Source organism: Burkholderia sp. Bp9140 (assembly GCF_003853425.1).
Lineage (GTDB): Bacteria > Pseudomonadota > Gammaproteobacteria > Burkholderiales > Burkholderiaceae > Burkholderia.
The window spans coordinates 228732-343818 of the sequence record NZ_QTPQ01000002.1 but is presented as its reverse complement, the minus strand read 5'-3'; the positions used below and the strand labels follow the sequence as shown (position 1 = coordinate 343818).

Annotated in this window: 99 protein-coding genes and 1 pseudogene (2 of these 100 only partly in view); 63 read left to right on the top strand and 37 right to left on the bottom strand. The window is 66.2% G+C overall.

The genetic code is table 11. The features are described 5' to 3' along the window. From DIE21_RS03145 to DIE21_RS03125, 5 genes are all read left to right on the top strand, one after another. Positions 1-1683, top strand: the 3' portion of a protein-coding gene (locus tag DIE21_RS03145; protein ID WP_124495925.1) for a pyridoxamine 5'-phosphate oxidase family protein. The gene continues 396 nt to the left of window position 1, outside the view; 1683 of the gene's 2079 nt are visible here — the last part of the coding sequence; its start codon lies beyond the left edge, outside the window; the stop codon is at positions 1681-1683. Between the two features lie 132 nt (positions 1684-1815). After that, positions 1816-2019, top strand: a complete 204-nt coding sequence (locus DIE21_RS03140) for a DUF2970 domain-containing protein (protein ID WP_006750787.1) — start codon at positions 1816-1818, stop codon at positions 2017-2019. Positions 2020-2580: 561 nt separating this feature from the next. Beyond that, a complete protein-coding gene (locus DIE21_RS03135; RefSeq protein WP_124495923.1) occupies positions 2581-4815 on the top strand; it encodes a TonB-dependent siderophore receptor in 2235 nt (744 codons plus the stop codon). Between the two features lie 59 nt (positions 4816-4874). Beyond that, a complete protein-coding gene (gene pnuC / locus DIE21_RS03130; RefSeq protein WP_124495921.1) occupies positions 4875-5486 on the top strand; it encodes a nicotinamide riboside transporter PnuC in 612 nt (203 codons plus the stop codon). A 35-nt stretch (positions 5487-5521) separates the two neighbouring features. Further along, a complete protein-coding gene (locus DIE21_RS03125; RefSeq protein ID WP_124495919.1) occupies positions 5522-6712 on the top strand; it encodes a phosphotransferase enzyme family protein in 1191 nt (396 codons plus the stop codon). Between the two features lie 163 nt (positions 6713-6875). Here the strand turns inward: DIE21_RS03125 and DIE21_RS03120 are convergent, their stop codons facing one another. Then, the gene (locus tag DIE21_RS03120) at positions 6876-7325 is read right to left on the bottom strand and encodes an OmpA family protein (RefSeq protein ID WP_124495917.1); all 450 of its coding nucleotides are present in this window, start codon (positions 7323-7325) and stop codon (positions 6876-6878) included. A 15-nt stretch (positions 7326-7340) separates the two neighbouring features. Continuing rightward, entirely contained in the window at positions 7341-8057 is a 717-nt protein-coding gene (locus DIE21_RS03115) for a M35 family metallo-endopeptidase (protein ID WP_124495915.1), read from the bottom strand. A 404-nt stretch (positions 8058-8461) separates the two neighbouring features. On the opposite strand from DIE21_RS03115, the gene DIE21_RS03110 reads away from it, so the two are divergent. From DIE21_RS03110 to DIE21_RS03090, 5 genes are all read left to right on the top strand, one after another. Continuing rightward, positions 8462-9772, top strand: a complete 1311-nt coding sequence (locus DIE21_RS03110; RefSeq protein ID WP_124495913.1) for a TolC family protein — start codon at positions 8462-8464, stop codon at positions 9770-9772. A gap of 26 nt (positions 9773-9798) precedes the next feature. Beyond that, entirely contained in the window at positions 9799-11268 is a 1470-nt protein-coding gene (locus tag DIE21_RS03105) for an efflux RND transporter periplasmic adaptor subunit (protein ID WP_124495911.1), read from the top strand. A 161-nt stretch (positions 11269-11429) separates the two neighbouring features. Continuing rightward, positions 11430-14642, top strand: coding sequence for an efflux RND transporter permease subunit (locus DIE21_RS03100; RefSeq protein ID WP_124495909.1), 3213 nt, complete (start codon positions 11430-11432; stop codon positions 14640-14642). Beyond that, on the top strand, positions 14642-15325 hold the full coding sequence (irlR, locus tag DIE21_RS03095) for a heavy metal response regulator transcription factor IrlR (RefSeq protein ID WP_057925785.1): 684 nt from the start codon (positions 14642-14644) through the stop codon (positions 15323-15325). The genes DIE21_RS03100 and irlR overlap by 1 nt, the downstream gene beginning before the upstream one ends. Next, positions 15322-16749 carry a heavy metal sensor histidine kinase gene (locus DIE21_RS03090; RefSeq protein ID WP_124495907.1) on the top strand — a complete coding sequence of 476 codons (1428 nt, stop codon included), beginning with the start codon at positions 15322-15324 and terminating at the stop codon, positions 16747-16749. The genes irlR and DIE21_RS03090 overlap by 4 nt, the downstream gene beginning before the upstream one ends. A gap of 97 nt (positions 16750-16846) precedes the next feature. Here the strand turns inward: DIE21_RS03090 and DIE21_RS03085 are convergent, their stop codons facing one another. Next, the gene (locus tag DIE21_RS03085) at positions 16847-17131 is read right to left on the bottom strand and encodes a DUF4148 domain-containing protein (RefSeq protein ID WP_124495905.1); all 285 of its coding nucleotides are present in this window, start codon (positions 17129-17131) and stop codon (positions 16847-16849) included. A gap of 210 nt (positions 17132-17341) precedes the next feature. On the opposite strand from DIE21_RS03085, the gene DIE21_RS03080 reads away from it, so the two are divergent. Continuing rightward, positions 17342-17665, top strand: a complete 324-nt coding sequence (locus DIE21_RS03080) for a hypothetical protein (RefSeq protein WP_260426582.1) — start codon at positions 17342-17344, stop codon at positions 17663-17665. A 204-nt stretch (positions 17666-17869) separates the two neighbouring features. Here the strand turns inward: DIE21_RS03080 and DIE21_RS03075 are convergent, their stop codons facing one another. Both DIE21_RS03075 and DIE21_RS37065 read right to left on the bottom strand, forming a co-directional pair. Beyond that, positions 17870-19030 carry a porin gene (locus tag DIE21_RS03075; RefSeq protein WP_124495903.1) on the bottom strand — a complete coding sequence of 387 codons (1161 nt, stop codon included), beginning with the start codon at positions 19028-19030 and terminating at the stop codon, positions 17870-17872. A gap of 16 nt (positions 19031-19046) precedes the next feature. Continuing rightward, on the bottom strand, positions 19047-19334 hold the full coding sequence (locus tag DIE21_RS37065) for a hypothetical protein (RefSeq protein ID WP_185642722.1): 288 nt from the start codon (positions 19332-19334) through the stop codon (positions 19047-19049). 12 nt (positions 19335-19346) lie between these two features. On the opposite strand from DIE21_RS37065, the gene DIE21_RS03070 reads away from it, so the two are divergent. Together DIE21_RS03070 and DIE21_RS03065 are read left to right on the top strand one after the other, a co-directional pair. Then, positions 19347-19622 (top strand): DUF4148 domain-containing protein, encoded by a 276-nt coding sequence (locus tag DIE21_RS03070; protein WP_124495965.1) that lies wholly within the window; start codon positions 19347-19349, stop codon positions 19620-19622. Between the two features lie 34 nt (positions 19623-19656). Continuing rightward, positions 19657-20151 (top strand): hypothetical protein, encoded by a 495-nt coding sequence (locus DIE21_RS03065; protein WP_260426580.1) that lies wholly within the window; start codon positions 19657-19659, stop codon positions 20149-20151. A gap of 129 nt (positions 20152-20280) precedes the next feature. Here DIE21_RS03065 and DIE21_RS03060 read toward each other — a convergent pair whose 3' ends face one another. After that, positions 20281-21576: an O-acetylhomoserine aminocarboxypropyltransferase/cysteine synthase family protein gene (locus DIE21_RS03060; protein ID WP_124495900.1), complete on the bottom strand. Its 1296-nt coding sequence runs from the start codon at positions 21574-21576 to the stop codon at positions 20281-20283. Positions 21577-21709: 133 nt separating this feature from the next. Here DIE21_RS03060 and DIE21_RS38110 point away from each other — a divergent pair. Then, positions 21710-21811 (top strand): annotated as a pseudogene (locus DIE21_RS38110) (methyltransferase); the annotation flags it as partial. 90 nt (positions 21812-21901) lie between these two features. Here the strand turns inward: DIE21_RS38110 and DIE21_RS03050 are convergent. From DIE21_RS03050 to DIE21_RS03040, 3 genes are all read right to left on the bottom strand, one after another. Next, positions 21902-23125, bottom strand: a complete 1224-nt coding sequence (locus DIE21_RS03050; protein ID WP_124495898.1) for an RtcB family protein — start codon at positions 23123-23125, stop codon at positions 21902-21904. Between the two features lie 259 nt (positions 23126-23384). Further along, positions 23385-24086 carry a bifunctional 2-polyprenyl-6-hydroxyphenol methylase/3-demethylubiquinol 3-O-methyltransferase UbiG gene (locus DIE21_RS03045; RefSeq protein WP_124495896.1) on the bottom strand — a complete coding sequence of 234 codons (702 nt, stop codon included), beginning with the start codon at positions 24084-24086 and terminating at the stop codon, positions 23385-23387. A 14-nt stretch (positions 24087-24100) separates the two neighbouring features. Next, positions 24101-24727, bottom strand: coding sequence for a LysE family translocator (locus DIE21_RS03040; protein ID WP_124495894.1), 627 nt, complete (start codon positions 24725-24727; stop codon positions 24101-24103). 170 nt (positions 24728-24897) lie between these two features. Between DIE21_RS03040 and DIE21_RS03035 the strand changes: the two genes are divergently transcribed. From DIE21_RS03035 to DIE21_RS03025, 3 genes are all read left to right on the top strand, one after another. After that, entirely contained in the window at positions 24898-25698 is an 801-nt protein-coding gene (locus DIE21_RS03035) for a helix-turn-helix domain-containing protein (RefSeq protein ID WP_124495892.1), read from the top strand. A 126-nt stretch (positions 25699-25824) separates the two neighbouring features. Continuing rightward, positions 25825-26244 (top strand): ATP--cob(I)alamin adenosyltransferase, encoded by a 420-nt coding sequence (locus DIE21_RS03030; RefSeq protein ID WP_124495890.1) that lies wholly within the window; start codon positions 25825-25827, stop codon positions 26242-26244. 97 nt (positions 26245-26341) lie between these two features. Further along, on the top strand, positions 26342-27343 hold the full coding sequence (locus DIE21_RS03025) for a LysR family transcriptional regulator (RefSeq protein ID WP_124495888.1): 1002 nt from the start codon (positions 26342-26344) through the stop codon (positions 27341-27343). 204 nt (positions 27344-27547) lie between these two features. Here DIE21_RS03025 and DIE21_RS03020 read toward each other — a convergent pair whose 3' ends face one another. Further along, positions 27548-28456: a LysR substrate-binding domain-containing protein gene (locus DIE21_RS03020; protein ID WP_124495886.1), complete on the bottom strand. Its 909-nt coding sequence runs from the start codon at positions 28454-28456 to the stop codon at positions 27548-27550. A 108-nt stretch (positions 28457-28564) separates the two neighbouring features. Between DIE21_RS03020 and DIE21_RS03015 the strand changes: the two genes are divergently transcribed. Together DIE21_RS03015 and DIE21_RS03010 are read left to right on the top strand one after the other, a co-directional pair. Continuing rightward, positions 28565-29647, top strand: coding sequence for a tartrate dehydrogenase (locus tag DIE21_RS03015; RefSeq protein WP_124495884.1), 1083 nt, complete (start codon positions 28565-28567; stop codon positions 29645-29647). Between the two features lie 189 nt (positions 29648-29836). After that, positions 29837-31141 (top strand): MFS transporter, encoded by a 1305-nt coding sequence (locus DIE21_RS03010; RefSeq protein WP_124495882.1) that lies wholly within the window; start codon positions 29837-29839, stop codon positions 31139-31141. Between the two features lie 124 nt (positions 31142-31265). On the opposite strand, the gene argG is transcribed toward DIE21_RS03010, so the two are convergent. The 3 genes from argG to DIE21_RS02995 all read right to left on the bottom strand — a co-directional run bounded on the left by argG (position 31266) and on the right by DIE21_RS02995 (position 35668). Then, the gene (argG, locus tag DIE21_RS03005) at positions 31266-32603 is read right to left on the bottom strand and encodes an argininosuccinate synthase (RefSeq protein WP_124495880.1); all 1338 of its coding nucleotides are present in this window, start codon (positions 32601-32603) and stop codon (positions 31266-31268) included. Between the two features lie 329 nt (positions 32604-32932). Further along, the gene (locus tag DIE21_RS03000) at positions 32933-34000 is read right to left on the bottom strand and encodes an FUSC family protein (protein WP_124495878.1); all 1068 of its coding nucleotides are present in this window, start codon (positions 33998-34000) and stop codon (positions 32933-32935) included. 138 nt (positions 34001-34138) lie between these two features. Beyond that, complete coding sequence (locus DIE21_RS02995) at positions 34139-35668, bottom strand: sensor domain-containing diguanylate cyclase (protein WP_124495876.1); 1530 nt, start codon at positions 35666-35668, stop codon at positions 34139-34141. Positions 35669-36241: 573 nt separating this feature from the next. On the opposite strand from DIE21_RS02995, the gene DIE21_RS02990 reads away from it, so the two are divergent. From DIE21_RS02990 to DIE21_RS02975, 4 genes are all read left to right on the top strand, one after another. Continuing rightward, the gene (locus DIE21_RS02990; RefSeq protein ID WP_124495874.1) at positions 36242-37777 is read left to right on the top strand and encodes an amino acid permease; all 1536 of its coding nucleotides are present in this window, start codon (positions 36242-36244) and stop codon (positions 37775-37777) included. 269 nt (positions 37778-38046) lie between these two features. Further along, on the top strand, positions 38047-38292 hold the full coding sequence (locus DIE21_RS02985; protein WP_006761486.1) for a DUF3717 domain-containing protein: 246 nt from the start codon (positions 38047-38049) through the stop codon (positions 38290-38292). A gap of 236 nt (positions 38293-38528) precedes the next feature. Continuing rightward, positions 38529-39446 (top strand): LysR family transcriptional regulator, encoded by a 918-nt coding sequence (locus DIE21_RS02980; protein WP_012365478.1) that lies wholly within the window; start codon positions 38529-38531, stop codon positions 39444-39446. Positions 39447-39560: 114 nt separating this feature from the next. Next, the gene (locus tag DIE21_RS02975) at positions 39561-40385 is read left to right on the top strand and encodes an alpha/beta fold hydrolase (RefSeq protein WP_124495872.1); all 825 of its coding nucleotides are present in this window, start codon (positions 39561-39563) and stop codon (positions 40383-40385) included. A 43-nt stretch (positions 40386-40428) separates the two neighbouring features. On the opposite strand, the gene DIE21_RS02970 is transcribed toward DIE21_RS02975, so the two are convergent. From DIE21_RS02970 to DIE21_RS02960, 3 genes are all read right to left on the bottom strand, one after another. After that, the gene (locus DIE21_RS02970) at positions 40429-40782 is read right to left on the bottom strand and encodes a hypothetical protein (RefSeq protein WP_124495870.1); all 354 of its coding nucleotides are present in this window, start codon (positions 40780-40782) and stop codon (positions 40429-40431) included. 179 nt (positions 40783-40961) lie between these two features. Beyond that, positions 40962-42518 carry an intermembrane transport protein PqiB gene (locus tag DIE21_RS02965; RefSeq protein ID WP_260432262.1) on the bottom strand — a complete coding sequence of 519 codons (1557 nt, stop codon included), beginning with the start codon at positions 42516-42518 and terminating at the stop codon, positions 40962-40964. Positions 42519-42573: 55 nt separating this feature from the next. Then, positions 42574-43236: a DUF3313 domain-containing protein gene (locus DIE21_RS02960; protein ID WP_124495866.1), complete on the bottom strand. Its 663-nt coding sequence runs from the start codon at positions 43234-43236 to the stop codon at positions 42574-42576. A 360-nt stretch (positions 43237-43596) separates the two neighbouring features. On the opposite strand from DIE21_RS02960, the gene DIE21_RS02955 reads away from it, so the two are divergent. Continuing rightward, positions 43597-44211 (top strand): TetR family transcriptional regulator, encoded by a 615-nt coding sequence (locus DIE21_RS02955; protein ID WP_124495864.1) that lies wholly within the window; start codon positions 43597-43599, stop codon positions 44209-44211. Positions 44212-44316: 105 nt separating this feature from the next. On the opposite strand, the gene DIE21_RS02950 is transcribed toward DIE21_RS02955, so the two are convergent. After that, positions 44317-44937, bottom strand: coding sequence for a TetR/AcrR family transcriptional regulator (locus DIE21_RS02950; RefSeq protein WP_124495862.1), 621 nt, complete (start codon positions 44935-44937; stop codon positions 44317-44319). Positions 44938-45032: 95 nt separating this feature from the next. Here DIE21_RS02950 and DIE21_RS02945 point away from each other — a divergent pair, with 95 nt between their 5' ends. Next, a complete protein-coding gene (locus tag DIE21_RS02945) occupies positions 45033-46274 on the top strand; it encodes a glycosyltransferase (protein ID WP_124495860.1) in 1242 nt (413 codons plus the stop codon). A 14-nt stretch (positions 46275-46288) separates the two neighbouring features. On the opposite strand, the gene hutC is transcribed toward DIE21_RS02945, so the two are convergent. Continuing rightward, the gene (gene hutC, locus DIE21_RS02940) at positions 46289-46984 is read right to left on the bottom strand and encodes a histidine utilization repressor (RefSeq protein ID WP_124495858.1); all 696 of its coding nucleotides are present in this window, start codon (positions 46982-46984) and stop codon (positions 46289-46291) included. Positions 46985-47444: 460 nt separating this feature from the next. Here hutC and DIE21_RS02935 point away from each other — a divergent pair, with 460 nt between their 5' ends. The 7 genes from DIE21_RS02935 (at position 47445) to DIE21_RS02910 (ending at position 52053) form a co-directional block, all read left to right on the top strand. Then, complete coding sequence (locus DIE21_RS02935) at positions 47445-48218, top strand: ABC transporter substrate-binding protein (protein ID WP_124495856.1); 774 nt, start codon at positions 47445-47447, stop codon at positions 48216-48218. Between the two features lie 175 nt (positions 48219-48393). Beyond that, the gene (locus tag DIE21_RS02930) at positions 48394-49083 is read left to right on the top strand and encodes an ABC transporter permease (protein WP_124495854.1); all 690 of its coding nucleotides are present in this window, start codon (positions 48394-48396) and stop codon (positions 49081-49083) included. Continuing rightward, positions 49080-49793 carry an ABC transporter permease gene (locus DIE21_RS02925; protein WP_124495852.1) on the top strand — a complete coding sequence of 238 codons (714 nt, stop codon included), beginning with the start codon at positions 49080-49082 and terminating at the stop codon, positions 49791-49793. Before DIE21_RS02930 ends, DIE21_RS02925 begins: the two co-directional genes overlap by 4 nt. Before the next feature lie 20 nt (positions 49794-49813). Next, positions 49814-50581, top strand: a complete 768-nt coding sequence (locus tag DIE21_RS02920) for an ABC transporter ATP-binding protein (protein ID WP_124495850.1) — start codon at positions 49814-49816, stop codon at positions 50579-50581. 70 nt (positions 50582-50651) lie between these two features. Beyond that, a complete protein-coding gene (locus DIE21_RS02915; RefSeq protein WP_124495848.1) occupies positions 50652-51086 on the top strand; it encodes a cupin domain-containing protein in 435 nt (144 codons plus the stop codon). Between the two features lie 293 nt (positions 51087-51379). Further along, complete coding sequence (locus tag DIE21_RS37060; RefSeq protein WP_174908495.1) at positions 51380-51517, top strand: HHHH-motif protein; 138 nt, start codon at positions 51380-51382, stop codon at positions 51515-51517. Positions 51518-51585: 68 nt separating this feature from the next. Continuing rightward, positions 51586-52053, top strand: coding sequence for a DUF3761 domain-containing protein (locus tag DIE21_RS02910; protein ID WP_124495846.1), 468 nt, complete (start codon positions 51586-51588; stop codon positions 52051-52053). A gap of 140 nt (positions 52054-52193) precedes the next feature. Here DIE21_RS02910 and DIE21_RS02905 read toward each other — a convergent pair whose 3' ends face one another. Continuing rightward, the gene (locus DIE21_RS02905; protein ID WP_124495844.1) at positions 52194-53534 is read right to left on the bottom strand and encodes a polyhydroxyalkanoate depolymerase; all 1341 of its coding nucleotides are present in this window, start codon (positions 53532-53534) and stop codon (positions 52194-52196) included. Positions 53535-53835: 301 nt separating this feature from the next. On the opposite strand from DIE21_RS02905, the gene DIE21_RS02900 reads away from it, so the two are divergent. The 6 genes from DIE21_RS02900 (at position 53836) to DIE21_RS02875 (ending at position 60372) form a co-directional block, all read left to right on the top strand. After that, the gene (locus DIE21_RS02900; RefSeq protein WP_124495842.1) at positions 53836-54498 is read left to right on the top strand and encodes a glutathione S-transferase family protein; all 663 of its coding nucleotides are present in this window, start codon (positions 53836-53838) and stop codon (positions 54496-54498) included. Between the two features lie 234 nt (positions 54499-54732). Further along, complete coding sequence (locus tag DIE21_RS02895) at positions 54733-55971, top strand: Crp/Fnr family transcriptional regulator (RefSeq protein WP_124495840.1); 1239 nt, start codon at positions 54733-54735, stop codon at positions 55969-55971. Between the two features lie 23 nt (positions 55972-55994). Continuing rightward, positions 55995-56759: a flagellar motor protein gene (locus DIE21_RS02890; RefSeq protein ID WP_124495838.1), complete on the top strand. Its 765-nt coding sequence runs from the start codon at positions 55995-55997 to the stop codon at positions 56757-56759. An 18-nt stretch (positions 56760-56777) separates the two neighbouring features. Next, positions 56778-57470: an OmpA family protein gene (locus DIE21_RS02885; RefSeq protein ID WP_124495836.1), complete on the top strand. Its 693-nt coding sequence runs from the start codon at positions 56778-56780 to the stop codon at positions 57468-57470. Between the two features lie 149 nt (positions 57471-57619). Continuing rightward, on the top strand, positions 57620-59482 hold the full coding sequence (locus tag DIE21_RS02880) for a methyl-accepting chemotaxis protein (RefSeq protein WP_124495834.1): 1863 nt from the start codon (positions 57620-57622) through the stop codon (positions 59480-59482). A 101-nt stretch (positions 59483-59583) separates the two neighbouring features. Next, positions 59584-60372 carry a hypothetical protein gene (locus DIE21_RS02875; RefSeq protein WP_124495832.1) on the top strand — a complete coding sequence of 263 codons (789 nt, stop codon included), beginning with the start codon at positions 59584-59586 and terminating at the stop codon, positions 60370-60372. 72 nt (positions 60373-60444) lie between these two features. Here the strand turns inward: DIE21_RS02875 and wecB are convergent, their stop codons facing one another. Continuing rightward, on the bottom strand, positions 60445-61662 hold the full coding sequence (gene wecB / locus DIE21_RS02870) for a non-hydrolyzing UDP-N-acetylglucosamine 2-epimerase (protein ID WP_124495830.1): 1218 nt from the start codon (positions 61660-61662) through the stop codon (positions 60445-60447). A gap of 1242 nt (positions 61663-62904) precedes the next feature. On the opposite strand from wecB, the gene DIE21_RS02865 reads away from it, so the two are divergent. From DIE21_RS02865 to glmS, 7 genes are all read left to right on the top strand, one after another. Then, positions 62905-64440 carry a glycosyltransferase family 2 protein gene (locus tag DIE21_RS02865; protein WP_124495828.1) on the top strand — a complete coding sequence of 512 codons (1536 nt, stop codon included), beginning with the start codon at positions 62905-62907 and terminating at the stop codon, positions 64438-64440. 3 nt (positions 64441-64443) lie between these two features. Next, a complete protein-coding gene (locus DIE21_RS02860; protein ID WP_124495826.1) occupies positions 64444-65439 on the top strand; it encodes a polymer-forming cytoskeletal protein in 996 nt (331 codons plus the stop codon). Positions 65440-65450: 11 nt separating this feature from the next. Continuing rightward, the gene (locus DIE21_RS02855) at positions 65451-66467 is read left to right on the top strand and encodes a YaiO family outer membrane beta-barrel protein (RefSeq protein WP_124495824.1); all 1017 of its coding nucleotides are present in this window, start codon (positions 65451-65453) and stop codon (positions 66465-66467) included. A gap of 14 nt (positions 66468-66481) precedes the next feature. Then, positions 66482-67252, top strand: a complete 771-nt coding sequence (locus DIE21_RS02850) for a hypothetical protein (protein WP_124495822.1) — start codon at positions 66482-66484, stop codon at positions 67250-67252. Between the two features lie 323 nt (positions 67253-67575). Then, positions 67576-69726, top strand: a complete 2151-nt coding sequence (locus DIE21_RS02845; protein WP_124495820.1) for a hypothetical protein — start codon at positions 67576-67578, stop codon at positions 69724-69726. Positions 69727-69817: 91 nt separating this feature from the next. After that, on the top strand, positions 69818-70906 hold the full coding sequence (locus tag DIE21_RS02840; protein ID WP_124495818.1) for a hypothetical protein: 1089 nt from the start codon (positions 69818-69820) through the stop codon (positions 70904-70906). Positions 70907-70953: 47 nt separating this feature from the next. After that, positions 70954-72771, top strand: coding sequence for a glutamine--fructose-6-phosphate transaminase (isomerizing) (glmS, locus tag DIE21_RS02835; RefSeq protein WP_124495816.1), 1818 nt, complete (start codon positions 70954-70956; stop codon positions 72769-72771). 86 nt (positions 72772-72857) lie between these two features. Here glmS and DIE21_RS02830 read toward each other — a convergent pair whose 3' ends face one another. The 3 genes from DIE21_RS02830 to DIE21_RS02820 form a co-directional block, all read right to left on the bottom strand. Further along, a complete protein-coding gene (locus DIE21_RS02830) occupies positions 72858-74099 on the bottom strand; it encodes an amidohydrolase family protein (RefSeq protein WP_124495814.1) in 1242 nt (413 codons plus the stop codon). A 12-nt stretch (positions 74100-74111) separates the two neighbouring features. After that, positions 74112-75428: an MFS transporter gene (locus tag DIE21_RS02825; RefSeq protein ID WP_124495812.1), complete on the bottom strand. Its 1317-nt coding sequence runs from the start codon at positions 75426-75428 to the stop codon at positions 74112-74114. Positions 75429-75551: 123 nt separating this feature from the next. Then, positions 75552-76463, bottom strand: coding sequence for a LysR substrate-binding domain-containing protein (locus DIE21_RS02820; protein ID WP_124495961.1), 912 nt, complete (start codon positions 76461-76463; stop codon positions 75552-75554). A 191-nt stretch (positions 76464-76654) separates the two neighbouring features. On the opposite strand from DIE21_RS02820, the gene DIE21_RS02815 reads away from it, so the two are divergent. Beyond that, positions 76655-77065 (top strand): TIGR02594 family protein, encoded by a 411-nt coding sequence (locus DIE21_RS02815; RefSeq protein ID WP_124495963.1) that lies wholly within the window; start codon positions 76655-76657, stop codon positions 77063-77065. 103 nt (positions 77066-77168) lie between these two features. Here DIE21_RS02815 and DIE21_RS02810 read toward each other — a convergent pair whose 3' ends face one another. The 5 genes from DIE21_RS02810 to DIE21_RS02790 form a co-directional block, all read right to left on the bottom strand. After that, complete coding sequence (locus DIE21_RS02810) at positions 77169-78623, bottom strand: efflux transporter outer membrane subunit (protein ID WP_124495810.1); 1455 nt, start codon at positions 78621-78623, stop codon at positions 77169-77171. 16 nt (positions 78624-78639) lie between these two features. Further along, complete coding sequence (locus DIE21_RS02805) at positions 78640-80214, bottom strand: DHA2 family efflux MFS transporter permease subunit (protein WP_124495808.1); 1575 nt, start codon at positions 80212-80214, stop codon at positions 78640-78642. 13 nt (positions 80215-80227) lie between these two features. Further along, entirely contained in the window at positions 80228-81316 is a 1089-nt protein-coding gene (locus DIE21_RS02800; RefSeq protein ID WP_124495806.1) for an HlyD family secretion protein, read from the bottom strand. 64 nt (positions 81317-81380) lie between these two features. Further along, complete coding sequence (locus DIE21_RS02795; RefSeq protein ID WP_124495804.1) at positions 81381-81812, bottom strand: MarR family winged helix-turn-helix transcriptional regulator; 432 nt, start codon at positions 81810-81812, stop codon at positions 81381-81383. A gap of 107 nt (positions 81813-81919) precedes the next feature. Then, positions 81920-82840: a LysR family transcriptional regulator gene (locus DIE21_RS02790; protein WP_124495802.1), complete on the bottom strand. Its 921-nt coding sequence runs from the start codon at positions 82838-82840 to the stop codon at positions 81920-81922. 110 nt (positions 82841-82950) lie between these two features. On the opposite strand from DIE21_RS02790, the gene DIE21_RS02785 reads away from it, so the two are divergent. The 3 genes from DIE21_RS02785 (at position 82951) to DIE21_RS02775 (ending at position 85138) form a co-directional block, all read left to right on the top strand. After that, a complete protein-coding gene (locus tag DIE21_RS02785) occupies positions 82951-83379 on the top strand; it encodes a MarR family winged helix-turn-helix transcriptional regulator (RefSeq protein WP_124495800.1) in 429 nt (142 codons plus the stop codon). Positions 83380-83448: 69 nt separating this feature from the next. Next, positions 83449-84696: an aconitase X gene (locus DIE21_RS02780; RefSeq protein WP_124495798.1), complete on the top strand. Its 1248-nt coding sequence runs from the start codon at positions 83449-83451 to the stop codon at positions 84694-84696. Beyond that, on the top strand, positions 84689-85138 hold the full coding sequence (locus DIE21_RS02775; RefSeq protein WP_124495796.1) for an aconitase X swivel domain-containing protein: 450 nt from the start codon (positions 84689-84691) through the stop codon (positions 85136-85138). Before DIE21_RS02780 ends, DIE21_RS02775 begins: the two co-directional genes overlap by 8 nt. A gap of 215 nt (positions 85139-85353) precedes the next feature. On the opposite strand, the gene DIE21_RS02770 is transcribed toward DIE21_RS02775, so the two are convergent. Next, positions 85354-86436, bottom strand: coding sequence for an AraC family transcriptional regulator (locus tag DIE21_RS02770; RefSeq protein ID WP_124495794.1), 1083 nt, complete (start codon positions 86434-86436; stop codon positions 85354-85356). A gap of 76 nt (positions 86437-86512) precedes the next feature. On the opposite strand from DIE21_RS02770, the gene DIE21_RS02765 reads away from it, so the two are divergent. Further along, complete coding sequence (locus DIE21_RS02765; protein WP_124495792.1) at positions 86513-88546, top strand: NADPH-dependent 2,4-dienoyl-CoA reductase; 2034 nt, start codon at positions 86513-86515, stop codon at positions 88544-88546. 193 nt (positions 88547-88739) lie between these two features. Here the strand turns inward: DIE21_RS02765 and DIE21_RS02760 are convergent, their stop codons facing one another. Both DIE21_RS02760 and DIE21_RS02755 read right to left on the bottom strand, forming a co-directional pair. Further along, entirely contained in the window at positions 88740-89144 is a 405-nt protein-coding gene (locus DIE21_RS02760) for a DUF2471 family protein (protein WP_124495790.1), read from the bottom strand. A gap of 201 nt (positions 89145-89345) precedes the next feature. Beyond that, positions 89346-90239 (bottom strand): LysR family transcriptional regulator, encoded by an 894-nt coding sequence (locus DIE21_RS02755; RefSeq protein ID WP_124495788.1) that lies wholly within the window; start codon positions 90237-90239, stop codon positions 89346-89348. Between the two features lie 86 nt (positions 90240-90325). On the opposite strand from DIE21_RS02755, the gene DIE21_RS02750 reads away from it, so the two are divergent. Then, positions 90326-91111 carry an NAD(P)H-dependent oxidoreductase gene (locus DIE21_RS02750; RefSeq protein ID WP_124495786.1) on the top strand — a complete coding sequence of 262 codons (786 nt, stop codon included), beginning with the start codon at positions 90326-90328 and terminating at the stop codon, positions 91109-91111. A 10-nt stretch (positions 91112-91121) separates the two neighbouring features. On the opposite strand, the gene tssE is transcribed toward DIE21_RS02750, so the two are convergent. The 6 genes from tssE to tssK all read right to left on the bottom strand — a co-directional run bounded on the left by tssE (position 91122) and on the right by tssK (position 98816). Further along, the gene (gene tssE, locus DIE21_RS02745; protein ID WP_124495784.1) at positions 91122-91544 is read right to left on the bottom strand and encodes a type VI secretion system baseplate subunit TssE; all 423 of its coding nucleotides are present in this window, start codon (positions 91542-91544) and stop codon (positions 91122-91124) included. Next, on the bottom strand, positions 91541-94258 hold the full coding sequence (gene tssH / locus DIE21_RS02740) for a type VI secretion system ATPase TssH (protein WP_124495782.1): 2718 nt from the start codon (positions 94256-94258) through the stop codon (positions 91541-91543). The genes tssE and tssH overlap by 4 nt, the downstream gene beginning before the upstream one ends. A 107-nt stretch (positions 94259-94365) precedes the next feature. Next, positions 94366-94851, bottom strand: a complete 486-nt coding sequence (locus DIE21_RS02735) for an Hcp family type VI secretion system effector (protein ID WP_006479553.1) — start codon at positions 94849-94851, stop codon at positions 94366-94368. Between the two features lie 91 nt (positions 94852-94942). After that, positions 94943-96772, bottom strand: coding sequence for an OmpA family protein (locus tag DIE21_RS02730; RefSeq protein ID WP_124495780.1), 1830 nt, complete (start codon positions 96770-96772; stop codon positions 94943-94945). After that, the gene (locus DIE21_RS02725; RefSeq protein WP_185642721.1) at positions 96712-97467 is read right to left on the bottom strand and encodes a DotU family type IV/VI secretion system protein; all 756 of its coding nucleotides are present in this window, start codon (positions 97465-97467) and stop codon (positions 96712-96714) included. Before DIE21_RS02725 ends, DIE21_RS02730 begins: the two co-directional genes overlap by 61 nt. Next, positions 97467-98816 carry a type VI secretion system baseplate subunit TssK gene (gene tssK, locus DIE21_RS02720; protein WP_124495778.1) on the bottom strand — a complete coding sequence of 450 codons (1350 nt, stop codon included), beginning with the start codon at positions 98814-98816 and terminating at the stop codon, positions 97467-97469. Before tssK ends, DIE21_RS02725 begins: the two co-directional genes overlap by 1 nt. Positions 98817-99382: 566 nt before the next feature. On the opposite strand from tssK, the gene tssB reads away from it, so the two are divergent. From tssB to DIE21_RS02660, 12 genes are all read left to right on the top strand, one after another. Then, the gene (gene tssB / locus DIE21_RS02715; RefSeq protein WP_124495776.1) at positions 99383-99895 is read left to right on the top strand and encodes a type VI secretion system contractile sheath small subunit; all 513 of its coding nucleotides are present in this window, start codon (positions 99383-99385) and stop codon (positions 99893-99895) included. Between the two features lie 73 nt (positions 99896-99968). After that, positions 99969-101519, top strand: coding sequence for a type VI secretion system contractile sheath large subunit (gene tssC, locus DIE21_RS02710; protein ID WP_124495774.1), 1551 nt, complete (start codon positions 99969-99971; stop codon positions 101517-101519). Between the two features lie 79 nt (positions 101520-101598). After that, the gene (locus DIE21_RS02705) at positions 101599-103950 is read left to right on the top strand and encodes a type VI secretion system Vgr family protein (protein WP_124495772.1); all 2352 of its coding nucleotides are present in this window, start codon (positions 101599-101601) and stop codon (positions 103948-103950) included. After that, on the top strand, positions 103950-104942 hold the full coding sequence (locus DIE21_RS02700) for a DUF4123 domain-containing protein (protein ID WP_124495770.1): 993 nt from the start codon (positions 103950-103952) through the stop codon (positions 104940-104942). Before DIE21_RS02705 ends, DIE21_RS02700 begins: the two co-directional genes overlap by 1 nt. Before the next feature lie 16 nt (positions 104943-104958). Then, entirely contained in the window at positions 104959-105699 is a 741-nt protein-coding gene (locus DIE21_RS02695; RefSeq protein WP_124495957.1) for a DUF3304 domain-containing protein, read from the top strand. Positions 105700-105818: 119 nt separating this feature from the next. Beyond that, positions 105819-106583, top strand: a complete 765-nt coding sequence (locus DIE21_RS02690) for a DUF3304 domain-containing protein (protein ID WP_124495768.1) — start codon at positions 105819-105821, stop codon at positions 106581-106583. Positions 106584-106702: 119 nt separating this feature from the next. Continuing rightward, positions 106703-107467, top strand: a complete 765-nt coding sequence (locus DIE21_RS02685) for a DUF3304 domain-containing protein (protein ID WP_124495766.1) — start codon at positions 106703-106705, stop codon at positions 107465-107467. A 119-nt stretch (positions 107468-107586) separates the two neighbouring features. Next, positions 107587-108378, top strand: a complete 792-nt coding sequence (locus tag DIE21_RS02680; RefSeq protein ID WP_124495764.1) for a DUF3304 domain-containing protein — start codon at positions 107587-107589, stop codon at positions 108376-108378. Continuing rightward, entirely contained in the window at positions 108371-110659 is a 2289-nt protein-coding gene (locus DIE21_RS02675) for a DUF2235 domain-containing protein (protein WP_124495762.1), read from the top strand. Before DIE21_RS02680 ends, DIE21_RS02675 begins: the two co-directional genes overlap by 8 nt. A gap of 14 nt (positions 110660-110673) precedes the next feature. Next, the gene (locus tag DIE21_RS02670) at positions 110674-110931 is read left to right on the top strand and encodes a PAAR domain-containing protein (RefSeq protein ID WP_124495760.1); all 258 of its coding nucleotides are present in this window, start codon (positions 110674-110676) and stop codon (positions 110929-110931) included. A gap of 3 nt (positions 110932-110934) precedes the next feature. Next, positions 110935-112218 (top strand): hypothetical protein, encoded by a 1284-nt coding sequence (locus DIE21_RS02665; protein WP_124495758.1) that lies wholly within the window; start codon positions 110935-110937, stop codon positions 112216-112218. Beyond that, positions 112215-115087, top strand: the 5' portion of a protein-coding gene (locus tag DIE21_RS02660; RefSeq protein ID WP_124495756.1) for an ImcF-related family protein. 865 nt of this gene lie beyond the right edge of the window; 2873 of the gene's 3738 nt are visible here — the first part of the coding sequence; its start codon is at positions 112215-112217; its stop codon lies off the right edge, out of view. Before DIE21_RS02665 ends, DIE21_RS02660 begins: the two co-directional genes overlap by 4 nt.

Genomic DNA, 115087 nt, shown 5'->3' with positions numbered 1-115087 from the left:
GTGCGTGCGGTCGACGGCGGCGCGCTGACGATCGCGGTCGAGCAGAGCTTCGGCAACTGCGCGAAGTACATTCAGGGCCGCAAACCCGCGTGCGTGCCGCGTGAAGGCGATGCGTCCATCGAGGCCGACGTGTCGGACCGGTTGAGCGACGCGGATCGCGCGCTGCTGGCGCAGGCCGATACGTTCTTCGTCGCGAGCGCGAACACGTCGGCCGGCGCGGGTGCCGCGCGCGGTGCGGACGTGTCGCATCGCGGCGGCATGCCGGGCTTCGTGCGCGTCGACGACGCGCGCACGCTGACGACGCCGGATTTCAGCGGCAACCGCTTCTTCAACACGCTCGGCAACCTGCAGCACGATCCGCGCGCGGGGCTGCTGTTCGTCGATTTCGACAGCGGCGACCTGCTGTATGTCGCCGCGGAGGCGGAGATCGTGTGGGACGGGCCGCTCGTCGCGTCGTTCGACGGCGCGCAGCGGGTCGTGCGGTTTCATGTGCGTGAAGTGCGGCGCACCCGGGGCGTGCTGCCGTTCCGGTGGTCGACGGTCGAGCGGGCGCCGCAGTTTGCGGCGATGGCGGCGGGTTCGGCTTTCGCGGGTGCGCAGGCGGCGTCTGCGTCCGCGTCTGCATCCACATCGGCGTCGGCATCCGCATCGCCGTCGGGATGGCGCCCGCTGCGCATCGCGAAGGTTGTCGACGAAGCGCACGCGATCCGCTCGTTTCATTTCGAACCGGCGGACGGCGGCGCGTTGCCGGCCTACGAAGCCGGGCAGCATCTGACGCTGCGCGTCGCGCTGCCGGGCGGCGACGCCCCGGCGATCCGCAGCTACACGTTGTCCGATGCGCCCGGCGCGCCGCATTACCGGATCACCGTGAAGCGCGAAGGACGCGTGTCGGCCTGGCTGCACGACCATGCGCGTGCCGGGATGACGCTCGATGCGCAGATGCCGCGCGGCCGCTTCACGTTCGACGTCGCGAGCCCGCGTCCGGCCGTGCTGGTGTCGGCCGGCATCGGCATCACGCCGATGTTCGCGATGCTGCGCCGCGCGCTGGCCGATGGCACACCGTCGCGCCGCGTCGTGTTCGTGCACGGCGCGCGCGAAACGGCCGACCGGCCGTTCGCGGCGGAACTGACGCGCATCGCGGACGCCGACGCACGCGTATCGCTGCACTGGTTCGACAGCCGGCCGCGGCACGACGGCGCGGCGCGACCGGGCCGTATCGACGTCGCGCAACTGAAGCGCGTCCTGCCGTTCGACGACTACGATTTCTACCTGTGCGGGCCGTCCGTGTTCATGCGCGATTTGTACGACGGATTGCGCGCGTTGAACGTGCCGGACGAGCGTATCCGTTTCGAGGCGTTCGGATCGTCGAGTGTCGTGCGCAGTGCGACCCGCGCGACGGGCGCACCGTCGGTTGCAAGCGTGCCCGTCGTGTTCCGCCGCACGGGGCGCGACGTTGCATGGACGCCCGCCGACGGCACGCTGCTCGAATTCGCCGAAGGCCACGGCGTGGCGGTGCCGTCCGAATGCCGGTCCGGGTCGTGCGGCACGTGCGCGACGCGCGTGCTGTCTGGTGCGGTCGATTACGTGCAGGCGCACGATGCGGCGGTCGAGCCCGGCTGCGCGTTGCTGTGCGTCGCGCGGCCCGTCGAAGGGGCCGTGGCGCCGCTCGTGCTCGACCGCTGACGTGCAGGCGACGACCATGCGGCACGCGGTCGCACAACGCCTGCTGCGCAAAAAACGCGCGCAACTGCTTCTTTTTCCGGAGGCCTGTCGGATCGACGATAGCGTCAACCGATAGAGAAGAGGAGCAACACCATGAAACTGTTCAGCATGATCCGCCTGGTTCTGTGGAGTTTCTTCGGCGTACGCAACAGCAAGGCGCACGCGTCCGATCTCGCGAACGTCAACTTCACGCTGCTGCCGTTCGTCGCGATCGTGCTCGCGGTGCTGGTCGGCGCGGTGATCTACGGCGTCGTCCATCTGGTCGTCGATCCGACCGTGACGATGCAGGGGTTCTGATCGTCGCAGGTGCCGCGCGCGGGCAGTCTTCCGGATTGCCCGGCGCGACACGCGAGGCGGCAGCATTGCCGCGCAGGTCGTCCCGGCCGATCACGTTTCGCTATCCCCGTCTCCCGTTCCGCTCGATTCCACGGTCCCGACCCCCGCCCCGGGGTAAAATGCGCGCCACGCCGCGATGTCGCGCGCGACGGGCATTCCGCCGTTCAGAAGAACGGCGCACGCACATGCCCGGTCGCCCGCACCGGGGCGTTCGAAGCGTCCCCCGCACGACAAGACCGCGCGATGCAGCCGGCCGCCCGACCCGCACCCGATCCACGGATCGGCGGCCGCGTCGGCGCCCGTCGCGTCACCTGAATCAGACGTCCCATCCCGCGCATTCCCGATCGATCGGCCCGCATGCGGCCGGAACGTCCGGTTTGTCTGATGACTGTCGTGCCGACGTCCGTGCCCGGCGATCCGCCAGGACCGTCGCGGGTTCATGCGCGAGGGCGCGCTTCGCAGCGGCGTAACGTGTTTCGAGTGTTTCGACAGGGTCGAGTGGCGAGTTTTCCATCCAGAACAATGACGGTGAATAGAACAACAGGGGCGCCCGCACGGCGGCGGCGCGCGAAGGTCGGGCTTGGCGTCGGTCTCGGCATCACGCTTTTCGCGGCGCAGGCCGCCGCGGCACAGAACGACGCGCCGGCTGCTTCGGAGGTCGATGCGGCCGGCAGCGCGACGCTGCCGGCGATCGCGGTCAGCGGCGAGCGCGGCGGCGCGTTTCGCGCACGCGAAGCATCGGTCGCGGGGCTCGACGACGCGCCGCTGCGCGACACGCCGGCCTCCGTCAGCGTCGTCACGCGCGCGCAGATCGACGACCAGCAGGCGAAGCGCCTGAGCGACGTGCTGCGCAACGACGCGTCGGTCGTCAACGACTACGCGCCGGTCGGCTACTTCGAAGGCTTCGCGATCCGTGGCTTCCCGGTGGATCTTGCGAGCGCGATCCGGATCGACGGGCTGACGGTGTCCGGCGAGCAGAACGTGCCGCTCGAGAACAAGGCGCGTGTCGAGCTCCTGAAGGGTCTGGCCGGCATCGACAGCGGCGTGGTCGCGCCGGGCGGCGTGATCAACTTCGTGACGAAGCGTTCGGCGAACGTCGCGAGTGTGACGGGTGGCGTCGACAGCCGCGGCTCGACGTCGGCGGCCGTCGATCTCGGCCGCCGCTTCGGCCCCGGCAATCAGTTCGGCTTCCGGATCAATGCCGCGAAGGAGAACATGCACTCGTACATCGACGGCACGAACGGACGGCGCACGTTCGGCTCGATCGCCGCCGACTGGGACATCAGCCCGCGTGCGAGCCTGCAACTCAATGCCGAATTCCAGCAGTGGATCCAGCGTTCCGCCCCCGGCTACCAGTTGCTCGGCGGTACCGTCGTGCCGTCGGTCAAGACGACGTCGAAGGCGCTCGGCACGCAGCCGTGGGCGAAGCCGGTGACGACCGACGCGCTGAACCTGAACGCGCGCTTCGACTACCAGTTCAACGACGACTGGAAGGCGTATATCGCCGCGGGCCGCAGCCGCACGATGATCGACGACAACAGCGCGTTCGCGTACGGCTGCTATTACGCGGCGAGCTGCGCGGCCGGCACGACGTCGCCGTTCTTCTTCGGTGCGAACGGCGACTACGACGTGTACGACTTCCGCAGCCCCGGCGAATACCGCCGCAACGACGACCTGCGCGCGGTCACCACCGGCAAGTTTGCGACGGGCCCGCTGCGCCACGAGCTGACGCTCGGCGTGAGCGTGCAGCGCCGCGTCGTGCACATGGCCGATGCCGTATACGACTACGTGGGCAGCGAGAATATCGACGGGCCCGACGTCGCGTTTTCACCGTCACCGAATACGCCGGGGCCGTCGTATCCGCGGCTCGACGCGTGGCAGTACGGCGTGTTCGGGCTCGACCGCATCAGCATCGGCGAGCACTGGCAGGTGCTCGCGGGCGGCAAGGAAGTGCTGCTGCGCCAGCGCAGCTGGGACAGCGTCGATGGCGACGCGACGCACACCGACCGTTCCGTGTTCCTGCCGCAGGTCGCGCTCGTCTACAAGCCGGTGAACGTGCTGTCGCTGTACGCGTCGTACAGCAAGGCGCTGTCGCTCGGCGACCAGGCGCCGGTGCGCGCGACCAACGCGTATGCGTTCATGCCGCCGGTCGAATCGCACCAGTTCGAGCTCGGCGCAAAATACGACTGGCTTGACCGGCTGAGCCTCACGGCCGCCGTGTTCTCGATCAGCAAGCCGTTCCAGTTCGCCGACCCCGACGCGTCGGGCGCGAGCTACACGTTCGTGCAGCGCGGTACGCAGCGCCACCAGGGGATCGAGCTCGGCGCGGCCGGGCGGCTCACCGAGCGGCTGTCGCTGACGGCCAGCGTCGCGGCGATCCGTGCCCGCGCGTACGATTCCGGTTCGCCGGCCTACGAAGGGCACCAGATCATCAACGTGCCCGCGCTGCGTGCGTCGCTGTACGCGGACTATGCGGTGCCGCACGTCGCGGGCCTGAATCTGCTCGGCGGCGTCGAATACAGCGGCGCCCGCAACGCGAACGAAGAGGGCACCGCGCGCGTGCCGTCGTGGTTCGTGTTCAATTTCGGCGCACGCTATACGATGAAGATCGGCGGCCATCGCACGGTGCTGCGCGTGTCGGTGGACAACCTGTTCAACAAGTTCTACTGGCGCGACGCGGGCGAGCAGCAGGGCGACGCGTACCTGTTCCCGGGCGCGCCGCGCACCGCGCGCGTGTCGTTGACCTATGATTTCTGACCGGCCGGCACGGGCCGCCTGAACGGCGGCGCCGGCGGCACCACAGGAGAGCACGAACGATGTCCCCCCTCGAAATCGCCGGCGTGATCGTCAGTGCGCTCGCGATCTGGCTGACCGCGAAGCGGCGCATGCTGTGCTGGCCGGTCGGGCTCGCGTCGGTCGCGCTGTACGGCTGGATCTTCTTCGACGCGAAGCTGTATTCCGACATGCTGCTGCAGGGTGCGTTCGCGGTGCTGCAGGTGTACGGCTGGCGCCGCTGGATCGGGCAGCGTACGCTCGAGGCGAGCGGCGGCGCGGCGCCGGAAGGCGACGTCGCGCCCGTCACCGGCGTGCGGCCGAGCCAGATGCTGCCCGACCTGCTCGCGGCGGTCGTCGGCAGCGCGCTGCTCGGCGGGATGATGGCGCGCTGGACCGATGCGGCGTTGCCGTTCGTCGATGCGTCGCTGACCGCGTTCAGCCTCGTCGCGCAATACTGGACCGCGCGGCGCTACATCGCGTCGTGGGGGCTGTGGATCGTCGTGAACGTCGTCTACGTCGGGATGTTCGTGTTCAAGGAACTGTATCTGACGGCCGGACTCTATGCGCTGTTCATCGCGCTCGCCGTCATCGGCTGGCGCGACTGGAGCCGGACCGCCGATGCGCTGCGCGCGACGGCGCGCCCGGCGGGCTGATTCACGGCCGATTCAACTACGGAGCGACCTCGTTCATGTCATTTCCACTCGAGCCGGACGGGCCGGTATCGCGGGACGTTGCACCGCCGCAGTTCGGCGTCGACGGCGAGCAGGCCGAACGCGACTGGCCGCTGATGACGCACGACGAGGTCGCGGCGCTACTCGCGCGCATCGACGGCGCCGGCGAACCGGCGCGACTGACGTGGCACAGTCCGCGGCAGTTCGCGGCGGCCACGCTGGTGCGGATGACGGACGGGCGCGCGCTGTTCGTCAAGCGTCATCACGTGAGCCTGCGCGACGTCGCGGGGCTGGAGGAAGAGCATCGTTTCATCGCCCACCTGCGCGAGCGCGGGATGCCGGTGGTGGACGTGCTGGCCGATCGCAACGGTGCGACGGCCTTTGCGTCCGGCGACTGGACGTACGAGGTGCATGTCGTCGCGCCCGGTGTCGACTCGTATCGCGGCGTGATGTCGTGGCAGCCCTTCACGCATCCTTCGCATGCATACGCGGCCGGGCGCGCGCTGGCCGGGCTGCATCGCGCGTCGGCCGGTTACGATGCGCCGCCACGGCCCGTGCGCACGCTGCTGTCGAGTTTTCGCGTATTGTCGTCCGCCGATCTGGCGGGCGCGCTCGAACGCTGGGTCGACGCGCAGCCGCTGCTGGTGCGCGCGCTCGGCACGCGCGACTGGCGCGGCGATGTCGCGGAGGCGATCGGCCCGTATCACGCGCGCCTCGTGCCGCTGTTGCCCGCGCTGCCGCCGCTGTGGACGCATGGCGACTGGCATGCGTCGAACCTGCTGTGGAACGGTGCAGGCCCCGGCGCGCAGGTGCGCACCGTGCTCGACTTCGGCCTGTCCGATCGCACCTGCGCGGTGATGGACGTCGCGCTTGCGATCGAGCGCAATACGGTCGACTGGATGGCGCCGCCCGATGCGCGTCGCGTCGAGTACGAACAGATCGATGCGCTGCTCGACGGCTATGAATCGCTCGAACCGCTGAGCGACGACGCATATGCGGCACTGGTGGCGATGTTGCCGATCGTGCATACGGAGTTCGGGCTGTCGGAGGTCGCGTACTTCGGGTGCATCATCGACGCACCGGCGATCGTCGATATCGCGTACGACGGCTACCTGATCGGGCACGCGCGCTGGTTCGGCGAGCGCGACGGGCGGCAACTGCTCGACTGGCTGGTGCAACGCCGGCGCGCGAAGCAGGGCATCGCCTGATTCTTGAGAGCACCCTGATAGCTTCACCAGTTAGGCGATTGATATGTCGCTCGAATCGAACATCGAAATCTCGTCCGGATAGATTCGATGGACCGTCTCACGCGAGCGTTGGCGGTGCGCAGTTCAACGCAAGCGCGGCGGCGATAAATGAGCAACTTTCATGTCAATGGCCCGTACAGCAGTTGTTGAGGCAGCCGGGGCTCACTTGAACGGTGACTTCACGGGTTTCCGACGTTGATTCGGTTGCGCTATTGGTTGGATAAATTTGCGTTTTTATCTGAAATGGTGCGTTTATCAGGCCATCGTCTATGATGACTTTCGCTACCGCGGAAGCGCGTTTCGTTGCAAGTTGATCGGGGGTGGTTTCATTTTTTGACGCACTTCCAATAATATCGATCCAGTTTTGAATCGGGTGCTTGGAGTTGATTTTCGAAACCCATTGTCCGATTCGTATTTTCTCGGATGCGGCGATTTCGTGACTGTTGGGTGAAAATGAAACGAAAAATTGTTGTGATGGGAGGTTTTGTGATCCTAGGCATTCTGCTGTAGCGTTCGTGGGAAAAAATAATAAAACTGTAGCAGTCGCGAGTAATGTTGTAATCAAGATTCTCATGCTGAATCGACTCCCTTAATCTGCAAATAAATCTTCGCCGTAGATCACGAATCCGGTGAGTGTATCCGCATTTCTCAGTGCCAGGTCAGGATTGGCCCTTGCCCATGCGGCCGCTGTGGGGTCGAGCCCGTAACGATGGTCGCTGCTACCGAAGGTGTCAACGAAATGTGTTACTTCATGAATGAGCGTGGATAGGCGGGAATCTCCGTACATATTCTGGTCGCGCAAGCCGGTACAAAATTTCATGGCGATACTTATCAGTCTGCGCTCCGTGTTGGGCCCGCAAACGTGAGCGGCTTCGTTATCAATGTCGCTCATATTCGGGACGCAACCTAGCATTTTATCGAGATTCGGATCGCTTCGAACGAAGTGGTGTGGCGTTAGCGTTTTAAGAACGGAAAGGTGTCGTGAGAAGCCACTGATAAGATATTGTCGTGTATTTTCGTCGCATCGATTGAACCAATAGATCATTCTCTCTTTGGTTCTTTCGTCATGTCGCTTCAGATCGGCGATCCTGCGCTCAACTAGAATTATGGACCATTTGAGTAGTCGCTTTGCCATAATTCTAAATTCTCTGTTGGTCATGTCAGGGCAAATGGGTGTCGTATTGATGTAAATATGAACCATCGATCCCGGATTCGTGTTGGTGACGGCCCCAGAGTGAACGAGAAACCATTCTTTGTCTTCGCCGGCATCAAATTTGTACTCGTCATGATCGGAGAAATTGTTCATTGCTTCAAAGTCTCGCTGTGTAGACTTTCAAGGATGCCGCACGATCTTGAGGTCGTAAAGCAGCATGGCTTCGTTCGTGTTACTGGAACCTTGGACAGTCATATTTTTGATCGAAGATGTCTATAGAACTCGTTCGAAATTTCGGAGTGAAATAATTTTTTATGATTCTGACGTGACCGAATTGAATCATCGAAAACGATGCGACGAGTTCGATGAAATGTGACGGCATCATCGGATTGCACGCGAGCGTTTAGACGTTACGTACAGGTGGCTATCTGGGCAGATAGGCAGGCTGATTCGGCGAGTACAACGCGCCCGACATGACGGAAATATCATCTTCGGCTCATGTTCGCACTGCACCCGATCCGTAGCATCGGTTGCGAACCGTTATCGCAGAACCGAACATGCTCAAGCTCACCTTCGCCGTGGCCGTCGTCTTCGCGATGGCCGCGACGGCCCATGCGCAGTCGCCGCAGGTCGCGGTGCCGACGCCGGTCCCGGCCCCGGCGGCTTCAGGCACCGCACCGCCGTCCGACGCACGGTCTTCCCCATCGCTGACGCTGTCCGATGCGCTCGCGACCGCGGCCCGCAACAACCCGGCGCTGCGCGGTGCGCGCGCCGACGTCGATGCGTCGGCCGGCACGCTGATGCAGGCCGGCGCGCGTCCCAATCCGGAAGTGTCGTTCCTGCAGGAAGGCTTCAGCCGCGCGGAGCGCACGTCGACCGCGCTGATCAACCAGACCATCGAACTCGGCGGCAAGCGCCGCGCGCGGCTCGACGTCGCGTCGTACGGCCGCGAGGCCGCGAACGCGTCGCTCGACGAGCAGGGCGCCGCCGTGCGCGCGGACGTGATCGCCGCGTTCTACGGGCTGCTCGCCGCACAGCGCCAGTTCCAGGTCACCGAGGAATCGGCCGCGATCGCCGCACGCTCCGCGGATCTCGCGGGCCGCCGCGCGCAGGCCGGCAAGGTGTCGCCGGTCGAGGCGACCAAGGCGCAAGTCGCTGCGGCCGGCGTGCAGATCGAGGTGGTAACCGCGCGTGGGCGCGTCGACGTCGCACGCGAGAAGCTCAACGCGGTGATGGGCGAAGCGCGCAGCGACCAGCGCGTCGCGCTCGGCGATCTGGAAACGGTGCCCGCGGTCGAGCCGCTGTCCGCACTGGCCGCGCGGCTCGACGACGCACCGCTCGCCCGCGTCGCGCGTGCGGAGCTGCTGCGCTCGAACGCGGCCGTGTCGCTCGAACGCGCGCGGCGCGTTCCGGACGTGACGGTCAGCGCGGGCGTGAAGCGGGTGACGACCGGCGGCGTGCCGGACAACCAGGCGGTGGTCGGCGTATCGATCCCGATTCCGCTGTTCGACACGAACCGCGGCGCGCTGCTCGAAGCGACGCACAAGGCCGGGCGCGCGAACGCCGATCTCGACCGCGAGCGCGCGCGGCTGCGGCTCGCGCTCACGCAGGCGTATGCGAACTTCGACGCGGCCGCGCAGGAAGCGCGGCGGCTGAAGACCGACATCCTGCCCGGCGCACGGCTCGCGCTCGACGCGATGTCGCGCGGCTACGAGCTCGGCAAGTTCAGCTTCCTCGATGTGCTCGATGCGCAGCGCACGCTGTTCCAGGGGCAATCGCAATACGTGCGTGCGCTCGCCGACGCACATGCGGCACGCGCCGACATCGGCCGGCTCGTCGGCACGCCGCTCGCGGCCGTCGCGCAATAGCCGCGCTTCTCACCTGAAGGATCATCATGTCACGCAGCAGAATCTTCATCATTGCGGCGGCCGTGCTCGGCGGCGCCGGGATCGTGCTCGGCGCGCTCGCCGTCACGCGAGGCGGCGTGTCCGCGCCCGCGGGCACCGAAGCCGCCCAAGCGGCCGACGGCGCCGGCACCGGCTCGCACGGCGGCGTCGTGCTCACGCGCGGCAAACTGTCCGTCGAGATCGTGATGACGGAAAAGCCCGGCGACGCGCGGCTCGTCGTCTATCCGTTCATCGACGGCAAGCCGGTCGACAAGGGCATCACGGTGTCCGGCACGCTCGTGCGATACGACCGCTCGCACGAACCGATGCGGTTCGACGCGGCGGGCCGGAAGTTCGTCTCGGCGCAGCCGATCGCGAAGCCGCACGTGTTCGACGCGACGATCGACGTCAAGGCCGGCGACGAGGCCGTGTCGTTCCCGTTCACCCGCGCGGACGGCGCGATCGCGCTGACCGACACGCAGTTGCAGACGTCGAAGATCGCGCTCGCGAAGGCCGGCCCCGCGCAGATCGCGACGCCGTTCCAGCTGCCGGGCGAGATCCGGTTCAACGAGGATCGCACCGCGCACGTCGTGCCGCGCGTGGCCGGCATCGTCGAGCAGGTGCCGGTGTCGCTCGGGCAGAACGTCGTGAAGGGGCAGGTGCTGGCCGTGATCGCGAGCACCGATCTCGCGGACCGGCGCAGCGAGCTGCTGACGGCCGAACGCCGGTTGTCGGGCGCGCGCGCAACCTACGAACGCGAACGCACGCTGTGGCAGGAGCGCATCTCGGCGGAACAGGACTACCAGCAGGCGCAGGTGCAGTTGCGCGAGGCCGAGATCGCCGTGCAGAACGCGCGGCAGAAGCTGGCCGCGCTGAACGCGCCGGCCGGCGCGGGCGCGCTGAACCGCTACGCGCTGCGTGCACCGTTCGCCGGAACGATCGTCGAGAAGCATACGACGCCCGGCGAAGCGATCGCCGCCGACGCGAGCATGTTCGTGATCTCCGACCTGTCGACGGTGTGGGCCGAGATGGCCGTGCCCGCGCAGCGGCTGAACGACGTGCGCGTGGGCCGCGATGCGACCGTCAGCGCGACCGCGTTCGAGTCGCGCTCGAGCGGGCCGATCGCGTATGTCGGCGCGCTGCTCGGCGAACAGACGCGCACCGCGCCCGCCCGCGTCGTGCTGCCGAACCCCGACGGCGTGTGGCGCCCCGGGATGTTCGTGAACGTGTCGGTCGACGCGGGCAAGCAGGCCGTGCCGCTCGCGGTCGCGAGCGATGCGCTGCAGGACGTCGACGGCACGCCGTCGGTGTTCGTGCGCTCGCCGAAGGGCTTCGTCGCGCAGGCCGTCGCGACGGGACGGCGCGACGAACGCGCAACCGAAGTGCTGAAGGGGCTCACGCCGGGCCAGGAATACGCGGCATCGAACAGCTTCGTGCTGAAGGCAGAGCTCGGCAAGGGGAGTGCGGAACATGAATGAGCATGACGTGCGCGCCGTTGCGCGATTTGCCGCCCGATTCACAGCCCGATCCCCGGCCCGATTCGTGGCACGACGGACGGCTCGATTCCCGGCCCGCCGCATCATCGGCCGGGCTGCCCGTCCGGTGCGGGCGACCGTTCCCCGCTTCAAGGAATCCCGCCATGTTTGAGCGCCTGATCCGCTTTGCGATTGCGCACCGCTGGCTCGTGATGCTGGCGATCGCGGCCGTGGCCGCGCTGGGCGTGTTCAGCTACCAGCAGCTGCCGATCGACGCGGTGCCCGACATCACGAACGTGCAGGTCCAGATCAACACGGCCGCACCCGGCTATTCGCCGCTGGAAGCCGAGCAGCGCATCACCTATCCGGTCGAGACCGTGATGGCCGGGCTGCCTGGCCTCGAGCAGACGCGCTCGATTTCACGCTACGGGCTGTCGCAGGTCACGGTGATCTTCAAGGACGGCACCGATATCTACTTCGCGCGGCAGCTCGTCAACGAGCGCATCCAGGAAGCGAAGGACAAGCTGCCGGCCGGCATCGCACCCGCGATGGGCCCGACGTCGACCGGCCTCGGCGAGATCTACCTGTGGACCGTCGAGGCCGATGCGGCCGCGCGCAAGCCCGACGGCACGCGCTACACGGCGGCCGACCTGCGCGAACTGCAGGACTGGGTCGTGCGCCCGCAACTGAGAAACGTGCGCGGCGTGACCGAGGTGAATTCGATCGGCGGCTACGTGAAGGAATACCGCGTCGCGCCGAACCCGGCGAAGCTGATGTCGTACGGGCTGACGCTCGCCGACGTCGTGCGTGCGCTCGAACGCAACAACGACAACGTTGGCGCGGGCTACATCGAGAAGCGCGGCGAGCAATACCTGGTGCGCGTGCCGGGCCAGGCGCGCACCGTCGACGACATCGCGAACATCGTGCTGACCAACGTCGGCGGCGTGCCGGTGCGGATGAAGGACGTCGGCGTGGTCGACATCGGCCGAGAGCTGCGGACCGGCGCCGCCACGTCGAACGGCGAAGAGGTCGTGCTCGGCACGGTGTTCATGCTGATGGGCGAGAACAGCCGCTCGGTCGCGAAGGCCGTCGCCGCGAAGATGGACGACGTGAACCGCACGCTGCCGGCCGGCGTGAAGGCGATTCCCGTCTACGACCGCACCGTGCTCGTCGAGAAGGCCGTCGCGACGGTCAAGAAGAACCTGCTCGAAGGCGCGATCCTCGTGATCGCCGTGCTGTTCGTGTTCCTCGGCAACATCCGCGCGGCGCTGATCACCGCGCTCGTGATCCCGCTGTCGATGCTGATGACCTTCACCGGCATGGTCAACGCGAAGGTCAGCGCGAACCTGATGAGCCTCGGCGCACTCGACTTCGGGATCATCGTCGACGGCGCGGTCGTGATCGTCGAGAACTGCGTGCGGCGGCTCGCGCACGCGCAGGCCGTCGCCGGCCGGCCGCTCACGCGCGACGAGCGCTTCGCGGAAGTGTTCGGCGCGTCGCAGGAGGCGCGCCGCGCGTTGATCTTCGGGCAACTGATCATCATGGTCGTGTACTTGCCGATCTTCGCGCTCTCCGGCGTCGAAGGGAAGATGTTCCATCCGATGGCCGTGACCGTCGTGATGGCGCTCGCGGCGGCGATGGTGCTGACCGTCACGTTCATTCCGGCCGCGGTCGCGCTGTTCATCGGCGAGCGTGTCGAGGAAAAGGAGAACCGGCTGATGGGGTGGGCGCGGCGCGCGTACGAGCCGGTGCTCGCGGCGTTCATGACGCGCCCCGCGCGCGTGATGCTCGGCGCCGGCGCGATCGTGCTGGTCACGCTCGGGCTCGCGACGCGGCTCGGCAGTGAGTTCATCCCGAACCTGAACGAGGGCGATCTCGCGGTCGCCGCGCTGCGGATTCCCGGCACGAGCCTGTCGCAGTCGGTCGAGATGCAGAAGGCGATCGAGAAGACGCTGAAGACGCGCTTCCCGGAAATCGAACGCGTATTCGCGCGCACCGGCACGGCCGAGATCGCGGCCGACCCGATGCCGCCGAACCTGTCGGACGGCTACATCATGCTGAAGCCGACCGACAAGTGGCCGAACCCGGACAAGCCGCGCGACCAGCTCGTGCGCGAGATCGAGGAGGCGCTCGAGGAACTGCCGGGCAACGCGTACGAGTTCTCGCAGCCGATCCAGCTGCGCTTCAACGAGCTGATCTCGGGCGTGCGCAGCGACGTCGCCGTGAAGATCTTCGGCGACGACATGGCCGTGCTGAACCAGACCGGCGAACAGATCGCGGCCGCGCTGCAGAAGGTGCCGGGCGCGTCCGAGGTGAAGGTCGAGCAGACCACCGGCCTGCCGGTGCTGACCGTCAACCTCGACCGCGACAAGCTCGCGCGCTACGGCGTGACGGTTGCCGACCTGCAGGACACGGTGGCCGCGGCCGTCGGCGGTCAGAAGGCCGGCACGCTGTTCCAGGGCGATCGCCGCTTCGACATCGTCGTGCGGCTGCCGGACGAACTGCGCTCCGACATCGAGGCCATCAAGCGGCTGCCGATTGCGCTGCCCGCGCCGGCTGCCGGCGCCAGCGCGCCGCTCGCGCAGGCACCGTACGTGCCGCTCGCCGAGCTCGCGACGATCGAGGTCGCGCCGGGCCCGAACCAGATCAGCCGCGAGGACGGCAAGCGACGCGTCGTCGTCAGCGCGAACGTGCGCGGCCGCGACGTCGGCTCGTTCGTCGCCGCCGCACGCGAGCAGCTGCAGCAGGACGTGCGCGTGCCCGCCGGCTACTGGGTGTCGTGGGGCGGCCAGTTCGAGCAGTTGCAAAGCGCGAGCGAGCGGCTGAAGCTCGTCGTGCCGCTCGCGCTGTTCATGGTGTTCGTGCTGCTGTTCGTGATGTTCAACAATGTGAAGGACGGGCTGCTGGTCTTCACCGGCATTCCGTTCGCGCTGAGCGGCGGCGTGGCGTCGCTGTGGCTGCGCGGGATTCCGCTGTCGATCACCGCGGCGGTCGGCTTCATCGCGCTGTCCGGCGTGGCCGTGCTCAACGGGCTCGTGATGATCTCCTTCATCCGCAACCTGCGCGACGACGGGATGCCGCTCGACGCGGCCGTGCGCGAAGGCGCGCTCACGCGGCTGCGGCCCGTGCTGATGACCGCGCTCGTCGCGTCGCTGGGCTTCCTGCCGATGGCGTTCGCGACCGGCACCGGCGCCGAGGTGCAGCGCCCGCTCGCGACGGTCGTGATCGGCGGTATCCTGTCGTCCACGGCGCTGACGCTGCTGGTGCTGCCGGTGCTGTACCGTGTCAGCCATTCGGTATCGTGGCGCGCGGCGCTGCGCGGCGGGTTCGGCGCGGGCGTGCTGCGCCGGCTGGGCTTCTTCAAGGGTAATGCGTGATGCGAATTCTGATTGTCGAGGATGAACCGAAAACCGGCGCCTATCTGCGCAAGGGCTTGACCGAGGCCGGCTATGTCGTCGACTGGGTGGAGGATGGCATCACGGGGCAGCACCAGGCCGAGACCGAGGAGTACGACCTGCTCGTGCTCGACGTGATGCTGCCGGGCCAGGACGGCTGGACGCTGCTGCAGAACCTGCGCCGCAGCAAGTCGACGCCCGTGCTGTTCCTCACCGCGCGCGACGACGTCGGCGATCGCGTGAAAGGGCTGGAGCTCGGCGCCGACGATTACCTGGCCAAGCCGTTCGACTTCGTCGAGCTGACCGCGCGCATCAAGTCGATCCTGCGGCGCGGCCAGCCGCGCGATTCGAACACGCTGCGCGTGGCCGATCTCGAACTCGACCTGACGCGCCGCAAGGCCACGCGGCAGCGCGACACGATCCTGCTGACCGCGAAGGAGTTCGCGCTGCTGTGGTTGCTGATGCGTCGCGAGGGCGAGATCCTGCCGCGCGCGACGATCGCGTCGCAGGTGTGGGACATGAATTTCAACAGCGATACGAACGTCGTCGATTCCGCGATCCGGCGGCTGCGCTCGAAGATCGACGACGCGTACGAACCGAAGCTGATCCACACCGTGCGCGGGATGGGCTACGTGCTCGAGGCGCGCGACGGCGCGGCGAAATGATCGCGCGCCTGCTGCCGCGCACGCTGCGCGGACGCCTGACCGCGCTGATCATCCTGTCGACGTCGGTCATCCTCGCATCGAGCGGCGTCGCACTGTACGAAGCGCTGAGCAATCGCATCGAGACGACGGCGGCCGAGCAGATGGCCGGCATTTCCGCCGCGCTGGGCATGCATCTGGCCGAAGCGCGCTCGACGGCCGATGTCGCGCGCAACACCGATATCTGGGTCGACCAGTTGCATGGTCATCCGAACATGGATCTCGCGATCTACGATGCGGCCGGCACGCGCATCGTCGGCACGCCGGGGTTTCGCACCTATGCGCCGTTGCTGTCGACGGACGCGGGCCGCATTCCGGTGTTCGTCGCGCCGCCGCACGCGCGGCACCAGTATCTGGTGATGACCGTGCCGCTCGCTGGCGCCGGTGCGCCCGTCGTGCGCGTCGCGGTGCAGTACGACCGCAGCGCCGACGTGCTGCTGCTGCGCACGCATGCGTACACGATCGTCGTGATCGAGGTGTTCGGCGTCGTGCTCGCCACCGCGATCGCATACGGCATCGCGGCGCTCGGGTTGAGCCCGCTGCGGCGTTTCGCGGCGCGGGCCGAGCAGATGTCGACGAGCCGGCTGGCCCATCCGCTGCCGGAACTCGATACGTCCGGCGAGCTGAAGGAACTGGAACATGCGTTCAACGGGATGCTCGCGCGCCTGAACGACTCGTTTACGCGGCTGAGCCAGTTCTCGTCGAATCTCGCGCACGACATGCGCACGCCGCTCACGAACCTGCAGGCGGCCGCGCAAGTCGTGCTGTCGCAGCCGCGCAGCGCGGATGAATACCGGAACGTGATCGAGTCGAGCATCGACGAATATCAGCGCCTGTCGCGGATGATCGAGGACATGCTGTTTCTCGCGCGCTCGGAGCAGGCCGGCACGTCGATCGACGTGCGGCGGCTCGATGCGGCCGAGGAAGCCGCGCGCGTCGCCGGCTACTACGAGCCGCTCGCGGAGGATGCGGGCGTGTCGGTGAAGGTCGACGGGTATGCATGGGTCGATGCGGATCTCACGCTGTACCAGCGTGCGTTGAGCAACCTGCTGTCCAATGCACTGGCTTATGCGCCGCGCGGCAGCGTCGTGACGATCGATTGCTCGGAGCAGGGCGGCGCGACGACGATCGCCGTGTCGGATACGGGGCCGGGCATCGACGCGCAGCATGTCGCGCGGATTTTCGAGCGCTTCTATCGCGTCGATCCGTCGCGGCACAATTCGGCATCGGGGACGGGCCTCGGCCTCGCGATCGTCCGGTCGATCATGGACAACCACGGCGGCGAATGCGGCGTCGACAGCGATCCCGGCCGGCGCACGACATTCTGGCTGCGCTTCCCGCAGCGGGCGCCGGTCGCGCCGAAGGCCGTGCCGGCTGCCCACGCGTGAGATCGCGGCCATCAGGCACGGCCGCACGTTCGCTGCGATGACGTGGCGAGCGCCACGCTGCCCGCGATCGACGGGCAGCGCACGCGCCTGGCCGGCATCAGCGGGTCGCGAGGCTGTCGTGATTGTCCGCCCGCGGTGCCTTCTCGCCGGCATGCACCGTGATCCCGTGAAGCTCCTTGTTGCGCGCGACGATCTCGCCGGTCGGCGGGTACTGCGTCTTGCTCGTCGGCACGACGCCGTCGTGCTGCGCCTGCTTCAGTTCGTTGACGACTTCGGTGCGGGTCTTGCCCTGCGTTTGCGTTTGTGCGAATGCCGCTTGCGTGGCGATGCCGAGCGACAGCGTGGCGGTGACGAACAGGGCTGCGAATTTTGCTGTTTTCATGGAGCTCTCCTTGATGAGGCCGCCGGGTGGCGATCCATGAATCCAGTATGCGAAAGCAGCCGGGCGTGACCGTGATCGCAAGATGAAAAATGCGTCAGATTGCGGGGTGGCGCGTACGACGTGCGGGTCCGGTCCGCATGACGCAATCGTCATGTTCGGGTCATCGATGCGATGAGCGGGAAACGGAACATGCGATTTGCCGATGGCGACGTGGCCGACGGCAGTCGCTTCGTTTCGCCGTGGCAGCACGGAAGGCGGGACGATCTCGTTTCCACTTTCATTCCGGACCAAACAGTGCATCGTCCCGTCATTCGCCTGTCGTTGATCGCAGTTCTGATCGTCCCGTTGTTCGCCGGTTGCGTATCGACGCGCTCCGACACCGGCGCGGCCGTGCCGGCCGCCGCGCGCGAGCCGGCGCAGGCCGACCTGATGCCCGGCGAGCAGATCGATTACGCGGGGCATCGCTGCGGCAACCCCAACCTCTACGTGAAGACACATCCGTGTGTGTTCCCGAAGCGCAACGTCATGCCCTGATCGCCGTACGCACGAAAAAAAAGCCCGGCGCTGACAGCGTCCGGGCCCAACGCGTGGTCGTGTCATGCGACAGCGATACGCTTGCGTGGATTGCAACGGGCGTCGCCCGTCACGTGTTCAATCGTAGCGATACGATCCGCCGCGAACCTGATCGGAACATGAAATTTTCGTCATGTGCGTATCCGTATGCCGCCGCTGTCTCGATCAGAAGCGATGACGCAACCCGAGATTGACGATTCCCTGCGTACGCGTGCCGCCGTAGCCATAGGAGCCGATCGACGCCTGCGCCGTTTGCGTGCCGCCTTCGCGTGTGCGCTGTTTCCCGTTCGCACGTTGCCATGCACCGACCGCGTAGAGATCGGTCCGTTTCGACAGCGCGTAATCGGCGCCGGCGGACACCTGGTGATAGGTCGCGCTCGTATCGCCGCGGGCTTTCGTATAGCTGTAGCCGACGCCGACGAGCAGGCTCGGGCTCGCCTGATAGTTGAAGAAGCCGCGTGCGGTATCGTACTTCTGCGTCGCGCGGAACGATGACATCGCATCGGCCTTGTATTGCGCGTTGCTGTAGTCGACGCCGACCGCGAATGGCGCGAAGCTGTAGCGCAGCGCGCCGCGTGCAATGCCGATCGACTTCGCCGAGATGTAGCCGCCATTGACCAGCGATCCATCGAACGTACCGTCGGACGTGCCGTTCCATCCAGTGCGGATGCCGTTGGCGAGCGGCGATTTGTTGGCCGCGTGATAGTAGCCGCCCGCGACGTCGACCGGACCGTTGCTGTATGAAAGCCCGGCCGACCAGGTTTGCCCGGCGCCGCGCTTGCCGGCCACGCCGCCGAGCGCATACATGCCGACGAACTGGAATCCGGCGATCACGGGCGACGTGTACTTCACCGCGTTGTCGGTTCGCGACGACGTGTCGTAATTGTCGACGTCGCCGGGCGTTGCATAAACGCTGCCGAAGTAGAAGTCGCCGGTCACCGGCCACGCGACGTCCGCGAGCGCGTCGTACTGGCGGCCGAGCGTCAACGAACCCCAGCGCGCGCTGTCGACACCGACGAACGCCTGCCGGCCGAACATCCGGTTGCCTTGCCCGAGCGCGCCGGTATTCGGATTGAAGCCGTTCTCCAGCGTGAAGATCGCCTTCAGCCCGCCGCCGAGATCCTCCGAGCCTTTCACGCCGAAGCGGTTGCCGAGCAGGTTGCCGTTGCCCAGGCCGACGAGATTCCCGCCGTCCGCATTGGCGTTCCATACATAGGTCAGCGACGTATCGAACAGGCCGTAGAGGCTGACTTCGGACGCGTGAGCCGCACGGGCGGTCGTGAGCAGCGCACCCGACAACATGACGAGCCGAACTGGAGTTTTCATGGTGTGTCCCTGAAGTTCAAGATGATCGTTTCGTGCGCCAGTCGATGCGCCGCGCCGCGTCTTCTGTGTGCGGGCGACGAATGTCGTGAGCGCGCTGGCGATTCTGGGAACCGTTCGAATCGTGGAGGTGAGGGACAAATGAGAAGCACGTCATCGGCGTGTCATGAATGCTGAAAAGCAACGCGCATCGATTCATGCGGCGATGCGGGCCCGCCCGGAGCGATGACGAAACCGTCATCCGTTGGTCACGCTTGCGCACCGCCACCGTATCAATCTTGAGGCTCGACTCTTCGATTTCGAACAAGGAGCCAACCACATGAACATTTCTCGGCCGCTGATTTCCATCGTCGTTGCCGTGCTGTCGATCGCAGCCTTCTCGCAGTCCGTCGCTTCGCAGGCCAGGACCCGACAGGAAGTGCGCCAGGAATTGCTGCGCGCCCGCCACGACGGCATGATCCCCAGTCCGAAGCACGACTACCCGCCGAGCCCGGCCACCATCGCACGCAATCAGGACATCCATCGTTCGACGGTGCATCGCGGCGAATCGGCACCGCTCGTCGATGCGCACGACAACCGCTTCGCGATGCGTTGATCTTTTCGAGGAGGGACGGGCGATGCGCAACAGGATGAAAGCGATCGTACTGGCTGCATGCCTGACGTCGACGGCCGCGATGGCGGCCGGCTGGCCGGAGCGTGCGCTGTCGCATGCGCCGGAGCACGACGCCGGCCGCCGCGCGAGCGAACGGATGCGCTGCGAGTTCGCGGCCGTGCCGGCAGGCGCGTGGAGCGCGACGTTCACGCGCGGGCAATGCGAGGTCGGGAACGGACAGTTGACGTTCGTGCCTGCCGATGCGGCAGCCGCGTCGGAGCGCCTTGGCGGGCAGCACATCATGCTCCGCGAGGTCCGTACCGCGTCGCATCAGTCACGCAAGCTGAAGGAGCAACTGCAACTGACCACGCGCGACGAAGTGATCGCGCTGAACGTGCTGACCGACGACGGCAGCCGCAAGTCGCGCGAACATGCGATCGACCTGTGGGCCGCGTTGCGCGACGAGGGCGTGACCCCCGTGAACGGCACACGCATCGTCGATACTTATCCGACGGCCGCGACGACGTGGTGACAGTCGTGCGTCAACCGGCCTTCACCGAGCCTTCGATCAGGAAGAACGCGATGCCGCTGGTGAAATGCTGGATGACGCTCGAGGTTTTCGGGCACGGCGCGCACCGGCGAGCCGGCGCGCCCGTTCCGGTCACAGCCGCGCGAGCGCCTGGTCGAGATCGGCGAGCAGGTCGTCGATATGCTCGATGCCGATCGACAGCCGCACCGTTTCCTCCTTCACGCCGGCCTTCGCGAGTTCGGCCGGCGACAGTTGCCGGTGCGTCGTCGAGGCCGGATGCGTGACGAGCGACTTCGTGTCGCCGATGTTGACGAGCCGCGTGAACAGCTTCAGCGCGTCCTGGAACTTCGCGCCGCCGGCGCGGCCGCCCTTCACGCCGAACGTCAGGATGCCGGGCGCGCGGCCCGACAGGTAGCGCGCGACGAGCGGATGGTCCGGGTGATCGGGCAGTCCCGCGTAGTTCACCCATTCGACGTGTTCATGGCGTGCGAGATGCCGCGCGATCTTCAAGGCGTTGTCGCTGATGCGCTCGACGCGCAGCGCGAGCGTCTCGATGCCTTGCAGGATCTGGAACGCGTTGAACGGCGAGATTGCCGCGCCCATGTTGCGCAACGGCACGACGCGCGCGCGGCCGATATACGCGGCCGGCCCGAACGCTTCGGTGTAGACGACGCCGTGATAGCTGACGTCGGGCTCGTTGAGCCGCCTGAAGCGGTCCGCATGCTGCGCCCACGGGAACTTGCCCGAATCGACGATCGCGCCGCCGAGGCTCGTGCCGTGGCCGCCGAGATACTTCGTCAGCGAGTGCACGACGATGTCCGCGCCGTGCTCGAACGGGCGCAGCAGGTACGGCGACGGCACCGTGTTGTCGACGATCAGCGGGATCCCGTGGCGATGCGCGATGTCGGCGAGCGCGGCGATGTCGGTCACGTTGCCGAGCGGGTTGCCGACCGATTCCGCGAAGATCGCCTTCGTGCGCGCGTCGATCAGCGGCTCGAACGATGCGGGGTCGCGCGGATCGGCGAAGCGCGTCGTGATCCCGTATTGCGGCAGCGTATGCGCGAACAGGTTGTAGGTGCCGCCGTACAGCGAACTGGCGGACACGATGTTGTCGCCGGCTTCCGCGATCGTCTGGATCGCGTACGTGACGGCCGCCTGGCCCGACGCCAGCGCGAGCGCGCCGATGCCGCCCTCGAGCGCGGCGATCCGCTGCTCGAGCACGTCCGTCGTCGGGTTCATGATCCGCGTGTAGATGTTGCCCTGGACCTTCAGGTCGAACAGGTCCGCGCCGTGCTGCGTGTCGTCGAATGCGTACGCAACGGTCTGGTAGATCGGCACCGCGACCGCGCGCGTGGTCGGGTCGGGGCGATAGCCGCCGTGCACGGCGATGGTTTCGAGGCGCCAGTTCGAAGAGGCCTGATCGGTCATGGGTGCTCCGTCTGTTGTTGTGATGGTCGGCCGATTATAGGAGTACGTGCGCCGCTTTCTTTAGAACGAATGGTTTGTTGCTTATGGGGGCGCGGCGCATGGAATGCATTTTCCCGCAGGCGAAAGGTGCGTGATGGATCAGGACCAGTGGAACAAGGTGGATACGTATTTCTCCGCGACGCTCGTGCCGTCCGCCGCCGCGCTCGCGGCGAGCGCCGCCGCCGGGCGGCCGGCTCGTGACGCAGAACATCGCGCGCGCGACGCCTGCGGGCATCGCGCCGTTCGTTCGTCAGCGGGCGTCGATGGCTCGACTACGTGATGCCCGCTATCCTTTCACGCACACCACCTGACGCAGCGTGTGCACCACTTCGACGAGGCTGCGCTGCGCCGCCATCACCGCATCGATGTCCTTGTAGGCCATCGGGATCTCGTCGATGACGCCCGCGTCCTTCCGGCATTCGACGCCGCGCGTCGCTCGCACCTGGTCGTCGACCGTGAAGCGGCGCTTCGCCTCGGTCCGGCTCATCGATCTGCCGGCGCCGTGACTGCACGAACAGAAGCTCTCCGGATTGCCGAGCCCGCGCACGATGAAGCTCTTCGCGCCCATCGAGCCCGGAATGATCCCGAGCTGCCCCTTCTGCGCGGACACCGCGCCCTTGCGGGTCACGAGCACGTCCTCGCCGAAGTGGCGTTCGCGCTGCACGTAGTTGTGGTGGCAGTTCACCGCGTGCTCGTCGACCGAGAACGGCTGCGCGATCACGCCGCGCGCCGCGCCGATCACCGCGTCCATCATGGCCTGCCGGTTGCGGCGCGCGTAGTCCTGCGCCCAGCCGACCGCTTCGACGTAATCGTCGAAGTGCCGGCTGCCCTCGGTGAAGTACGCGAGGTTGCGATCCGGCAGGTTCGCGATGTGCTGCCGCATGTCGGCCTGCGCGAGTTCGATGAACAGGCTGCCGATCGCGTTGCCGACGCCGCGCGAGCCGCTGTGCAGCATGAACCACACGCGCTCCGCTTCGTCGATGCACACCTCGATGAAGTGGTTGCCCGTGCCCAGCGTGCCCAGATGCGCGTAGTGGTTCGTCCTTTCCAGCTTCGGATACTTGTCGACGATCCGCTGAAAACCCGGCAGCAGCGACTTCCACGACTCGGTCACGGCGGCCGGCGTGCGATTGCCCCATGCACCCGGATCGCGGTGGCCCGGCGCGCGGCCGTGCGGCACCGCGCGTTCGATCGCGCTGCGCAGCCCGCCGAGCGAGTCCGGCAGGTCCGCTGCCGTGAGCGTCGTGCGTGCTGCCATCATCCCGCAGCCGATGTCGACGCCGACCGCGGCCGGGATGATCGCGCCCTTCGTCGGGATCACGCTGCCGATCGTCGAGCCCTTGCCGAGGTGGACGTCCGGCATCACCGCGACGTGCCTGAAAATGAACGGCATCTGCGCCGTGTTGCGCAATTGCGTGCGCGCGTCGTCCTCGACCGCGACGCCTTGCGTCCACATCTTCACCGGCTTGCCGTTCGCCAGTTCCATTACCTGAAAATCGTCGTCGGTCATTTGCTTCACCTTCGCCCGCTCCTTCATTCGTTCGGCGCGGTCCTTTGACTGCATGGTGCTTCCATCTATTGTTGTCCTTTTCTTCAATAGCCGCCGGGCGACCTGCGTCGTCGGAATCGGGGTGCGACTCGATCGCGTTCAGGCTCGATTGGCAGGGCGCTCGGCGCGCTGTAGTCACGCAGGCGCGGTATTCAACCGCTCACGCGCGGCAGATCGCGATGATCTCCGCGCTGGCCGCATCGTCGAACGGCGCGCCTTGTCAGTCGCCGCACCAGTCCGCCGACGAGAAGCCGGCGGCCGCCACGCGCGCTTGCAGGTCGGGCTGCGCGATGAAGTGCAGCCGGCTCGCGTTCTTCACCTGCGTAGCGTCACGGTGAAAGCGGTAGACCGTGTCGAACGACACGATCGGACCGTCGACGGCAGTCACCGCGTGGTGGAGTTCGACGATGCCGAATTCTGGCGAATCGATACGGGAGGTGGACGCTTGCGGCGTCCAGCCAAGCCACGGCTCGACGCGCGGATTGCGGGTCTCGAACAGGAAGCGGCCACCGTCCGCGAGCACGCGCCGCACGCCGCGCAGCGTCGCGTGGATGTCCGCGTCGGTCAGCAGGCACTGGAACGCGTGCCCGGTCATCACGACGGCGTCGAACGGCGCGCCGCGCGGCAGGCCGTCGAGATCGCACGCGAACCAGCGTACCGCGCCGGCGCCCGGCTGGCGCCGCGCATGGTCGATCATCGCGGGCGCGGGATCGATCGCGACGACGTCGTGCCCGGCCGCGGCGAGCCGGCGCGCGAACGTGCCGGTGCCGCAGCCGAGATCGAGGATCCGTTGCCGCGCGGCGCCGATGCGCGACGCGTAGAACGCGAAGTCGCGATCACCCGCGTTGAACCGGTCGTAGACCGCGACGAGGCGCGGGTCGGCATAGAGGATTTCGCCGGCAGGCGCGGCGCCGGACGTCATGCGAAACGTGCGCGTCAGCGTTGCTGTACCGCGACGCGCAGCCCGAGCGCGATGAAGATCGAGCCGATGATCTTCCCCTGCCAGCGCGTGAGCCACGCGAGCCGCTTCACGACGCGGCCGAGCGGGCGGACCGAGCAGGCGATCAGCGTCGTGTAGAGCGAGCTGAGCACGACGAAGATCAGCCCGAGCACCGCGAACTGCACGAACATCGAGCCGCGTTCCGGATGCACGAACTGCGGCATGAACGCGAGGAAGAACAGCGCGGTCTTCGGGTTCAGCACTTCGGCGGGAATCGCCTGCAAGTACGCCTTCAGCGGCGTGACGGGCGACACCGTCGGCAGCGACGGATCGGACGGCCGGTCGAGCAGCGCGCGCACGCCGAGGTAGATCAGGTACGCAGCGCCGACCAGCTTCACGACGTTGAACGCGAGGGCCGACGTCATCAGCAGCGCCGACAGCCCGACGGCCGCGAACAGCGTATGCACGAAATCGCCGCTCGCGACGCCGAGCCCGGTCACGATGCCGGTCTTGCGGCCGCCCTGCACGGTGCGGCTCAGCACGAGCAGCACGGCGGGGCCGGGGATCAGGAACAGGCCCAGGACGACGGCCGTGAAGGTGGTCAGCGTGGTCAGGTCGAACATGGCGGCTCCGGCAAGGTGGGCGCAGCGGCGGGGGATCGACGCATTGTATTCGGATCGGCGCGCGGCTGCCGGCGCGGGCCGGGAACCGCGCAGCCGCGCCGGCGCCTTTCTGGTATAAGCACGAAAGGCCGCGCGGGCACGCCGTCGGCCGCCTCCAACGCCCTTGCTCCATGCGCAACCTGCCGCCCGTGACCGATCCCGCTGCCGACGCCGACGTGTATCACGTGCCGCGTCCGCTCGTCGTGTTCGGCGGCTCGGTCGTCGAGCCCGAATGGCGGCTCGAACGGCACAGCCATCCGCAGGCGCAACTGCTGTACACGTTGAGCGGCGTCATCTATTGCGAGATCGACGGTGGCGTGTGGAGCGCGCCGCCGCACTGCACGGTATGGATCCCGGGCGGCGTCACGCATTCGGCGCGCGGCTCGGCCGGCGCGACGTTCTACGCGGTGCTGGTCGAACCCGATGCGGCGCCCGACCTGCCGACGCGCTGCTGCACGCTCGGCATGTCGCCGCTGTTGCGCGAGCTGCTGCTGAAGGCCGCGAGCTTCCCGAGCCTGTACGACGTCGACGGCCCGCAGGGCCGGCTGATGGCGACGCTGCTCGACGAGCTCGTCGCGGCGCCGGTCGAGGACCTGTACCTGCCGATGCCGGCCGATCGCCGGCTGCGCAAGCTGATCGATCACCTGCTCGACGATCCGGCCGACAAGTCGCCGCTGTCCGAACTCGCGCGCCGTGCCGGCGTCAGCGAGCGCAGCCTCACGCGGCTCGCCGCGAAGGAACTCGGCATGAGCCTCGGCGACTGGCGCCGGCGGCTGCACGTCGCGCTGTCGCTGCGGATGCTGACGGCGGGCCGCCGCGTGCACCAGATCGCGATCGATCTCGGCTACGAGAGCGCGAGCAGCTTCGTGACGATGTTCCGCAAGGCGACCGGCAAGCCTCCGACCCAATACCTGACCGACCGGCAGCGCTGAGTGCGCGATCCCGTGCCGGACCGGCGCGCACGGTTGGCCGGATCGAACAAGCGGTTGGCCGGCACGACACATGACGCGACGGACGCCGACCCCTAACATGAGAATCATTCTCATCTGGAGGTCGACATGCAGATCGTCACGACTGAATTCCCGCTGGTGTGGTTGCGTTACGCGCGTTCGCCGTCGAGCGATCCCGCGCGCTTGCTGGCCGAACTCGACGCATTGCTCGCGCGCCGCGAACGTTTCGTGTTCCTGACCGATGATGCGCCGTCCGGCGACGATCGCGATGCGCAGGATCACGAGATGCGCAAGCAGCTCGCAAAGTGGAGCAAGGCGAATCGCGCGCAATCGCGCGCATGGATTCCCGCGATGATCGCGGTCGAGCCCGACGCGCAGCGGCGCGCGGCGCTCGATGCATTCTCGGCCGCGTTCGAGAAGGTCTGGGGTTATCCGCTGAACGCGGCGGCGAATCGCGACGAGGCGCTCGCGCTGGCACGGCGGCTGCTTGCCGCACCGGCCCGCGCGAGCGCGGCCTCGCACGACTGAACCGGTCGCCGCGCCGGCGGCGCGGCTTTCTCACTGACAGGCATGCACCGCATCGTGTTCGCGAGGGGCGTCATGCCGCATTCCGCGGGAGTTTCCGGTGGACAATCCGATTCGCGCGATGCGCATCTTCACGCGCATCGTCGAGATGAACAGCTTTACGCGCGCGGCGCAGTCGCTCGGCATTTCACGCGCAACCGCGACGCGCACCGTGCAGGAACTCGAGGCGGCGCTCGGCATGCCGTTGCTGGTGCGCACGACGCGCGCGCTTCGTGCGACGCCGGAAGGCGACGCGTATTACCGGCGGTGCCAGCGCATCACCGCGGACGTCGACGAGCTCGAGGCGAGCCTGCGCAATGCGGCGCGGCATCCGAGCGGGCCGCTGCGCGTCGAGTTGCCCGGATCGGTGGCGGGCGCGATCGTGCTGCCTGCACTTGGCGCGTTCCACGCGCGTCATCCCGAGCTCGTGCTGATGCTGGGTGTGTCCGGACGCGCGGCCAACCTGATCGGCGATGCGGTCGACTGCAGCATCCGGCTTGGCGCGCTGCCCGATTCGTCGCTGGTTGCGCGAGCGCTCGGCGCACTCGAACGCGTGACCTGCGCGAGCCCTGCGTATCTCGAGCGCTGCGGCGTGCCGGGTTCGCTCGACGCGCTCGCCGGGCACCGCGCGGTCAACGGAGCGTCCGCATCGTGCCAGCGCGCGGCCGAACTCGAATTCGCGATCGACGGCGCGGTGCGCAAGATCCGGCTCGACGGGATCGTCAGCGTGGACGACGAGCGTGCGTATCTGGCCTGCGGCGTGCATGGCCTGGGGCTGATCCAGCCGCCGCGCGTCATCGCGCAGCCGCTGATCGACGCAGGGCAGTTGCGGGAAGTGCTGCCGCGTTGGCGACCGGGCGCGGTGTCCGTATCGGCCGTCTATGCGAAGCGTCGGCACGTGTCGCCGGGTGTGCGCGCGTTCGTCGACTGGATCGCGGAGCGCTTCGCGGATGCGGCTCAGAACGGGGCGGGCGTGAGCGTGCCCGGGGCAGCGCTGCGGCAGGTGGCGGCGACGGCAATCGTTGCGTGCGAGCCCGACGGAAGGCTGGCGGCAGCGGCGTGACGGCGGCGCGTCGCAAGTGCGCGCCGTCGGCAGGCGATGCAGGGGAAGTCGTCGGTGTCTTGTGAAGGTGTGCAAATATTCTGGCGATTCTTGAGCCATTTTCGCCAGGATATTGGCATTCAGCCGGCCGATGCGTCGTCAGGTAGAATCAGCCAGCGGCCCGGGTCCTGCAATGTGCGCCGGCACCCGTCCGCCCGCACCCCGTCACCCGCCCAGTTCCCCCGCGAGAAACTCCACGAACGCCCGTATGCGCGCGGACATCTGATGCCGCTGCGCATACACCGCATAAATATCCGCGCTCGGCGTCTCGTACTCGGGCAGCACGACGACGAGTCGCCCGTCGGCCAGGTAGTCGCGGATATCCCACTCGGCGCGCATCAGGATCCCGTGTCCGTCGAGCGCCCACTTCACCGCGATCTCGCCGTCGTTCGTCGTCAGGTTGCCGTTGATCCGCACGGCTTCCGTGTTGCGCGCCGCGCCGCGTCCGCTCGTCAGGCGCCAGATCCCGTAGCCTTCGTCGCCCTGCCGGATGCCGATGCAGTTGTGCCGCGTCAGCTCGTGCGGCGTGCCCGGCGTCCCGTGCCGCGCGAGATACGCGGGCGCCGCGCACAGCAGCCGGCGGTTCGCCGCGAGCCGCCGCGCGACGACGCGCGTATCGGGCGGCTCGCCGAAGCGGATGCAGACGTCGAACGCGTCGTCGGTGAGCGGCGGCGGCATCACCGACAGCTGCAACTGCACCGACACCTCCGGATAGCGCGCGACGAAGCGCGAGATCGCCGGGCCGACGTGGCTGCGCCCGAAGCCGAGCGTCGCGTTCACGCGCAACAGGCCCTTCGGGCGCTGCTTCGCGCTGCCGAGCAGTTCGCCCAGCTCGTCCATCTGATCGAGGATCCGGCGTGCGTAGTCGAGATACACGTCGCCTTCGGGCGTCAGCATCATGCGGCGCGTCGTGCGGTTGACGAGCGTCACGCCCGCGCGCCGCTCCATCTGCGTGAGCCGCTTGCTGACGGCCGCCGCGGTCAGCCCGAGTTCGCGCGCGGCCGCGCTCAGGCTGCCCGACGCGGCCAGCGTCGAGAAGAAGCCGAGATCGGCCGGCTGGACGGTATCCGCCATGACGGGATTCATGAATCAAAGTTAAAGATGCTTTGAGTCTAGCACCGGTTCCTGCACTTCCGGTTCGGTAAAGTGCCTTCACGCTCACGATCAATCGAGGATGTCAGCATGAAGACCTACCGTATCGCGACCATTCCCGGCGACGGCATCGGCAAGGAAGTGGTGCCGGCCGGCAAGCAGGTGCTGGAAGCGCTGGCTCGCGGCAGCGACCGCTTTGCGTTCGAGTTCGAGGATTTCGACTGGGGCGCCGATTACTACCGCCGGCACGGCGCGATGATGCCGGCCGACGGCCTCGACGCGCTGCGCGGCAAGGACGCGATCCTGTTCGGCTCGGCGGGCGACCCCGACGTGCCCGACCACGTGACGCTGTGGGGCCTGCGCCTGAAGATCTGCCAGGGCTTCGACCAGTACGCGAACGTGCGCCCGACGCGCATCCTGCCCGGCATCGACGCGCCGCTGAAGCGCTGCGGGCCGGACGACCTGAACTGGGTGATCGTGCGCGAGAACTCGGAGGGCGAATACGCGGGCGTCGGCGGCCGCGTGCACCAGGGTCATCCGATCGAGGCCGCGACCGACGTGTCGATCCTCACGCGTGCCGGCGTCGAACGCATCATGCGCTTCGCGTTCCGGCTCGCGCAGTCGCGTCCGCGCAAGCTGCTGACCGTCATCACGAAGAGCAACGCGCAGCGTCACGCGATGGTGATGTGGGACGAGATCGCGAGGCAGGTCGCGCAGGAATTTCCCGACGTCACGTGGGACAAGGAACTCGTCGACGCCGCGACCGCGCGCATGGTGAACCGCCCGGCGTCGCTCGACACGATCGTCGCGACGAACCTGCACGCGGACATCCTCAGCGATCTCGCCGCCGCGCTCGCCGGCAGTCTCGGCATCGCGCCGACCGGCAACATCGATCCCGAGCGCCGCTATCCGTCGATGTTCGAGCCGATCCACGGCTCCGCGTTCGACATCATGGGCAAGGGCCTCGCGAATCCGGTCGGCACGTTCTGGTCGGTCGTGATGCTGCTCGAGCATCTCGGCGAGACGCAAGCGGCCGCGCGCGTGATGCAGGCGATCGAGGCCGTGACGGCCGATCCGTCGCTGCATACGCGCGACCTCGGCGGCAGCGCGACGACCGCGCAGGTGACGGCCGCCGTCTGCGAGCGCGTCGCGAACGCGGCGGTCGCGGCCTGACGGCAACGAGGACGGTGACGGCCGCGTGCGCAGCCGTTCGCCGTTGATTCACCGCCCTCGAATTTTCTGCCCGCGACTCGCGCATTCGATGCGAGCCGGGCGCCGGCGTACACGTTTCGCCGTGACGCCGGCCGGCACCCACCGAGCACGCGCGCACAGCGCACGGCTCGACCTCGAAGGAGGAGACACATGCAAGCGGATCTGGAAACCCGCGTCGCGCGGAAACTGATGTGGCGCATCATTCCGTTCGTGATGCTGCTTTACTTCGTCAGCTTTCTCGATCGCGTCAACGTCGGCTTCGCGGCGATGACGATGAACAAGGCGATCGGCCTGTCGCCGACCGCGTTCGGACTCGGCGGCGGCCTGTTCTTCATCGGCTATTTTCTGTTCGAAGTACCGAGCAATCTGATACTCCATCGCGTCGGCGCACGCATCTGGATCGCGCGCGTGATGGTCACGTGGGGCATCGTGTCGGCGGTGTCCGCGTTCGCGGCCGGGCCGACGAGCTTCTACGTGCTGCGCTTCCTGCTCGGCATGGCCGAAGCCGGATTCTTCCCCGGCATCATCCTGTACCTGAGTCTGTGGTTTCCCGCGAAGCAGCGCGCGGTGGCCGCCGCGTGGTTCATGGCGGCCGCGCCGATCTCGACCGCGATCGGTTCGCCGCTGTCGGGCGCGATCATGCAGATGCCGCCGATGTTCGGGCTCGCCGACTGGCAGATGCTGTACATCGTCGAGGCGCTGCCCGCGGTCGTGCTCGGCTTCGTCGTGCTGAAGTGCCTGACCGATGCGCCGTCGAAGGCCGCGTGGCTGCAACCGGACGAGCGCGACTGGCTGATCGCGAAGCTGAAGTCCGAGGCCGACGCGCGGCACACGCATGCCGGGCACACGGCCGGCGCGTGGCAGGCGCTGCGCGACCCGCGCGTGCTGGCGCTCGCGCTGATCTACTTCGGCACGTCGGCAGGGCTCTATACGCTCGGCCTGTGGGCGCCGCTGATGGTCAGGCAGTTCGGCTTCAGCGCGTTGCAGACGGGCTTGCTGACCGGCATCCCGAGCATTGCCGCGGTCGTCGCGATGATCGGATGGGCGCGGCATTCGGATCGCACCGGCGAGCGCACGTGGCACGTCGTGATTCCGTGCGTGCTGGCCTGCATCGGCTTCGTGTTCGCGGGGCAGGCGAGCACCGCGTTCCTGACCGTGCTCGCGCTGGTCGTCGTCAACATCGGGATCAGCGCCGCGAAGGCGCCGCTGTGGGCGATGCCGAGCGCGTTCCTGTCAGGCGCCGGCGCGGCCGCGGGGGTCGCGATGATCAATTCGATCGGCAACCTCGGCGGCTTCGTCGGGCCGTTCGCGATCGGCTGGCTCAAGCATGTGACGGGCGGGTATGCGGCCGGGCTATACGTGGTGGCGGGCACGCTCGCGGTGTCGGCGGTCGTCACGCTGATGCTGAGCCGCAAGGGCGCGCGCGAGCGGGTCGCGTCGGGCGTGATGCGGTAGCGGGGGAAAGCAGGAAGGGGAGAAGCCGGGGGAGGAACGGCAGGCCGCGCATGCGACGTCGCATACACGGCCTGCCCGGCCGGGGCGCGTATCGGCTACGCGCCCCGGCTTCGAACGAAGCGGCTTACTGCTCGCCGTCGCCCTTGATCTGCGGCAGCGCCGACGATTCACCCGGCGTCAGCAGACCGACTTGCGTGTAGACGCGCAGCTTGTCGCGCGTGTCGGTGATGTCGAGGTTGCGCATCGTCAGCTGGCCGATCCGGTCGCGCGGCGAGAACGTCGACGCCACCTTCTCCATCGACAGGCGTTCCGGCTGGTACGTGAGGTTCGGCGACTTCGTGCTCAGGATCGAGTAGTCGTTGCCGCGGCGCAGTTCGATCTTCACTTCGCCGGTGATCGCCCGTGCGACCCAGCGTTGCGCGGTTTCGCGCAGCATGATCGCCTGCGGGTCGAACCAGCGGCCCTGGTACAGCAGGCGGCCGAGACGGCGGCCGTTCTCGCGGTACTGCTCGATCGTGTCTTCGTTGTGGATGCCGGTGACGAGGCGCTCGTAGGCGATGTACAGCAGCGCGAGGCCCGGGGCTTCATAGATGCCGCGGCTCTTCGCCTCGATGATGCGGTTCTCGATCTGGTCGCTCATGCCGAGGCCGTGGCGGCCGCCGATGCGGTTCGCTTCCAGCAGCAGCTCGACCGGGTCGTTGAACTCGACGCTGTTCAGCGCGACCGGCTGGCCGGCTTCGAAGCGCACCGTCACTTCCTCGGCGGCGATCTTCACGTCGTCGCGCCAGAACGCGACGCCCATGATCGGGTTCACGATCTTGATGCCGCTTTCGAGGCTTTCCAGGTCCTTCGCCTCGTGCGTCGCGCCGAGCAGGTTCGAGTCGGTCGAATACGCCTTCTCGGCCGACATCTTGTACGCGAAGCCGGCCTGGTTCATGAATTCGGACATTTCGGCACGGCCGCCGAGTTCGTCGATGAACGTCTGGTCGAGCCACGGCTTGTAGATCTTCAGGTCCGGGTTCACGAGCAGGCCGTAGCGGTAGAAGCGCTCGATGTCGTTGCCCTTGTACGTGCTGCCGTCGCCCCAGATGTTGACGCCGTCTTCCTTCATCGCGGCGACGAGCATCGTGCCCGTCACGGCGCGGCCGATCGGCGTCGTGTTGAAGTACGTGACGCCGGCGGTCGTGATGTGGAACGCGCCGCTTTGCAGCGCGGCGATGCCTTCGGCGACGAGCTGCGCGCGGCAGTCGATCAGGCGGGCGCCGGCTGCGCCGTATTCGATCGCGCGTTTCGGGATCGCGTCGTAATCGTCTTCGTCGGGCTGGCCGAGGTTCGCCGTGTAAGCGTACGGGACGGCGCCCTTCAGTTTCATCCAGTGCAGCGCGGCGCTGGTGTCCAGGCCGCCGGAGAAGGCGATACCGACCTTCTGGCCGGTCGGGAGGCTTTCGAGAATCGTGCTCATAGGAATTACCGTGGATTGAAGCCGGTGGGATCGTATTTCGCGGAATATGCGAGTATCGGCTGTCCGGGAAGTTGGGGCAAGACCTGATTTTCGCGCCAATGCGTCTTCGGGCCTGTCGCGGCGGGCCTGGCGGGCGGTTAACCGGCCGGAGAATCCGCCACGAACCGGCCCCGCAAGGCGGTCGAAACCGGCGGGAACGCGCCGTCACGCAAGCCCGGTTGACAGGGCCGGATCGGCCGGAGGGTGCGGCCGATGTCGTCAGGATGCCGGCCTGTCCGGATGAAAGGGGTGTGAAAGATTTTCCGGCGCCATCCGGAACCCGCCGGCCTTCAGATATTCCACGCCTGCGCGGTATCGAGCAGTTTCTCGCGCAACTGGTCCACTTCGCCGGCCAGCTTGGCCGTGATCGACACGTAGCCCGACAACGGCGGCGGCGCGTCGTGCGGCGGATCGGCCGGCCGGCGGCGCGGCGCGAGCCGGCTCGGCGTGCCGAACTTGAGCGCGCGGCTCGCCCGGACGAGCATGTCGCGGATGCGCCGGTTCACGGCCTTCATCCCGGTTCGCATGTATTCGCGGGCGGCGAGGTCGTCGCGGGCCGGCACCATGCTCGACAGGATCTCCAGGTAGCCGATGCACAGGCGCAGGCTGCGCTGGATCGCCTCGAGGTGCGTGACCGAGATCTCGCATTCCTTCGACACCGACGGCATCAGCGAACGCAGCTGCACCAGCAGCGCGCTCAGCGCGGCCATTTCCTTCAGGTGCGCGTCGTCGCTCACGTGGCGGTCGCCCGCGAGCCGCGCGTGCACGGCCGCGCACGCGCGCAGCGCGTCGGCGAGCTTGTAGCGCCACGAGTAGGTCGCATAGAGCGGCAGCGCGAACGAGAACGCCAGCGCGATCGCGATGCCGGCCAGCACGTTGACCGCACGCCACAGGCCGTCGACGATCTCGTTGTCGCCGTGTCCGGCGACGATCACCATCGTGATCGCCGACAGCAGCGCGATATAGCCGGCCTTGCCGATCGCGTGATACGCGCAGATCCCGCACGCGATCGCCATCAGCAGGTAGATCGCGAGCGGCGCGTGCAGGACGGAGTAGAGCAGGATCAGCCCGAGCCCCGCGAGCGCGCCGATCGACGTGCCGAGCGCGCGCTCGGCCGCCTTCTTGCGGATGTTGCCGTGATGCTGCAGCCCGCCGACGACGATCAGCACGGTGATCGTCGACCATTCGCCGTGCGGCACGCGCAGGCCGGTGGACAAGGCGATCGACACGAGGATCGCGAGCGCGACGCGCGCCGCATGGATCAGCTTCGCGTGCCGGTAGCGGCGGTACGGGTCCAGCAGTGGACGGAGCGCGTGACGCAGGAGCGGCGGCAGTCGGGCGGGGAGCGAGGCGGTCATGACGGAGCGGGGGTGGCAGGGACACGCGCGGGCGGCCCGCGCGGGCCGGCGCCGCGCCGCACGCGCAGCTGACGTAACGCTAGCCGAACGCGCGCGGGCTGTCCATGGCGCGGCAGCGCGGCGCGGCCGGCCGCGGCGTCACGCGTCGGCCGTGTTCGCCGCGGCGTCCGACACGCGATTGCGGCCGCCCGACTTCGCGCGGTACAGCGCCTCGTCGGCCAGCCGCAGCAGCGTCGCGGCGTTTACGCGCCCCGTGGCGGTCGCGCTGCCGATGCTCGCCGTCACGTGCCCGTACGGGCTGCGGCCGTGCGCGATGTCGAGCCCGGCGATCGCGCGGCGGATCGCTTCGGCGACGGTCGCCGCGCCCCGCGCATCGGTGTCGGGCAGCGTGACGACGAATTCCTCGCCGCCGTAGCGCGCGACGTGGTCGCTGTCGCGGCGCAGGCAGCGCGACGCGGATTGCGCGACGCGGCGCAGCACGTCGTCGCCGGCGAGGTGGCCGTAGTAGTCGTTGAACGCCTTGAAATGATCGACGTCGACGAACAGCACCGACAGCGGGCGGCCGCTGCGCGCCGCGCGCTGCGCTTCCTTCGCGAGCACCGCATCGAATGTGCCGCGGTTGTCGAGGCCGGTCAGCGAATCGGTGTGCGCGAGCCGGTACAGCTTCGACTCGGCGATCTGCCGGCGCGCGAGTTCGCGCGACAGCGCGAGCGAGCCCCCGGCGATGAACGCGGTAAACAGGCCCATCAGCACGACGGTCCAGATCGCGCGATGGCGCCACGATGCGTAGATGTCGATCTCGGCGGGCGCGACGTCGACGATGAGCGGGAGATGCGCGAGATGCTTGTAAACATAGACGCGGCGCACGCCGTCGATGGCGCCGACGCCCGTCAGCGCGCCTTCGCTGCGGCGCTGTGCCTCGATGAAGAGCGGGGCGCCGTGAAGGTCGAGGCCGACCACGCGCGCATCGTACGGCAGGCGGGACACGAGCGCGCCGTTCTCCTCCACGATCGCCGCGCTGCCGTGCTTGCCGACCGCGAGACCGTCGAGCAGCGCGCGGAAGTAGTCGATGCTGAGCGTGCCGACGACGATCCCGCCGAACGAGCCGTCGGCCAGCGTGATCCGGCGGCTGAGCGCGATCGTCAGCGCGCCGCCGCGCAGCCGGGACGCATACGGCCGGCTGATGTAGAGGCCCTGGGCAAGCCGGTCGCGATGCACGGTGAAATATTCGCGGTCGGCGAAATTGCCTTGCCGCGGCGGCGCCGAGCCCGAATCGATCACGATATTGCCGTGCGGATCCATCACGAAAATGGCGCCGAGATAGGCACCGCTGGCCGCGCGGTCGAACAGCAGCCGGTGGCGCTGGTTCGGCGGCAATGCCGCCAGTTCCGGATCGGCGAGACCGTCGACCACGTTTTGCAGCGACAGATCATACAGTTCGATATTGCGGGAAATATCGCGCTCGATCAGCAGCATCAGGTTGCGCGCATTTTCGACCGCATGGTCATACGCGTCGTGGCGTGCCTCGATCAAAAGCGACGTGGAGAGTCCCCAACTGAACAGAAGCAGCACGATGCCCGCGACGAGCACGCCGCGGGGCGACAGAATGCGTGCCACGGCCGACGCGGTAGGGCGGCGCAGCGCAGCGAGCAGCGGGTGTGGCTTCATCCTCGGGGGCGATATTCACGTCGTCGACGGCTCCGACGCGCTGATTATTTCGAATTAATCGGTATTATCTCGCGAATTCCCGAATTTGGTCGCGAAGATGCAAAACATGCATGCGCATAAGGCGATGCGGAACGATTACGCATCGTTACCGGATATGTCCGATTTGATTTGAATCAATTATGGAGCGCGTTTCGTCTGATTATTGACGTAAATGGCGATCGATCTGTCGTTTTAAGGCGGCATTGCCGGAACGATTACGTATCGGTGAACCGGGTATCGCCGGATAACCGCTCCACATGCATGGTTTGGGGGCGCGGTGCACGGCCGCGCCGGCATGTCGTCGCCCCATGCCGCATCCAACTCGTTGATTCCGCGGCGTCCGGACGGGTTGGCACGGGCGCCCGGACCTGAGCTTGTCTGTCCGGCGAATCAGGTAGAATCCGCGCTTCGCCGCAGGCGCCCGGCGCGCAACGCGTATCGGGGCCGTATCGAATGCATCGCAGGCGGCGCGCCGCGCCCCGATCCCGCGTGCGCCGGCTCCGGATGCCGGCCCGTTCAACGTTCGTCTCGTTTATGTCCGTAATTCCGAATTCCGACCCACCCGGTTCGTCCGCGAACCCACCCAAGCTTCATCGCGCGCTGAAGGCGCGCCACCTGACGATGATCGCCATCGGCGGCTCGATCGGCACGGGCCTGTTCGTCGCGTCCGGCGCGTCGATCTCGCAGGCCGGCCCCGGCGGCGCGATGCTCGCGTACATGCTGATCGGCCTGATGGTCTACTTCCTGATGACGAGCCTCGGCGAAATGGCCGCGTTCATGCCGGTGTCGGGCTCGTTCGCGACCTACGGCGCGAAATACGTCGACGAAGGCTTCGGTTTCGCGCTCGGCTGGAACTACTGGTACAACTGGGCCGTGACGATCGCGGTCGAACTCGTCGCCGCGCAGCTCGTGATGCACTACTGGTTCCCGGACGTGCCGGGCGTCTGGTGGAGCGCCGCGTTCCTCGGCGTGATGTTCCTGCTCAACGCGCTGACCGTGCGCGGCTTCGGCGAAGCCGAATACTGGTTCGCGCTGATCAAGGTCGTCACGGTGGTCGCGTTCATCGGCGTCGGCCTGCTGATGATCTTCGGCATTCTGAAGGGGGCGCCGGGCAACGGCTGGGGCAACCTGACGATCGGCGACGCGCCGTTCGCGGGCGGCCTGCCGGCGCTGATGGGCGTCGCGATGATCGCGGGCTTCTCGTTCCAGGGCACCGAGCTGATCGGCATCGCGGCCGGCGAATCGGAGCACCCGCGCACGACGATCCCGCGCGCGGTGCGCCAGGTGTTCTGGCGGATCCTGCTGTTCTACGTGCTGGCGATCTTCGTGATCGGCGTGCTGATTCCGTACACCGACCCGAACCTGCTCAAGAGCGACGTGACCGACATCGGCGTGAGCCCGTTCACGCTCGTATTCCGCCACGCGGGCCTCGCGTTCGCGGCCGGCGTGATGAACGCGGTGATCCTGACGGCCGTGCTGTCGGCCGGCAACTCGGGCATGTACGCGTCGACGCGGATGCTCTACAACCTCGCGACGGAAGGCCGCGCGCCGAAGCTGTTCGCGAAGCTGTCGCCCGGCGGCGTGCCGCGCAACGCGCTGTACGCGACGACCGCCGTCGGCGCGCTGTGCTTCTTCACGTCGCTGTACGGCGACAAGACGGTGTACCTGTGGCTGCTGAACACGTCGGGCATGACCGGCTTCATCGCGTGGCTCGGCATCGCGATCAGCCACTACCGGTTCCGCAAGGGCTACGTGAAGCAGGGCTACGCGGTCGACCAGCTGCCGTACCAGTCGAAGTGGTTCCCGTTCGGCCCGATCTTCGCGTTCGTGCTGTGTCTCGTGATCGCGCTGGGGCAGGACTATCAGGCGTTCCTCGCGAACCGGATCGACTGGGCGGGCGTGACCGCGACCTACGTTGGCATCCCGCTGTTCCTCGTCGTGTGGCTCGGCTACCGGCTCCTGTACAAGAGCCGCTTCGTGCGCTACGAGGACATGGAGATCAAGCCGTGGGTCGCCGCGAACCGCGGCGCGCAGATGCCGCGCGTGACGAACCGCGAAACCGCGGGCTGATGCCGGTGCGGCCGGCTGCCGCGGGATGCGCAACGAAGACGGGAAGCCCGCGGGCTTCCCGTTTTTTTTGTCGGCTTTGCCCTGCACGGGGTCAAAGCCGGTTATATTTCCCGACCCTACCGGGCCACGGCCCGGCCGGCGCGACGCGCGCGGCGCGGATCGGGCATCCGGCGCGCGCCTGTTGCGGCGGCCGGCGGCGCCCGGCGTTTTCATCGTTCCGCCGGGGCCGGCACGGCCCCGCGCGCGGAGCGCGCAACCCAGAGGAATCCATGAGCGCATCACCCGCCGAGCGGAAGGCCGGACCCGTTTCCATCGTGCGAATCGAAGCCGCGATCAACGCGTGGCGCGAAGTGTATCCGCCGGCGCCGGACGGCGAGGACGGCTACGCGCTCGACGCCGGCAGCAACTGCCTGGCCGAGCTGTACGGCGCGATGATCTGCTATCGGCTGCCGGACGTGCCGCTCGATTCGCTGAGCGACGCGCAGCGCGATGCGCTGTACGCCACCGAGGCATGACGCGCGGGACGATGCCGCGACGCGGCGTCGATGAAGCAACGGGAAGCCTGGCGGCTTCCCGTTTTGCTTTGCGCGGTGCCGGACGCGGGTGCGAGCGCGACGCGGCTCGCACCGGTATCGGTGCGCCGTGAGGTATCGTCATGGCATCGGGAGCAGGCGATCACGGGACGACCGGCGAGGGACGTGTCCGCACGGGGCCGAATGAGCGTCCGTCGCCTGTCCGGGAGGGTTCGAAAATGGAGTTGAGACACCTCCGCTACTTCGTCGCGGTTGCCGAGGAGCGGAATTTCACGCGTGCGGCCGAGCGCCTGCACATCGCGCAGCCGCCACTCAGCCGGCAGATCCAGCAACTCGAGGAGGCGCTCGGCGTGCCGCTGTTCGAGCGCAACGCGCGGCCGTTGAAGCTGACCGACGCGGGGCGGTTCTTCTATTCGCATGCGGTGCAGCTGCTCGCGCAGACGACCGAGCTCGAATCCATGACGAAGCGGGTCGGCAAGATCGAGCGGAGCATGTCGGTCGGTTTCGTCGGCTCGACGCTGTACGGGATGCTGCCGAAGATCATCCGGCGCTTTCGCAGCGAGTATCCGGCCGTCGAGCTGAGCCTGCACGAGATGTCGACGATGGACCAGATCAAGGCGCTGAAGGAAGGGCGCATCGACGTCGGGTTCGGGCGCATCCGTCACGAGGATCCGAGCGTGCGGCGCGTCGTGCTGCGCGAGGAGCGGATGATCGTCGCGCTGCCGGTCGGTCATGTGCTCGACGGCGCGAAGCCCGTGCTGTCGCTGCACGATCTCGTGAACGACACGCTGATCATCTTTCCGAAGGCGCCGCGGCCGAGCTATGCGGACCAGGTCCTCGCGGCGTTCCACGATCGCGCGCTGCAGCCGCGGCGCATCTATGAAACGCGCGAGCTGCAGATCGCGCTCGGGCTCGTCGCGATGGGCGAGGGCGTGTCGGTCGTGCCGCACAGCGTGTACGGCCTGAAGCGCGACGACATCAGCTACAAGCCGCTCGACGATCCGAACCTCGTGTCGCCGATCATCATGAGCATGCGGATGCTCGACGAATCGGAGGACATCCGCGCGATGCAGGCGCTGATCTACCGGCTCTACGACGAGTCGCAGATGGAGTATCTGCCGCCGCAGCCCGAATGAACGCGCGGGCGGTGGGGGCTTGCTTGACGCTGCGCGCGTCGCCGGGCCACCATCGTCGGCATTCGCGGCGGCACGCGCGCATGCGGCCGCCTTCATGCAGACGACGACACACACATGACTGAAATCGTGACCGAGGAGACCTGGGTCGAGACGCCGCAAGGGCGCCTCTTCGCGAAGCGCTGGCGCGGCGCGTCCGCGCAGGCATTGACCGCGGATGAGCCGGCTGTGCGCGAGCCCGCGCCGATCGTGCTGCTGCACGATTCGCTTGGCTGCGTCGAGCTATGGCGCGACTTTCCCGCGGAACTCGCGCGCGCCACGCAACGCGACGTGATCGCCTACGACCGGCTGGGCTTCGGCCGGTCCGACCGTCATCCGGGGCAACTCGGCACGACGTTCGTGCGCGACGAGGCCGATCACGGATTCCGTGCGCTGCTCGAACGGTTCGGCATCGGTGCGTTCGTCGCGTTCGGGCACAGCGTCGGCGGCGGCATGGCGGTCGGATGCGCGGCCGCGTATCCGGCGCGTTGCCGCGCGCTGGTGACGGTCGCCGCGCAGGCGTTCGTCGAGGATCGCACCCTCGACGGCATTCGCGACGCGGGGCAGCAGTTCGACGCGCCCGGCCAGCTCGACCGGCTCGCGCGCTATCACGGCGACAAGGCCGAATGGGTGCTGCGTGCGTGGGTCGACACGTGGCTGTCGCCGGCGTTTCGCGGCTGGAGTCTCGATGACGGACTGCCGCGCGTGCGCTGCACGACACTCGCGATTCACGGCGAGCAGGACGAATACGGATCGGACGTGCATCCGAAGCGGATCGCCGCGCGCGTCGCGGGGCCGTCGTCGTTCCTGCTGCTCGATGGATGCGGACACATGCCGCATCGCGAGCGGACCGGCGACGTACTCGCGGCGGTTGCCGCGTTGCTGCGCGACGCGCACGCCTGAGCGCCCGGGTTCGATGCGGCCGGCGGGCCGGACCCGCCGGCGCTCAGAACGACAGCTGGATCGCGAGATCGATCGCGAGCAGCGCGATCGAGCAGCCGATCCCGAGGACCACGTTCGGCAGGCGGTGCTCGAAATCGCGATGGTCGCGGCGCATCGCGGCGCCGAGCAGGAAGATCGCCTCGACGATGATCTGCAGCCCGACGAACAGCAGCATCAGCAGATATTCGTAGCCCATCTGCTTGAACGCGGCGAATTGCATCCCGTGATCGCGGATCCACTGGCCGACGCGCAGCAGTTCGTATACGAACAGCAAGGCGGGAAACAGGTAGCTGATGAAGTACGTCGGCGCGGTGGCGTGCCGTAGTTCGAGGTGGAAGTGCTGATGTGTGGTAGCCATCACGAAGCCCTCCTTGCAACGCATGATTGCGGTCGCGACGGCCGCGCGACGACGTGCGGACTAAGGGATTGCCCGATGCGTCGGGGGCGGCCGTACGACACCAGCATACTGCTGCGCGGGAAATTTGGCATCCCGTCCGTGCGTTCGTTGTAAAAATCCCTGCGCATCGCGCGGCGAAATCAGCGGTCGTCGCTCGCGCCACGCGATGCGTCGGCCGGCTGCGTGTCGCCCGCCGTGCCGGGCAGCAGCCATTCCGGATGGCGTTCCAGATCGCCGGCCAGCGCGCTCAGTGCGCGCGACGTGCGCGTGAATTGCGTCAGCGCGTGGTGCACGTTCGATGCGGACGCACCTTCCCCGAGCGTCGCCTGCGCGGCCGTGAACGCCTGTCGTGCGGCAACCAGCGCGTCGCGCGCATGCGGCGCGAGTTCGGTATCGAGCTGCGCGAACAGCCCGGCGGTGTGCGCGAGCGCTGCGTTCACGCGCATGCCCGCGCGATCGAGCGGCAATCGGGCCAGTGTTCCGGCGATATCGCCAATCTGTACCCGCAGCGCGTCGAGCGTACCGGGCACGGTCGGCAAGGCGATCGGCAACCGGTTGGTGTCGACCGATGCGGGCGGCGCGTTCGGGAACATGTCGAGCGCAACGTACGAGCGGTTCGCGATCACGTTGCCGACGCGCAGCTGGCCGCGCAGGCCGCGCGCGACGAGCGTGTGCAGCAGCGTCTTGCCGGCCTCGGAGTCGCCGTTGCCGAGCGCGTCGCGGTAGCGTTGTCCGAGGCGATCGGGATAGAGGGCCATCGTCACGCGCATCGTGACGTCGCCGCGTCGCGTGTCGTATTCGGTGTCGACCGCAGTCACGCGGCCGAGCTCGATGCCGCGAAAGTCCACCGGCGCGCCGACGTCGAGGCCGCGCAGCGAGCGGTCGAAGCGCATCGCGACCGGTGCGGCGGGCGCGTTCGGCGTGCGCATCGCGTCGATCTCGTCGTCGGCCACGCGAAAGCGCGCGCCGTCCGGTGCCGCGACGATCGCCGTGCGTCCGGGCGGCGCCGCGAACGCGAGTCCGCCGGCGAGCATCGCGGCGAGCGACGGCGTGTCGAGTTTCATGCCGCCCGCATCGAGCCGCAGGCCGACGCCGCCCGCTTGCCACCAGCGTGCGTCGGCGTCGACGTAGCGATCGAACGGCGCGGCGACGAACACCGCGATCGACACGCCGCGCCCGTCCGGATCGAGCGCATAGCCGGTCACCTGGCCGACGCGCGCGCGCCGGTGGTAGACCGGCGAGCCGACCGCGACCGTGCCGAGCGTTGCCGCGCGCAGCGTGTAGCGGCGCCCGCGGCCGTCTTCGTCGGCCGGCGGCGCATCGAGCCCTGCGAAGGTCGTGCGCCGTTCGCCGGCGTTGCCGAGTGCGGCCGCGATATACGCGCCGGACAGCACGGTATCCAGCCCGGAGATGCCGGCGGGGCCGACGCGGGGCCGCACGATCCAGAAGCGTGTGCCGGCGCGCGCAAGCGCATGCGCGTCGGCGTTCAACTGCACGTCGACGCGCACGCCTGCTTGCCCGCGCAACGCGCGAACCTGCGTGACGCGGCCGACCTCGACGTTGCGCAGCCGCAGCGTCGACCGGCCGGCTTCGAGCCCGTCGGCGCTCGCGAAGGTGATCGTGATGACCGGCCCGCGGTTGCCGAGCAGGGGGACGCCCCACGCGACGAAGCACGCCGCGGCCGCGAGCGGGACCAACCAGATCGCCGCGCGCGGCCAGCGGGCGCAGGCGCGTGCGACACGGGCGCGCGCGTCAGTCGAACTGCGCGACGAGCGCATCGGCGCCCTTGTCGATGCCGGTTTTCGCCGCGCTCAGCGCGCCGAAGCTCGCGCCGATGTTCATCGCGTTCGGATACTGCTTCGTCACGTACGCGTTGATCAGCCGGTTCGTCGCCGCGTCGCGGATTTCCACCGCATAGATGACGGAACCCGTGAATGCGCCTTCGCGCCCGCGTATCGCCTGCACGCCGTTGTAGAGGTTGCCCGCGAGGTCGAAATGCGCGAACGCGCCGGCGAAGGCCGTCGTCGTCACCGCGCCCGTCAGCGTCAGCTTCACGCGCAGCGTGTCGGGGGCGGGTGCGTTCGTCAGCTCGAAGCGCTTGCCGAGCTTTCTGGCGAACGTGTCGCCCATGTAGGCGGCGAGCGTCGCCTTGTCCTGATCGCTCAGGTTGCCGAACTGATTGTCCGCGCCGCGGTACACGGCGACCGGATCGAGGATCAGCTTCCGGTAGCGATGCCAGTCGGCCGGCAGCGCGTAGCGATACGGGACGCGGCCGGACGTGTCCTGCGGATCGCCGCGCAGGTACGGGGAAGATTCGATGCCCGTATAGCGGGCGGGCTGGACGCCGGCGCACCCGGCGAGCGCGACGCAAAGCGCGATGTGGGTCAGGTGGCGGGAGGCGGTCGATCGGTTCATGCATATCTCCGGGTCGGGATCGCGCCGGCGATCGGCGCGAAGGGGTAGCGGGTTTAAAAAACCGGATAGGCGGTTTGTTTGTGGGGCGGAAATGCCCCATGAATTCGGGGCGCGACAGGGTATTGCGATGCCGGTCATCGGCCGGAAAGCCCCGCCACAGGCGGCGCTCGCGTGCCGATGGCCGGTCCGTGAAGCTGCCGCGTTGCGGCCACGGGCGACGCGGCAGCCGATCGTAGCACCGCCGTTTTAGGATGTAAACCGACCAGGCGGTTTGTTTGTGATAGACTCCGCGCACTTCCTGCATGCGGCCGCGCCGGTTCGGCGCCGCCGCATCGCGTCACTTCATAGCGGGGAAAGGTCATGGACAATCCGACGCGTTCCGGGCGAACGCGCACGGCCGCGATCCAGGCGGCGCTCGCGATTATCGAGCGCGACGGCCCGGGCAAGCTCACGTTCGATGCGATCTCGCGCGAAAGCGGCATCAGCAAGGGCGGGCTGATGCATCAGTTCCGCACGAAAGGCGACGTGCTGAACGCGCTGATGGAGCATCAGCAGGACTACTACGAACGATTCCAGCGCGACTACCTGGCCGCGCGCGATCCGGACGAAGCGCAGCCGACGCTGTCCGCGCAGATCGCGACGATGCGCGAAGTGATCGACCAGCAGCCGTCGGCGGCGCTCGCGATCATGGCGGCACTCGTCGAGAATCCCGAGCCGTTGCAGAAGGTCCGCGACACCGATGCGAAGAATGTGCAGCGCATCGCCGCCGAATCCGACGATCCCGATCTGGCGCTGCTGCGCTGGAAGGCGGCGTGGGGCATCGCGCTGTCGGCGATGTTCGGGCTGTGCCCGCTGTCGGCCGACGAGCGCTCGCGCCTGTTCGACCGGCTGCTCGACGAGACGCAATGGCCGGCCCGCGGCGCGGAGACGGCGAAGCGCCGTGCATCGGCGGCCAGGACGTCGAGGAAGCCATGAAGCGCACGTTCGTTGCATGCGGCGTGGTGCTCGCCCGCTTCAGGCGCACGCTGCTTGCGGTCATACTCGGGCGGCTCTGAGCGCCCGACAGGCGGCCGCGGCCGTTCACGGCTTCGCTTGCGCGCCTTCGACGAACAGCCTTGCGACCGACTGGAACTCCCGCTTCAGCGACAATCCCGGCACGGTCAGCCAGCGCAGCATCGCCGCGAGATACAGGTGATGGAACCACGTGGCGAGCTGGTCGGCCGCCAGTGCCGGGTTCAGTTCGCCCGCCTGCTGGCCGGCCGCGATCAGCTGCTGCCACATGAGCGCGATGTCGCCGCCGTTTTCCTTTCCGCCTTCCGCTTGCGCCGCGCCGATGCCCAGGAACCGATGCCGCAGGTACGCGAGCAGGTACACCGGATGCTGTTCGCACCACGCGGCCGACGCATCGAGCACGCAGGCGATCCGCGATGCGAAGGTTTTCCGTCGCGCGACGTCGCGCTGCAGATGGGCGAGATCGCGCGCGAGTTCCCCTTCGAGCCAGTGCGCAAGCACGGCTTCCTTTGTCGGGAAGTGGTTGTACAGCGTACGTTTCGCGACGTCGGCCTGCGCGGCGATCTGCTCCATCGTGACGGCATCGTAGCCGTGCGCATTGAACAGGCGTGCGCCGGTAGCGGCGAGATGCGCGAGCATCTGGATGCGCTTGCGCGCGCGGCGGCCCGGATCGTCGGTCGTCATCGGCATGCCTCGGGGATTGACGGAAAGTGTACGAATTGCATTAGTATACGACGTGCATTTTTTGGAATCCACTCGCTTGCATTGTGCACGAGGAGTCACGCATGAAGCTCGTCATCGCCACCTACGGTACCGAAGGCGACACGCGCCCGCTCGCGGCGCTCGGCCGCGCGCTGCGGGATGCCGGCCATGAAGTCCGGTTGCTGGCCGACGCCGCGACGCTCGCTTCGACCGCCGCGCTCGGCGTGCCGTCCGCGCCGTTGTCCGGCGATATCCGCGCGGCGATCGCCCCCGAGGGCGCGTTGTCCGATGCGGTGCGTGGGCGCGGGGGCTTCAACGACACGTCGAAGGCGCTCGCGGCGATCGCGAATGCGAACACGGCTGCGTGGATGCGCGAAGTCGCGGACGCGTCGGCCGGTTGCGATGCGATCCTCGTGTCGGGGCTGGCGTCGTTTGTCGGGCTGTCGGTTGCCGAGTATCGCGGCGTGCCGGCAATCGGCACGGGGATGATCCCGATCACGCCGACCGCCGCGTTCGCGTCGCCGTTCCTGCCGCCGGCCAAGGTGCCGCGCTGGCTGAATCGCGCCAGTCACCGGTTCGTGAACGCGCTGCTGTGGCACGCGTTCAGCAAGGCGACCAATGCGGCGCGCGCCGGCGTGTGCGGATTGCCGCCGCGCCGGCGCGTGTGGACCGATCATCCGATGCTGTACGGCGTGTCGCCGGTGCTGCTGGCCGATCCGGCCGACTGGCCGTCGAATGTGCTGGCATGCGGTCAGTGGCGCATCGACGCGCGGGCGTGGACGCCGCCGCCCGCGCTTTCGGCCTTTCTCGAGGCGGGCGATCGGCCCGTGTACATCGGTTTCGGCAGCATGGCCGGGTTCGACCGGGCCGCGCTGGCCGACGCGCTGGTGCAGGCGCTCGACGGCCGGCGTGCGTTGTTCCAGCCGGGCTGGAGCGGCATCGACGCGTCGATGCTGCCGGCGCACGTGTGTGTGATCGGCGAGGCGCCGCACGACCGGTTGTTTCCGCATACGTCGATGGCGATCCACCACGGCGGGTCGGGCACCACGCATTCGGCCGCGCGGGCGGGCATTCCGTCGGTCGTCGTGCCGTTCGCGGGCGACCAGTTCTTCTGGGCGAACCGGCTGCAGCGGCTCGGTGTGGCCGATGCGCCGGTGGCGGGGCGCCGTGTGGATGCCGCCGCGCTGGCACGCGCGATCGCGTTCGCGGCGCGTGCCGACACGCAAGCGCGGGCCGCCGAACTCGGTGCGCGGATCGCGCGGGAGGACGGGTTGCGTCTCGCGGTCGACGCGATCGAGCGTTCAGGGCGCCCCGGCGTGCACTGAACGCGCCCGGCGCGTCAGAAATGCCCGGTGAACCGGTAGCGGCTGCCCGGGTGCCACAGATTGGCGACCGACGCGACCATCCCCTGCGACCACGTGCGCCGATGCAGCAGCAGGCAGGGCTCGCGTTCGTCCATCGTCAGGTGACGGCGCGTTTGCGCATCGGGCATCGCGGCCTCGATCCGGTATTCGACACGCTGCAGCGGCGCGACGCGCGTGAGGTACTGGTTCGGCGTCGTCGTCGTGAAGTCCTGCAATGCGTATTCGGGCGCGCAGACCGGATTGACCCAGCGTTCCTCGAGCTGCACGGGCGTGTCGTTCTCGAAGTGCAGCACGCGCGAATGGAAGATCGGGCTGCCGGTGTCGAGCCGCAGCTCGTCGGCGAGCTGCGCATCGGCGACGGCCGCGCCGACCTCCAGCACCTGCGCACGATACGCATGGCCGCGCGCGGCGACTTCATCCGAGATGCTGCGGATCGCGACCAGCGTCGATTCGTATTTCGGCGACGCGACATACGTGCCGGAGCCGCGCGTGCGCGTGAGCACCTGCTCGGCCGTCAGCTCGCGCAGCGCGCGGTTGACCGTCATCCGCGCGACGTTGAATTCGCGCGCGAGCTCGTTCTCCGACGGCACCTGGTCGCCTTCCGCCCACTCGCCCGCATGAATGCGCGCGAGGATGAAATCCTTGATTTCCTGATAGATCGGTGTGGTCATTGCATTGCTGTTCAAGAGACGGCGGCCGTGTGCCGTCGCAGGCCGGCCTTCGTGCGGTGTCCGGGCGGAGTGTACCGGGTTCGACGCCGCGCGGGCCCGGCTGTCGGCTGGCGATTCGGGTTATTCCCGCCTGGATCCGGACCGCGGCCGCCGCGCCGGCCGGCGCGGCAAACGAAAAAGTATAGACAAATGCATGCGCGACGATGGCGTGCCGAACCCACGCAGAAAGCTGGATTTCAACTGCATGTAATGGTTAGCGAATTGAAATATAAGGGAAATTCGCTCATGGAAACAATCCGCCGACAATTAGAGATAAACACGGATTGCTGGCGGTGCCCTGGAAAAGGCAAAGTTGTATGTACAACTTCGGGGTCGCCGGACGGGCGGCTTCCGGGTTGAAAGGGTCGCGGCGGCGACGCCCGACGGGACCCGCGCCCAGTTCGCCTATGACAGGAACGCCATGAAGAAACTCGCGCTCAGTATTGCCCTTGCCTGCATCGCGGTCGGTGCCCACGCCAAGGATTGGTCGACGATCCGGTTCGGCGTCGACGCCAGCTATCCGCCGTTCGAATCGAAGGACGCAAGCGGCAAGGTCGTCGGCTTCGACGTCGATCTCGGCAACGAGATCTGCGCGCGCCTGAAGGCGAAATGCGTGTGGATCGAGAACGACTTCGACGGGATGATCCCGGCCCTGAAGGCGAAGAAGTTCGACGGCGTGCTGTCGTCGATGTCGATGACGCCGGCGCGCGCCGAGCAGATCGCGTTCTCCGACAAGTTGTTCAACACGCCGACGCGTCTCGTCGCGAAGAAAGGCGCGAACCTCCAGCCGACGGCCGAGTCGCTGAAGGGCAAGTCGGTCGGCGTCGAGCAGGGCACGATCCAGGAAACCTACGCGAAGACCTACTGGGCGCCGAAGGGCGTGCAGGTCGTGCCTTACCAGAACCAGGACGGCGTGTACCAGGACCTGATGTCCGGCCGCCTCGACGCCGCGCTGCAGGACGCGGTGCAGGCCGAACTCGGCTTCCTGAAGACGCCGCGCGGCGCAACCTTCGAATTCGCGGGCAAGGACATCGACGATCCGAAGACCCTCGGCAACGGCGCCGGCATCGGGCTGCGCAAGGACGACGCCGACCTGAAGGCGAAGATCGACCACGCGATCGCCGACATCATCAAGGACGGCACGTACAAGAAGCTCGAGAAGAAGTACTTCGCATTCGACGTCTACGGTGGCTGACCGTCCATGCGGCGCGCATCGGCTGTGGCGCGCGCCGCGTCTGTTGCCGGGTGCAACCCGCTTCGCGTGATGCGTCTGGCTTGATGAGCAGGTTGCATCAAGTCGTGCGCAGATATCGTTTGATGCGCGGTTAATGGCTATTGACAATCCAGCCACATCGATCTGGATCCCTTATATGATCTTCCAAGGATTTGGCCCGCTGTTGTGGGCCGGCACGGTCGAGACCGTGAAGCTCGCGGTGCTGTCGCTCGCCGCGTCGCTCGTACTGGGCCTCGCGGGCGCGGCCGCGAAACTGTCGACCAACCGGGTGCTCAGGTCGACCGGCACGTTCTATACGACGCTGATCCGCGCGGTGCCCGATCTCGTGCTGATGCTGCTGCTGTTCTACGGGATCCAGATCCTGCTGAACGACGTGACCGACGTGCTCGGCTGGGACCAGATCGACATCGACCCGTTCGTGGCCGGCGTGATCACGCTCGGCTTCATCTACGGCGCGTACTTCACCGAGACGTTCCGCGGCGCGTTCCTCGCGGTGCCGCGCGGCCAGCTCGAAGCGGGCTTCGCATACGGGATGAGCGGCTGGCGCGTGTTCCACCGGATCCTGTTCCCGCAGATGATGCGCTTCGCGCTGCCGGGCATCGGCAACAACTGGCAGGTGCTCGTGAAGGCCACCGCGCTGGTGTCGATCATCGGCCTCGCCGATGTCGTGAAGGCGTCGCAGGACGCCGGCAAGAGCACGCTCGATTTCTTCTTCTTCACGCTCGCGGCGGGCGCGATCTACCTCGCGATCACGACGGTGTCGAACGTCGTGCTGCACCACCTCGAGAAGCGTTATTCCGTCGGCGTCCGGAGGCTTGCACTGTGATCGAACTCATCGGCCAGTACTGGCAAAGCTATCTCTACACCGACGGCTACCGCTTCAGCGGCCTCGCGATCACGCTGTGGCTGCTGGTCGTGTCGATCGCGCTCGGTTTCGCGCTGGCCGTGCCGCTCGCGATCGCGCGCGCGTCGTCGAACCGCTGGATCTCCGGCCCGGTGTGGCTCTATACGTATGTGTTCCGCGGCACGCCGCTCTACGTGCAGCTGCTGATGTGCTACACCGGCATCTACAGCCTGCAGGTCGTGCACGACCACGTGCTGCTCGACACGTTCTTCCGAAACGCGATGAACTGCACGCTCCTCGCGTTCGTGCTGAACGAATGCGCGTATGCGACCGAGATCTTCGCGGGCGCGATCAAGGCGACGTCGGCCGGCGAGATCGAGGCCGGGATGGCGTACGGGATGTCGCGCTTCAAGCTCTATACGCGCATCATCCTGCCGTCCGCGCTGCGCCGCTCGCTGCCGAGCTACAGCAACGAAGTGATCCTGATGCTGCACGCGACGACGCTCGCATTCACCGCGACCGTGCCCGACGTCCTGAAGGTCACGCGCGACGTCAACTCCGCGACGTACATGTCGTTCCAGGCCTACGGCATCGCGGCCGTGCTGTACGCCATCGTCGTGTTCGCGCTCATCTGGGCGTTCCGCAAGCTCGAGACGCGCTGGCTCGCGTACCTCTCGCCGCGCAGCCACTAATTCGCAAGGAAGGACCAAGCATGTACAAGCTCACCGTTGAAAACCTCCACAAGAAATTCGGCGACAACGAGGTGTTGAAGGGCGTGTCGATGAAGGCGAAGGCCGGCGACGTGATCAGCATCATCGGCTCGAGCGGCTCCGGAAAGAGCACGTTCCTGCGCTGCATCAACTTCCTCGAGCAGCCGTGCTCGGGGCAGATCACGATCGGCAGCGAGCCGATCGAGACCACGCGCGAGCGCAACGGCTCGCTGCGCGTGGCCGACCAGAAGCAGTTGCAGCGGATGCGCACGAAGCTGTCGATGGTGTTCCAGCACTTCAACCTGTGGGCGCACATGACGGTGCTCGAGAACGTGATCGAGGCGCCGATGGCCGTGCTCGGGATCGGCAAGGAAGAGGCCATCGCGCGGGCGCGCAAGTATCTGGAGAAGGTCGGTCTCGCACCGCGTGTCGAAGGCATGTATCCGTCGCACCTGTCCGGTGGCCAGCAGCAGCGCGTCGCGATCGCGCGTGCGCTCGCGATGGAACCCGAGGTGATGCTGTTCGACGAGCCGACGTCGGCGCTCGATCCGGAACTCGTCGGCGAAGTGCTGAAGGTCATGCAGAAGCTCGCCGAGGAAGGGCGCACGATGGTCGTCGTCACGCACGAGATGGGTTTCGCGCGCAACGTGTCGAACCATGTGATCTTCCTGCACCAGGGGAAGATCGAGGAAGAGGGCGATCCGCAGGAGATTCTCGTCAATCCGAAGAGCGAGCGGCTCGGGCAGTTCCTGTCGGGGCGGTTGAAGTAAGCGGGCGCTGCTGCAACCTGGAACGCGAAATGCTTGTCCCGGACGACTCTTTCGATCGAGGAGCACCGCGATGAGCACGTCGACCCCTACCGCGTTTTCCCACGTGAAGCCGCAGGACACCGCGTATCAAGGCGAAGGCCTGCGCGACTTCTTCCTGTATCGCGATCTCGGCATCGCGGCCGCGACGAACGGCAAGGTCGTCGCGCAACTCGTCAGGGCGAATCATGCACCGACGGCGGGCACCGGCTGGCACCGTCACGAGGCCGAGTTCCACATCGTGATCATGCTGAAGGGCTGGGCGCGCTTCATGTACGGCGACCGCGAGACGCTCGTGAACGCCGGCGACTGCGTGCACCAGGCGCCGGGAATCGTGCATTACCTGTTCGACTACTCGCCCGACATGGAGTATCTGGAGATCGTCGGGCCGGCCGATTTCAAGTCGATCGACGTCGAAGGGCCATGCGAAGTGCCTGCGCCGACGCCGTGGGGCGACGCGGGCGCGTAGCCCCCGGTCGTTTCGGACGCGAGGCATCCGCGTGCCTCCGACAGACCGCCTTCGGGCGGTTTTTTTGTTGGTCCATCTCGGGCATCTTGTCCTGCTTCAGTCATTCGACATCCGAAGCATTTTCCGCGTAAGCAAATCGAAAAAACAGACGGCAGTTTGTCAGCCTCGCGTGACGTTTCGTTACACGGTGTCAAAGATCGTCAATTCGAGGCAGGTGCGGTGCACGGCGTGCCGGCGACCGGCGTTAAGGGGGGAACAGCCGGACCACCGGCTGACCTACCCAGGAGAATGTCATGACCCGCATCGCGAAGATCCTGACCGTGACGGCCGTCGCCTGCGCCGTGCTCGTACCGGCGCTGGCCGAAGCCCATTCGCACCGCGTGTGCCATTTCGATCACCACCATCACCGCGTGTGCCGCTGGGTACGTTGACCCGCGGCGCGGTATTCCCGGCGTATCGTCGGGACGCCTTCACCATTCAGGCCAATCAGGAGAGGACCATGAAAAAGACGATGTTGATCGCCGCGCTGGCTGCCGGCATGGGGTTGTCGATCGGTGCGTTCGCACAGGTTCCGGCCAGCGCGCCGGCGGGCACGACCGGGCTGTGCAAGGACGGGTCGTTCTATTCGGGCGCGTCGAAGAAGGGCGCCTGTGCGGGGCACAAGGGCGTGAAGACCTGGTACGGCGCGTCGGCTGCTGCCGCGGCCAGCGCACCGGCCGCGGCGCCGGCGACGGCGGCATCCGCCGGCGCAGCATCCGGCACCGCGCCCGCGAAGGGCGCGCCGTCGACGACCGCGGCTGCGGCGCCCGGCGGCGGCGCGGGCAAGGTGTGGGTCAACGACAGCACGAAGGTCTATCACTGCTCGACCGACAAGTACTACGGCAAGACAAAGCACGGCAGCTATATGCCGGAAGCCGATGCGAAGGCGAAGGGCTACCACGCGTCGCACGGCAAGGCCTGTCCGTAAGCCGGCGGAACGCGCGAGCCTTGCCGCTCGCGCACTGCCCGAAATCGCGCCCCGCCACCCAGGCGGGGCGAATTATTTGCAGCGCCGATCTGCCGCGCCGATCATTGCCCTGCCGCGCGGGTTCCGTGCACGTAATCGGATTACGTCGCGGTCGTCGCCGCATCGTGACAGGCCGCGCGCGCGTCGAGCAATGCCCGCAGCGTCACGTAGTGCGCGCCGTTCGCTCCGCCGTCCGTATCGGCGGTGCGATCGTATGGCTCGTTGTCATGGATCGTCGCACGGACGATCGGATAGATCTGTGTTTCCCAGCGGCTGCCGTTGAACACGCCGTAGTGGCCCGCGCCCGTCTGCACATGGTGCGTTTTCAGGTACGGCGGCAATCCCGAACACAGCTCCTGCGCGGCCACCGTCTGGCCCACGGCGCAGATGTCGTCCTTCTCGCCCTCGATCGTCAGCAGCGCGGTGCGGTGGATCGCGGCCGGTTCCACCAGCCGGTCGCCGACGGTCAGCTCGCCGCGCGCGAGCGCGTATTGCTGGAACACTTTCTCGACCGTTTCCAGATAGAACTCCGCGGTGAGATCGGCCGTCGCGAAGTATTCGTCATAGAAGTGACGCAGCGCGTCGGCCTTCTCGGGGTCGCCTTTCGCACGCTCGTAGTACAGGTCGGCAAACGAAGCGGCATGGCGGTCGGGATTCATCGACATGAACGCGCCGACCTGCACGAAGCCCGGATACACGCAACGCTGCGCCCCGACGAAGCCGGCCGGCACCACGCTGATCAGGTTGCGCGCGAACCATTCGATCGGCCGGCTCGTGGCGAGCGCGTTGACCTTCGTCGGATTCACGCGGCAGTCGATCGGCCCCGCCATCAGCGTCAGGCTCGCGGGTTGGGCCGGATCGCCGGCGGCGGCCATCAGCGCGACCGCCGAAAGCGCGGCGACGGTCGGCTGGCAGATCGCGAGCACATGCGCGTCCGGGCCGATCTGCCGAATGAAATCGATCACGTGCTCGACGTATTCGTCGAAGCCGAAGCGCCCGGCCGAGAGCGGGATGTCGCGTGGGTTGTGCCAGTCGGTGATGTACACGTCGTGATCGGCAAGCATCGTGCTGACCGTGCCGCGCAGCAGCGTCGCGAAATGCCCGGACATCGGCGCGACGATCAGCACGCGCGGCTGACGCGCGACCGGCCGCGCCTTGCGGAAATGCAGCAGCGTGCCGAACGGCGTGGCCTGCGCGGCTTCCTCGACGATCGGCACTGATTCGCCGTCGACGACGATCGACGCGATGCCGAACGGCGGGCGCCGGTGCGAGAACGCGCAGCATTCGAGCAGTTCGCACAGCGCGTCGACCGTGCGGCCCGTTGGCGTCGACGTGACGGGCGGCCACAGCGACATCGTCGCGCGTGTGGCGGCCGCCCATGCGCGCGCCGGGCGCAGGCATTCGGCAGACCATTGGTAGAACGGATAGGCAAGCAGGTTCATGGCCGTCACTCGTTGCGTCACGTTGTGTCGAACGAGGCAAGCCGTGTGCCAGCATGCGGCTGGCACGCGCGTTGCACGCGGTTGGCGAACGCGGCGATACGCACGGCGGTTCATGTGGCACATGCAGCCGGACGACCGGACGCCATGCGCCGCCGCCGCGGCTCGGCGCACTGGCCGTGCCGCTGCACGGTGCGACGCTGCGCCAGTTCGGCGAATACGTCGCACCGGCGCGGTGCGGTTCGCGTGGCGCCGCGTGCGCTTTCGGTGCAGGGGCACGAACGGCAATCAGCAGGGGAGCGACATGGAATCTACCGGACAAACGAAATTGACCATCAGCAGCCGCAATTACTCGTCGTGGTCGATGCGCGGCTGGCTGCTCGCGAGGCTGAGCGGGCTCGCGTTCGAGACGGTCAGCGTGCCGATCGATGCGGCATCGCGCGCGGAGCTGCTGCTGCTGTCGCCGTCGATTCTCGTGCCGTGCCTGACGCACGACGGCAGCACGGTGTGGGACACGCTCGCGATCGCCGAATACCTGAACGAAATCCGGCCGCAGGCGCGGCTGCTGCCCGACGACCGGCATGCGCGCGCGCATTGCCGGTCGATCTGCGGCGAGATGCATTCCGGTTTCAGCGCGCTGCGCTCGGCGCTGCCGATGAACCTGCGTGCGCACTTTCCCGGTTTCCGGATCTGGTCGCGCGCGCAGCACGACATCGAGCGCATCGTGACGATCTGGCGCGAGTGTCTGGCCGCGTACGGCGGCCCCTGGCTGTTCGGCGAGCAGATCGGCATCGCCGATGCGATGTACGCGCCGGTCGTCACGCGATTCCTGACCTACGACGTGAAACTCGAGCCCGAGATCGCCGAGTACTGCATGCGCGTGCTCGCGCATCCGTTCGTTGCGGAGTGGATCGATGCCGCGAAAGTGGAGCACGAAGACATCGACGAACTCGACATGGAGTTCTGACGCAAGGCCCCGTCGGGCTTTCAATCGGGCTACGGACACGCGCATCGAAACGAACCGCCGGTGCGACCGCGCAATCCGCAAACGTTTCACGTCGATTTTCGCTGGAAACGAGTACGAATTCCCTAAAGGATGCGGGTGCCGATGACGTTAAACGGGCACGGGGATGACTGTCGATCGCATGCATGCGACATGCGACGTGCAGTCCGCAACAACCAGCGCAGCAGGGGAATCGACTTGAACCGTCAGCAATCGTGGACGCGCACGGCCGCGCCCGGCGAAATCATCTATTCGGAGGGCTTCGCCGGCGAGCCCGTCATCTTTCTGATCGCCGACGGCAAGATCGAGCTGTCGACGCGCTGCGAAGACAAGCGCGTCGTCGTCGCGACGCTCGGGCGCGGCGAGTTCTTCGGCGAATCGGCACTGCTCGCATCCGAGCCGCGCGCGCATACCGCGAAGGCGCTGTCGTTCTGCCAGCTCACGGTCGTGCCGGCCGCGCTGCTCGACGAGGAAATCGAGCACGTGTCCGCGCTGCTCCGTCATATCGTGCGCACGATGATCCGGCGCGTGAAGCGCAAGGACGACCAGCTCGCGACCTATACGCACGCGGACTTCATGCCGGGCGTGCTGTCGTATGCGCATGTATTGTCGCTGATGGCGGGCACCGACACGCGCGGCGCGGACGACGCGTGGTCGCGGCGGCCGATGCAGACGCACGCGGCGGAGACGTCGGTGCCGCTTGCGGACGTGATTCGCCGCTGCCGCGCGATCGCCGGCCATTCGCGCCCGCACGTGCTCGCGATGCTGCGCCGCATGGAGAAGCTCAATCTCGTCACGATCGAAGCCGCGCAGGCCGACCATGCCGGCGGCGCGGCCGATTACGCGGCTTCGCCGGATGCGCGCCAGGTCGTCACGTTCGATGCGGCGCGCGTGATCGATCGCGCGCAGCAGGTCGCCGATCACGATCTCGACCTGTCGATCAACAGCGAGCTGGAGCTGATCGAGCTGGCCGATCTCGAGGCGCTGATCGGTGTCGACCGGAAGCTGCTGCTCAACAAGCTGTCGCACGGCGAGATCGCCGACGAGGTGTTCGCGTTCCGCAAGTCGAAGGTGCTCGGTTACGTCGAGCAGAAGGGCGTCGCGTATTTCTCGCGACGCAGCCCGCGCGCCGGCGGTGACGTGCGCGCGCTCGAGGATATCGTGTGGGTCGATCAGCGCACGCTGTTCGACGTGATCAGCGCATTCGATACGTACGACCTCGCGAAGCTGATCGCGAGCCTCGACGATCGCGCGGTGGCCGACAAGCTGTTCTCCGTGATGACGGAGGCGCGGCGCAACGAGGTGTCGTGGGTGATGCGTCGCGAGCTCAAGCCCGATCCGATCGAGATCGAGGAAATCGAGCGGCGCGTGCTCGATGCCGTGCGCATTGCCAAGGCGCCGGCGGCATCCGCGCCTTTGGCTTCATCCGACGCGTAACGCACGACCCGACGGAGACGCATATGGACCTGTTGACCCTGGTCGGCGCGATACTCGGCGGCGCGGCCATCGTGTTCGGTTTCGCGCTGGAAGGCGGGCATTTCTCGATGCTGTTCCAGTTCGAAGCGCTCGTCATCGTGCTCGGCGGCACGCTCGGCGCGGTGATGATCCAGAACACGTGGGCGCGGTTCTTCGATGCGGTGAAGCAGTTGCGGCTCGCGTTCGTACGGGCGCAGGAAGTCGATCGCAAGCACCTGGCCGACCTGCTGGAGTGGGGCGATCGCGCGAAGCTCGACGGATTGCTCGCCTTCGAATCGATGGACGTGAGCGGCATTCATCCATTCGCGCGACGTGGGCTCGAACTGCTCGCGAACGGCGTGTCGACCGCCGTGCTCGAGGATGCGCTGCAGCGAGATCTCGACGCATACGAGCGCAGCCGGCTCGCGGCCGCGCGCGTGTGGCACCAGGCCGGCGGCTATGCGCCGACGTTCGGCATTCTCGGCTCGGTGCTCGGGCTGGTCCAGGTGACGAGCCATATTCTCGAACCGGCACAGCTCGGCCCGGGCATCGCGGTCGCGTTCATCGCGACGCTCTACGGCCTTGCGTTCGCGAACCTCGTGTTTCTGCCGCTCCACGGCAAGCTGCGCGCGCAGATCGACAGCGAGCTGCGCTTTCGCAAGCTGTATCTCGACGGCCTGCTCGCGATCTCGCGCAAGGAATCGCCGCATACGATCGAAACGCGGCTGACCGGCGACGTGCGCGGCCGCGCGGCGGAGTCGCTCGCATGACGCACCGGGAGCCTGGCCATGACGGCACGAACTGACGGCGCGCGTGCGGGCTCGTCCGCCGCCGGGCGCGACGACGATGAAGCCGAAGGCACGCAGTCCGGACGCTGGCTGATTTCCTATGCGGACCTCATCACGACGCTGATGGTGCTGTTTCTCGCGCTGTACGTGCTGCAGCTCGCGAAGTACCACGCGCTCGATGCGCGGTATCAGACGCTCGCGCGGCGCGGCGCAGGCGCGGCAAGCGCGAGCGCGAGCGCGAGCGAAGCCGCGATGCCCGATCGCGCGCCGGCATGGCTGGCATCGCTCGATGCGCTGAAGACGAACGGCCGCATCTCGCTCGTGCGGGCGCCGCACGGCATCGAGATCGGCATCGACGCGAAGATCCTGTTCAACGTCGGCGACGCGCGTTTGCTGCCCGACGCGGCGCCGGTGCTGAGCCAGATCGCGCGAGCGCTGAGCGAGCATGCGACCGGCGACATTCTCGTCGAAGGGCATACCGACAGCGTGCCGATCGCGAACGCGAAATACGAATCGAACTGGGAGCTGTCGTCCGCGCGGGCGGGCAGCGTCGTGCGCTATCTGGCCGATCGCGGCGTCGCGCCGCACCGGCTCGCGGCGATCGGCCGGGCCGACACGCAGCCGCTCGTCGCGGGCGACGATGCGGCCGCGCGGGCGCGCAACCGGCGGGTGACGATCTTCGTCGCGTATTGAGCGCGCGAACCTCGGTGGGCACGCGACGGCCGCCCGTCAACGACATGTCGGATCCCGCATGACGAACATGTGAAATCAGCGATGCGCTTCCGCGCGCGCCTGCCGATAACCCAAACTGGCTCAGACCGAGCGGTTATCGAGGGTTTCCCATGCATTTCTGGCGCAAGCTGTCCATTCAGAACAAGCTGATTCTCAGCATGACGAGTTGCCTGCTGGTGTTCGTCGCAATTTCGAGCGGGTTGAGCGTCCGCCTGATCGGCGACGCCGTACGCGATCGCGTCGTCCGCGAAGCGCTGCCGACCGCCGTGAACGGCATCCGCGCCGACGTGCAGCGGCAGATGGCCGGACCGATCGCCGCGTCGCGCGTCCTCGCGCGCGATGCGTTCCTGCTGCAATGGGAAGCCGACGGCGAGCCGGATGCCGGCACGCGCAACTGGATCCGGCTTGCGAACAACGTGAAGGACGAGCAGAAGGCGGCGTCCGTGCAATGGGTGTCGGCGAAGAGCGGCAACTACTACAACGAAGCCGGCCTGCAGCGAAAGGTCAGCGACAAGGATCAGTGGCTGACGAACTTCCTCGCGTCGGGCAAGGCCTACGACGTGAACATGGATCGCGAGGTCACGCTCGGCGGCTACATGATGTTCATCAACAGCCGGGTGGAGCTCGACGGCGCGCCGATCGGCGCGGCCGGCCTGAGCCTGTCCGTCGATGCGCTCGCGAAGGGCATCGACGCGTACCGGATCGGCGACACCGGGTTCGCGTATCTCGTGCGCCCGGACGGCGCGATCATGATGCATCGCGATACGTCGCTGATCGACGGCAGGCATTTCCTGAAGGACGAGCCGGGCCTGCCTGGCGATGCATCGTCGACGCTGCTGGCCGGCAAGCCGTATGCGTACCTGAGCTACGCCGGCGACGGCGGCCCGCGCTTCATTGCGACGTCGTTCATTCCGGAACTGAACGCATACGTGGTCGTGGCAGTGCCGCAGGCCGAACTGCTCGGCCCGGTGACGCGCGCGATTCGCAGCGCGGCGCTGGTCGCCGCGGTGGTGGGCCTTGGCGTCGCGCTGATCGTGATCTGGCTGGTCGGGCGCGCGATCGCCGCGCCGATCCGCCGCGCCGCGCTGCTGCTGTCGGAAATCGCGAGCGGCCAGGGCGACCTGACGCGCCGGATGACGGTCGAGAGCCAGGACGAGATCGGCCAGTTGTCGGACGCGTTCAACCGCTTCGTGTCGTCGTTGTCGACGCTCGTCCGCCGGATCCGCGCGGCGTCCGCGTCGATCGCGACCGGGTCCGCACAGATCGCGACGGGCAATGCGGATCTCAGCGAGCGCACCGAAGGGCAGTCGGGCAACCTGGAGCGGACGGCTTCGTCGATGGAGGAAATCACGGCGGTCGTGCGCAACAACACTGAAACCGCGACGACGGCCGCGAAACTGATCACCGGCGCATCCGATACGGCGACGCGCGGCGGGCAGGTCGTCGGCGAAGTCGTGACCACGATGGAGCAGATCAGCGACGCGTCGCAACGGATCTCCGAGATCATCGTGATGATCGACAGCATCTCGTTCCAGACGAACATCCTCGCGTTGAATGCCGCGGTTGAAGCGGCACGGGCCGGCGAGCAGGGGCGCGGGTTTGCGGTCGTCGCTTCGGAAGTGCGGAACCTCGCGCAGCGCAGTGCGCAGGCGGCGAAGGAGATCAAGGCGCTGATCGAGCACAGCGCGGGCACGGTGCACACCGGGTCGCGGCTCGTCAGCGAGGCCGGGAAGGTGATGAGCGATGTCGTGTCGCAGGTGCAGGGCGTCAGCGCGATGATGAGCGAGATCGCCGAGGCCAGCCTGGAGCAGAGCGCGGGCATCGACCAGATCGGCGATGCGGTGCAGTCGCTGGATCAGATGACGCAGCAGAATGCGGCACTGGTCGAGGAAAGCGCGGCGGCCGCGGAAAGCCTGAAGCAGCAGGCGGCGGAACTGACGCGACTGGTATCGGCGTTCAAGGTAGATGACTAATGCCTGCGCGACGTTAGAATGATGCGTCTCTGAGGGACGGCTGCCGTGGGGGCACGGCAGCCGTTTTCGCTGTCGGCGCGGGATTCGGTAACGTCATAAAAATGAAGCGCATATCAAAACTGAAGGTCGGGGTGGGGGCGGTGGTGGTCGCGGCGGTGCTCGCCGCGGTCGGGGCGACGGTGATCGCATCGCCGGCGGATTCGTATCTTGCGTATCGGAAAAAGGCCGCGGCGGCCCTGGCGGCGGCCCGGGTGGAGGATCAGGCGGGCCTCGACAAGCAGTACACGGCCGACGTGAACGCGCGGCTCGCGAAGCTGATCGGCCCGGTCCGGGCAAGAGGGTTCGTCGCGAAGGCGGAGGGCACCGTGCAGAGCGTCGGCCCCGTCGACGGGATGCCGCCGGGGCCGGACGGGGTGTCCTTCAAGTCGGACGACGGCAAGACGAATCTCGTCGTGACGACGGTGCCGTTGCTGAAGGCCTGGGCGAGTACGGCGGATGCGGGCATCAAGCCGACCGATGACGTCGCCGCGATGTTCGACAATGAAACGCTTTACACGAACGTGTTCAGCGACGATGCCGCGGCATTTCGCTTCGCCGAGTTGCCGGTCAAGCGGCAGCCGGCCGACGGCGTCGTGAAGGCGTGGCTGCTGGGCGAAAGCCAGGACGGCGTGCCGGACGGGCCGAACACGCTGGCCGTGTCGGTCCGGCAGGGCAAACGGGTCTACATCCTGTGGAAGAACGTGACGCTGCGCCCGATCGCGGCGTGCAGCGCGGCGCGCGTGCCCGAGGATGCGCGGCAGGCGTGTTTTGCCAGACAGGTCGTGTCCCAGCGGATCTACCCGCGGCTGGTCGCGCAGGCGCAATCGATGGCCGATGCCGTGGTCCGATAGCGGGCGGCGGCGGGCAGCGAGCAGCGACACCGCGCGTCGCCGCCCGTCGGGACACCGTCGGACGGATGGCCTTCAAGGCGAGCGCAACGCCTGCAGCCCCAGCGTGAGCGCGTTGAACGGCATCTCCGCGGCGCCCATCGAGAAGATCGTCGCATTCGCGGCCGCCCCCGGCGTATGCAACAGCGCGTGAACGATCCGCTCGCTCGCATGGCCGTCGCCGTACGGATTGCTCGCGCGCGACATTTCCTCATACGCGCTCTCGCTGTCGAACAGCCGCGACGCCTCCCAGATGATCCGCTCCGGGTCGGTGCCGACGAGCCGTGCGGTACCGGCCTGGATTGCTTCGGGCCGCTCGGTCGTCTCGCGCGTGACGAGCACCGGCTTGCCGAGCGCTGGCCCTTCCTCCTGGATGCCGCCCGAATCGGTGATGATGAAATGCGCGTGTGACATCAGGAATACGAATGAAAGATATTCCTGGGGTTCGATCAGGTAGATGTTCGGCACGCTGCAGAGCAGCGCGCGCGCCGGCTCGCGCACGTTCGGATTCAGGTGCAGCGGATAAATGAACTGCGCATCGCGATAGCGGTTCGCGAGCGTGCAGAGGGCCTCGCAGAAATGCCGGAACGGCTGGCCGAAGCTCTCGCGGCGATGGCCGGTGATCAGCACGATGCGGCGCGACGGTTCGATGAACGGAAAATGCGCGGCGACCTTGTCGTTGAGCGCGCTATCGTGGTCGAGCATCCGTTTGACGTCGTGCAGCGCATCGATCACGGTGTTGCCCGTCATCACGACCGCGCCGACCGGCACGCCCTCGCTGAACAGGTTGTCGCGCGCCTGGCCGGTCGGTGCGAAATGCCATGACGACACCGCGTCGGTCACGCGGCGATTCAGTTCCTCCGGCCACGGCGACCAGATGTCGCCGCTGCGCAAGCCCGCTTCCACGTGTCCGACCGGCAGATAGCGGTAGAACGCCGCGAGACTGACCGCCAGCGTCGTCGTCGTATCGCCGTGCACCAGGACGACGTCCGGACGCAAGTCGTCGAAGACCATCCCGATCGCCTGAAGAATGCCGGTCGTCACGTCGGTCAGCGTCTGGCTCTGACGCATCAGATTGAGATCGTAGTCGGGCTTGATGTCGAACAGCGTGAGGACCTGATCCAGCATTTCCCGATGCTGGGCGGTGACGCAGACCCTGGCGTCGACATCCTTGCACGCCTTCAGCGCGCGGACGAGCGGCGCCATCTTGATGGCTTCCGGCCGAGTACCGAACACAAGCAAGATCTTTTTCATCGTTGTCCTCGTTGAGCTTCTTCGTGCCGGCAGACCCGGCACCTGGCGCCAAGCATGGTTGCAGACGACCCGTCCCGTCCCCGCATGCGGCCACGCCGGCCGGCGCCGGCCGCGACATGCAGCGGTGTTGCGGAGCGCGCGCACCGTTTTTGTCCGCGCGGTCTCCGCCACGCAATCGTCGGACTACGGCCGTCCCCTTGCATCTGGTCAATCACGTCATGAGCGCTCCTCGATGTATCGATCGCCACGCCGTTCCGTCACACGGTTCGCATCGCGACGCGGCGGTGCACCCGGCAGGTGATCCCGTTCTCGATACAGCAATATTCAAACCAGCGTCCCTGCTGGCCGGGTCCGATTCGCGCGTCGCGCGCGGTTTGCTACGGAACGTTTCACAACTGCTACGGACGCCATATCGGCGGGTGGGCGCGATGCAGATAAACGTGCAGCCGTTCGCGCGATCGATCCGGTCGTGTCATTCGATGAGCGTCGATGCGGGTCGAGCATCGGTTGCCTGTCAATCGGCATGCATCTTTCGAAACGCATTGAATCGCTTCGCTATGCGAATTTTGTCTGGGCAATGAACGACATGTCGTTGCCCTTCCGGGTCCGGTCGCGCACGCATGATTTTCCCGCCGTGCCGCATCGCTCGTGTTGCCCGGGTCGACAGGCTCGAAACGTTGCGTATCTGTAACGCACGGCCGGACTGCGGTGCCAGTACCCGCATCATGGCCATCCGATGCATGCGGCAGCGGGCACTGTGCACGCTTGCCGGCCGCGGTCCATGCAGTGGCGATTCGCGATGGACCGCATCCCGAAGTCGTGTCGTGCGGGGCGACACGCGCGCGATGAGCAGACGATTTGCCGCCCGATGCGAACGGGGCGCGAGGCCGGTCGCGCGAGTCGCGCCAAAGCTGATTCGTCGGTGAATCAAAAACACCCGGCCGCCGCCCCGATCGCGCTCGCCGCGTGCTCACCGGCCCTTGCCGCACGAGGCGCGGCGGCCGATGGCTCGCCGCTTGCTTGTTCTGGCTAGACAGGCGAGCTCCGACATGTTCGAACGACAGCACACGGGGAGGGACGCCAAAGCAACGAATCCGGAAAGCGGCACGACATGCTCGTCCGGCGCGGAAGACGGCCGCGCTCGCACGACGAACGTGCGGCCGCTTCCCATTGACATCCGCGCGATCGACGGCCCGGGCTCAAGCGCTCCGCGGCCGCCGTCGCCGGCACCGGGGCCGGGACATGAAGAACCGTCGGTTGATGTCACTCTGCGTCGAAGGCATCCTGCTGCTGATCGTGCTGGCTTGCTCGCAGACCGTGCGCGACACCGCAACGCGGCCGGTCGCCGAAGCGGTGCGCGTCAGCATCCCGGCCGCCGATGCGGCGGAGCGCGACACAGCCTATCCCGGTGCCGCACCGCTCGCGGTGCGCGCGTCGACCGGCGCGGACGCGCCGTTCGAACCGGCGCCCGCCGACGCCGCGTGGGTCACGTTCGATCCCGACACGCTGGTGGTTCCGTGCGTCGCGTACCTGTGGCTGTTCACGCTGCTGACCTGCGTCTACGCCGCGCGGCATTACGTATTCAGTCTCGACCGCCTGTTCAAGCCGCAGCACGCGCCTTATCAGACGATTACCCACGGTGAATGGCCGCGGCTCACGGTGTTCGTCGCCGCGCACAACGAGGAGGCCGTCGTCGTCGATTGCCTGATGGCGCTGCTCGCGACGACCTATCCGCGCGACCGGCTGACGATCATTCCGGTCAACGACCGTTCGACCGACAACACGCGTGCGCTGATCGACGGAGTGCAGGCGCTGGCGCCCGAGCTCATCAAGCCGTTTCACCGCGAGAGCGGCAAGCCGGGCAAGGCCGCCGCGCTGAAGGACGCGTTGCGCTTCATCCGCGGCGACATCATGGTGGTGTTCGACGCCGACTACCTGCCGCGCCCCGGGCTGCTGAAGGAACTCGTCGCGCCGTTCTTCGATCCGGAAGTCGGCGCGGTGATGGGCCGCGTCGTGCCGCAGAACGCCGACAGCAACCTGCTCGCGCGGCTGCTCGATCTCGAGCGCGCGGGCGGCTATCAGGTCAACCAGCAGGCGCGCAACAACCTGAACCTGGTGCCGCAGTACGGCGGCACCGTCGGCGGTATCCGCAAGGGTGCGCTCGACGCGGTCGGCGGCTGGTGCGACGACACGCTCGCCGAGGATACCGACATGACCTACCGCTTGTTGATGAGCGACTGGCGCACGGTCTACCTGAATCACGCCGAATGCTACGAGGAAGTGCCCGAGCGCTGGGCGGTGCGCGCGCGGCAGCTGACGCGCTGGGCGAAGGGCCATAACCAGACCCTGCTGCGCTATTTCGGCCCCGTGTTGCGCAATCCGCTGATCTCGCGGCGCTGCCGGCTGGACGGTGCGCTGCTGCTCGGCGTGTTCCTGATGCCCGCGCTGCTCGCGGTCGCATGGGGAACCGCGATCACGCTCTACCTGCTCAATGGCGTCAACTCGACGGCGCTCGGCTTGCTGGTGTCGCTGTTCGCGCTGTTCGCGTTCAGCACCTTCGGCAACTTCGGCGTGTTCTTCGAGATCGTCGTCGCCGCCCGGCTCGACGGTCGCGCGACACGACTGCGGCTCGTACCGGTCAACGTGGTCGGCTTTTGCGTGACGATCGCGGCAGTGGTCTCGGCGCTGTGGGGGCTCGCGCTCGACGCCGCCTTGCGCCGCGAACTGAAATGGGACAAGACCGAGCGCTTTCGCCGGCAACTGAAACCGGGGCGATGAACGATGACGACCTTCAATGTGATGGTGCCGGTGGCCGGGGTGCTCAGCCTGCCGTTCCTGCCGTTGCTGCATGAACTGATCCGGCGCAGCGACGTGGCGGCGCTGCCGATCGGCGACGGACCGTTCGTCGATCAGGCGCTGCTCGCCGCCCGCTGGCGCGATGCGCTGCGCATGCACGCCGGCGGTGTGCAGCCGGGCGATCCGTCCGCCGTGCCGCCGTGGCACGCGCTGGGGCTCCTGGTGCGGCACGACGACGAGATCCGCGTCGTGTGCGACGAGCATTGCGACGACGTGCTGTATGCGGATCGTGCGATCACGCTCGACCGCGGCGCGCGGGCAGCGTATGCGTTCGCCGAGCAGCGCATCGACATTCACGCCGGCGCGACGATCGGCATGCTCGCGCACGCGTCGCACATCGACGTCGAAAGCGCGGTGCTGCGCGGCGTCGTGGTCGGCGGGACGATGCACCTGCACGGCGCCGGCGGCTTCGCGTGCCTGTACGGCGAGCCGATCGTGTTCGGCAAGGCAGCGAGCGTGCCGCCCGACCATGCGGCCGGCGCGCCGCGCCGCGCGGTCTCGCTGACGCGCCATTTCGCGAAGCTGCCGCATCGCTACGTGCACGGCCGCTACCTGCTGCCCTGCGACGTGCGTCTGCCCGCGCACACGGTCGTGCAGGGCAACCTCGTGGTGGACGGCACGCTGGTGCTCGGCGACGGCTGCGTGCTGCGCGGCAGCGTCAAGGCGCATCGCGTCGAGCTCGAACGCCACGCATTCCTGCACGGCGCCGTGTTCGCGCGGGACGACGTGCTGCTCGCCAGCGGCAGCTGCATCGACGGCGTCGTGTCTGCGGGCGGCCTGCTGCGCCTGAGCGGCGGGCGCATCGGCGTCGCCGGCCATCCTGTCAGCGCATGCGCACGCGACGTCTCGGTCATCGGCCACGCCTGCGTGTACGGCGACCTCGTCGCCTGCCGCAGCGGCTGGTTCCACGCATCCCGTTAAGGAGCGCCTTCATGTCCGATCGTTCCAGCCGTCGCGGCTCGCGCGCACCCGTCGCCGCACTGGCGGTGCTGTGCGGCGTCGCCGTCGGCCCGCTCCCGGCGCTCGCGGTGCAGCCTGATGATGCCGGCGTGCCGGCGCCCGCGCAGTCGCCCGACGTCGCCGCGCCCGTCATCGTGCCGCGCGCGCTCGACGCGCCCGCGTTCGTGCGCGTATCCGCCGACGGCCTGCCGGACGGCACGCCGCTCGCCGAATTCTCGCCTGACGACACGAACCGGCCGCCGTTGCCCGACGCGGTGATCGCGCACGTGCAGGCGCCGCGCGAACGGCATGCCGAGATGTCGCTCGGCGTGTCCAGCGCGCACCTGACGCACGGGTATGGCGACTGGTACGGCGTGCATTTGCGCGGCGTCTATCAGGACGGCGGCCGCACGATACTCGGCGAGCTGGCGCAGCTGCACCGTTTCGGCGAGAACACGCAGCTCGGCTCACTGACGTATGTGCAGGACATGGGACCGGACTGGTTCGGCGGCATCGGCTTTTCCGGCACCACGTCCGGCACGATCCTGCCGAGCGCTCGCGTCGACGTGTCGATCAACCGCAAGCTGCTGTCCAACCGTTCGCTGATCGTGTCGCTCGGCGCCGGCTACGCGTGGAACCGCAGCGGCCACAAGGATCAGCTGTATCACGGCGGCTTGATCTGGTATGCACTGCCGAAGTGGATCTTCGAGGCGGGCGCGAACTATACGGTCGATTCGCCAGGGTCGGTGAAGGCGCCCCAATACTACGGCGCCGTCACCTACGGCGAAGTCGGGAAGAGCGTGATCGTGCTGCGCGGCGGGTTCGGCCGCGAGGCGTACCAGGTCACCGGCTCCGGGTCGCAGATCGCCGACTTCCGCAGTCACGAAGTGATCGCGAAGTGGCGCTACTGGTTCACGCGCAAGTGGGGTACGCAAGTCGAGTTCGATTACTACCATAACCCTTACTACTCACGGATCGGCGGCGAGCTGAGCGTGTTCTATCGCTGGTAGCGGGGGCGGGTGCCATGCAGACGCATCCCGTCCGTCCCGGCGTCGACCGCTCGCTGCGGATCCACCCGCATCCGCAGCGCTGGCTGCTGTCGATCGTGCTGCTGACACCGACGCTCTATGCGTTGCTGTGGTTCGGCCTGCCGCTCGCCTGGCGCTACTGGCGCGCGGTCATGGAGTGGGGCGCGTACCAGATCGATCCGGCGCTGCACGTGATCGTGATCGGCTACCCGCCCGATGCGCCGCGTGTACCGCTGCTGTCGATCGATCTCGCGGCGCGGATGCCGAGCGGGACACTGCTCGCCGTGACCGCGGCGCTGTGCGCGGTTGGCTTCGCCGCGTCGTTCTTGCGGCGTACGAACTGGTTGCCCGTTGCATATCTGTTACGTATCTCGAGCTTCACGCAGCTGCTGATTTGCGCGTATTTCTGGCTGGCGCCGGGCGCGTTCCCGTATGTGCCGCTGCTGCATCTGCGCGACATGTTCGTGCTGCACGGCGCGGCGATCACGCTGATTCCGCTGGTGATGGCGGTGCTTTACTACCCGCTCGACTTCACGCTGCTGCAAAAGATTTTTGCATCGGTGCTCGTGGTCGGCTATTTCGTGTTCGCGCTGCCGTTCGTGATGCTGCTGCACGCGGTCGTCATCCATCACGGCTCGCTGCTGTTTTTGCCGTTCTGCTATTTCCTGCTCGGCGGCCCGCTGCTGATCGGTCTGCTGGTCACGCTCTACACGTACTGCGCGAGCTGGCCCGGCTCGCTGACGATTCCGTCTGATCAGTCGCGCTGAGTCGCGTTCAACCCCTGCCGTATCAACGATGAAACGATTCGGCCGCGCTTTTCGCCGAGCCGCCCGGCGCCCGGCGCATGGAGCGAGCACGACCGGGCCTCCGGGACCAATGGCACGTTGTTCGCTTCTCTCAATGCGTCGCATCGATTCGTTTTCAACGGGCAAAACGGCGCGGGATGCCGGGACAGGTTCGCTGGTCCCGGCCGTTCGATGCTCGACGAAACTGGGCAGCCTCACACATCCACCGGGCAAGGTTGGTTGACCTGGCGGCACGCGCATCGCTGCTGCCGCGCGCCAGCCATTCCTTAAGCGAGGAGCACACCATGTTGGCAAAGTCAGGCAAGTTCTTGCGGATTCTGTTCGCGTTGTTCGCACTCGCGATCGCATTCAGTCCGGGCGGGGTTCAGGCGGCCACCAACCAGCTCCTCCTGTTGGTGCCGGACACGCTGACACTGCCCGATTCGCGTGTCTCCGCGTGGCTCGATACCGCGCAGGAGGAAGGGCTGCAGATCAAGGTAATGACCGACAGCGAGTTCATGGCCGCCGGTTCGTCGCTGTCGCAGTACCCGGGCCTGATCCTGCCGGACCAGGTTCATACGACGGCCGACGATACGCTCGTGACGGCGATCCAGAACTACGCGCTGAACGGCGGCAAGGTGATGCTCGTCTACGATTTCGGCGTGCTGAATTCGGCCGGCTTCTACGTGAGCCCGAAATCGCGCTTCAGCAACATGGCGGGTGTCGATTACGTGCTGTATGACCAATACGGCGGCAACATGATCGGTCTCGGCAACGTGACCGGCATGAGCAGCTGGCTGCGCACGCTGCAGGTGCCTCCGGGCAAGTCGATGGCATGGACCTCCACTTCGTCGACCACGACCACGACGACCGCGAGCTCGCTCGCGTCGACGAGCAGCGCCGGCACGTCGACGACGTCGGCATCGACGTCCGGCTCCGCGCTCTTCCTGTCCGCCAGCCCGTCGAACCCGGGCGGCCTCGCCAATTACAATCACCAGGCATGGTTCCAGTACGCGACGGCGCCCACGGGCAGCGGCGTGCTGAGCCAGACGCTCCCGAAGCTGACCGGCACCGTGACCGGCAAGCTGAAGAAGACGACCACGTACAGCGCCGGTTCGCTCCTGAGCACCGCGACCGGCACCACGGCCAATACGCTCGCTTCCACGCTGGCGACCACCACCGATACGCTCGAAGGAATCTCCGGCTACGTATACGGTTTCCTGACCTACCCGAGCTTCGTCACGCAGGGCACCTATGCCGGCACGACGATCCTGACCTCGCCGAATTTCGGGCTGGTGTCCGGCTACAACACGTACGGCAACGGCGGCGTGCTGTTCGTCAACCTGCCGCTGGCCTACCTCGACGGCCAGACCGACGGCATGCTGATCCACGGCTACCTGCATTACTTCGGCACCCAGATGCTGCACCTGGCGTCGCTGTCGCCGCTGCCGAAGGCGCAGGCCGGGCTCGTGTTCAACTGGCACTTCTGCGCGGGCGACCAGATCCAGCCGGCGCTTTACCTGAAGAGTCTCGGCGTATGGAACAACGGGCCGTTCTCGCTCGTGATGACCGCTGGCCCGGACGAGGCTACTTTCGGCGACGGCGACGGCATCAATCTCGCCAACAACCCGACGGCGCAGAATTTGCTCAAGTACTTCGTCACCAAGGGACATCGCGTCGGCAGCCACGGCGGCTGGATCCACGACTACTGGGGCGCGAATGCGAGCGAAACGAACGCGAGCACGTTCACGCAGTATCTGGTGATGAACCACCAGGCCGTTCAGGCCGCGACGGGCCTGCCCGATGTCGAATACGCGGCACCGGAAGGCAACACGCCGACCTGGTCGGTGAACTGGCTCGAAAGCAACGGCTTTAACGGGTACTACTTCACCGGTCATACCGGTTCGGCGCCGACCCGCGCATACCGCAACGGCGCGATGCTGAACCCCGGCCTGTGGGCTTACCCCGTGATGCCGTTCGGCAAGTACGCGACGTTCGAGGAGTTCCAGCAGTATGCGGTGCCGACGACCGACGTGAACAACTGGTACGCCGCGCTGATGAACTGGGTCGTCGCGAACCGCACGAGCCGGCTGATCTATGCGCACCCGTTCGGCGCGTCGTCCTATACGTCGACGCTGTCCGCGATCTTCTCGCAAGCGAATACGCTGAAATTGCTCGGTCAGTTCAGGTGGTACACGATGACCGACATCACGGCGTTCGACCGGTCGCGCCTGAACGTCACGTGGTCGGCCACCGATACGGGCAGTGGCTGGGCATTCTCCGCCAGTCACCCGGCCAGCCTGGCGAACATGACCTGGCTGCTGCCGAAGGCAGCGTATGCATTACCGATCATCACGCAAGGCAGCGGCAGTGTGAACATCACCGACTCGACCTACTGGCTCGTGACAGCGAACAGCGGAACCAGCCTCAAGTTCACCAGCGCCAAGGTGCACTGAGCCATACCGTCGACACGTTCGCCGGGCGCGACGCGGCCAACGCCGCGTCCGGCGACGATTGCGCAGGACTACCGCGCAGGAGCCCCCGATCATGAACCGGCCCGCGCTTTTCCCGGCTGCACGCGCATGCGTGGCGGCCACCGTCAGGCGGTGCCACGCGTGGCGCGTTGCCTGCTGCGTCGCCGCGTGCTGCTCCGTGCTGCATGCGAGCGCCGCCGAACTCCAGCTCAACGGCTTGTACCAGCGTCCCGACGGAGCGATCACCGTGCGCCTGAACGGCGCCGGCATCGATCCTTATTTCGCGGCGAAGGCCCTGCTTGCCGCTGCCGATACCCAAATGAATGCCCGCCAGGCGGCACTTGCGTGGATCGCATGGGTGTTGCCGCGCCAGCGTCCCGACGGCGGTTTCGATCGTTACTGCGTGAAGGGCGGCCAGACCAGCCCGTGCGCGGAAGCCGACGCGGACGACGCAATGATGGCGACGTGGATCGAGCTGCTCGCGCGCTTCGCGCCGCCCGACGGGATGCCGGCCGCGTGGGAACTCAGCCTGAACCGCGCGGCCGCGCACCTCGACACGCTGCTCGACAAGGCGACTGGCGTCTACCAGATCTCGTCGTCACTGCAAGTCGCGCTGCTGATGGACAACGTCGAGGTACACAGCGCGTTCCAGGCGCTCGCCGCGTATTACGTGCGCCGCGCCGAGTATGCGCGCGCGGGCCCGTTGAGCCAGCGTGCCGACCGGCTCTCGGCGGCGATCCTCAAGGTGTTCTGGCGCGGCACGCAATCGGGCTTTCGCGCCAGCACGCAGCGGATCAGTGACGCGACCTTCTATCCGGCGAAAGTCGCGCAGATCTTCCCGATCCTGTCCGGCATTCGGGTGCCCGACCAGTCGAACGAGACGATCTACGCGCAGTGGATGCAGAAGTACGGCAAGACCTGGATGCAGCTCGCCGGCTCCGATTTTCCGTGGGGGCTGATCGCACTGGTCGCGTTCAAGATGAACGACTGGAGCACCGTCGCCTGCTGGTATGCCCGCTCGGGCCCATACCGTCACGGCACGCACTGGAACGTACTGGAGGAGGCGCTTTACCTGGCATTCGAAAGCCGGATGGCCGATCCGCTCGCACCCGCTCAATGCGGCTTCACGACGGCGTCGGCGACGGTGACCGGATCGCGCTGACACAACGGCGCACGGTTCGTGACTGAACAAAGGGAAGGAGACGTGTCATGTGTGGCATCGTCGGCGCGGTCGCGCAACGGAACATCGTTCCGATTCTGATTGAAGGCTTGCGCCGCCTCGAATATCGCGGCTACGATTCATGCGGCGTGGCGACCGTCGTCGATGGCCAGGCGCGCCGCGAGCGCAGTGTGTCGCGCGTCGCCGATCTCGACGCGCACGTGCGCAGCGCCGGGCTGTCCGGCAGCACCGGCATCGCGCATACCCGCTGGGCGACGCATGGCGCGCCCGCAACCTGCAACGCGCATCCGATCTTCTCGCGCGACGAAATCGCGCTCGTGCACAACGGCATCATCGAGAATCACGAAACGTTGCGCAGGCAACTGTCTGACGAGCAATACGAGTTCGACGGCCAGACCGACACCGAGGTCGTCGCCCACCTGATCCACAGCAAGTATCGCGGCGACCTGCTCGCCGCCGTGCGCGATGCGACGTCGCAGCTGCACGGCGCGTACGCGATCGCGGTGTTCAGCAAGCACGAGCCGCAGCGGCTGATCGGCGCGCGCGCCGGGTCGCCGCTCGTCGTCGGCCTGAAGGACGACGAATGCTTTCTCGCGTCCGACGCGCTCGCACTGGCCGGCATCACCGATCGCTTCATCTTTCTCGAGGAGGGCGACATCGTCGAGCTGACGCCGGGCGGCGTGCGGATTCTCGAACGCGGCGGCACACCGGTCGATCGTCCGATCCAGACCGTTGCGTCGACGCAAGGCGTGGTCGAGCTCGGGCCGTACCGGCATTTCATGCAGAAGGAGATCTTCGAGCAACCGCAGGCCGTGGCCGCGACCATTCCCGACGCGGGGCTGTTCGATCCGGCGACGTTCGGCCCGGACGCCACGCGGGCGTTCGAGCAGATCGACAACGTGCTGATCCTCGCATGCGGCACGAGTCACTATTCCGGCCTGACCGCGCGCCGCTGGCTCGAGACGATCGCGCGCCTGCCCGCGCAGGTCGAGATCGCGAGCGAATACCGCTACAGCGACGCGCTCGCGCTGCCGAATACGCTGGTGATCAGCGTGTCGCAATCCGGCGAGACCGCCGACACGCTCGCCGCGCTCAAGTACGCGCAGGCGCTCGGTCATATCGACACGCTCGCGATCTGCAACGTGCCGACCAGCGCGATGATGCGTCAGACCGGCCTGCGGTTCCTGACGCGGGCCGGCCCGGAAATCGGCGTCGCGTCGACCAAGGCATTCACGACGCAGCTCGTCGCGCTGTTCATTCTCGCGGTGACGCTTGGCCGGCTGCGCGGCTACGTCGACGACGCGCAGCTCGCGCGTTATACGACGCAGTTGCGGCGGCTGCCGAGCGCGCTCGAGGACGTGCTCACGCTGGAGCCGCAGATCGAGCGCTGGGCCGCGGAGTTCTCGCGGCACGAGAATGCGCTGTTTCTCGGGCGCGGGCTGCATTACCCGATCGCGCTGGAAGGCGCGCTGAAGCTCAAGGAGATTTCGTACATCCACGCTGAAGCGTATCCGGCCGGTGAACTGAAGCATGGGCCGCTCGCGCTCGTCACGCACGCGATGCCGGTCGCGACGATCGCGCCGAACGACGCGCTGCTCGAGAAGCTCAAGTCGAACATGCAGGAAGTGCGGGCGCGAGGCGGGCAGCTTTACGTATTCGCCGATGCCGATACGCGGATCGACAACAGCGAAGGCGTGTCGGTGCTGCGGATGCCGGATTACTACGGGCTGTTGTCGCCGATCCTGCACGTCGTGCCGCTGCAGTTGCTCGCGTATCACGCGGCATGCCTGCGCGGCGCGGATATCGACAAGCCGAGGAACCTGGCGAAATCGGTGACGGTGGAGTGACGGGATGGGAGCCGGTCGACCGCGCCGGCGGCCCCGGCGCGTTTCGGGGCCGTCGGCCGCAGGTGCCGGCCGGCCCGCGCAAGCGATCAGCGCAGGCCCGGCCGGGACTTCACGATTTTTCCTCGCTGCATCACGTATTCGACGCTTTCGCCTTCCCCCGCGACGATGCCGATATCGTCGAGAGGATTCCCGTCGAGCACGACGACGTCCGCGATCGCGCCCGCGGCAATCACACCCAGTTGCCCCGGCATGTTGACGATCTCGGCCGCCACCGTCGTCGCCGATCTGAGCGCCTCGAGATTGCCCAGCACGTCGGCCCGGATCCGGAACTCGCCGCATTGGAACGCGTGCATTTCGCCGAGGAGGTCGGATCCGAAGCCCATCTTCACGCCGGCGTTCGCGTAAATTTCGAGCGACTCGCGTCCTTTCTGCCGCACGGAGGCCACCTTGGCCACCGAATCCGCCGGCATCCCGAACTGCGCGCCGTGTTTCGCCAGCGCGTCATACGTGACGAGCGTGGGCACGACGAATGCACCGCGCTCGTGCATGAGCTTCGCCGCGTCGTCGTCGACGAGATTGCCGTGCTCGATCGTCCGAACGCCGCACCGCACCGCGCGTGCAATCGCGCGCCCCGTATAAGCATGGGCCATCACGTAAGTGTTCGCGGCGTCGGCTTCATCGACGATCGCCCGGATCTCGTCTTCCGAATACTGCGTGTTCGCGATTGGATCGGTCGGCGAGGCAACGCCGCCCGACGCCATGATCTTGATCTGCGTCGCGCCTTTCTGAATCTCTTCGCGCACGGCGAGCCGCACGCCGTCGACGCCGTCGACGACCCGGGCGATCGCCCCCGTGCGAAAGCAGCACGAGCAAGGCTCCAGGACATCCCCGCGCGGCCGGAAATCGCCGTGCCCGCCGGTTTGCGACAACGCCTTGCCGGACGGAAAGATCCGCGGCCCTGCAACCAGCCCGGTCTCGACCGCCTGCATCAGGCTCCAGTCCGCGCCACCCGCGTCCCGCACGCTGGTAAACCCGCGCGCCAGCATCGCATCGAGAATCGGCAACGACCGGATTGCCGCGAGAATGTTCGGTTGCGTCGCGTTGGCGCCCAGGTTCGCATTTGCAGCGAGCACGTGCACGTGGCAATCGATGAACCCCGGCATCACGGTCTTCCCGCGCACATCGATCACGTGGGCATTCGGAAAATCCGCGGGGCGATCGGTGACTTCGACGATGCGTTCGCCGTCGATGACGACGTGATGATGTTCGAGCAGCACGCCCCGTTCGAGGTCGAGCACGTTGCCGCCGTGAAGCACGGTAATGGTCATGGGGAAAGGTCCTTATCGAGTCGTTGACGCGTTGCGCCGCGGGTCCCTCACGAAGCGCGTGCCGACGAGGCTGACCGCGGCCGCGACGCTCACGTAGAGCGCGGGCGCCATGTTGCTGCCCGTGCGGGCGATCAGCCACGTCATGAGGAACGGTGCGAAGCCACCGAAGAGGGTTACCGCGAAGTTGTAGGCGACCGACAACCCGGTCGACAGCACCTTGGTCGGAAACAGCTCGGCGAACGCCGCGAGAATCGGCCCGGTATACGTCGCGATCAGCACGCCGAACACGGCCTGGAACACGATCAGGGATGCAAAGCCGGGCGCGTGGTTGATCCACGCGAACATCGGCCACGCGAGCACCAGGATCGCGAGCGCCGAGCCGGACAGGAACACGCGCCGGCCCCACGCGTCGGCGAGCTTGCCGACGATCGGCGAGCAGCACATGATCATCAGCCCGCCGACCATGCCGGCCGCGAAGCCGGTCGACTGCGGCAGGTGCAGCGTGCGCACCGAATAGGTCGGCATGTAGAACAGCAGCACGTACGTGCAGACCGTCCACAGGATCACCATCGAGAAGCTGGCGAACGTCTCGCGCGGGTAGGTCGACAGCACTTCCTTCAGCGGGGAGGTTTCCTTCGCCTGTGCTTCGACGGCGCTGAACGCGGGCGTTTCGTCGAGATGGCTGCGGATGAAGTAGCCGACCGGCCCGACGACGATCCCGAGCAGGAACGGCAGCCGCCAGCCCCAGCCATGCAACGCCTGCGCATCGAGCGACGTCGTGACGAACGTGCCGGTGGCCGCACCGAGCAGCACCGCGAAACCGATGCTCGACTGGATCCAGCTCGAGTAGTACGCGCGCTTCTCCGGCGGCGCGTACTCGGTGAGGAACGCGGTGGCGCCGCCCATCTCGCCACCGGCGGAGAAGCCTTGCAGCAGCCGCGCGACGACGATCAGCAGCGGCGCGGCGATGCCGGCCTGCTCGTAGGTCGGCGCGAGCCCGATCAGCGCGGTGCCGAACGCCATCATCAGGATCGTCAGCGACAGCGCGGCCTTGCGTCCGGCCTTGTCCGCGTAGACGCCGAGCACGATGCCGCCCACCGGCCGCATGAAGAAGCCGACACCGAACGTCGCGACGGTGAGCAGCACCGACGTCAGTTCATTGCCCGTTGGGAAGAACAGCTTCGCGATGATCACCGCGAAGAAGCTGTAGACGGTGAAGTCGAACCATTCGAGGCCGTTGCCGATCACGGTCGCAACGATGGCGCGGCGGCGCTGCTGGGTAGCCGCATCGACGGAACGCGCGGCGCGCGGGGAAAGCGTTCCTTGCATGGTCTCTTCCTTTCTCAGAAGACGGGACGGGTGTCCCGCATGAACCCCATGCTAAGGACAGCCGGTTTTTTTTCTGAAACGAAAGATTTGCATGCACGCATGCGCACGGCGCATGCATCGCAATCACGGCGCGGTCTGCTGGTCCGCCTGTTCGAACAGCCAGCGCGAAAACAGTCGTGCCGCCTGGTTCTGCGCGCGATCGTTCGGCGAGATCACGTAATAGCCGCCGCCGTGGCTCGCGGAGGCTTCCGTCACCCGCACGAGCAGGCCTGCCTCGATGCACGCGTCGATCATGTAGCGCCAGCCGAGCGATACGCCCTGGCCGAGGATGGTCATCTGCACGATCTGCGGATACGAGTTGATCGTGATGTCCTGCGGCTGCGCCTTTTGCCGGTCGACGTCGTTCATGCCGAACCATTCGGACCACGACATCCATTGGCGTTGGCCGTCCTCGAGGCGCAGCAGCGTCTCGCTCGCGAGGTCGGCCGCGCTCAGCGTGCGGCCGGCCAGGTAGCCCGGCGCGCAGACCGGGAATACTTCCTCGTCGAACAGGCGGCGCGCGGTGTACTCGGCGGGCGCCTGCTGGCGCACATAGTAGACGCCGACGTCGAATTCCGCGGGCGACATCGACGCCAGGCCGTCGCGCACGATCAGGCGCAGCTTGAGGTCCGGATACGCAACGCGGAACGCGGGCAGGCGTGGCGTGAGCCACAGCAGGGCGACGCCGGACGAGCAGGCGACCGTCAGTTCGAGATCGCCGTACGGCTTCATCACGTCGTGCGTCGCTTCCGCGCATTGCGTGAGCAGATGATGAACCTGCGCCGCGTATTGCTCGCCGGCGATCGTCAGCCGCAGCGAGCGGTGTTCGCGAACGAACAGCGAACGGCCGAGGAATTCCTCGAGCTGCTGGATCTGGCGGCTGATCGCGCTTTGCGTCAGGTGCAGTTCGGCGGCGGCCTTCGTGAAGCTCGCGTGCCGCACGGCGGCTTCGAACGCGACGAGGCACTGAAGGGGCGGCAGGGGCGTGATGCGCATGGCGGGCGTGAGGATCGAGGTCGCTGCCGACATGATACGGGTGTAGGGGCCGGAAATCGCGTGCCGGAAAAGGTACTGCCGGCACGTCGTATTCGTGCGAAGATTGAGCGAGCTTCCACCCGCATTCCATCGAGACCGTCGTGATCCGATCGAACCCCGAGGGCAACCCGCAGGCCGGCCATCCGCCGTGGATGCCCGTCGCGCTGGCCGAGCTGGGCATCCGCCGCTTTCCGCCCGGCAGCGTCAATCCGCGCATCGTTGAATACAACGATCACACGAACCTGGTCGGCTACGACGACAAGATTTCGTGGTGTTCGTCGTTCGTCAACTGGTGCATGACGCATGCGGGCATCCGTGGCACGGGTTCCGCGCTTGCGCGTTCGTGGCTCGAATGGGGGCGCCCGCTGGAGCGCCCCGTGTACGGCTGCATCGCGATCCTGACGCGCGACGATCCCGCGAGCTGGAAGGGTCACGTCGGGTTCTATCTGCGTCACGACGACCTGCAGGTGCACCTGTTCGGCGGCAACCAGCTCGAGGCGGTGCGCGAGCTCGCGTATCCGGTGACCGAGGTGATCGGATACCGGTGGCCTGCCGCCGGCTGACCGGGCCACGGTCAGCCGCTGCCAAGCTGTTGCCCGCGCCGCATCGGCCCGGCCGGGAAGCCGGCCCGGAGATCGCGAGGCCGGCGTCGCACGGCGGTCGCGGTCAGTTCGTCGCGCCAGCGGCAGCCACGGCCACGGGCGCCGTCTCCGGCCCGCCCGCCGCACCATTCCTGCTCCACCCGCCCCCGAGCGACCGATAAAGCGCGACCGCCGCCAACGCATGCTCGCGCTTCACCTGGTTGAGCGCATCCGAGTCCCGCAGATACACCTCCTGCGCGGACAGCACGTCCAGAAAATCCGTCGCGCCTCCCTTGTAGAGCTGGTTCGCCAGCCCGAGCGACTTGTCCGACGCCGCAAGCGCACTGTCGAGCCGCCGTGTCGCTTCATCGCTGCCGACGAGGTTCGCGCGCGCATCCTCGACTTCCCGCAGCGCCTGCAGCATCGTCTGCCGCAACCCGAGTTCCGACTCGCGCATCCGGCTTTCGCTCTGCGTGATGTCGGCCGTGATCCGCCCGGCGTTGAAGATCGGGCTGGTCGCGCTCAACGCCGCGCTGAACAGGTTGTCGGTCAGCGTCGGCAACCCGAGGTACGACGCGGCCAGAATCCCGTCCGTCAGGTTCAGCGAGAACTTTGGATACCGCTCGGCCTTCGCGACGCCGACCTGCGCCGCGCGCCGCTCGACCTGCGCGTAAGCGGCGAGCACGTCGGGCCGGCGCAGCAGCGCCTGCGAGGGCAACGTAGCGGGCGACCCGGCCGGCGGCGCCGGAATCGCGCCGGCCTGCGCGAGCACGAGCCGGTCGATCGACTCGGGCGTGCGGCCTGAATACACGGCGATCAGGTTGAGCTGATGCGCAATCTGCGCCCGTGTCGGCGGAATCCGCGCCTCGAGCGCATCGAGCTGGTTCTGCGCGCGCGTGACGTCGAGTTCCGTCGACAGCCCGAACGCCTGGCGCTTGCGCGTGAGTTCGAGCGCATGCTGACGGATCGCCGCGTTGTCCTGCAGGATCTTCAGTTCCTGCTGCGCCCAGCGCAGGTCGACGTACGCGCCGGCCGCATCGGCCGCGAGCGCGAGCCGCATCGCGTCTTCCGCATGCCTTTGCCCGACCAGTTCGGCCTGCGCGGCCAGCAGGTCGAGCCGTTCGCCGCCGAACACGTCCGGCGACCAGCTCAGCGCGAGTCCCGCGCCGGCCTGCCGCACATAGCCGAGCGGCGGCGGCGTGTTCTGGCGCGCATCGGCCGCACGCGCGGTCGCGTCGAGTTCGGGCAGCAGCGCCGCGCGCTTCTGCACGGTCAGCGCCTGCGCCTGCTTCACGCGTTCGGCGGCGGCCTGCAGATCGAGGTTGCCGTCGAGCACGGTCGCGATCAGCCGGTCGAGCACGGGATCGTTGAACCGCGCCCACCACGCGGCGGCGCCGATGTCCGCGCGCGGCACGTCGGTGTCCCACGCGGCGGGCGCGAGCGATTGCACGGAATCGTGCAGCGCGGGGTGCTGCGCGGGCTGCACCGCACACCCCGCGGCGAATGCGCTGACGGCCAGCGCGACGAGTAGCTTTTTCATGATGATGACCTCGGCTTCAATGTGCGTCCGGCGGCGGCGCGTTCAGGGTGATGGGACGGGAAAACGCGACGGCGATCAGCGCGACCACGAAGCACAGCGACAGCGCGTAATACGCATCCGCGTAGGTGAGCGTCAGCGCCTCGCGATAGATCAGGCGGTGCAGGTTCGCGAGGCTCGCCTGCGCGGTATCCAGCGTATTGCCGGCCACCGAGGTCCAGTACGCGGCCTGGCGGTCGAGCAGCGACGCGACCTGCGGCTCGCCGGCGCTCACGTGCTCGTTCAGGCGCAGGTAGTGGAAGTTCAGCCGGTCGTTGAGCATCGTCGCGCTCACTGCGATGCCGATCGCACCGCCGAGGTTGCGCATCAGGTTGAACAGGCCGCTGGCCGATTTCAGCCGCGACTGCGGCAGCGAACCGAGCGCCATCGTCACGATCGGCGGCACGCTGAACTGCTGGCCGATCCCGCGCAGCGCCTGCGGCAGCAGCAGTTCCCGCCAGCCCCAGTCGTGCGTGATCGGCGTGTACAGGTAGCAGCCGAGGCCGAAGCAGACGAGCCCGAACACGAGCAGCGCGCGCATGCTGAAGTAGCGCGCGGCGAACGCATACGCGCAAAGCGCGAGCAGCTGGAACGCGCCGACCGACAGCAGCGCGATGCCGATCTGCAGTGAACTGAACGCACGCACCTGGGCGAGAAACAGCGGCGTCAGGAACACGGTGACGAAGATACCGATGCCCGTCACGAACGACAGCAGGCTGCCGATCCCGAAGTTGCGCACGGCGAGCGCGCGCAGGTCGACGATCGGGTCTTCGGCGGTCAGCGCATGCACGATGAACAGGACGCCGCAGATGCCGGAGATCCACGCGCAGATGACGATCGCGTCGTCGCTGAACCAGTTCTTGCGCGGGCCTTCCTCCAGCACGTATTCGAGGCAGCCGAGGAAGCCCGACATCAGCGCGATGCCGAGATAGTCGCCGCGCTTGATGAGGCTCAGGTCGGGTTCGTCGATATGCACGTAGCGCGGCACCAGCACGGCCACGGCGATGCCGGGCACGAGGTTCAGGTAGAACAGCCAGTGCCACGACCATTGATCGGTGATCCAGCCGCCGATCACGGGCCCGATCGCCGGCGCGAGCGACGCGAGCGCGCCGATCGTCGTCGACGCGATCAGCCGCTGCTTGCCCGGGAACAGCACGAACGCAGTCGTGAACACGGTCGGGATCATCGCGGCGCCGAGCGCGCCCTGCAGCCCGCGGAACAGGATCATCGAGTTGATGTCCCACGCGAGCCCGCACAGCATGCTCGTGATCGTGAAGCCGATGGCCGACGCGACGAACAGCCAGCGCGTCGACATCACCTTCGACAGCCAGCCCGACATCGGGATCACGATGATCTCGGCGATCAGGTAGGCCGTCTGCACCCACGACAGTTCGTCCTGGCTGGCGGACAGTCCGCCGCCGATGTCGCGCAGCGACGACGCGACGATCTGGATGTCGAGCGTCGCCATGAAGAAGCCGACGCACATCAGCGCGAACGCGAAGACGCGCTGCTTCGTCGGTTGCGACGCGGGGTCGCCGGAAAACGCGGTGGTCATCGTCGGCTCCCGTTCAGTTCGCGTGGTCGGTGTGCACGGTCACGACCGCGGACAGGCCGGGGCGCAGCACCTGCCCGATGCCCGGTCGAGGATCGAGATGCACGCGCACCGGCACGCGCTGGACGATCTTCGTGAAGTTGCCGGTCGCGTTCTCGGGCGGCAGCACGCTGAAGGTTGCGCCGGTCGCGGGCGCCAGGCTGTCGACGCGGCCATGCAGCTGTGTGCTCGATGCGTCGAGCGTCACGTCGACGCGATCGCCCGCGCGCATCTTGCGCAGCTGGTCTTCCTTGAAGTTCGCGTCGATCCACAGCCCCGACGCGGGCACGACCGTCAGCAGCGGCACGCCGACGTTCGCGAGCATCCCGACGCGGCCCGTGCGGTTGCCGACGTAGCCGTCGACCGGCGAGCGGATCGTCGTGTATTCGACGTTGAGCGCCGCGACGCGCTGCGCGGCCAGTGCCGTGTTCACGCGGGCCCGCGCATCGGCGAGCTGCGCGCCGAGCACGTCGAGCTGCCGCTTCGATGCGAGCAGCGCGGCGTCGCTGCGTGCGACGGCCGCATCCGCCTTCGAATAGTCGGCGTCCGCGCGTTCGACGATCTGGTTCGACACCGCGTCGGATTTCACGAGCTCGCGGTAGCGCACGCGGTCCGACGACGCACGCGTGAGCTCGGCCGACGACGCGTTCCTGTCCGCCGCATGCTGGCCGATTACCGCGTACTGCAGTTGCTGCTTCGCTTCGAGTTCGGTCACCGCGGAGCGCGCGCTGTCGACTTCCGCGGTGGCCTGCGCGAGCTTCGCATCGTAGTCGCGCGCATCGAGCTGCACGAGCACGTCGCCGGCCTTCACGCGCTGGTTGTCCGTCACGAGGATCTTGTCGACGAAGCCGTTCACCTTCGGCGCGAGCACCGTGACGTCGCCGCCGACATACGCATCGTCGGTGCTCTCCTGGAAGCGCAGCACGAACAGCCAGTCGAGCACGGCAGCGGCCACCACGACGATCACCGCGCCCACCGCGATGCGCATCCACGGCACGCGGCGTTGCTTGGCCGGCCGCTCGATTGTGGCTGCCTCGCGGGAGGCAGCGGCTTGGGTCGTTTCCATCGATTCACCTATGTATATGCACTTATCGAAACGACCGACGACGCGTCGCCGATCGGGGAAGGGGTTAGCGTTCCGGCAGGTTGTGCGTGATCCGGAACAATTCGTCTCTGAGGCGGGCCGCCTGGGCCGGCCCGAAGCGCCGCTCGAACGCTTCCTGCGCGGCGAGCCAGTGCACATGCGCGTCGGCGATCTTCGTTTCGCCGTGCGTGGTCAGCGCGAACGTCTGGCGGCGGCAACGCGGCTCGATCCGGCCCGTCACGAGCGCCGCGCCGACCAGCGGCTTGAGCGCGCGCAGGAGCGCCGTGCGCTCGATCACCAGCACCGCCGACAGCGTCGCCATCGTCAGGCCCGGGCGCTCCCGCAGCAGCGCGAGAATGCTGTACTGCGACGGCGTGACGCCCGCCCGCGACAGGTAGCGCTCGTAGAACTGCGAGATTCGCCGGGCGGCTTGCCGGACCGCGAAGCAATCGTCGTCGGTGAGTGTGCTTTTGTGCATGTGCACATGTTAGGCGGCAACGCGGAGCGAAGCGAGGGGCGGGGCAGGATCAGATTGGTGTCGTGGCTGTACCAATCGGCGGCCCAGCGGCGCGTTCTCGCGCCGGATCAGGCCGCGGCCGGAACAATCCCGCCTTCGCGGTCGCAGTACGCGGCCGTGTAGTCGATGAACGCCTTGACCTTCGCGGGCAGCAGCGCGCGGTTCGCGTAGGCGAGCTTGATCTCCACGAACGCGTCGACGAGATCGGCGCCTTCGAGCAGCTGCACGAGCGCGCCCGACGCGAGTTGGGCTTCGACGAGCGTTTTCGGCACGACGCCGATGCCGAAGTCGTGCATCACCATTTCGCGGTTGAAGACGGGGCTGTTCGACGAGATGTCGAAGCTCAACGGCACGGTCAGCGTGTCGCCGCCGACGCGGAACGACAGCGCGGGCCGGCGCAGCGACGGCGACATTGGCACGAACGCATGATCGGCGAGTTCGGCCGGCGTCTCGGGACGCGGATGCGCGCGCAGATAGGCGGGCGTCGCGACGATCACCACCGGAATGCGTTCGACCAGCCGCACGACGGTCGTCTCGCTCGTCAGCATGTACGGCACGACGATGCCGATGTCGTAGCCTTCGCCGACGAGGTCGACCGGGCGCTCGGTCAGCGTGACGTCGAGCCGTACCTTCGGATGCGCGGCCTTGAAGCCGGCGATCAGCGGCACGAGCCGGTTCAGCGCGGCCGTCGTATGCGCGACGAGGCGCAGCAGCCCTTCGGGCTCGCGCGTATGCGACTGCGCCTGCGCTTCCAGCGAGTCGAGTTCGTCGAGCACGGCCGCGCAGCGTTCGTAGATGCGCTCGGCGGTTTCGGTCAGCGAGACCTGGCGCGTGGTCCGGTGCAGCAGGCGGCTGCCGAAGCGCGCCTCCAGATCCGCGACCGCCCGCGACACGACCGGCCGCGCGAGGCCGTGCATGTCGGCGGCGCGCGTGAAGCTGCGCATCTCCACCACCGACCGGAAGATCCGCAGCTTGTCGATGTAGTCCATGTCCGTCTCCTCGAGGCGATGGCGGGGCGCCCGATGCACGCGGCCGGCCCGGCCATGTTACGGCGGAGTGTACATTGACTTTATGTATATGCACATATAAATTGCCGGTCATGAACGATATCCAGATGACCCAGGCCTGCAATTGCCTCGCGCTGCGTCAGGCGGCGCGCTTCGTCACGCAACTCTACGAGCGGCATCTGGCCCCGGTCGGGGTCACGCCCGCGCAGTTCTCGATCATGGCGAACCTGTCGCGCCGGCCCGGCCTGGTGATGAGCGAGCTCGCCGATCGGCTGGTCATGGATCGCACGACGCTGTTGCGCGCGCTGAAGCCGCTGCAGCGCGACGGATTCGTCGCCGCGGCCGCGTCCGAGCATGACGCACGCGCGCATGCGCTCAGCCTGACGAAGCTCGGCGAGCACACCTACGCGCAGGCGAAAGTCGCGTGGCAGGCCGCGCAGGACGAGTTCGAGACGCAGTTCGGCCGCGGCCGGGCCAAGGCGCTGCGCGACGAGCTGTTCAGCCTGACGGCGCAGCGATAGGCGCAACGCGCGCGGTAGTATGACGAAAGCGATCCGGAGCCACCGGACGAGACACGAGGAGCACCCCTCATGCTGCAGTTGAGCGAGCGCGACGACGCGATGTTGCGCGGCGCATTCGGCGACGGCGTCGCACGCGCGATGCGGATCGTCGCGCGCACGGCAGAGGTCATGTCGGCGCCGCACCTGATCGACATCACGTCCGCGCATATCGACGGCTGTCTTTACCACGGCCGGACGAGCCTCGACTTCGTCGAGTATTTCGTCGACACCGGCGCGCAGGTCGCGGTGCCGACCACCCTGAACGTCGGGTCGCTCGACCTGATCCATCCCGAGCTGTATCACGGCGACCGCATGATCCAGCGCGACGCGCGGCGCCTGATGGATGCGCACCTGCAGCTCGGCTGCGAATCGAGCTTCACGTGCGCGCCGTATCAGCTGGAGAAGCGTCCGCGCCTGGGCGAGCAGATCGCGTGGGCCGAATCCAATGCGATCGTGTTCGCCAATTCGGTGCTCGGTGCGCGCACCAGCCGCTATGGCGACTTTCTCGACCTGGCCGCCGCGATTACCGGACGTGCGCCGTATGCGGGGCTGCATGTCGAAGCGAATCGCGCGGCGCGGATCGTGTTCAACGCGCCGGACTTCGGCAACCGGCCGTCGCGCGACATCCATTTCGCGGCGCTCGGGTTGCTGATCGGCAGGATCGCCGGCGCGATCGTGCCGGCGATTGTCGGGTTGCCCGCGGACACCACCGAAGACGAACTCAAGGCACTGGGTGCCGCCGCCGCATCGAGCGGGGCGGTCGCGCTGTTCCATGCGGTGGGCGTCACGCCCGAGGCGCCGACGCTCGACGCCGCATTGCACGGGCAGGCGGCGCTGCGAACGGTCGATGTCGCGATGGCCGATCTCGACGAGATCCGCCGCACGCTGAACCACGGCGCGGCCGGCGATGCGCTCGTCGCGGTCGCGCTCGGCACGCCGCATTTCTCGCTGGCCGAATTCCGCACGCTCGACGCGCTGCTCGATCGGTTCGACGGCAAGCCGAAGTGCGATTTCTACGTGAACACGAGCCGCTTCATCCTGTGGGAGCTGGGCGAGCTCGGGCTCGCCGACAAGTTCGACGCGCGCGGCATCCAGATCGTCGTCGACACCTGCACGTACATCACGCCGGTGATGAAGCAGCTGTCGGGCCTGGTGATGACCAACTCCGGGAAGTGGGCGTCGTATGCGCCCGCGAACATCGGCGTCACGGTCGCGTACGGCAGCATGCGCGAGTGCGTGCGTTCCGCGTTCGAAGGAAAGGTGCGATTCGATGACTGACACAACGATCGGGAAACTGACGGGCGACACGCTCGTACCGGGCAGCGCATGCGCAAGGACGATCGTGCTCGACAAGCCGCTCAGCTTCTGGGGCGGCTACGACTCGGGCGCGGGGCGGATCGTCGATCGCGGGCATCCGCAGGCCGGCGCGAGCCTGGCCGGCCGGATCATGGTGATGCCGCATGCGAAGGGGTCGAGTTCGAGCAGCAGCGTGCTCGCGGAAGCCGTGCGCAACGGCACCGGGCCGGTCGGGATCGTGCTGAAGGAGCGCGACCTGATCATCTCGATCGGCGCGATCGTTGCCGCCGAACTGTATGCGATCGCGGTGCCGGTGGTGTGCGTGACCGACGATGTGTATGACGCGATCGTTGCCGCGACCGGCGAGGTGCGGATCGAGGCGGGTGAAGGGGACGGCGGCGCGCGGATTGACGTCGGCAATTGACGCGTCGCGCTCGGCGTCCGTTCACCTCGGCGAGAGGCGGATCGATGCCGGTGACGGGGCGGCAGCGCGCATTGACGTCGGCAGCCGATGCGTCGGGCGTCGTTCCATTGACCCGGATCACACGAATGCGCCGCTACCTTCGGGTGTCCGGTGTGAGTGCTTTCCCTGCGGCAGGCGGGTCGCGCCAGCCGCCGCGCTTGCGCGAGCCTTCCCGCTTACTCGCGCGCCGGATTGCCGGCCGCTTCCCGATAAGCGCTCGGCGTCTGCCCGGCCCAGCGCCGGAACGCCCGCGTGAAATTCGCCGGGTCGGTGAATTGCAGCCGCTCGGCGATCGTCTTCAGGTCGAGGTCCGATGCCGACAGCAACTGCTTCGCGTCGCGAAACCGCGCTTCGTCGAGCAGTTCCCGATAGCTCGATCCGGCTTCCTCGAGCCGGCGCCGCAGCGTGCGCGTCGACACGAGCAGTGCATCGGCGAGCGCCTCCGGGCTCGAATAGTCGCCGGCCGTGCGCGCCAGTTCCGCGCGCACGCGCTCGACGAGATCGCCTTCCTCCTGGCGCACCTGCGCATACTCGCGCTCGACCTGCACGAGCGCCTGCCGGTGCGCGACTTCGTCGGCGAGCGGCAGCGGCCAGTCGAGCACCTCGCGCGCGATCCACAGCGCGTTCGCGGCGCAGCCGAATTCGACCGGCGGCAATTGGGCGCGGTAACGCGCGAAATACCCGGGCTCCGGCCACGCGAAGCGCAGCGTAATCGGCGGCGACGCGCGCCCGGACCACTGCGAGATGTTTTGCGCGAGCCCGGTCAGCACGAACTCGAACATCACGTGATGCTGCAGCACGGGGCTTGCCTGCACGCCGTGCAGTTCGAGCGTCGCGCCGTGTTCGTCCTCCGCATAGGTCAGCCGATATTGGCGGTTGCGCATCCGGAAGTAGCGCTGCGTGACGACCAGCGCGTCGCGGATGTCCCGGGCGGTCAGCGTCGCATAGCCGAGGAAGCCGTGCACGGTTGGCTTCAGCAGCAGCCCGAACGCGAGCCCGATGCCCGGATCGCCGCCGATCTCGATCGCATTGAGCACGAGCCGGCCCCATTGCGATGGCGCGACGCGCGCGTCCGGTTCGGCCAACACCGCGTCGCGCAGCCCGGTGCCCGCGCGCACCGCGGCCAGATCGACGCCGCGCGCGGCCAGCGCCTGCAGCAGCAGGCGTGTATAGGCGACCGGAATCGTCGGCCGGCGCAGCCCGAGGTGGTCCTTGCGTGGCGGAGAGGTCATGTCGTTTTGGCCGGAAATGACAAGCATTATGGCTGTTTGCCCCCTCACGTTCAAGGCGGCGCGCGGCCTACGATGGCACCTATCGCTTACCGGCAGGATCACCATGACGACCCCCTTTCCCCACCTGCTCGCGCCGCTCGATCTCGGCTTCACCACGCTGAAGAACCGTGTGCTGATGGGCTCGATGCACACGGGCCTCGAGGACAGCCGCAAGACGCTGCCGCGCCTTGCCGACTATTTCGCCGAACGTGCGCGCGGCGGCGTCGGCCTGATCGTGACCGGCGGCTTCGCGCCGAACGTGGCCGGCTGGACCAAGCCGTTCGGCGGCACGCTGATGACGTCGGCCGGCGCGCGGCGGCATCGCGTGATCACCGATGCCGTGCATGCGGACGACGGCAAGATCGCGCTGCAGATCCTGCATACCGGCCGCTACGGTTACCACCCGTTCGCGGTCGCGCCGTCGAAGATCAAGTCGCCGATCTCGCCGTTCGCGCCGCACGAACTCGGCGCGCGCGGCGTCGAGCGGCAGATCCGCGCGTTCGTCCGCTGCGCGCAGCTCGCGCGCGAGGCCGGCTACGACGGCGTCGAGATCATGGGTTCCGAAGGCTACCTGATCAACCAGTTCATCTCGATGCATACGAACAAGCGCACCGACCGGTGGGGCGGTTCGTACGAGAACCGGATCCGCCTGCCGATCGAGATCGTCGAGCGCACGCGCGAAGCGGTCGGGCGCGACTTCATCCTGATCTATCGGCTGTCGATGCTCGACCTGATTCCGGACGGCAGCGACTGGCGCGAGACCGTGCAGCTCGCGAAGGCCGTCGAGCGCGCGGGCGCGACCATCATCAACACGGGGATCGGCTGGCATGAGGCGCGCGTGCCGACGATCGCGACGTCGGTGCCGCGCGGCGCGTTCGCGTGGGTGACGAAGAAGATGAAGGGCGAGGTCGGTATTCCGCTCGTGACGACCAACCGGATCAACCGGCCCGAAGTGGCCGAGCAGATTCTCGCGGATGGCTGCGCGGACATGGTATCGATGGCGCGCCCGCTGCTCGCGGATGCCGAGTTCGTCGTCAAGGCCGCGCAGGGCCGCGCCGACGAGATCAACACGTGCATCGGCTGCAACCAGGCGTGTCTCGACCACGCGTTCAAGAACAAGATCGCGTCATGCCTGCTGAACCCGCGCGCATGCCACGAGACGGAACTGGTCTACACGCGCGTGCAGCAGCCGAAGCGCATCGCGGTGGTCGGTGCGGGGCCGGCCGGGCTCGCGTGCTCGACCGTGCTTGCGCAGCGCGGCCACCACGTCGACCTGTTCGACGCGGCGTCGGAGATCGGCGGCCAGTTCAACATGGCGAAGCGGATTCCGGGCAAGGAGGAGTTCGACGAAGCGCTGCGTTACTTCGGCCGCCAGGTCGAGCTGACCGGCGTGAACCTGTACCTGAACCACCGCGTCGACGCGAGCGACCTGATCGCGGGCGGCTACGACGAGATCGTGCTCGCGACCGGCGTGGCGCCGCGCGACCCGAAGATTCCCGGGCAGGACGGACCGAACGTGCTCAGCTATGTCGACGTGCTCGCCGGCAGGCAGCCGGTCGGCCGGCGTGTCGCGGTGGTCGGCGCGGGCGGCATCGGCTTCGATGTCGCCGAGTATCTGGTGCAGGACGGCGAGTCGCCGACGCTCGATCTGGACGAGTGGAAAGCGGAGTGGGGCGTGACCGATCCGGCCGCGACGCGCGGCGGCGTGACGCGCGCGCAGGTCGCCGCGCCGGCTCGCGCAGTGACGCTGCTGCAGCGCAAGGCCGCGCCGCTCGGCAAGGGGCTCGGCAAGACGACCGGCTGGATTCACCGCGCGACGCTGAAGATGAAGCAGGTGAAGATGATCGGCGGCGTGAACTACGAATTGATCGATGCGCGCGGGCTGCACGTGTCGTACGGCGAGCAGCGTACCGATCACGAACTGATCGAGGCCGACACGATCGTGCTGTGCACGGGGCAGGAGCCGCAGCGCGCGCTGCTCGCGCCGCTGCAGGCGGCCGGACGCTCGGTGCACCTGATCGGCGGCGCGGAACTGGCGGCCGAACTCGATGCGAAGCGTGCGATCGATCAGGGCTCGCGGCTTGCGGCGCGGTTGTAACGAACCGCCCGTTCAGGTTTCGAAACGGAGCGCGTCGCGCGGTGGCAGCTTGCCTGCGCGACGGCTCGCGACGTTGCGTCCGATGATGCGTCATGCCGGGGCACACCGACAGCATGGAACGGATGTACCGCGTCGCCCCGCAACGTGGCGACGCGATTTCCGCGGATCGCCATCTGCCGCCGGCCGGCGTGCGTCAGGCCGCTTCGGCCCGTTCTTCCTCTTCCGCTTCCAGCATCGCCTTGACGATCAGGTAGACGGCCGGCAGGTCGTCGTCGTCGCGACGCCAGTCGACCGGCTCCTCGACGTCCGCGGCGACCAGCCGGCTGTCGCGCAGGCGAATGAACGCGTCGACGACCATCGGATCGTTGCGGCTCAGGAAACCGGTATTCGAGAACGCGAGTTCCTCGACGTTCAGCAGCGCCTGCCAGCTCATCGTGCGGACGGCGGCCGGATGGGTGCGGCGCCGCAGCCCGAGCGCGCGTTGCGCAGGGCCGCCGACGACACGCTGCAGGTCGACGACCGCCCGCTGCGCGGCACGCTCGAAGTGGACCGGGTTGAAGCCGGGTTGCTCGGGATCGAATGCGGATGACTGGAACATGGTCGCCTCACAAAAGTCCGTCCGTCATGGGTGACGGAATTCGGGTCAAATGGTGCAAAAGCACTGTAAATATATACAGTGTTCGAGGCGGTTTCAAGTGCTGAATGCACGTGGGTTCGTCGTAACCGGTTCGAGCGCGGCGGTGAGGGTGGCCGAAGCACGGCATCCCTGCCGTTCCCGCGAGCGGCTTACCTGACACACTCACACCGACGCGGCGATCGTCTCCCGCAACCATCGATGCGCCGGATCGCGATGCACGCGTTCGTGCCACAGCATCGACATCTCGTAGCCGGGGACCTCGACGGGCGCTTCCACGACGCGCAGCGCGGGCGTGTTGCGCACCAGCCGCTCGGGCAGCATCGCCACGAGGTCGGTGGTGGCGACGGCCGACATCACGAACAGGAAATGCGGAACCGACAGCACGACGCGCCGCGCGGCGCCCGCTTTCGCGAGCGCTTCGTCCGTCACGCCGAAGAAGCCGCCGCCGTCGGGCGACACGATCACGTGTTCCAGCGCGCCGAACTGCGCGAGCGTCGGGCGCCGCTTCAGTTTCGGATGACCGGCACGGCCGGCGAGCACGTATCGCTCGACGAACAGCGGCAGGCGCCGCATCCCTTCCGGCGAACCCTCTGTCGTGTGGAAGGCCAGGTCGATACCGTTGCGCTCCGCGTCCTGCTCGATGCGCGGCGGCACGAGCTCGACGACGGCGAGCCGCGTAGCGGGCGCGGCCGAACGCAGCGCGTTCAGTGCGGGCAGGACGATCGTCGATTCGCCATAGTCGGTCGCCGCCACGCGCCACGTATTCGTCGCGGTTGCCGGCTCGAACGGCGTGGCCGTCAGCACTGCGCGCTCGACCGCGTCGAGCGCGTCCCGCAGCGGCTCGCGCAGCGTTTCTGCGCGCGTGGTCGGCCGCATCCCGCGCGGGCCCGGCAGCAGCAGCGGATCGCCGAACAGGTCGCGCAGTTTCTGCAACTGCACGCTGACCGACGGCTGCGACATGTTCAGTTTTTCAGCCGCGCGCGTGACGTTGTGCTCGGCGAGCAGGACGTCGAGCGTGACCAGCAGGTTCAGATCCAGTCGTCTGAGATTGTTCATGGCTATACCTGGAATGTAGGGAATTCATTTCCAATATACCTTAGGCGACGGCATCCTGCTGTCATTCAATCAACGGAGCAGTGAACATGAACGTGCTGATCGTCTATGCCCATCCCGAACCGCGCTCGCTGAACGGCGCGATGCGGGACTTCGCGGTCGAGCATCTCGAAGCGACCGGCCATGCGGTGCAGGTGACCGATCTGTATGCGATGAACTGGAAGGCCTCGTTCGACGCGCATGACGTGACCGACCGTGTGCCCGACGCACGCTTCGATCCGGCGCTCGATTCGAAGCATGCGTTCGAGACGGGCACGCAGCGCGACGATATCGCGCGCGAACAGGCCAAGCTGAAGTGGGCCGACGCGGTGATCCTGCAGTTCCCGCTGTGGTGGTTCTCGATGCCGGCGATCATGAAGGGCTGGGTCGAGCGCGTGTATGCGTACGGCTTTGCGTACGGCGTCGGCGAGCATTCCGACCGGCATTGGGGCGACCGTTACGGCGAAGGCACGCTGGCGGGCAAGCGTGCGATGGTGATCGTCACGACCGGCGGCTGGGAGTCGCACTACAGCGCGCGCGGCATCAACGGGCCGATCGACGACGTGCTGTTCCCGATCCAGCACGGGATCCTGTATTACCCGGGGTTCGACGTGCTGCCGCCGTTCGTGATCTACCGGACCGGAAAGATGAACGACGCGCGCTTCGACGAAACGCGCGCGGCGCTCGGCAAACGTCTGGACGAACTGTGGACCGCACGGCCGATTCCGTTCCGGCGGCAGAACGCCGGCGACTATGAGATTCCGGCGCTGACGCTGAAGGCGGGGATCGAACCGGAGAAGGTGGGGTTTGCGGCGCATCTGGCGCACGAACGCTGATCGCACGCGGTCATGACCGATCGACGCGCCGTTCGACGCGCAGGCGGCCCGGTGGTTCGAAGTAGGTGCCGAAGCGCACGAGTCCGGCGTTCTTCAGATGGCAGGTCATTTCGAAGCTGACCAGGATCCCGGGATCGCGGTTGTCGACGATCCCGATGTCGATCGAGCGGATGCGCGGCTCGTACTTCAGCAGCGTGGCTTCCATCTGCTGCTTGAGCAAGTGTGCCGACGCGGGCAATGCCTTGTAGATGTTCGTGAGGTCCGGCAGTCCGTAGTCGGGCAGGTGCTTGAGCGCGCCCGCCCGCGTATTGAGAATGCGGCGCACGTTCTGTTGCACGCTCAGGCATTCGAGCGTGCGGTCGTCGTAGGCGCCGATCGGCTCGCCGCCGATCTGGCCGAGCAGCATGTCGTAGAGGGAGGGGCCGGCGGTCATCGGTGGCTCGGCTGCCCGGTGCCGTCATCGATCGTGGCCGGGGCATCGACGAAATCGATCGTCAACGCGCCTTCCATGCCTGTCGACAGAAGGATTTGTCGCGGCCGGACACCCGACGCCATCCTTGCAAGCAATTCGCGCGAAACGACCGGCAGCACGCGCTGGTTCAGGAATGCGTCGACGCTGCGCGCACCGGATTCCCGTGACACGCAGTACTGCGCGATCGATTCGATCAGATCGTCGGCACACGTCAGCGTCACTGCATGTTGCCGATGCAGGCGTTCGGCAATCTTGTTCAGCTTGATCCGCACGATCGACGCGAGCGCCGCCGCATCGAGCGGCCGATAAACGAGCGTCTGGAAGCGTGCGAGCAGCGCCGGCTGAAAATGTGCGACCAACTGCGGATGGATCGCATCGCGCAACGCGGCCTGCGTGATCGACGCATCCTCGGCCGTCGCGTCGTCGATTTGCGTACTGCCGAGATTGGACGTCATCACGATCACGCAATTGCGGAAATCGATCTCGCGTCCCTCGCCGTCGCGCATCGTGCCGCGGTCGAATACCTGATAGAAGATGTCGAGCACGTCGCGATGTGCCTTCTCGACTTCGTCGAGCAGCACGACGCTATAGGGCCGCTGGCGCACAGCCTCGGTCAGAACGCCACCGCGTCCGTAACCGACGTAGCCGGGTGGCGAGCCTTTCAGTTGCGACACCGTATGCGCTTCCTGGTACTCGGACAGGTTGATCGTCGTCAGCGCGGCGGCGCCGCCGAACAGCAGATCGGCGAGCGCGAGCGCCGTTTCGGTCTTGCCGACGCCGGATGGACCGGCGAGCAGGAACACGCCGAGCGGCGCATGCTCGCTTTTCAGGCCGGCTTTGGCCGTGCGCAGGCTTTCCGCCAATGCGCTGATCGCTTCGTCCTGCGCGACCACGCGAGAGGAGAGCGTCGCTTCCAGCGCAAGCAGGCTTTTCAGTTCGTCGTCGACGAGATTGCCGACCGGCACGCCGGTCCATTCGGCGACCACGCGCGCAATCGCTTGCGCGTCGACGTCGGCGGCGATCGTCGGTGATTTTCCCTGAGCTTCCGCCAGCGCGTTGATCGCATGGACCATGTCCGCCGGATCCGGCACGGGATCCGTTGTTCCGCGAAGCGTGCGCAATGCCCCGACGAGTTCGCGCTCCCGCATGTACTGGCCGAGCAGTGTGCCAGCGGTGATGCGCATCGCATCGTGCTCCGTCTCGATGGCCGCGCGTCGTTCGGCGCTACCGGCGATTCCGGCGCGCGTGTCCGCATCGAGCGCGGCGCGCTCCAGTTCGAGCGCCGCCAGCGTCGCATGCGCCTGTTGCAGTTCCGCCGGCGGTACGTCGAGTGCCATCCGCACGCGTGCTGCAGCCGTATCGATCAGATCCACGGCCTTGTCCGGCAGCTGGCGCGCAGGAATGTAGCGGCGCGACAGGCGGACGGCCGCGACGATCGCCTCGTCGCGGATGTGAACATCGTGATGGGCTGCATAGCGGCCGGCGAGGCCGCGCAGCATCAGGCAGGCCGTATCGTCATCCGGCTCGTCGACCTTGACGACCTGAAAGCGCCGTTCGAGTGCGGCATCGCGTTCGAAAAATTCCTTGTATTCCGCCCACGTGGTGGCCGCGATCGTGCGCAACTCGCCGCGCGCGAGCGCCGGCTTGAGCAGATTGGCCGCGTCGGCGCCGCCGGCCGCGTTGCCCGCGCCGATCAACGTATGCGCCTCGTCGATGAACAGCAGGATCGGCGTTGCGGACGTTCGCACCTCGTCGATCACGTTTTTCAGCCGTTGCTCGAACTCGCCTTTCACACCGGCGCCGGCCTGCAGCAGGCCGAGGTCGAGCGTCAGGATGCGCGTATCGCGGATCGTTTCCGGAACACTGCCGTCGGCGACACGCAACGCAAGGCCCTCGACGAGCGCGGTCTTGCCGACGCCCGGTTCGCCGACCAGGATCGGATTGTTCTTGCGGCGGCGCGCGAGCACGTCGATCATCTGCCGGATCTCGCGATCACGCCCGAAGACCGGATCGATCTCGCCGCGGCCTGCCTTTTCGGTCAGGTCGAGCGCGAAGCGGGCGAGTGCGTCGCCGTCGGGCGAGCGAGACGGCGTCGGTCCGGCGGACTTGTCGGTGATGGGCGCCGTAGCGGCATTGCTGCGCCGATCGACAGTTTCCGGTGCCTTCGGCTGCGGCGCCGCCGTGTCATCGGCCGCGTTCTCGGACGACCGTCGCCCGAGCCGCGGCAGCACGCGCCGGATCTGCGCGCTGGAAACCGACAGCAACGGCCACGCGCGCTGTGTGCGCAGCACGTGAGGCGCTTCGACGATGGCTTGCAGCAGATGTCCGGACCGAATGGTGCCGTCGGGGTCATCGGCTGCCGCATGCGTCCATGCGTCGTCGATCACCGCGGCGAGTTGCCGCGACAGCGCCGGCATGCCCCGCAGCGTACGCGGCATGCGATCGATCACATCGATCAATGCGTCCCATACCGCATCGATATCGAGATCGTAGTGACGCAGGATCGCCGGAATGTCGCCGTCGTCGGCTTCGATCAGTTTCAGCACCCAGTGCTCGACCGCGATTTCATCCGCAAGCCGGGTCTGGCAGAGACTGGCCGCGGCTTCGAGCGCGCGCGTGCAATGAGGATTGAGACGGCGAATGAGGCGGGAAGCGTCCGGAAGAGGCGGCGTCATATCGGTAGCGGATGAGGAGGGAAGCGGGCGGGCGTGCGTCGATACCTGTACGGACGGGCGGAAACCGGCCGCGTGAGCGTGCTGGATTCCGCCTGCCGGTCAGCACATCAGGAACGTTCGTTCCACGTGTCCTTGTGGATGATGTTGCCGTCCTTGTACGACCACGTGATCGTCTCGTAGCGCAGTTCGACGTCTTCGAGGTGGTTGTGCTTCTCGTAGTCCGGATTCTTGATGTCGAGCATCTTCGGTTTCACGGCGACGATCTTCACGTTGTCGAGCTTCGTGTTGAAGTACTCCTTTTCCTTGCCTGCATCGTCGATCTTGTACCACTTGATTTCGACCGACTTCAGCGTCTGGCCGCTCGTCACGGCCTTGTACAGATAAGGCGTCGACGCATCCGTTTCCTTCGTCAGCGTGATCGGTTTGTGCACGCGCGTGCCGGTGAGCTTGCCCGTATTGCCGTCGGTCGGGATGTGCACGCCGTGATCGAACGCGACCAGTTCGACGCTGCCCTCGCGGTCCTGGACGGTCACCGAACCCTTGATGTCCGCGCCCCCGTCATCCTTGAGCCACATGTATGCCGGAATTGCCATTGTTCACTCCTTCTTGGTACTACGAAGCGCCGGAATCGGAGTCCGGCGCCGACAAACCCGGGACAATTTCCCCCGGGAACCCAAACACGTATTACCTTGCGGCGCCCGGTACGGCGGCTGCCGGCGTATCGGGCACGAGCGTGATCTCGACCCGACGGTTTCTTGCCCGCCCCTGCGGCGTCGTGTTGTCGGCGATCGGTCGCGTGTCGCCGTAACCCTGGATCGCGAATTGTGTCGCCGGCAGGCCCGATGCGTCGACGAGCCAGTCGCGCACGGCGCTCGCGCGAGCGATCGACAGCGTCAGGTTGCGGTCGGGGCGGCCCTGGTCGTCGGCGTAACCCGCGATCAGCACACGCTTGCCGGGATGCGCCTTGATCAATGCGATCGCATCGACCATCGCGCGTGTGGTGCCGGACTTGAGCCGCGCGTTGCCGCTGTCGAACAGCGACATGCTGTCCAGCGTGACGACCGCGGGCGGCGGTGGGGGCGGTTCATAGGACGCGATCGCATCGTCGATCGCCGGCAGCAGTCGTGAGCCGCGATAGGTGCCGAACGACAGCCGGAGCGGAACACCGACGCGCGCATACCGGTCGAGCTGATCGCGGTCCGACGCAAGGGCTTTGAGGGCGTCGCGTCTCGCTGCATCCTGGGTGGCCGGGATGCGGTGATAGCGCTCGAGATGTCCGCCGATGCGGGTCATCAGCTTCTCGTTATTGTTCGCGGCACCCCAGGTCGCGACGGCGGCGGCACAGGCGGCGATCGCGATGACATGCGCGACCGCGGCCACACGTGGCGACCGCCACGCGCGGCGCGGCATCGCGTCGAGCAATGGTTGCGGCAGCGGCCAGGGTAGCGGCGACGCAGGCAGCGCGGCCGGCGAGATGCCTGTCAGCGAGCGCACCTCGCGCTCCCATGGTTTGCCGGGACCCGCTGCCGGACCATGGTCGATCCAGCCGGCGCCGAACGGCGGCCAGGGCGGCGCGGGCTGGCGGTGGTCCGTCAGCGGGTCGAACACGATACGGCGGGTCCAGCCGAGCATCGATCCGAGGCCGGCGGCACGTGCGGCGACTGTCCGGTCTCCGCCGGCGTGCAGTGCATCCGATTCGGCCGCATCGATTGCGGTGTCGAGGCAGCGCAAATCCGTGACCGGCGAACCCGTCGACATGCCGTACCATCGGACGGTCGATTCGCCCGTCGGCGATGCCGCGGCCGGTTCCGCATTCGACAGCCGTTGATAGATGGCGACATAGCCTGGCAGGTGCATGCCGAGCATGCGCGACGCGTCCGCAACAGCCTGCCGGATCACGCGCAACGATTGCGACAGCGTATCGGTGTTCGCATGCAGGCCCGGCGCGACCGACAACACGATGCAGTCGGGCGCATGACCGTCGCGCCACTGGCGGACCGCGACGGCGAGGCGCGGAAGATCCTGGGGGCGATCGGCGCGCAGCCAGATCGCGCCGTCGCCGACATGAACGAAGCGCGCGGCCCGGCCGCGATCGAACAAGGCGGGAAGACCGTCGCCGGTTACCAGTGCGAGCGGCATCCTGGTGCGCAACGCGACCGGCAGGTCGGCAGTCGCCACGCCGAGTTGTGCGATCACATGTACGTTTCGTTCGCGCGCGCGCGTCAATCTGCGCGAATGCAACCAGATGATCAGCAGCGACAGCGCGATGATGACCGCGGCCAATCCCCACACGACGCCACGGTCGACCGGCAACACCCCTATGCTGACTGCAAGTGCCAGTGCGGCCGACAGCGCGACGACCGTGCGCAGCGGATAGCCGAGGCCCGACAGAGCCGCACGCACGGCGTCGGAATCGGCGCGTGTTGTCGCAGCCGGGAACGAGGTATCCGGAATCACGGCCGCTTCGCCTGCCGGACCAGCGTTGCCAATTCGGCGTCGAGGATGCGGTCCCATGTGCACCACACGGCTATTGCGATCACACATGCGATTCCCGCGATTGCCCATGGCGACAGACGCCTGAGCCGGTCGAACAGTCGTGTGTGAGAGCGATCGATGACGAAGTCCGACCGCGCGGCCGGTCGCAATCGATCGATCTGCTCGGTCAATGCGGCGATCAGTGCCCGACGTTTCGCCTCGCCGTCGTGGCCGTCGGCCGACGGGCCGGAACGGGTGGCGTAGCGGCCACGAAACCCGAGGCCCAGCACGGCCGCATAGCACTCGAGCAGTTCGACGTTCGGCGCTGGTTCCCGCATCCGGTACTCGAGCCGTTCGTAGACGCGCGTTCCGGCATCATGCGTGCCCAGTCGCTCGACCTGCAGCGGTTTCTGCTCCCACTGGGCCTTGTCGGACGCGGTCAGATAGCGCAACGCGGCTTCATCGATCAGCCCGCATTGCGCGATGACGGCATCGTCGCGGACGTCGGCGGCAACGCCGCGAGCGTCGAGTGCCGTCGCGAACTGCGCAACCAGCTTCGCGCACTGTTGGCGCAATCCTTCATGATTGTCGACCAGGCCGCCGTTCGACAGGTGCGTGACGAGCAGTGCCGTGTCGCGCAGCAACGCACGTATCGAAGGCTGAGCGGTCGGGCCGGACGACGGATTCCGTGCAAGCAGTGCGGAATCGGGACGAGGGGAGACGATGGCATTCATCAGCGCAGCACCGCATAGAGTTCGATCGACGCGTCGGGGATCGACGCGGGCAGATAGACCTGACACGCGCGCGCGGCGATCATCCGCGCGTGTGCGGCGTCGTGCGCGTCGAGCGCGAAGTAGTGGTTGTCCAGCCGGACCGGAATCGCGCCCGGCACGCGCTGCACGGCCTTGAGCGGAATGCCTGCCACCGCGGAATTGACGATGTGCTCGACGTCGTCCGGTGCACCGATCTTGCACAGACGTGGAAACTGTTCGATCAACTCGAGTGCGGGCAGCGCCGCATTGACCGACAGATACCAGTCCGCCGCGCCTTCGACGATGCGCTCGTCCAGGAACTGGCCGGTCCATGTCGTCGGCGCCGTATGCGACAGTCCGATCGAGACGACGCGCGACGGGATGATCGCATCGAGCAGATCGCGGATCAGCGATTCGAGCGTCGCGAAGACGTCATGTGCGCCGGCGTGATCGTAGGGCGGAATGTCGGCCAGCGACACACGCGTCGAGAACGTGGTCAGCGACCCTGCCAGTTGGGCAAGCACCTGGTACAGACGATCGGTCGGCTGTGCCGGATGCGATGCGAGGAAGCGCAATTGCGGCCACGACTGATGAATGCAGTGCAGGAGCCAGAAGAGCTGGACGTCCGCGACACCGTACTCGGCCACCTGTTCGATGCGTTCGCTGCGGCGGGCGCCGAGCAGCGCGCTCTTCGCGGCGAGGATATCGGCAAGCCGGTGGATGCGTTCGATATGCAACGCATGACCTGATAGAGACAGACACGGCGGCACGTATTGACGATCGATCTGGAACTGGCCGCTCGTCGTGCGTGTCAGGCGCGCGATGGCGCATACCGTGTCGTCTGCGTGCGATTCGAAGCCGTACAGCAGCCGGACCGCGTGGCGCTCGGCGGCCACTTCGGCTTCACCGGTGCCGTTCAGGTCCGTCGCCTTCACGAATTCCCGATAGGTCCGTCTTGGCCGGGCCAGCGACGTTTCGTCGAAACGGCAGTTGTTGCCGTTCGGATCGGGCAGCGCGAGCGCGGCGAGCACAGCGACGGTCTGCGTGTCGGCGGGAATTTCCCCGAGCAGATCGCGAGCGGGCGGCAGCGTATCGGCGATGGTCGTGTCGATCGGCGTGCCGTCGGGAAAGCGCAGTTGCAGCCGCGTCAGCTTCAGGCGGCCGGATGCCAGTGCCTCTTCGTCGATGTCGACGTTCAGCGTCCCCCACGGCGACGCGGCAATCGCCGACGCTAACTGTTGCAACGCAAACCCGTTCCAGCGGTCCTGCTGCTGAAAGTGCTGCTGCGTAAGAATCAGTCCTTCATGCCAGAGCGGCTTTTCGATCCGCATGGTGTGGTCAATACCGATGTAGGAATTATGAGGCGCCGATTCTATACATCGTTTTCTTATTTCGTATACCCCTGAATTGGGCGAATCCTTGATAAGTGTTTCGATTAAATCGAGATATGGTGGATGGTAATTTTGAGATTTTATTGGGCGTGACTGGTTGGTGTTTTGGAGGGTGGTTTTATTGAGATTTTATGGTTTGGGAGGGTGTGTGAAAAATTCATTTAAATCAATTGTTTGGTGGATTTATATGGGAATTTGAGATTGCGTGATGCTGCGTTGAGGTGAATTTCAAGTCCGTCTTGTGGGTCGAGGTTTGTGACTCGGACTTGTCCCATTCAAAAAATGCAATGTGGTTATTGGGCGATTTCTTGTTTGGGATGTTTACTTTGCACTTGGGTGCATGATATTTTTTGCCGCCTGAATCGGGTATCGTGCCGCGAATATCCGAATCGGCCGTCCGTCGCGATGTATTACGGAGTTCTGCAAAGGTGACGTGATCGGCCCACACCCGTGGTTGCGGGTGTGCATCGCGGAGTCTTCAAGCTTCCTGCAATAAGGAGAACGAATTGGATAGCTTTCAGCGAGAGATCCCGAAGAGCCGGGTGTCGATCACGCTCGACCTGCATACGGGCGGAGCGCAGAAGAAGGTCGAGCTGCCCTTGAAGCTGCTGGTGGCAGGCGATTTCGGCGCGGGGCGCGAACAGGCGCCGCTGGCCGAACGGAAGAAGGTGAACATCGACAAGAACAACTTCGACGCCGTGCTGGCCGACTACGCGCCGGACCTGAAGATCGTCGCGGACAACACGCTGGCCGGCGATGGCGGCGAGCTTCCCGTCAATCTTTCGTTTCGCTCGATCAAGGATTTCGAGCCCGAGCAGGTGGCGCGTCAGATCCCCGAGCTTCAGGCGCTCCTCGCGATGCGCAATCTGCTGCGCGACCTGAAATCGAACCTGCTCGACAACGGCACGTTCCGTCGCGAATTCGAGAAGGTGCTGAAGGACGATCGCCTGTCCGCGAAGCTGCGCGGCGAGCTCGCGCAAATCGCGACCGCCGCGACGCAGCCGGAAGGGCATGCGTGAGCGACGCTGGGCAAAGCGCGCATTCAGCGCATTCCGCAACATCGTAGCGATTCGATCGCAGACAGGACCTGAGATGAAACCCACTGAAATGCAGCAGACCGGTGCGACCGAGACCGTCGTGCTGGACGCCCCGCGCGGCGATATCGACAGCGTTTACGCGTCGCTGTGCAGCAAGATCAACCTGAAGCCGGTCAGCGAGGCGCGCCCGCTCGAGGCATTCCGCGACAACGACATGCTGTCCGAAGCTTCCGCCGATGAACGGATCGCGCGCGGAATGGGCGCGTTCCTCGAACTCGTCGCGAACGCGAGCCAGCCGGTTGACCGGCTGGACAAATCGTTGCTCGATTTCCATATCGGCCAGATCGATCGTCAGATCGGCCGCCAGCTCGACGCGGTGATGCATGCGCCGGAATTCCAGGCGCTCGAAGCACGCTGGCGCGGCCTGAAGATGCTGGTGAGCCGTACCGATTTCCGCAAGAACGCGCGGATCGAGGTGCTCGACGTGTCGAAGGATTCGCTACAGCGCGACTTCGAGGATACGCCCGAGCTGATCCAGAGCGGCCTGTATCGGCTGACCTACATCGAGGAATACGACACGCCCGGCGGCCAGCCGATCAGCGCGATGATCAGCGACTTCGAATTCGCGAATTCGCCGATGGATGTTGCGCTGCTGCGCAATATCTCGAAGGTGGCCGCCGCCGCACATATGCCGTTCATCGGCTCGGTCGGGCCGGCGTTCTTCGGCAAGCAGTCGATGGAGGACGTCGCTGCGATCCAGGACATCGGCAACTACTTCGATCGTGCCGAGTACATCAAGTGGAAGAGCTTCCGCGATACCGACGACGCGCGTTACGTCGGCCTGACGATGCCGCGCGTGCTCGGTCGCCTGCCGTACGGCAAGGACACGGCGCCGGTGCGGGCCTTCAACTACGAGGAAGCCGTCAAGGGCCCCGACCACAACAAGTATCTGTGGGTGAACGCGTCGTTCGCGTTCGCGGCGAACATGGTGCGCAGTTTCGTCAGCAACGGCTGGTGCGTGCAGATTCGCGGGCCGCAGGCGGGCGGCAAGGTCGAGGACCTGCCGGTCCACCTGTACGACCTCGGCACCGGCTATCAGCCGAAGATCCCGACCGAAGTGCTGATTCCCGAGACGCGCGAATTCGAGTTCGCGAATCTCGGCTTCATCCCGCTGTCGTTCTACAAGAACCACGACTTCGCCTGCTTCTTCTCCGCGAGCTCGGCACAGAAGCCCGCGCTGTACGAGACCAAGGAAGCGACCGCGAACAGCCGCATCAACGCGCGGCTGCCGTACATCTTCCTGCTGTCGCGCATCGCGCATTACCTGAAGCTGATTCAGCGCGAGAACATCGGCACGACCAAGGACCGCCGTCTGCTCGAACTCGAACTGAACGGCTGGATCAAGGGTCTCGTGACCGAGATGAAGGATCCGGGCGACGAACTGCAGGCATCGCATCCGTTGCGCGACGCGAAGGTGACGGTCGAGGATATCGAGGACAACCCCGGTTTCTTCCGGATCAAGCTGTTCATCGTGCCGCACTTCCAGGTGGAAGGGATGGATATCGGGCTGTCGCTCGTGTCCCAGATGCCGAAGGCCAAGAGCTGATTCGACGTGAGTCGCAGGGGGCGCCGGGGTGTACGGGGGCACCCCGGCGTGCCGTGCAGTCGAGCAACCGGGAAATTCCATGTCGATGATTCTGCCTTCGCAGGCTTATGAATTGAAGCTCGCGCCGCAACCGGCGCCGTTCTCGATCCTGACGTTTACCGGGCTGGATCGAATCAGCCAGCTTTACCGGTACGAGATCGAGTTCACGAGCCCGGTCGCGGGAATACCGATGGATCAGGTGTTGGGACGACCGGCGAAGTTCGTCGTGGATCCGGTCGATCCGGACATGGCGTATCTGCGAAAGATGTTCGGCGAGAGCGCCGGGCAGTTCAGCAAGAAGCCGCCTGCGTATACGGTTCACGGGGTCATCACGCGGTTTGACGAGATCGAGACGTCCGCGGATGAAACGCGGTATCGGGTCGTGCTCGAGCCGACGCTGGCCGATCTCGATCGCGGGGTCACCAGTCGGTTGTTTCAGAAGCAGTCGGTCGAGGAGATCGTGACCGATACGTTGCGGCATTACGGGTACCGCGCTGGCGTCGATTTTCAGTTTCAGTTGCGCGGGGAATACAAGCGGCGCGAATACGTGACCCAGTATCGCGAGACCACGTTCGCGTTCATTCAGCGCCTGTGCGCCGAGGGGGGAATCTGGTTCCGGTGGGAACAGAAGAAGGATCGCGCGGTGGTGGTGTTCGGCGACGATCTCGATGCCTATGCGCGCAAGCAGCGTGTCGTCCCGCATCGCAGCGATTCGGGGCTCGATAGTGTCGGTGCGGACGCGATCAAGACGCTCGGACGTGAAACGCAGCGCGTGCCGGAAGCGGTGAGGCTGCATGACTACAACCATCGACAGGCCGGGGTGTCGCTGCTGGTCGAGGAAAACACCGCGCGTGACGACAAGACGACCAATGCCGTCGATTATCACTGGGGCGAGCATTACGAGACGCCCGAGGAAGGCAATCGCATTGCCCGGTTGAGGCATGAGGCTTATCTGGCCGGGCAGATCACGTTCAAGGGAACGGGCAACCCGTTCTGGCTTGAAGCCGGCGAGGTGATGCGGATCGATCCGAAGCCGGTCGATGCGAAGCATGGGGTTTTCGTGACATCGGTCGAATCGCGTGGCGGGCGCAGCGAATCGTACTGGGTCACGTTCGAGGGGATTCCGTCGGATCGGGTGTGGCGGACGCCGGTGGCGTCGGTGTCGCGGCCGGTTGTCGACGGAATCTTGCCGGCGCGGATTACGTCGCCGGGGGACTACAAGTACGCGTATCTGACCGAGCAGGGCTGGTACGTGATCAAGCTGCCGTTCGATCTCGACGAGTGGAGTCCCGGCGGCACGAGCCGGCCCGTGCGGTTTGCGAAGCCGTACAGCGGGGACGACTACGGACATCACTTCCCGCTGATCGATGGGGCGGAGGTGGCGATCGTCCATACGGACGGCGATCCGAACCGGCCGGTGATCATCGGGGCGATGCACGACAGCCTGCATCCGGATCTGGTCAATAACCTGAACCACACTCGCAATATCGTTCGCACCGCAGCCCGGAACGAACTGCGGATGGAGGACAAGGAGGGTATCGAGCATGTCCATCTGACCACGCCGTACCAGACCAGCGAGCTCAATCTCGGGCACATGGTCGACGATGCGCGCAATGAGCGAGGCAAAGGCGCCGAGCTGCGTACCAGCGGACATCTCGCGGTGCGCGGTCCGAAGGGCATGTTGCTGACTACCGAGGCGCAGGCGGGAGCGTCGGGCCATCAGCTCGATATGAGAGATGCGCAGGCACAGCTGCAGCGGGCCATCGAGCGCATGGAGTCGCTTGCCGACGCCGTTCGCGCCGCGGAGGCAACTGTGGCCGAGCTGCAGGAGCAGAAGGCGCTTTATGCGGAGGCGCTCGATGGCTTGAAGCGTGGGGCCATTCTCATGAGCGCGCCATCGGGTATCGGGCTTACGTCAGGCGATCATTTTCAGGTCAATGCGGACCGGAATCTGATCGCGACTGCCGGTGGAAACTTCGACGTCGGGACCATGAAGAACTTCACCGTTGCCGCAGGGAGACAGGTATCGCTTTTCGCGCAGGCGCAAGGCGTGCGAGTCACAGCTGGGAAGCAGGATGTCGTGATTCAGGCGCGCACGGGTGCGATGGCGCTGGCGGCTTCGAAGGATATGCACTTCACGAGCGTCGACGGCTCGATTCTCGCGACTTCGGGCGGCGCACTGACGCTGACGAGCGGAGGTGCTTACCTGAAGATCGATGGCGGCAACATCGAGCTTGGATGTCCCGGCGATATCACGCTCAAATGCGGCAATTTCCGCTGGACCGGCCCGAATACGCTGTCGGTCCCCCGACCGGCCATGCCGATCGGTCCGTGCAGGGAATGTCTGCTGGATGCGCAGCGCGGTGTCGAAGCAATGACGGAGGTTGCCTGATGTCGCAATCCAGCCGTAGTGAGTCAACTGGCGATGTTGACGCGACATGGGCCGTTTGGCGCAATCGTCTGCTATCGCAATTCGATGCATACGATGCCGGCGACGCCTCGACGTACTTGTACGTACTGGCAGATACGCGTGCCAATCCGGAACTCGACAAGCTCCTGGTTCAGGTGCCGGGGTTGGAGTGGCTGTCGCTGTGGCACGGGACTGTCCTGGAGACGTACACGGATATTGCTCCGTATCTGATCGCGATCGATCGCTTCGCGTTCGACGATGCGCGCGATCTGCAGAGCCGGCTCGTCCGCCGGCTTTGGCGTGACGCCGACGGGACATACATGCTGACATGGATCTGGTCGCCGCTTCCGACAGGGCTTCTCGCGGAACACTTTCGGTCGTACTGCCGCTACTCGACGCCAGATAAGCGCGCGTTCTTCCTGCATTTCTATGACAACCGGATTCTTGGCCGTTTGCGGAGGGTCTGGAACGAGGTGCAGGCCCAAGCGTTTCTCTCGCCATGCGCCGAGATCTGGTATCGCGATCGCGAATTGAACGAGGTCGTCTGGGGCAATGATGCTGGCGCGTCTGATCGAATTGTCGACGAAGAACCCGCGATGACGGTCGAGCAACACATGGCATTGCTGCGGCTTGGCCGCGCCGATAAGGTCGCGATGCAGTTGCGCGCGATGTATGGGGCAATGCTCGACGATTTCACGGACACGGCGCTTTACCGGAACGTGTCCGAACAGCTGGAACGCGCTGATCGATACCGCATTACCGACGATGACGATCTGTTGAACTACGTTTCGAAGGGGGTAGTCGTGTCGCCTCGATTTGACGAGCACCCGGTGATTCAGGATCGGTTGGCCCGCGCGATGAACAGGGAGCAGACCTATCGCGAGGCGTTGAGTCAGATCGATGCAGAGGTGTTGCGGGAGGCGTCTCGTGTGGTGCCATGTGTCGAGGAATCAGGTGTGTCTGCTCATGATTAGGCGGCTATGTTTGGCGATGGTTGTAGTGGTGATACTGAGCGGTTGCGATGCGTTTTCGTCCGAGCCGACGTACCGCGGCGTCAGCATCATGGGTCTCAACTACACGCCGTTCAACCTCAGCGAGTTCACGATCCGCGACAAGTTTGGCAACAGAGCGAGTGGCGGCGGTGACCTGCCGCCGAGCGCAGGTGCGGGTAGCCTGAGTTGTTGCTACAAGTTGAAGGGAACGGAGTTCACGGTCGATTGGGAACTGTATGACCAGGACGAGTTCATGAAGAATCCGTACGCGCCGATCAAGAAGATTCACAAGAAGACGGAGGTCAGGTTTCCGCCGACAAAAGTCAAGGGGGGAGCGGGAGACGCGGTGCTGGCGGTGCACTTCTATCCGGACGATCACGTCGAGTTCGAAATCCGGCACGACATGAGCGGGACGAGGATCGACTACACGGAAGTGGATCACTGGTTTCAAACGAAGTACGGCAAGGCGGCAAATCCGGACGATGCCGACATGGCGGTGGCGTTTAGACGGACTGCGAAGGTGGCTTCACAGGGGTGGCTGAAGTATCGATTGACTGACTCGTCTGATCTGGAGCAGTACGTGTATTACACGCAGCTTGTGAATCCGAAGTTCGACGAGCATCCGGCCGTACAGCAGATCTTGAAGGAGACGAAGGGAAGGCCGGGTGCATTCGGTAAGGCGATGGAAAGCCTGCCTACCGCCGTTGTTCGAGAGATCAAGGGAAGTCGCGTTGATTAGACGCAGCCGAGTAGCATACGCACTGGATCGATGGCGGTTCTCCCGGCAGTCGGGGATGAATTGCATGCTTAGTAGAGCGTTGTATTGGATTGTGCTCTTGCAGTGGAGGAGTTCCCAAAATGTTTAAACGGTTCGTTGTCTTGCTGGCGGTCACGCTGGTGCTGGCCGGATGTGATGCGTTCTCGTCGGAGCCGACGTACCGCGGCGTCAGCCTCATGGGACACAACTACACGCCGTTCAATCTGAGTGGGTTCACGATCCGCGACAAGTTTGGCAACAGAGCGAGTGGCGGGGGGGACTTGCCGCCGAGTGCAGGTGCGGGCCGGCTGAGTTGTTGCTACAAGCTGAAGGGAACGGAGTTCACGGTCGATTGGGAAGTCTACGACGCTGACGAGGCCATCAAGGACCTATACGCGCCGATCAAGAAGATTCACAAGAAGACGGAGGTCAAGTTTCCGCCGACGAAAGTCAAGGGGGGAGCGGGAGACGCGGTGCTGGCGGTGCACTTCTATCCGGACGATCACGTCGAGTTCGAAATCCGGCACGACATGAGCGGAACGAGGATCGACTACACGGAAGTGGATCACTGGTTGCAAACGAAGTACGGCAAGGCGGCGAATCCGGACGATGCCGACATGGCCGTGGCGTTTAGACGGACCGCGAAGGTGGCTTCACAGGGTTGGCTGAAGTATCGATTGACTGACTCGAGGGATCTTGAGCAGTACGTGTACTACATGCAGCTTGTTAATCCGAGGTTCGACGAGTATCCGGCCGTACAGGAGATCTTGAAGGAGACGAAGGGAAGGCCGGGTGCATTCGGTGCCGCGATGCTGGCGCTGCCTGCCGCCGTTGTTCGAGAGATCAAGGGAAACCGCTTTGATTAGACGCAGCCGAGTAGCATACGCACTGGATCGATGGCGGTTCTCCCGGCAGTCGGGGATGAATTGCGTGCTTAGTAGAGCGTTGTATTGGATTGTGTTCTTGCGTTGGAGGAGTTCCCAAAATGTTTAAACGGTTCGTTGTCTTGCTGGCGGTCACGCTGGTGCTGGCCGGATGTGATGCGTTCTCGTCGGAGCCGACGTACCGCGGTGTCAGCCTCATGGGTCACAACTACACGCCGTTCAACCTGAGTGGGTTCACGATCCGCGACAAGTTTGGCAACAGAGCGAGTGGCGGGGGGGACTTGCCGCCGAGCGCAGGTGCGGGCCGGCTGAGTTGTTGCTACAAGCTGAAGGGAACGGAGTTCACGGTCGACTGGGAACTGTATGACCAGGATGAGTTCATGAAGAATCCGTACGCGCCGATCAAGAAGATTCACAAGAAGACGGAGGTCAAGTTTCCGCCGACAAAAGTCACGGGTGGAGCGGGAGACGCGGTGCTGGCGGTGCACTTTTATCCGGATGATCACGTCGAATTCGAAATCCGCCACGACATGAGCGGGACGAGGATCGCCTACACCAAAGTGGATCACTGGTTTCAAACGAAGTACGGCAAGGCGGCGAATCCGGACGATGCCGACATGGCCGTGGCGTTTAGACGGACTGCAAAGGTGGCTTCACAGGGTTGGCTGAAGTATCGGTTGACTGACTCGTCCGATTTGGAGCAGTACGTGTACTACACGCAGCTTGTTAATCCGAAGTTCGACGAGCACCCCATCGTGCAGAAGATCTTGAAGGAGACGAAGGGAAAGCCTGGTGCTTTCGGTGAGGCGATGGAAAGCCTGCCTGGCGCTGTTGTTCGAGAGATCAGGGGAAGTCGCTTTGATTAAACGCAGCCGAGTGGCATCCGCATTGGATCGATGACGGTTCTCCTGGCAGTCGGGGATGAATTGCGTGCTTAGTAGAGCGTTGTATTGGATTGTGTTCTTGCGTTGGAGGAGTTCCCAAAATGTTTAAACGGTTCGTCGTCTTGCTGGCGGTCACGCTAGTGCTGGCCGGATGTGATGCGTTCTCGTCGGAGCCGACGTACCGCGGCGTCAGCATCATGGGTTTGAACTACACACCGTTCAACCTCAGCGAGTTCACGATCCGAGACAAGTTTGGCAACAGGGCGAGTGGCGGGGGGGACCTGCCGCCGAGCGCAGGTGCGGGTAGCCTGAGTTGTTGTTACAAGTTGAAGGGAACGGAGTTCACGGTCGATTGGGAAGTCTACGACGCTGACGAGGCCATCAAGGATCTGTACGCACCGATCAAGAAGATCCACAAGAAGACGGAGGTCAGGTTTCCGCCGACAAAAGTCACGGGGGGAGCGGGGAACGTGGTGCTGGCGGTGCACTTCTATCCGGACGATCACATCGAGTTCGAAATCCGGCACGACATGAGCGGAACGAGGATCGACTACACGGAAGTGGATCACTGGTTGCAAACGAAGTACGGCAAGGCGGCGAATCCGGACGATGCCGACATGGCCGTGGCGTTTAGACGGACCGCGAAGGTGGCTTCACAGGGTTGGCTGAAGTATCGATTGACTGACTCGTCCGATCTGGAGCAGTACGTGTACTACACGCAGCTTGTTAATCCGAAGTTCGACGAGCATCCGGCCGTACAGCAGATCTTGAAGGAGGCGAAGGGAAAGCCAGGGGCGTTTAGTGATGCGATGAATAAGCTTCCCGAATCCGTACTAAAGGAGATCAAAGGTAATCGATTTACTTCTGTTCCGACTGGAGGTGATCGTGGCTGAAAATGCATACCTTGATCCTGATGATCAAACGCCGGTCGAAGTCCGGGCCGCGATTGGAGAGAGTCGTAGGGCCTATCCCCACGACGCCTGTATTCCTTGTGGAGCCGTGGTCCACATGGGGTTTTTCTTTGATGGATTTGGCCGCCATCGTGACTTTGATGATAAGAGTTCGTCACGCTACTCGAATGTGTGCCGTCTGTGGGAGGCGCATCGAAATATTACCGATCGACGTCGTCCAAGTGTACCGAACCAATTTTGGTATCGATTTTACTTCTCCGGCCTCGGCACGGAACTGAACAGCGATGTCCGAGATGGTTTGGCTGAATCGGTAGTTTGGAAGCTTGCAGGAGAAAGCGTCAAAGCCGCAAAAACATCGGCGGCAAGCGTCGGAAAAAAAGCGACCGGAGTAGATCGACTCCCGATCGACCCCAAGGGTGCTCTCACCGATGCGTTCAAGAAAGGGATCAAGGAATTTTCGTATCGACCGATCGCGAAGACGTTCAACGATCTGGCCGAATCGGTTGCCAACGCACCGCGCAATGTCGGTCGAGTATTGAGTCTCTACCGCGAGAATCGCTGGATTCGTCGTGGTCGAGCCGCTACCCGAGCGATTCTCTACGATACGAAGAAGAATTTTCTATCGATTGGCTGGAGCACCGCCAAGTCGGTGTTTCTCAGCGTCGGGATCGATTCCATTCCGTGGTTCAGAGACAACCGTGCGGTCGCGCGCGCATTCGGAACTGGCGTCGAGGATCGATTGACGGCTGCATTGAACCAGTTTGAAAACGCGATTGATGATGTCAGGCAGAAGATGCCGAAGATTCAGCGCATTCAGGTATCCATCTTCGGCGCGGATCGTGGCTGCGTCCTCGCTCGAGCGCTGGCGAACGAGTTGACACGGAAGTACAAGCATCCGACCGACACGACGCTGGCCTTTGTCCATCCGAAGGATCCCAATTACACCGTGATTCCCGTCGAGATCAAGTTCCTCGGGCTGCTCGATGCTGTCTCTTCGCTGATGGAGGAAAACACGTTGCTCGGCATGGTCCCGATACTGGGCCTGCTCAAGCAGAACTATGGCGACCGCGAACTCTCGGTCCCGGCATCGGTTCAACGGTGCGTGCATTTCGCGGCTGCTCACGAGCTGCGTTTTTATCAGCGACTCGATAGTCTGGAGAAAACCCGAGGCCTGCAATATCTCTATCCGGGAACGAGCGAAGATATCACCGGCGGAGCGCCGCCTGGAATGCTCGGAGCACGTGCGGAGCTGCAGCGTGTTGTCCTGCGCGACATGCTGAACGAGGCTATTTCGCATGGCGTCGTGCTCGACACGATGGAGGACATGGCGAAATGGAAGCCGGAATTGCTTCAGAGATTCACACTTGCACAACCGATATCGGATGGCAAGACGGCCTACAGAATCGGCGAACTGATCGACGCTTACCGACAGATAGTCCCCCACGTCGCGCGTCTGAATTTCGTCGAGCACATGCAGGTTTTCCTGCGCTGGATGGCGGTTCGCTATCAATCGCCCGCATTCCGCGCGACGGTGACGAGTCGCTTCGACCAGCTCGCTGCCCGGCACCGGGAAATGCTGAAGGAACGGAACGAAGCCGAAGCGGCTTATGTGGCGCTACGTAACCAACGCCCGCCGGTCGATAGCGGGACGCTTGGCAAGGCCTATGCACGCTGGCAGGACGCCATCCTGCCCGAGATGCTTTCCGGCCGAGACACGGGTATCGAGAAAGCGCGCCCGTCAGTCGGTGTTTGGGAGCGCATCGAGAGCGAATTCGAAGCGCTGTCGAAGCGACAGTCCAGGCAAACCGGTGTGCAGAAATCAATCGATGTCATGCGTGAACGCGAGAAAGACGGGACGTTGCCTTGGGACGCGGATCCGGAGTTCAGCATAGGGGTATTCGAGGCCGAGATGCTCACGCCCGAGCAGGAGTCGTTGATTCAGGCATGGAAGATGGGCCTGAGCGGCAAGAACCCGTTGCCCCCGAAGGTCATGGCGCTGTTCGATCTGCTGGTCCACGACACGATGCTGACGAGTTGGCATGACCACATGCTGTCGTCGACGCTGTACTTCCAGACGCGTGCGACGGACACGTTCGGAAGCAGCGACTACGTCAACGAGGAAAAGAAGCGCGAACGTGATGAAAAACACGGGGAGCGTGTCAGGCAAGCGACCGAAGCGATGTCGCCTGGCGCTCGGCCAACCGGGCCTGCCCGATCGCCGAGCCAGTCGACCACGTCGCTTGGCAGCAGCGGAACTTGGTAAATTCGAGGATAGATATGGCAGGCATCATTCGGGTAGGAGATCGTCATACGGGCGGCGGTAACGTAACGGCCGGCTCGGCTACCTGTTCTTTCATGAACCGTCCCATTGCGCGCGTTCACGATCCCGTGACGTGTCCCAGGCATGGCAATAACCGGATCGCAACAGCAACGTCGGGTGCGTTCGACGACGATCGCGAAGTCGCACAGCACGATGATCCTTGCGAGTGCGGCTGCCGGTTGATTTCTTCGCTTCCCGACAGCGGGCGCTACTGAGCCGTGGCGCTGGATTTTTCCAGGCTGCCGCCTGAAGAGCCGATTCCGGACACGCCGCCATCCCGGTTCGTATGGACGATCGTTTTCCTGGTGCTGACCTTGCTCGGGGTGTTCGCCGTGCTGATCCTTTGGCCACCCGCGGAGCCGACGCGGACACCGTGGTTCTGGGTCAGCGTGACGGTTTATCCGGTCGGGTTCGCGGCGCTCGTCGCATCCCGGCCCTTCAGCATGTACGAGGGGCGCCGTCTGCGCGTGCATGCATGGAACGCAGCCTGCAAGCAATATACGGAAAGCGCGTTCGAGAGGGAAAGCGTTCCGGTGCTCGTTCTGGGTACCGCCATTTGCGTGACGGAAAACGACGTGGAAAACGACGTCGACGCGATCGTCGCCGGAACCTTGAAGCTGGACGCAAGGGCATCGACGCACGAGGAAAACGGGTCGATGAAGGCTCGATGGCTCGCGCCGATCGATGCACGTCTGGCCAAAAACGATTCCGAACGTCAGGAGATCGTCCTCGACTGGCTTTACGGTCGGTTGCTGAACGACTTGAGTGCATCGATTTCGGTTGTCCCGGCAGAATTGCCGCTTCGCGTGTGGCTCGATGTATCCGGCTACACCGGGGAGATGGATGCGATCGAGCTATGGCGCAAGAAATGGAGCGACCGCAAATTTCGGTCCGCTCATGCGGACCGGGCACCGGAATCCCTGGATTTGATGGCGATCGATTCATGGCTCGACGATGAACGAGGGCCGCTGACGCGCCGTGCGTCACTGGTCATCTCCATCACGCTGAGGAACGTGATCGCCGAGGAACCGGCCGACGGTACAGCGGAGGCGGGTGTCGGCTTGTTGCTGGCTTCGGTACCGGTTGCATCGCGATTCAGGTTGCAGCCCGTGGCAGCCTTGCATAGGCCGCGGATGTCAAGCGACGGAGACCTTGATCATGCGTTGACTTATGCGCTTCGCTGGGGAAGCGTCGATCCGGGGGCGATCGGCGCTTTATGGACGACTGGATTCGACGGGCAAACCGTCGGCCGTTTGCACGCCACGCTTCGGCAGGTGGGGCAGGAAAAGGCGAGCGGCGAAGCAGCACGGGAATTCGATCTGAACCGCACGGTTGGACATGTGGGCGCTTCGGCCGGCTGGCTTGCGGCGGCCTGCGCTTTGCACCAAACCAAAGCGTCGTCGACGTCGCAACTTGTTGCACAACGTCTGGAAGACCGTACGTTCGTCGCAGTGACGACGGTTATCGATAACGAATCAAAGAAAACACACGCGCTGGCATGAACCGGAAATTCAATATCGATTTACTCGGATCCTTTATCGCGGTCGTCCTGGCCGGACTGTTTGTCTGGATGCGACCGCATTCCGTCGGTTTGACCCCGGCAGAGCGCGGGACCGCCATCGCGGTGCTGAGTATCACATTCGTGATCCTGGTACTGGCCTTTCGTCACGCCGAATCATCACGGGGCGCCGACGCATGGCGTGCAGTGCGGAAATGGCTGCACGACCGTGGTCACCGCATATCCCCGACTTCCAACGAAGGCCAGACCGATTACGCACGGGTCCGAGCGGAAATGCTCAAGCGCACGCTGGTCGAACGCCATGGCTGGCCGTGGCGCTATCGTGAACGGTGGGTGCTGATCGTCGGCGAGGAGCCGCTTGTCAAGAGATTGGCACCGGGCATCGTCGACACCGGATATGCCGTCACCGGCGACGTGGTGCTGCTTTATGCGACGCAAAAAGGCGACGAGCTCGATACCGGATGGCTCGATCAGATCCGGCGCCTGCGCCGCCGCCGACCGGTCGATGCAACCGTGGCGATAGCACCCGACCGTAGCGCCGCAGTCGGAACGTTCGACGTTCACACGCTTGCCGGTCAACTCGCCCGCCATGCGCGTGCGTTGCGCTGGGCGTCGCCGACATACCTGCTGGGCGTTACCGATTTTGGTGGCGAATCGTCAAGTATCGACGAGGCGATTGGTTTCACCTGGGGGAACCGGCGCGTGGGCGTCGACGAAGTCGACGAGCGGTTGCAACGGCTTTCGGTCGACCTCGCCGACACGGGCGTTGCGTCCCTCGCCAAGGACGTTTTGGATAGTTACCGGGCCAGACTGTCACAGCACATTTCGGTGCGCCGAAGTGCGCTTTCGGAATTCGTGACGAAAGCCGGTGAATCGCGCGTCTGGCGACAGGAAATTCATGGCGTGTTGTTTGCGCCGTTGTTTGCGGAGCGGGAATTACTGGCGTCGATTCCCGACGGGGCGAGCGACGGCCAGCAGGTACCGGTGCTTCGACATCGAACGATATGGCAAGCCGCTGGTGAGCACGGCCGCAAGATCGGCGGGTGGCGAGTCGGCTTCTCATGGTCGGTCGCAGCCGCTGGACTCGCGACAATCTTCGTCTGCTGCTGGATCATGGGCGCGATGTTTTCCGGGTTCGGCAATCGCGCCAGGATCGTGGACATCGCGGCGACATTCACCAAGCTCAACGCGGCTCGAGATCGCGCCGTGGCCATGCAAGCCCTCGATAGCCTGGACCGGCAGATCGAGACGCTGGAGGAGCATCTGCGTGCCGGAGCGCCCTGGACATCAAGGTTCGGCATGAATCGTGACGGGTTGTTGCTGGACATGATATGGCCGGGCTACTCCGTCGCAGCGAACCGCATCCTCGCTGCACCGATCCGTCAGAAGCTCGAGGCGCGCCTCCATCAGCTCGCATCGCTGTCGGACGCCGAGATTGCCAGCGGCGGCAACGCGCAGGTACAGGCTGCCTATGACACGCTCAAGGCCTACATGATGCTTGCGAAGCCCGAGCGTGCCGTGGCGGCATTCCTGACACCGCAGCTCATGGCGACGTCGATGCCTGCGCGCCCGAGCAATTCGTCGCTGTCGGCGGGTACCTGGGAGGATTTACGTCAGCACGCTATCGCGTTCTTCACGAGCCACTTGCAGCAAGGCAGATTTCAGCCGATCGTGCCCGACCTCGGGCTGGTCGCGTCGACACGGCAGACGGTGATCGGCGTGCGGGGCATCCAGAACTCGTCGGACTCGATCTATCAGCACATCCTCGACGACGCGGCACCGAAGTATCCACCCGTATCGCTCGCAACGCTGCTCGGCGATGTGTCAAGCCGAGGCCTTTTCAACGCATCGGCGACCGTGCCTGGCGTCTTCACGCGAGCCGCATGGGACGACCGCATATCGAAGGCGATCGACGAAGCAGGCGAACACGACGACGTCGCCGTTGACTGGGTCCTCTCCGATGCCCAAGCCGCCGGCCAGTCCTCATCCACCCTGAAGACCCAATTGCGCCAACGCTACTTCGACGACTACGCACGCGCCTGGGCCCAGTTCCTCAACAGCGTGCGCTGGCAACCCGCGTCCACGCTGTCTGCTACCGCCGATCAATTGACCTTGCTCGGCGATCCGCAACGCTCGCCGCTCGTCGCGTTGATGAATGCGATCGTCTACCAGGCGGGGACGGGCGCCAGCACGCAATCGTTGTCCGACACGCTGATCAGCAAGGCCCAACAGCTCGTCGGCGCCGACGAGAAAGATCCTTCGAAGCAGGCCAAACCGCAACTCGCCCCGCTGGCCGCCGCGTTCGGCCCGATCCTGCGCCTGACCGGCAGCGATCTCGCCTTGGGCATGCCGGCCAACGGCAAGGTGGCCAGCGCTCAAATGGCCGCGACGGGCGACCTGAGCCTTGCCCGCTATCTGGAGCGCATCACGGCCATGCGCCTGAAGACCTCGCAAATCGTCTCCAGCGCCGACCCGGACGCCGTTGCTCGATTGGCCGCACAGTCGGTGTTGCAAGGCAAGACCTCCGACATCGCCGACAGCCGCGACTACGCGAATCGTGTCGCCGCAAGCCTCGGCGAACAGTGGTCCGGTTTCGGCGCACTGTTCCGTGCGCCGTTCGATCAGGCATGGCAGGTCATCGTGCAGCCCGCCGCGTCGAGCCTGAACGAAATCTGGCGCACCGCGATCCTGGCCGACTGGAACAAGACCTTCGGCGGCCGCTATCCGTTCGCCGACTCCGACAACGACGCGTCGCTACCCGAGATGGCGCGCTTCATGCGTCCGGATAGCGGCGTGATCGCGCAGTTCGTGACGTCGCAGCTGGCCGGTGTCGTCGAGCGCCAGGGCGACCG

What these genes read in the sequence shown, in the direction of transcription:
- tssK (WP_124495778.1), bottom strand. Translation starts at nt 98,816, where the DNA reads ATGCGGATCGAAAAGCCGCTCTGGCATGAAGGACTGATTCTTACGCAG.
- DIE21_RS02860 (WP_124495826.1), top strand. Translation starts at nt 64,444, where the DNA reads ATGACGACCTTCAATGTGATGGTGCCGGTGGCCGGGGTGCTCAGCCTG.
- DIE21_RS02960 (WP_124495866.1), bottom strand. Translation starts at nt 43,236, where the DNA reads ATGAACCGATCGACCGCCTCCCGCCACCTGACCCACATCGCGCTTTGC.
- DIE21_RS03115 (WP_124495915.1), bottom strand. Translation starts at nt 8,057, where the DNA reads ATGAACAATTTCTCCGATCATGACGAGTACAAATTTGATGCCGGCGAA.
- DIE21_RS02850 (WP_124495822.1), top strand. Translation starts at nt 66,482, where the DNA reads ATGCAGACGCATCCCGTCCGTCCCGGCGTCGACCGCTCGCTGCGGATC.
- tssE (WP_124495784.1), bottom strand. Translation starts at nt 91,544, where the DNA reads ATGACCGCCGGCCCCTCCCTCTACGACATGCTGCTCGGCCAGATCGGC.
- DIE21_RS02900 (WP_124495842.1), top strand. Translation starts at nt 53,836, where the DNA reads ATGGAATCTACCGGACAAACGAAATTGACCATCAGCAGCCGCAATTAC.
- DIE21_RS03050 (WP_124495898.1), bottom strand. Translation starts at nt 23,125, where the DNA reads ATGACCGACGACGATTTTCAGGTAATGGAACTGGCGAACGGCAAGCCG.
- wecB (WP_124495830.1), bottom strand. Translation starts at nt 61,662, where the DNA reads ATGAAAAAGATCTTGCTTGTGTTCGGTACTCGGCCGGAAGCCATCAAG.
- pnuC (WP_124495921.1), top strand. Translation starts at nt 4,875, where the DNA reads ATGTCCCCCCTCGAAATCGCCGGCGTGATCGTCAGTGCGCTCGCGATC.
- DIE21_RS02760 (WP_124495790.1), bottom strand. Translation starts at nt 89,144, where the DNA reads ATGTTCCAGTCATCCGCATTCGATCCCGAGCAACCCGGCTTCAACCCG.
- DIE21_RS02865 (WP_124495828.1), top strand. Translation starts at nt 62,905, where the DNA reads ATGAAGAACCGTCGGTTGATGTCACTCTGCGTCGAAGGCATCCTGCTG.
- DIE21_RS02995 (WP_124495876.1), bottom strand. Translation starts at nt 35,668, where the DNA reads ATGAAGCCACACCCGCTGCTCGCTGCGCTGCGCCGCCCTACCGCGTCG.
- DIE21_RS02830 (WP_124495814.1), bottom strand. Translation starts at nt 74,099, where the DNA reads ATGACCATTACCGTGCTTCACGGCGGCAACGTGCTCGACCTCGAACGG.
- tssH (WP_124495782.1), bottom strand. Translation starts at nt 94,258, where the DNA reads ATGACGCCGCCTCTTCCGGACGCTTCCCGCCTCATTCGCCGTCTCAAT.
- DIE21_RS02685 (WP_124495766.1), top strand. Translation starts at nt 106,703, where the DNA reads ATGTTTAAACGGTTCGTTGTCTTGCTGGCGGTCACGCTGGTGCTGGCC.
- DIE21_RS02915 (WP_124495848.1), top strand. Translation starts at nt 50,652, where the DNA reads ATGAGCACGTCGACCCCTACCGCGTTTTCCCACGTGAAGCCGCAGGAC.
- DIE21_RS02820 (WP_124495961.1), bottom strand. Translation starts at nt 76,463, where the DNA reads ATGCGCATCACGCCCCTGCCGCCCCTTCAGTGCCTCGTCGCGTTCGAA.
- DIE21_RS02815 (WP_124495963.1), top strand. Translation starts at nt 76,655, where the DNA reads ATGCCCGTCGCGCTGGCCGAGCTGGGCATCCGCCGCTTTCCGCCCGGC.
- DIE21_RS03035 (WP_124495892.1), top strand. Translation starts at nt 24,898, where the DNA reads ATGCGCAACCTGCCGCCCGTGACCGATCCCGCTGCCGACGCCGACGTG.
- DIE21_RS03000 (WP_124495878.1), bottom strand. Translation starts at nt 34,000, where the DNA reads ATGACCGCCTCGCTCCCCGCCCGACTGCCGCCGCTCCTGCGTCACGCG.
- DIE21_RS02845 (WP_124495820.1), top strand. Translation starts at nt 67,576, where the DNA reads ATGTTGGCAAAGTCAGGCAAGTTCTTGCGGATTCTGTTCGCGTTGTTC.
- argG (WP_124495880.1), bottom strand. Translation starts at nt 32,603, where the DNA reads ATGAGCACGATTCTCGAAAGCCTCCCGACCGGCCAGAAGGTCGGTATC.
- DIE21_RS02885 (WP_124495836.1), top strand. Translation starts at nt 56,778, where the DNA reads ATGACGGCACGAACTGACGGCGCGCGTGCGGGCTCGTCCGCCGCCGGG.
- DIE21_RS03030 (WP_124495890.1), top strand. Translation starts at nt 25,825, where the DNA reads ATGCAGATCGTCACGACTGAATTCCCGCTGGTGTGGTTGCGTTACGCG.
- DIE21_RS02750 (WP_124495786.1), top strand. Translation starts at nt 90,326, where the DNA reads ATGAACGTGCTGATCGTCTATGCCCATCCCGAACCGCGCTCGCTGAAC.
- DIE21_RS03020 (WP_124495886.1), bottom strand. Translation starts at nt 28,456, where the DNA reads ATGGCGGATACCGTCCAGCCGGCCGATCTCGGCTTCTTCTCGACGCTG.
- DIE21_RS02700 (WP_124495770.1), top strand. Translation starts at nt 103,950, where the DNA reads ATGTCGCAATCCAGCCGTAGTGAGTCAACTGGCGATGTTGACGCGACA.
- DIE21_RS03065 (WP_260426580.1), top strand. Translation starts at nt 19,657, where the DNA reads ATGAAAGCGATCGTACTGGCTGCATGCCTGACGTCGACGGCCGCGATG.
- DIE21_RS02955 (WP_124495864.1), top strand. Translation starts at nt 43,597, where the DNA reads ATGGACAATCCGACGCGTTCCGGGCGAACGCGCACGGCCGCGATCCAG.
- DIE21_RS02765 (WP_124495792.1), top strand. Translation starts at nt 86,513, where the DNA reads ATGACGACCCCCTTTCCCCACCTGCTCGCGCCGCTCGATCTCGGCTTC.
- DIE21_RS02785 (WP_124495800.1), top strand. Translation starts at nt 82,951, where the DNA reads ATGAACGATATCCAGATGACCCAGGCCTGCAATTGCCTCGCGCTGCGT.
- DIE21_RS02910 (WP_124495846.1), top strand. Translation starts at nt 51,586, where the DNA reads ATGAAAAAGACGATGTTGATCGCCGCGCTGGCTGCCGGCATGGGGTTG.
- DIE21_RS03040 (WP_124495894.1), bottom strand. Translation starts at nt 24,727, where the DNA reads ATGTTCGACCTGACCACGCTGACCACCTTCACGGCCGTCGTCCTGGGC.
- DIE21_RS03120 (WP_124495917.1), bottom strand. Translation starts at nt 7,325, where the DNA reads ATGAGAATCTTGATTACAACATTACTCGCGACTGCTACAGTTTTATTA.
- DIE21_RS02695 (WP_124495957.1), top strand. Translation starts at nt 104,959, where the DNA reads ATGGTTGTAGTGGTGATACTGAGCGGTTGCGATGCGTTTTCGTCCGAG.
- DIE21_RS02690 (WP_124495768.1), top strand. Translation starts at nt 105,819, where the DNA reads ATGTTTAAACGGTTCGTTGTCTTGCTGGCGGTCACGCTGGTGCTGGCC.
- DIE21_RS03060 (WP_124495900.1), bottom strand. Translation starts at nt 21,576, where the DNA reads ATGACCGATCAGGCCTCTTCGAACTGGCGCCTCGAAACCATCGCCGTG.
- DIE21_RS02800 (WP_124495806.1), bottom strand. Translation starts at nt 81,316, where the DNA reads ATGGAAACGACCCAAGCCGCTGCCTCCCGCGAGGCAGCCACAATCGAG.
- DIE21_RS02775 (WP_124495796.1), top strand. Translation starts at nt 84,689, where the DNA reads ATGACTGACACAACGATCGGGAAACTGACGGGCGACACGCTCGTACCG.
- DIE21_RS03135 (WP_124495923.1), top strand. Translation starts at nt 2,581, where the DNA reads ATGACGGTGAATAGAACAACAGGGGCGCCCGCACGGCGGCGGCGCGCG.
- irlR (WP_057925785.1), top strand. Translation starts at nt 14,642, where the DNA reads ATGCGAATTCTGATTGTCGAGGATGAACCGAAAACCGGCGCCTATCTG.
- DIE21_RS02680 (WP_124495764.1), top strand. Translation starts at nt 107,587, where the DNA reads ATGTTTAAACGGTTCGTCGTCTTGCTGGCGGTCACGCTAGTGCTGGCC.
- DIE21_RS02730 (WP_124495780.1), bottom strand. Translation starts at nt 96,772, where the DNA reads ATGGGACCGCATCCTCGACGCCGAATTGGCAACGCTGGTCCGGCAGGC.
- DIE21_RS03070 (WP_124495965.1), top strand. Translation starts at nt 19,347, where the DNA reads ATGAACATTTCTCGGCCGCTGATTTCCATCGTCGTTGCCGTGCTGTCG.
- hutC (WP_124495858.1), bottom strand. Translation starts at nt 46,984, where the DNA reads ATGACCACACCGATCTATCAGGAAATCAAGGATTTCATCCTCGCGCGC.
- DIE21_RS03010 (WP_124495882.1), top strand. Translation starts at nt 29,837, where the DNA reads ATGCAAGCGGATCTGGAAACCCGCGTCGCGCGGAAACTGATGTGGCGC.
- DIE21_RS02975 (WP_124495872.1), top strand. Translation starts at nt 39,561, where the DNA reads ATGACTGAAATCGTGACCGAGGAGACCTGGGTCGAGACGCCGCAAGGG.
- DIE21_RS02805 (WP_124495808.1), bottom strand. Translation starts at nt 80,214, where the DNA reads ATGACCACCGCGTTTTCCGGCGACCCCGCGTCGCAACCGACGAAGCAG.
- DIE21_RS02855 (WP_124495824.1), top strand. Translation starts at nt 65,451, where the DNA reads ATGTCCGATCGTTCCAGCCGTCGCGGCTCGCGCGCACCCGTCGCCGCA.
- DIE21_RS02935 (WP_124495856.1), top strand. Translation starts at nt 47,445, where the DNA reads ATGAAGAAACTCGCGCTCAGTATTGCCCTTGCCTGCATCGCGGTCGGT.
- DIE21_RS02705 (WP_124495772.1), top strand. Translation starts at nt 101,599, where the DNA reads ATGTCGATGATTCTGCCTTCGCAGGCTTATGAATTGAAGCTCGCGCCG.
- DIE21_RS02875 (WP_124495832.1), top strand. Translation starts at nt 59,584, where the DNA reads ATGAAGCGCATATCAAAACTGAAGGTCGGGGTGGGGGCGGTGGTGGTC.
- DIE21_RS02880 (WP_124495834.1), top strand. Translation starts at nt 57,620, where the DNA reads ATGCATTTCTGGCGCAAGCTGTCCATTCAGAACAAGCTGATTCTCAGC.
- DIE21_RS02825 (WP_124495812.1), bottom strand. Translation starts at nt 75,428, where the DNA reads ATGCAAGGAACGCTTTCCCCGCGCGCCGCGCGTTCCGTCGATGCGGCT.
- tssC (WP_124495774.1), top strand. Translation starts at nt 99,969, where the DNA reads ATGAAACCCACTGAAATGCAGCAGACCGGTGCGACCGAGACCGTCGTG.
- DIE21_RS02930 (WP_124495854.1), top strand. Translation starts at nt 48,394, where the DNA reads ATGATCTTCCAAGGATTTGGCCCGCTGTTGTGGGCCGGCACGGTCGAG.
- DIE21_RS03075 (WP_124495903.1), bottom strand. Translation starts at nt 19,030, where the DNA reads ATGAAAACTCCAGTTCGGCTCGTCATGTTGTCGGGTGCGCTGCTCACG.
- DIE21_RS02810 (WP_124495810.1), bottom strand. Translation starts at nt 78,623, where the DNA reads ATGAAAAAGCTACTCGTCGCGCTGGCCGTCAGCGCATTCGCCGCGGGG.
- DIE21_RS02770 (WP_124495794.1), bottom strand. Translation starts at nt 86,436, where the DNA reads ATGCTTGTCATTTCCGGCCAAAACGACATGACCTCTCCGCCACGCAAG.
- DIE21_RS03090 (WP_124495907.1), top strand. Translation starts at nt 15,322, where the DNA reads ATGATCGCGCGCCTGCTGCCGCGCACGCTGCGCGGACGCCTGACCGCG.
- DIE21_RS02735 (WP_006479553.1), bottom strand. Translation starts at nt 94,851, where the DNA reads ATGGCAATTCCGGCATACATGTGGCTCAAGGATGACGGGGGCGCGGAC.
- DIE21_RS02795 (WP_124495804.1), bottom strand. Translation starts at nt 81,812, where the DNA reads ATGCACAAAAGCACACTCACCGACGACGATTGCTTCGCGGTCCGGCAA.
- DIE21_RS02790 (WP_124495802.1), bottom strand. Translation starts at nt 82,840, where the DNA reads ATGGACTACATCGACAAGCTGCGGATCTTCCGGTCGGTGGTGGAGATG.
- DIE21_RS02725 (WP_185642721.1), bottom strand. Translation starts at nt 97,467, where the DNA reads ATGAATGCCATCGTCTCCCCTCGTCCCGATTCCGCACTGCTTGCACGG.
- DIE21_RS02670 (WP_124495760.1), top strand. Translation starts at nt 110,674, where the DNA reads ATGGCAGGCATCATTCGGGTAGGAGATCGTCATACGGGCGGCGGTAAC.
- DIE21_RS02840 (WP_124495818.1), top strand. Translation starts at nt 69,818, where the DNA reads ATGAACCGGCCCGCGCTTTTCCCGGCTGCACGCGCATGCGTGGCGGCC.
- DIE21_RS02890 (WP_124495838.1), top strand. Translation starts at nt 55,995, where the DNA reads ATGGACCTGTTGACCCTGGTCGGCGCGATACTCGGCGGCGCGGCCATC.
- DIE21_RS03015 (WP_124495884.1), top strand. Translation starts at nt 28,565, where the DNA reads ATGAAGACCTACCGTATCGCGACCATTCCCGGCGACGGCATCGGCAAG.
- DIE21_RS02755 (WP_124495788.1), bottom strand. Translation starts at nt 90,239, where the DNA reads ATGAACAATCTCAGACGACTGGATCTGAACCTGCTGGTCACGCTCGAC.
- DIE21_RS03140 (WP_006750787.1), top strand. Translation starts at nt 1,816, where the DNA reads ATGAAACTGTTCAGCATGATCCGCCTGGTTCTGTGGAGTTTCTTCGGC.
- DIE21_RS02920 (WP_124495850.1), top strand. Translation starts at nt 49,814, where the DNA reads ATGTACAAGCTCACCGTTGAAAACCTCCACAAGAAATTCGGCGACAAC.
- DIE21_RS02945 (WP_124495860.1), top strand. Translation starts at nt 45,033, where the DNA reads ATGAAGCTCGTCATCGCCACCTACGGTACCGAAGGCGACACGCGCCCG.
- DIE21_RS37060 (WP_174908495.1), top strand. Translation starts at nt 51,380, where the DNA reads ATGACCCGCATCGCGAAGATCCTGACCGTGACGGCCGTCGCCTGCGCC.
- DIE21_RS03105 (WP_124495911.1), top strand. Translation starts at nt 9,799, where the DNA reads ATGTCACGCAGCAGAATCTTCATCATTGCGGCGGCCGTGCTCGGCGGC.
- DIE21_RS02970 (WP_124495870.1), bottom strand. Translation starts at nt 40,782, where the DNA reads ATGGCTACCACACATCAGCACTTCCACCTCGAACTACGGCACGCCACC.
- DIE21_RS02980 (WP_012365478.1), top strand. Translation starts at nt 38,529, where the DNA reads ATGGAGTTGAGACACCTCCGCTACTTCGTCGCGGTTGCCGAGGAGCGG.
- DIE21_RS02780 (WP_124495798.1), top strand. Translation starts at nt 83,449, where the DNA reads ATGCTGCAGTTGAGCGAGCGCGACGACGCGATGTTGCGCGGCGCATTC.
- DIE21_RS03125 (WP_124495919.1), top strand. Translation starts at nt 5,522, where the DNA reads ATGTCATTTCCACTCGAGCCGGACGGGCCGGTATCGCGGGACGTTGCA.
- glmS (WP_124495816.1), top strand. Translation starts at nt 70,954, where the DNA reads ATGTGTGGCATCGTCGGCGCGGTCGCGCAACGGAACATCGTTCCGATT.
- DIE21_RS02905 (WP_124495844.1), bottom strand. Translation starts at nt 53,534, where the DNA reads ATGAACCTGCTTGCCTATCCGTTCTACCAATGGTCTGCCGAATGCCTG.
- DIE21_RS03045 (WP_124495896.1), bottom strand. Translation starts at nt 24,086, where the DNA reads ATGACGTCCGGCGCCGCGCCTGCCGGCGAAATCCTCTATGCCGACCCG.
- DIE21_RS02990 (WP_124495874.1), top strand. Translation starts at nt 36,242, where the DNA reads ATGTCCGTAATTCCGAATTCCGACCCACCCGGTTCGTCCGCGAACCCA.
- DIE21_RS02950 (WP_124495862.1), bottom strand. Translation starts at nt 44,937, where the DNA reads ATGCCGATGACGACCGACGATCCGGGCCGCCGCGCGCGCAAGCGCATC.
- DIE21_RS03110 (WP_124495913.1), top strand. Translation starts at nt 8,462, where the DNA reads ATGCTCAAGCTCACCTTCGCCGTGGCCGTCGTCTTCGCGATGGCCGCG.
- DIE21_RS03085 (WP_124495905.1), bottom strand. Translation starts at nt 17,131, where the DNA reads ATGAAAACAGCAAAATTCGCAGCCCTGTTCGTCACCGCCACGCTGTCG.
- DIE21_RS02985 (WP_006761486.1), top strand. Translation starts at nt 38,047, where the DNA reads ATGAGCGCATCACCCGCCGAGCGGAAGGCCGGACCCGTTTCCATCGTG.
- DIE21_RS03100 (WP_124495909.1), top strand. Translation starts at nt 11,430, where the DNA reads ATGTTTGAGCGCCTGATCCGCTTTGCGATTGCGCACCGCTGGCTCGTG.